Origin of the sequence: Streptomyces sp. NPDC006314 (genome assembly GCF_040613075.1) — a bacterium.
GTDB lineage: Bacteria > Actinomycetota > Actinomycetes > Streptomycetales > Streptomycetaceae > Streptomyces.
This window is the reverse complement of the sequence record NZ_JBEXRL010000009.1, coordinates 112,917-226,730: the sequence shown is the minus strand read 5'-3', so window position 1 is coordinate 226,730 and position 113,814 is coordinate 112,917. Positions and strand designations below refer to the sequence as shown.

Here is a 113,814-nt window from a genome sequence, read left to right as displayed (position 1 = left end):
TGAAGACCGAAGTGCGGGAGGCCGCCGTGGTCACGGTGGCGCTGGCGCTCGGCGGGGTGCTGCTGGGGCTGCTGTGGTGGTGGCTGGCGCCGCACGTGCCGTTGGTCGGCGACTCGGTCGACAAGAGGTGGGTCGTCTATCTCAAGGACAGCGAGGGGGAGCAGGCGGCCGGGGTGGACGGAACGTTCACGCTGCTGGGCCTGGGCTTCGGGCTGGTCAGTGCGGTCGTTGTCTTTCTGCTGCGGCGGCGCGGGGGTGTGCCGTTCGTTGTGGCACTGGGCCTTGGCGGGCTGCTCGGGTCGTTGCTGGCTTGGCGGCTCGGGGTGTGGCTCGGGCCGGAGTCCGACGTGCTCGCGCATGCGAAGGCCGTGGGCAAGGGGGTGACGTTCTCGGCGCCGTTGAAGCTGGGGGCCAAGGGGGCGTTGCTGGCTTGGCCGATTGCGGGGCTGCTGGTGCATCTGGGGTTGACCGCGCTGTTCGGGCCGAGGGACCCTGAGCCGCCGTATCCGCAGCAGCCGTAGCCGGGACTCCGCCAGGGACTTCCGCCCTGGACCCCGTTTCCCACCCGTCCACCCGCCTCTGTGAGCTGGAAGGCGACCGGTAGGACGAGGCCGTCAGCCCCGCCAGATCGATGCCGGCACCGCTCCCGTCAGACCCGGATCGGCCGGGGCGTGCACCCGCGCCGCGCCCGCTTCAGCCCCGGTCAGTAGGCGCGTGCACCCGTCGTCCGTCAGCGCTGCCGCATCGGCGCCGGCGCCGGTCCCGTCAGCCCCGGCCAGGTGGCGCGAGCGCTCGCCCCCGTCAGCCCCGTCCAATGGGCGCGAGCACCGCCCCCGTCAGCTTCGTCAGGTCGTCCGGGGCCAGTTCGACCTCCAGACCCCGGCGACCCGCCGACACGCAGATCGTCGTGTGGGCCTGCGCCGAGTCGTCGAGGACCGTCGGGAGCTTCTTGCGCTGGCCGAGCGGGGAGATGCCGCCGCGGACATAGCCGGTCGTACGCTCGGCGAGGGCCGGGTCGGCCATGGTCGCCCTCTTGCCGCCCACCGCCGCCGCGAGGGCCTTCAGGTCCAGGGAGCCGGCCACCGGGACCACGCCGACGACCAGGGCGCCGTCCACGTCGGCGACCAGGGTCTTGAAGACGCGGTCGGGGGAGACGCCCATCGCCTCCGCCGCCTCCTCGCCGTAGGAGGGGTGGGAGGGATCGTGGTCGTAGGAGTGGACCGTGAAGTCCACGCCCGCCGCCGTCAGGGCCACCGTCGCGGGCGTACCGCCCGCCCGTGACTCGTGCCGCTGCTTCTTCGACTTCTTCGCCATCGGAGTGTCTCGGCCTCGGTCTTCCCGGTCTTCCTCAGTTCAGGCTCGTCGGTGTCCGCGTCAGTTCGAACGCGGGCAACGAGGGCAGATTACGGATGATGGCCGTCTCGGAGCGAAGGAGTTTCAGCTCGTCCCGCAGACGGGACGCGGTGTCCGGGGCCTGGAGCAGGCGCTGCTTGGTAGGGGTGTCGTGCACCATCGCCGCGGCCACCAGGTACGACACCACGCTCGGGTCGTCCGGCAGCTCGCCGGTGGACAGCGAGCGCTCGCGGGCGCCCGCCAGTCGCTTCTGGTACTGGCGGAAGGACCGCAGGACCCCCTCGGCCAGCGCCCCGGCCTCGTCGCCGGGCTCCTCCGGCAGTTCCTCCAGCTCGGCCGTCAGGAACGGACCCGTCGCGTCCACGGACAGCAGCCGCATCCGGGTCGTACCGGTGGCCAGTACCTCGAACGTGCCGTCGGCCCGTTCCCGGATGGTCGCCGCGTCCGCCACACAGCCCACCCCGTGGAAGGCCTTCAGCGGGTCGGGGCCGAAGCCTGCGGCCGGGCCCCGTTCCGGCTGTGCCGTGGGATCCGGCATGCCCGAGGCGCTCGGCGCCACCTCGTGGCCGTCGCGGATGGCCACGACGGCGAACCGGCGCGATTCGTCCTCGGGGGTCTTGAGCAGCTCGCGCATCATGGCGCGATAACGCTCCTCGAAGACGTTCAGCGGCAGCACGAGCCCCGGGAACAGCACCGAGTTCAGCGGAAACAGGGGGAGACGGGCGGTGGTCACGGCGCCCCAGCCTAGTGGTCACCGGCGCCGGCGTGTCCGCCGTGCTCGCCGAGGGGGTCCTGGGGCACCGGTATCAGCCCGGCCGGGACGGGCCGGGGGCCGGCCGCCAGAAGGTGCTCGCGCAGCCGCAGGAAGTGGCCGAGCGGGTCGTCCGAGAACCGCTCCCAGGGGAAGGACGTGGCGTACGGGCCGATCAGGCGCAGCTGGCCGCGGGCATCCTCCCAGCGGTCCAGCCGCATGAGGACGTACAGGAGCTTGTTGCGGACCTCGGCGGGCCACGGGTCGGCCGCCGGGAACCGGCCGGAGAGCGCGACCGCCCGGTGCGCCGCCGCGTCCAGCCGCCGGCGCGGCACCTCGGGTCCGCAGCCGTCGGTCAGATAGCCGAAGGCCGCCCGGGCCGGCAGCGCCTGCACGAGCGAGTCGGGCGGGGCGTCCTGCGCGGCCCGGTCGGCGAAGTCGAAGCACTCGTGGTGCGAGCCGTGCCAGAGGGCGGCCAGGTAGCGCAGGGCGGCCACATGGCAGCCGTAGTGGTGCGGGGCGCGCCGGACCGCCGCCTCCCACAGCTCCTCGAAGTACCGGTGCCCGGCCCGGGAGCCGCGCGCGTGGTCGAGCGCGATCCGCCAGGGCACCGGGTCGCGGTCGTCCGCGCGGGCGGCGGCCGTGATGAGCGGGCTCACCTCGCGCAGCAGCTCGGCGCGGGCCGGGGACGGCCAGACCCGGTCCACCGCCAGCTGGGCGCCGATGAGCAGGGCGTCGGGGTCGCCGGGGACGGCCGTGCGCCACCCCTCGAACCACTCGGGGCGGGAGCGGGCGAAGGCGGCGAGGCGCCTGACGTACCGGTCGCGGTTCTCCCACTCGGCCGCGGCGCGGGTGGCGGCCAGCAGCTCGGCCGCGACGGTGTACTCGCCCCGGCCGGCCGCGACCAGCGCGGGCGAGAGGCGGTCGTCGGGCGCGTCGAGCACGGCCTCGTCCCCGGCCGGCGGGCGGCCGGCCGGGGAGGCGTGGCGTTTGGTCATCCGGGTGGGGCGGATGAACGAGGGCAGCAGAGCCATGGTGTCGACCATTGAAAGACCGCAGGTCGGGGGTGCGCCAGAGGGTTCGGGCAAGTTGCGGAAGGTTGTACGGCCGAAGGTCAAGGACCGGTAAAAGGTGACTGTTCAACCATTGTGGTGAATGTGTCGGCGTACGGTGAATTTTTCGGAGAAGGGGGAACCTTTTCGGCGGCCGGGCGATCGGGGATCAGTTGCGTCGGAGCAGCCGCGTCGCCCCCGCCGCCACCGTCGTCGCCAGGATCCAGCCGAGCAGGATCACCACCGCCGCCAGCCACTGCCAGCCGCCGCGCAGCCGCCACTGGCCGGCCTGGCCCAGGTCGATCACCGGCAGCAGCAGGTCCAGGGTGAACAGCGCCGGACTCCAGGACGGATGGCCGTCGTGGTTCACCGGCGGATGGTCCGCGTGCGCGAACGCGAGCGTGCCCGCCGCCCACAGCACCGCCATCCACACCGCGGCGCGGCCTGGACGGTAGCCGTAGGCGACCGTCCAGTCCTGGACGTAGCCCCAGAACTTCCCGGCCAGCGGAAGCGTCTCGCGGCGCCGGCGCTGTTTGGCGAGCAGCACCTCGCGCGCGTCCTCGTCCTCCCCGGCCGCGCGCAGCACCGAGGCCAGCCGTTCGTACGGCTCCGGAGCGTACTCGGCGGTGCCCGCCGCCACCCAGTCCAGGCGCCTGGCCAGCGGGAAGGGGCCCTGCGGGACCAGGTTCTCGTAGGCGAAGCCGGCCATGTGCAGATTGCCGGTGTCCGGCCAGCTGCCCGCCCGGTCCACCAGGTTGACGATCCGCGCGCCGGACAGCACCACCTTGCCGCGCTCCGGTTTGTCCCCGAGGAAGCGCAGCTCGGGCGTCTGCACCCGGCGCAGCGACAGTTCCTGGTCCTCGGTGAAGCCGAACCGGGCCCGCTCCAGGTCGACGGCGTCCCCGAACCGCCCGTCGTCCAGGCGCACCCCGCCCCGGCACTCGAACCGCTGGATCCGGGTCCCGCGCGCGGGTGTCGTCCCGCTCAGCAACGGGCTGCCCACGCCGGCCGGCGTCAGGTACAGGGTGCGCTCGACCGTCAGCTGGGGCGCGTTCAGGGCGAGCCGGGAGTAGGGGTTGGCGAGTCTCGCGCCGCGCAGGCTGAGCGAGACGCCGACCTTGGCGCCGCGCAGGCTCAGCTCACCGTGCGACTCCAGCATCTCCGCCTGCAGGTCCTGGCCGACGGTCATACCGTCCGCCGCGATCGACCGGCCGCTGCGGTCGCGGTAGACGATCGCCTGGTTGAGCAGCAGATCGGTGCCGATCTGTGCGTCGGTCAGCCGGACCCCGTTCTGGAAGCGGCAGCGCGGCAGATGCAGATCGCCCTCGGTGTGCACCCGGGCCGCCTCCAGCCGCGGTACCGAGCAGTCCACCAGGCGCACGGTCGTGAACCGGGCCTCCGGCACCCGGACCTCGTCGTCGAAGCGGCAGCCACGCAGCTCCACGTACGGCGTGACCGTGCCGCCCGCCAGATCCAGCGTGTCGGTGATCCGTACGCCGACGAGCTTCAGGGCGGACACCCGGCCCGCGAGCGCGGGCGGGCCGTCCAGCAGCAGCCAGCAGACGATGCGCGCCCGCACGGTCCGCTCGGGCCCCCAGGGGTGGCCGCCGTGCGGATCGTCCACGACGGCGTCCCCGCTGCTCAGGTCGTACATGCTGCCGTTGCGGAAGGCCTGCCACATGCCCGCCTCGGCCGCGGTCAGGTCGTCCGGCAGGTCCCCGGCGCGGATGCCGGCCCCCTCGGTCACCGCTCTTCCTTCTTCCTCGCCCGTCCGGGCTACTTGTGAGTCACCTGTGTCGTACAGGCGTTCATGCCCGATGCGTGACACCCGGAACACCCACGTGAAGGTGATCTTCCAGGTTCGGCCACCCTATGTACCAGCCATTGGCCCACGTTCTGTATCAGCCATTGATACGCGCGAACGGCTCCCGACGCCGGTCTGAGAGAATTGGGACTGTGATCTCCCGAATCGATCTGCGCGGCGACGCCCTTCCCGAGGGCCCCGCCCTGCGCGACCTGCTGCCCCGAGCCGACTTCGACGTTCAGACCGCCCTGGAGAAGGTGCGTCCGATCTGCGAGGCCGTGCATCATCGGGGTGACGCGGCGCTGATCGACTTCGCCGAGAAGTTCGACGGAGTACGGCTGGAATCCGTCCGCGTCCCGGCCCGGGCGCTCACCGACGCGCTCGACGGCCTCGACCCGGCCGTGCGGGCCGCCCTGGAGGAGTCCATCCGCCGCGCCCGCCTGGTCCACCGCGAGCAGCGCCGTACGACCCACACCACCCAGGTGGTGCCCGGTGGCTCCGTGACCGAGAAGTGGATGCCGGTCGAGCGCGTCGGTCTGTACGCGCCCGGCGGCCGCTCGGTGTACCCCTCCTCCGTGGTCATGAACGTGGTGCCCGCCCAGGAGGCCGGCGTCGAGTCCATCGCGCTCGCCTCCCCGCCGCAGGCCGAGTTCGGCGGGCTGCCGCACCCGACGATCCTCGCCGCCTGCGCCCTGCTCGGCGTCGACGAGGTCTACGCGGCCGGCGGCGCCACCGCCGTCGCGATGTTCGCCCACGGCACCGAGTCCTGCCCGCCCGCGAACATGGTCACCGGCCCCGGCAACATCTGGGTCGCCGCCGCCAAGCGCTACTTCACCGGCAAGATCGGCATCGACGCCGAGGCCGGCCCGACCGAGATCGCGATCCTCGCGGACGAGACCGCCGACCCGGTGCACGTCGCCTCGGACCTGATCAGCCAGGCCGAGCACGACCCGCTCGCCGCCGCCGTCCTCGTCACCGACTCCGTCGAGCTGGCGGACGCGGTGGAGAAGGAGCTGGAGCCGCAGGTCGCGGCCACCAGGCACATCGAGGACCGCATCCGCCCGGCCCTCGCGGGCAAGCAGTCCGCGATCGTCCTCGTGGACGGCCTCGAGGAGGGACTCCGGGTGGTCGACGCGTACGGCGCCGAGCACCTGGAGATCCAGACCGCCGACGCGCCGGCGGTGGCCGACCGGGTGAGGAACGCGGGAGCGATCTTCATCGGCCCCTGGGCCCCCGTGTCACTCGGCGACTACGCGGCCGGGTCCAATCACGTCCTGCCCACCGGTGGCTGCGCCTGTCACTCCTCGGGCCTGTCCGTCCAGTCCTTCCTGCGCGGCATCCACATCGTCGACTACACGAAGGACGCGCTGGCCGAGGTCGCGCACCACGTGGTGACCCTGGCCGAGGCGGAGGACCTGCCGGCGCACGGCGCGGCGATCAAGGCCAGGTTCGGCTGGAAGGTACCCGAGACCAAGTGACCCGCATCGACGATCTCCCCGTACGGGACGAGCTGCGCGGCAAGTCCCCTTACGGCGCGCCCCAGTTGGACGTCCCCGTACGGCTGAACACCAACGAGAACCCCTACCCGCTGCCCGAGCCGCTGGTCGAGCGGATCACGGAGCGGGTACGGGAGGCCGCCCGCAACCTGAACCGCTACCCCGACCGGGACGCGGTCCAGCTGCGCACGGAGCTGGCCGCATACCTGACGAAGACGGGCAAGTACCCGCTCGGCATCGAGAACGTGTGGGCGGCCAACGGCTCCAACGAGGTCATCCAGCAGCTGCTGCAGACCTTCGGCGGACCGGGCCGCACGGCGATCGGCTTCGAGCCGTCGTACTCGATGCACGCGCTCATCGCGCGCGGCACGGGCACGGCCTGGATCTCGGGTCCGCGCAACGAGGACTTCACGATCGACCTCCCCGCCGCCGAGCGGGCGGTCGCCGAGCACAGGCCGGACGTCGTCTTCATCACCACCCCCAACAACCCCACGGGCAACGCGGTCCCGCCCGAGACGGTCCTCGCGCTGTACGAGGCGGCCCAGGCGGCCAGGCCGTCCATGGTGATCGTGGACGAGGCCTACATCGAGTTCAGCCACGGTGACTCGCTGCTGCCGCTGCTGGAGGGCCGCCCGCATCTGGTCGTCTCCCGCACCATGTCGAAGGCGTTCGGTGCCGCCGGCCTGCGCCTCGGCTATCTCGCCGCCGACCCCGCGGTCGTGGACGCCGTGCAGCTCGTACGGCTGCCGTACCACCTCTCGGCGATCACCCAGGCGACCGCCCTGGCCGCGCTGGAGCACACCGACACGCTGCTGGGATACGTCGAGCAGCTGAAGTCGGAGCGGGACCGGCTGGTCTCCGAGCTGCGGGCGATCGGTTACCAGGTGACGGAGTCCGACGCCAACTTCGTGCAGTTCGGCCGGTTCGCGAACGCCCACGAGGCCTGGCGGAAGATCCTCGACCGGGGCGTCCTGGTCCGGGACAACGGCGTGCCCGGGTGGCTGCGGGTGTCCGCCGGCACCCCGGAAGAGAACGACGCGTTCCTCGACGCGGTCCGTGAGTTGCAGTGTTTCGTGGGGGACACCCCCACGCCCCCGAAGGAGCTTGAGGTATGAGCCGCGTAGGACGCGTGGAGCGCACCACGAAGGAGACCTCGGTCCTCGTCGAGATAGACCTCGACGGCACCGGGAGGACCGACATCAGGACGGGCGTCGGCTTCTACGACCACATGCTCGACCAGCTCGGCCGGCACGGCCTGTTCGACCTGACCGTCAAGACCGACGGCGACCTGCACATCGACTCCCACCACACCATCGAGGACACCGCCCTCGCGCTCGGCGCCGCCTTCAGGCAGGCGCTCGGCGACAAGGTGGGCATCTACCGCTTCGGCAACTGCACGGTCCCACTGGACGAGTCGCTCGCCCAGGTGACCGTCGACCTGTCCGGCCGCCCCTACCTCGTGCACACCGAGCCCGAGAACATGGCGCCGATGATCGGCGAGTACGACACGACGATGACCCGGCACATCCTGGAGTCCTTCGTCGCCCAGGCGCAGATCGCGCTGCACGTGCACGTGCCGTACGGGCGCAATGCGCACCACATCGTGGAGTGCCAGTTCAAGGCGCTGGCCCGGGCGCTTCGTTACGCTTCGGAGCGCGACCCGCGCGCGGCCGGCATCCTCCCCTCCACGAAGGGCGCGCTGTAACCCATGACCGGTCTGTCGACCCTTCTGATCGTCGTCGGCCTCTTCCTGGTCGGCGGCATCGTCTCCTTTGTCAAGCAGAAGATGCCCACGAGCCTGATCGTGCTGCTCTCGATCGGCGCGGCCCTGTGCCTCGTCGCGGGTGTCATGCGGCTGGAGGTGTGGAATTGAGCGCCACCAAGCGAGTAGTCGTCTTTGATTACGGCTTCGGCAACGTCCGGTCCGCCGAGCGCGCCCTCGCACGCGTGGGCGCCGACGTCGAGATAACGCGCGACTTCGACAGGGCGATGAACGCCGACGGCCTGCTTGTGCCGGGCGTCGGCGCCTTCGCCGCCTGCATGCGGGGGCTGCGCGCCGCCCGCGGCGACTGGATCGTCGACCGCCGGCTGTCCGGCGGGCGCCCGGTCATGGGCATCTGCGTCGGCATGCAGATCCTCTTCGCGCGCGGCATCGAGCACGGCGTGGAGGCCGAGGGCCTGGACGAGTGGCCCGGCACGGTCGAGCCGCTCCAGGCCGACGTCGTGCCGCACATGGGCTGGAACACCGTCGACGCCCCGGCCGGCTCGCAGCTGTTCGCCGGCCTCGACGCCGACGCCCGCTTCTACTTCGTGCACTCCTACGCGGTCCAGGACTGGACCCTGGAGGCGCACAACCCGGTGATCGAGGCACCCAAGGTCACCTGGTCGACGCACGGCAAGCCCTTCGTGGCCGCCGTGGAGAACGGCGCCCTGTGGGCCACCCAGTTCCACCCCGAGAAGTCCGGCGACGCCGGCGCCCAGCTCCTCACCAACTGGATCGGAACCCTGTAGACCATGGCCAAGCTCGAACTCCTCCCCGCCGTCGACGTCCGCGACGGCCAGGCCGTACGCCTCGTGCACGGCGAGTCCGGGACCGAGACCTCCTACGGCTCCCCGCTGGAGGCCGCCCTCGCCTGGCAGCGGTCCGGCGCCGAGTGGCTGCACCTGGTCGACCTGGACGCCGCGTTCGGCACGGGTGACAACCGGGACCTGATCGCCGAGGTCACCAAGGCGATGGACATCAAGGTGGAGCTGTCCGGCGGCATCCGTGACGACGACACCCTCGCCGCCGCTCTCGCCACCGGCTGCACCCGGGTGAACCTCGGCACCGCCGCCCTGGAGACCCCGGAGTGGGTCGCCAAGGTCATCGCCGAGTACGGCGACAAGATCGCGGTTGGCCTGGACGTGCGCGGCACGACCCTGCGCGGCCGCGGCTGGACCCGCGACGGCGGCGACCTCTACGAGACGCTGGAGCGCCTCGACAAGGAGGGCTGCGCCCGCTACGTCGTCACCGACATCGCCAAGGACGGCACCCTTCAGGGCCCGAACCTGGAGCTGCTGAAGAACGTGTGCGCCGTCACCGACCGCCCGGTCGTGGCCTCGGGCGGCGTGTCGTCCCTGGACGACCTGCGCGCCATCGCCGAGCTGGTACCCCTCGGTGTGGAGGGCTCCATCGTCGGGAAGGCCCTGTACGCGAAGGCGTTCACGCTGGAAGAGGCCTTGGAGGCGGTAGCCCGGTGAGCGACGTACGACGCCTGAGGACTGGCGCGCCCTGGGAGGAGGAGTTCGGCTACTCCCGCGCGGTGGAGCTGCCGAACGGATTGGTGCTGGTCTCGGGCTGCACGTCCCTCGTGGACGGGCAGATCGCCGGGGGCGGCCCGTACGAGCAGGCGATCAACGCCTTCAAGGTCGCGCTGTCCGCGCTCGCGCAGGTGGGACTCGGCCGGGACGACGTCGTGCGCACGCGCATGTACCTCACGCACGCCCGGGACGTGGACGAGGTCGGGCGGGCTCACAAGGAGCTGTTCGACACCGTCCGGCCTGCCGCATCCATGATCATCGTCTCCGGTTTCGTGGACCCCAGCCTGGTCGTCGAGGTCGAGGTGGAGGCGTTCCGAGGAGTATCCGCATGACCCTGGCCGTACGAGTCATCCCCTGCCTGGACGTCGACGACGGCCGGGTCGTCAAGGGCGTCAACTTCCAGAACCTGCGCGACGCGGGCGACCCCGTCGAGATGGCCAAGGTGTACGACGCCGAGGGCGCCGACGAGCTCACGTTCCTGGACATCACCGCGTCCTCGGGCAACCGGGAGACGACGTACGACGTGGTGCGCCGCACCGCTGAGCAGGTGTTCATCCCGCTGACGGTCGGCGGCGGTGTCCGCACGGCCGAGGACGTGGACAGGCTGCTGCGGGCCGGTGCCGACAAGGTGGGTGTGAACACCGCGGCCATCGCCCGCCCGGACCTGATCCGCGAGATCGCCGAACGCTTCGGCCGGCAGGTCCTGGTGCTGTCGGTGGATGCCCGCCGCACCGAGTCCGGTTTGTTCGAGGTGACCACCCACGGCGGCCGTCGCGGCACCGGCATCGACGCCGTCGAGTGGGCGCACCGGGCCGCCGAGCTGGGCGCGGGGGAGATCCTGCTCAACTCCATGGACGCGGACGGCACGAAGGACGGCTACGACCTGGAGATGATCGCCGCCGTCCGTAAGCACGTCACCGTCCCGGTGATCGCCTCGGGCGGCGCTGGCAGGCTGGCCGACTTCCCGCCGGCCATCGCGGCGGGCGCGGACGCGGTGCTGGCCGCGTCGGTCTTCCACTTCGGGGACCTGCGGATCGGCGAGGTGAAGCAGACGCTGCGGGAGGCGGGGCACCCCGTCCGGTAGGTCCGGATTCCGCAGGCGGATCCACCGATGCGAAAGAGAAGTTGCGCAAGAGATGTTGCGCAACTTTTCTTTCGCGTCTAGCCTCCCCCGCATGGCAGGCAAGGAGAACCGGCGGATCACGGATGTCGGGACGCTGAAGGCGCTCGCGCATCCGCTGCGGGCGAATCTGTACCGGCTGCTGTGCGTCGAGCGGGTGGCCACCGCGTCCCGGCTCGCCGAGCACGTGGACGAGGCCGTGTCCCTGGTCAGCTATCACCTGCGCAAGCTGGCCGAGCACGGGCTCATCGAGGAGGCCGAACCGCAGACCGCGGACGGGCGGGAGCGGTGGTGGCAGCCCTCGTCGGACGGCGTGAGCATCCGGGACGCGGACTTCCGTGACGAACCGGGCAAGGCCGCGGCCCACTTGGCGGCCGCCCGTCTCTTCCACGATCAGCGTGCCGACCACTACCGCCGCTACCTGGACGAACGCCCCACCTGGAGTCCGGAGTGGAACACCGCGTCCGTGGACAGCGAGTCCTGGATGCGGCTGACTCCGGCAGAACTCACCGGGCTGAAGCAGGAGTTGGAGGCGGTCCTGCGCAAGTACGACGCGCAGGGCCGGGATGCCGAAGCCGCCGGCGAGGCCGAGGGACGCGAACACGTCGCGCTGTTCATGTACGGCTTCCCGTTCCGCCTCTGAGAGAGGGCACCGCCGTGACCGTCCTGTCCGACATATCCGCCCAGCAGCTCGAAGAGACCGACCGTCCCGCCCACCGCGACCCCAACGTCCTGCGCTGGCTCGCCGCCTACACCTCCTCGATGCTCGGCGACGGCGTCTACTACCTCGCCCTGTCCTGGGCCGCGGTCCAGGCCGGTACACCGGCCCAGGCCGGTCTCGTGATGTCCGCCAGCGCGCTGCCCCGGGCCGTGCTGATGCTCGGCGGGGGAGTGATCGCCGACCGGCTGGGCCCGCGCAGAGTCGTCATCGCCAGTGATGCCGTGCGCTGCGCGGCCGCCCTGGCCGTGGCCGCCCTGCTGTTCCTCAGCAGCCCCGGGCTGTGGCCGCTCGCCCTGCTGGCGCTGGTCTTCGGCACGGTCGACGCGGTCTTCATGCCCGCCGTCGGCGCCCTCCCGGCCCGTCTCACCGGCAAGGGCCAGCTCGCCCGGGTCCAGGGCATGCGCGGCCTCGCCATCCGCTTCGCCACCGTGGTCGGCGCCCCGCTCGGCGGCCTCGGCGTGGCCGTCGGCGGTGCGTCGGCCGCCTTCGCTCTCGCCGGGCTGCTCATCGCCGTCTCCGTGCCGCTGCTGGTCTCCGTACACGTGCGGGACCTGCCCGGAGACGACACGCCCGGCGCCGGCGGAACCACCGCCTGGCGGGACCTCGCGGCCGGCCTGCGCTACATCCGCCGCCACCGTGTCCTCGCCCCGCTGATGCTGGCCATCGCCCTCGGCGACCTCGGTTTCGTCGGCCCGCTCAACGTCGGCCTGACCCTGCTCGCCGACCGGCGCGGCTGGGGCGCCTCCGGGGTCGGCTGGGTGCTCGCCGGGTTCGGCGTCGGGGCGGGCGCCGCCTCGCTGCTGCTGACCGTGCGCGGCCGGGTGCCCCGCGCCGGACTGGTCACCGGGTGCGCGTGCGTCGCGGGCTCCGTGGCCATCGGCGCCCTCGCCTTCGTCCCCGGGCTCGTCGCCGCCGCGGGGGTGTCCCTGGTCGTGGGCCTGCTCGCCGGACTCAGCGGCGCCCTGTGCGGGGCCCTGCTGCAGACCCGGTCCGACCCCGCGTACCTCGGCCGGGTCACCGCCGTCGCCAGCCTGGTCAGCCTCGGTGTCGCCCCGCTGAGCATGCCGTTCACGGCCGGCGCGATCGGGGCGTGGGGGCTCGCCCCGGTCTTCGTGGTCAGCGCTGTGGTGTGCGGCCTCGGCGGGGTCGTCGCCCTCGCCGTCCCGGGCCTGCGCCGCGCGGAACTGCCCGGCTGACCCTCACTCCTTCGGCTGCACCAGCTGCACCAGATTGCCGACCGTGTCGTCGAACACCGCCGCGAGCACCGGCCCCTGCTCCCGCGGCTCGTGCGTGAACCGGACACCGAGACCGCTCAGCCGCTCGTACTCCGCCCGGAGGTCGTCCACGGAGAAGACGATGCACGGGATGCCCACCTCGTACAGCGCCCTGCGGTACGGATCCGCGATGGGGCCCTGCCCGGGCTCCAACAGCAGCTGGAGATCCGGCTGGGCCCCCTGAGCCCCGACCGTGACGAACAGCGTGCCGTCCCCGAGGTCCATGTGGATCCGCGTCTCGAAGCCGAGGACCTCCGTGTAGAAGGCGTGCGCCCTGGCCACGTCGTCCACGTACACGCCCGTCATCGCGACCTTGATCATCGGGCGTGCCCTCTCAGATGCCCAGTTGCCTGGACTCGTGCAGCCTGTCGATCGCGTCCGCGTCGCCGTCCAGCTCCACCTTCGCCGCGTTCTGCCGGCCGAGGGCGAACAACAGCAACTCCGACGGCTCGCCGGTCACCGTGACCACCGGAGCGCCTCGGCGCACCACCGCCGTCTGGCCGTCCGGGCGGCGCAGCACCAGCCCCGTCGGCACGCCCCGGCCCAGCAGCCGCGCGGTGCGCTCCAGCCGGGACCACAGCGCGTCCTGGAAGACCGAGTCCAGCTCGCGCGGGCTCCAGTCCGGCTGGGCACGGCGGACGTCCTCGGTGTGGACGTAGAACTCGACGATGTTGGCCGCCTCGTCGACCTGCTTGAGCTGGAAGGGCGAGAAGCGCGGCGGGCCCGTACGGATCAGCTGGACCAGCTCCTCGTACGGCTTGGCGGTGTACTCGGCCATCACCTTCTCGAGGCGCGGCGCGAGCTGCTTGATCAGCGTGCCTCCCGCCGCGTCCGGGCGGCGTTCGCGCACGATCACGTGCGCGGCCAGGTCCCGGGTCCGCCAGCCCTCGCAGAGGGTCTCGGCGTCCGGACCGACGGTTTCCAAGAGATCGGCGAGCAGAAGCCGTTCACGCTTGGCGAAGGTCGACATGCTGTCAGCCTACGACCCCGAGGTCGGCCCGCCCACCCGTCACCCGGCCACCACCCCCGAACGGCCGCTTCCCGCCGCCGTGACCATTCCATGGACGCGGCCCCGGCCGTGCCGGCGCGGCGCGGCACAATGGCACCCATGACCAGTACGACCGGTACCCCCCGGCCCAGCAGCCTCGACCCGGAGATCGCCGCGCGCCTCAAGCGCGGCACGGGCGGTCTCCTCCCCGCCATCGCCCAGCAGTACGACACCGGTGAGGTGCTCATGCTCGGCTGGATGGACGACGAGGCGCTGCACCGGACCCTGACCACCGGCCGCTGCACCTACTGGTCGCGCAGCCGCCAGGAGTACTGGGTCAAGGGCGACACCTCCGGCCACTTCCAGTGGGTGAAGTCGGTCGCCCTGGACTGCGACGCCGACACGCTGCTGGTCAAGGTCGACCAGGTGGGCGCCGCCTGCCACACCGGCGCGCGCACCTGCTTCGACGAGGACGTGCTCCTCAAGGACGCCGATTCCGGCGTACCCGCCTCCGATCAGTAAGGTCAGCGGCCATGGACCTCGAGACCTTCCGCAAGCTCGCCACCGACCGGCGTGTCATCCCGGTCACGCGCAAGCTCCTCGCCGACGGCGACACCCCGGTCGCGCTCTACCGCAAGCTCGCCGCCGAGCGCCCCGGCACCTTCCTGCTGGAGTCCGCGGAGAACGGCCGCTCCTGGTCCCGGTACTCGTTCGTGGGCGTCCGCAGCGCCGCCACGCTGACCGCGCGGGACGGACAGACCCACTGGCTCGGCACCCCGCCCGTCGGCGTACCCACCGACGGCGACCCGCTCCAGACCCTGCGCGCCACGATCCAGGCCCTGCACACCCCCCACCAGGAGGGCCTGCCGCCCTTCACCGGCGGCATGGTCGGCTACCTGGGCTACGACATCGTCCGCCGCCTGGAGAAGATCGGCCCCGGCGAGCGCGACGACCTCGGGCTGCCCGAGCTGACCATGCTGCTCACCAGTGATCTCGCGGTCATGGACCACTGGGAGGGCTCGGTCCTGCTGATCGCCAACGCGATCAACCACAACGACCTCGACACCGGCGTGGACGAGGCCTACGCCGACGCCGTGGCCCGCCTCGACGCCATGGAGGCCGACCTCACGCGCGCGGTGGCCCAGCCCCCGGCCGTCCTGCCGCCCTCCGAGCTGCCCGAGTACACCGCGCTGTGGGGCGGACCGGAGTTCCAGACGGCCGTCGAGGACATCAAGGAGCGCATCCGCGCGGGCGAGGCCTTCCAGGTCGTGCCCTCCCAGCGCTTCGAGACCCCGTGCACGGCGAGCGCGCTGGACGTCTACCGGGTCCTCAGAGCGACCAACCCCTCGCCGTACATGTACCTCTTCCGCTTCGACGGGTTCGACGTCGTCGGCTCCTCACCGGAAGCGCTGGTGAAGGTCGAGGACGGACGCGCGATGGTGCATCCCATCGCCGGCACCCGGCACCGCGGGGCCACCCCGCGGGAGGACCAGGCCCTCGCCGGGGAACTGCTCGCCGACCCCAAGGAGCGGGCCGAGCACCTGATGCTGGTGGACCTCGGCCGCAACGACCTGGGCCGGGTCTGCGAGCCCGGCTCCGTCGAGGTCGTCGACTTCATGTCCATCGAGCGCTACTCGCACGTGATGCACATCGTCTCCACGGTCACCGGCAAGGTCGCCGAGGGCCGCACCGCCTTCGACGTGCTCACCGCGTGCTTCCCGGCCGGCACCCTCTCCGGCGCCCCCAAGCCGCGCGCGATGCAGATCATCGACGAACTGGAACCGTCGCGGCGCGGGCTGTACGGCGGTTGCGTCGGCTATCTGGACTTCGCCGGCGACTCCGACACCGCGATCGCCATCCGCACCGCCCTGCTGCGGGACGGCACGGCGTACGTCCAGGCCGGAGCCGGCATCGTCGCCGACTCCGACCCGGTGGCGGAGGACCAGGAGTGCCGCAACAAGGCGGCCGCGGTCCTCCGCGCGGTGCACACCGCCAACCGGCTGGGCAAGTAGGGCGCTTCTCATAGCAACCCCGGGTGACGGTTCGCCCGGGGTTCAGGCGATAGTGGAGTACGTGACTGCTGCTCCCCACCCCCGTTCCGAAGCCGCCGCACCCCTCCGGTCCGGCCGGCGGAGCCTCGCCGTGGCCCTCCTGTGCGGCGCCCTCGGCGCGGCCGTGGTGCTGCTCGCCACCCGGCAGCGCTGGGCGGCGGGCACCGCGACGGTGGCCGGCGGCGCGTTCCCGCTGACCGCGAAGGGCAACGACGTCACCGGCGTCCCCGCGGCCCTCGCCATAGTGGGCCTCGCCGCGCTCGTCGCCGTCTTCGCCGTCCGCAAGGCCGGCCGCCTCCTGGTCGCCGCCCTGCTCGCGCTCTCCGGGGCCGGCATCGCCGCCGCCGCCCTCGTGGCCGCCTCCGACAGCTCCGCGCTGGACGAGAAGGCCGCCCAGGTGAGCGGCGACACCTCCGCCACGGTCGGCGCGCTCACCCACACCGGCTGGCCCTACGTCGCGGCCGTCGGCGGCGCCCTCATCCTGCTGGCCGGCCTGCTCGCCCTGCGCTACGGCAGCCTGTGGCCCGCCATGTCCGGCCGCTACGAGCGCGGTGCCGACCGCCCGCGCCGCACGGCCCGCCCGGCAGACCCGGAGCGCCCCGAGGAGATCTGGAAGGCCCTGGACCGGGGCGAGGACCCGACGGGGGCCTGAACCGAGCGAACCGGGGCGGGCGTGCCCTGGCGGGCTGCTCTGGTGGCGGTGCGCGCGGGTGCGACCTGATGTGGTGAAACAGACTCCACCCCCGCGTCCGGTACGCGCACGCGTACGGGACAATGGACGGCGAGTGTCCGGCTCGGACAGTGACGGGCGGGCTCGGAACCGTACGGACACCCACCAACGACACGTACACAGCAACGAGGAGCAAGTCATGGCGGGCAGCAGCCACGGTCACACCCCGGCCGCCTGGACCGGCGTCACCATCGCCTTCATCGGTTTCTGCGTCGCGGGCGCCTTCATGGTGATGGCCCAGCCGCTCGGCTTCTGGGCCGGCATGGCGATCGTGGTCCTCGGTGGCGTGGTGGGCGCCATCATGCGCGCCATGGGCCTCGGCCAGCCGAAGGAGGAGCGCGCCCTCCCGCACCAGGCTCCGGCCGCGACCCCCGAGCCGGCCGTCGTCGAGGGCTGAGCCCCACGGCTTGCCGCGAGGGGCGGCCCGGCATCCGAAAGGATGCGGGCCGCCCCTCGTCGTGTACCGGGCCCCCGGCGCACCGGGTCCCGAACGCCAGAGCGCGCGCGTCCTCGTGCGTTCCCCGGTCGGCCCTCCTCGCGCGCGCGTGCCGGGCCGCCGGGGCAGAATGCCGCCGTGAACGCCGACAGCCGCACGGCCCCGCCCCCGGCTCCGCACCCCGCGCCGCCCGCCCCCGTGTGGCGGCGGCTCGCCGTCCCTGCCGGGCTGTTCGCCGCCGCCGCAGCAGCCTTCGCCTACGTCGGCACCGTCGACCCCAACGAACCCGGCCACTACCCCGTCTGCCCCCTGTACCGGCTCACCGGCCTGTACTGCCCCGGCTGCGGCGGGCTGCGCAGCGCGCACGCCTTCGTCCACGGCGACCTCCTCACCGCGCTGCGGGACAACGCGGCGGGCGTGGCCGCCTATCTGGCCTTCGCGGTGCTGTGGACCGTCTGGATGGTCCGCACGATGCGGGGCAGGCCGGCGCGGCTCGACCTGGGACCGGCGCAGCTGTGGACGATCGGCGCGCTGCTGCTGGTCTTCACCGTGGTCCGCAATCTTCCGGTCGGCAGCTGGCTGCGCCCGTGACCGCTCGGCGAATGTCCAGGTAGTGGGACCGCCATCCACCGGATGCGAGGCCCGCGCGTTCCTGCGGATACCATTTCAGTGACTACGGGTTCGCGAAACCTGAAGGAACCACCGCCAGGAAGGGGGCCGCTCGCGTGAGTGTGCTCGACGAGATCATCGACGGAGTCCGTGCCGACCTCGCGGAGCGGCAGGCGCGCGTCAGCCTCGACGAGCTCAAGGAGCGCGCGGCCAAGGCCCCGGCCGCCAAGGACGGGGTGGCCGCGCTCAGGGGCGACGGCGTCAAGGTGATCTGCGAGGTCAAGCGCTCCAGCCCCTCCAAGGGCGCGCTGGCCGCGATCGCCGACCCGGCGGGGCTCGCCGCGGACTATGAGGCGGGCGGTGCTGCCGTCATCTCCGTCCTCACCGAACAGCGCCGCTTCGGCGGCTCGCTGGCCGACCTGGAGGCCGTCCGCGCGCGGGTGGACATCCCGGTCCTGCGCAAGGACTTCATCGTCACGTCGTACCAGCTGTGGGAGGCACGCGCGTACGGAGCCGACCTCGCGCTGCTGATCGTGGCCGCCCTGGACCAGCCGGCCCTGGAGTCGCTGATCGAGCGTGCCGTCTCCATCGGGCTCACCCCGCTCGTCGAGGTGCACGACGAGGACGAGGTGGAGCGGGCCGTGGACGCGGGCGCCAAGGTCATCGGCGTCAACGCGCGCAACCTCAAGACCCTGGAGGTCGACCGGGGCACCTTCGAGCGGATCGCCCCGGAGATCCCCGACTCCATCGTGAAGATCGCCGAGTCCGGTGTCCGCGGCCCGCACGACCTGATCGCCTACGCCAACGCGGGCGCCGACGCGGTGCTGGTCGGCGAGTCCCTCGTCACCGGACGCGACCCGAAGGCCGCCGTCTCCGACCTGGTCGCCGCGGGCGAGCACCCCGCACTACGGCACGGGCGGAGCTGAATCTCCCGCTAAGCTGGCTCTCGATGATGCTTCCGATCACCCCGGCGACACGGGACGCCTATGCCCGCCTCGCCCGTGGCTGCCGACCCCGCGGCTGCCGTGCCCCCGCGCGACGGGTGCACGGGCGGCGGGTCCGCTATGTGATCGGCGACGAGCCCGGCCAGGTGAACGGCATGCGATGGCGTCACGCCGCGTGCGCGTCACCTGCGGTGAGCTGAGCCGACCTGCCTTGTTGAAGGCCGGTTGACCTGTGTCACCGCTGCCCGGACCGGCCAGGGGGCTCCGCCCCCGGAGACCCCCGGGTCCCTTGCCCACTCCACCACCCGACGCGGTCGGCGGGAGAGCGGTCCTCGTGGCTCGCGGCCCGGAAGGTCCGCCCTGCCGACGGTAACGGCGGGCGGTGGGCAAGCACCCTCGAGGACAGCAGCGCGCACGCATCGACACGTACCCCAAGTCCAGCAACCCGGGGCGCACGCCCCTGCGAGGTATCCGTATGCCCAGCGAGTTCTTCATCCCTGACCCCAGCGGCCAGGTGCCCAGCGCCGAGGGCTACTTCGGCGCGTTCGGCGGCAAGTTCATCCCGGAGGCCCTGGTCGCCGCCGTGGACGAGGTCGCCGTCGAGTACGACAAGGCGAAGGCCGACCCCGAGTTCGCCCGTGAACTCGACGACCTGCTCGTCCACTACACCGGCCGCCCCAGCGCCCTCACCGAGGTGCCGAGGTTCGCCGAACACGCCGGTGGCGCCCGGGTGTTCCTCAAGCGGGAAGACCTCAACCACACCGGCTCCCACAAGATCAACAACGTCCTCGGCCAGGCCCTGCTCACCAGGCGGATGGGCAAGACGCGGGTCATCGCCGAGACCGGCGCCGGTCAGCACGGTGTCGCGACCGCGACCGCCTGCGCGCTCTTCGGCCTTGACTGCACCATCTACATGGGCGAGATCGACACCCGGCGCCAGGCCCTCAACGTGGCCCGCATGCGCATGCTCGGCGCCGAGGTCGTCGCCGTGAAGTCGGGCAGCCGCACCCTCAAGGACGCCATCAACGAGGCGTTCCGCGACTGGGTCGCCAACGTCGACCGCACCCACTACCTGTTCGGTACGGTCGCCGGCCCGCACCCCTTCCCGGCCATGGTCCGCGACTTCCACCGGGTCATCGGCGTCGAGGCCCGCCGCCAGCTGCTGGAGCGTGCCGGCCGCCTGCCCGACGCGGCCATCGCCTGCGTCGGCGGCGGTTCCAACGCCATCGGTCTCTTCCACGCCTTCATCCCCGACGAGGGCGTCCGGCTCATCGGCTGCGAGCCCGCCGGACACGGCATCGAGACGGGGGAGCACGCGGCCACCCTGACCGCGGGCGAGCCCGGCATCCTGCACGGCTCCCGGTCCTACGTCCTGCAGGACGAGGAGGGCCAGATCACCGAGCCGTACTCGATCTCGGCCGGTCTGGACTACCCGGGCATCGGCCCCGAGCACTCCTATCTGAAGGACTCCGGCCGCGGTGAGTACCGCGCGGTCACCGACGACGCGGCCATGCAGGCCCTGCGCCTGCTGTCGCGCACCGAGGGCATCATCCCGGCCATCGAGAGCGCCCACGCCCTCGCCGGCGCCCTGGAGGTCGGCAAGGAACTGGGCAAGGACGGCCTGATCGTCGTCAACCTGTCCGGCCGCGGCGACAAGGACATGGACACCGCCGCCCGTTACTTCGACCTGTACGACACCGACGCCGAGGTGGCCGCCAACGAAGCCGACACCGCCGAGATCGAGGGGGACGCCAAGTGAGCGGGACCAGGCAGCTGTTGACGGACACCCTTGCCGCCGCCAAGGCGGAGGACCGGTCCGCGCTCATCGCCTACCTCCCGGCCGGCTTCCCGACCGTGGACGGCGGCATCGAGGCGGTCAAGGCCGTTTTCGACGGCGGCGCCGACGTCGTCGAGGTCGGCCTGCCGCACAGCGACCCGGTCCTGGACGGCCCGGTCATCCAGACCGCCGACGACATCGCCCTGCGCGGCGGAGTCAAGATCGCGGACGTCATGCGCACGGTCAAGGAGGCCCACGCGGCCACCGGCAAGCCCGTCCTCGTCATGACGTACTGGAACCCCATCGACCGCTACGGCGTCGAGCGCTTCACCGCCGAGCTGGCCGAGGCGGGCGGCGCGGGCTGCATCCTGCCCGACCTGCCGGTCCAGGAGTCGTCCCTGTGGCGGGAGCACGCCGAGAAGCACGGCCTCGCGACCGTGTTCGTCGTGGCGCCGAGCAGCAGGGACGAGCGCCTCGCCCAGATCACCGCGGCGGGCAGCGGCTTCGTCTACGCCGCCTCGCTCATGGGCGTCACCGGCACCCGTGAGTCCGTCGGCGCGCAGGCCCAGGACCTGGTCGAGCGCACCCGTGCCACCGGCACCGGACTCCCCGTCTGCGTCGGGCTCGGCGTCTCCAACGCGGCCCAGGCCGCCGAGGTCGGCGGCTTCGCCGACGGCGTCATCGTCGGCTCCGCGTTCGTCAAGCGGATGCTGGACGCCCCGGACCACGCCTCCGGCCTCGAGGCGGTCCGTGAGCTGGCCGGTGAGCTGGCGAAGGGCGTGCGCGGACAGGCGTAACCGCCGTAATCGTCCGTAGCCGTCCACAACGGAAGATTCGGTCACTCGAACGGGTGGACCTCAGGCCGGGGAGGCGCGCTGCGCCTCCCCGGTTCGTTCTGGGGGTGTGAGCGAGAAGAACCGTGACGAAAAGCGCATGGCCCGGGAGCGGCTGGCGGCCGAGCGCGAGAAGCAGAAGGCCGCGGAGAAGCGGCGGCGCACACTGATCATGGGCGCGAGCGTCGTCTGCGTCCTGGGCCTCGCGGCGGTGATCGGCGTGATCGCCGCGAACGCGGGCAAGGACAAGGGGAGCAGCAGCGCGGGCCCGGTCGTGGCGCCCTCGGGCGCGCAGGGCAAGGACAGCCTCGCGATCCCGGTGGGCAAGGACGGTGCCAAGTCGACGCTCACCGTCTGGGAGGACTTCCGCTGTCCGGCCTGCCAGGCCTTCGAGACGGCGTACCGGCCGACGCTCCACGAACTGGCCGACGCCGGCAAGCTCAGAATCGAGTACCACCTCGTGCGGCTGATCGACGGCAACCTCGGCGGCAGCGGCTCCCTGCGCGCGGCCAACGCCGCGGCCTGCGCCCAGGACGCCGGAAAGTTCCGCGACTACCACGACGTGCTGTACGCGAACCAGCCCAAGGAGACCGACGACGCCTACGGCAGCGACGCCAGGCTGATCGAGCTGGCCGGCAAGGTGCGCGGCCTGGACACTCCCGCCTTCCAGAAGTGCGTGAAGGACGGCTCCCACAAGAGCTGGGTGGCCAAGTCGGACAAGGCCTTCCACTCCGGCGGCTTCACCGGCACGCCGACCGTTCTGCTCGGCGGCAGGAACATCTACCAGGACCAGGCGATGACCCCGGCCAAGCTCAAGCAGATGGTGGAGGCGGCCGACAAGGGGTAAGCGTTTCTCACGCCCCCGTTATGGACCCGTAGCCGGGCTGCTTGCCGTCCCCACTCCCCGGCACGGTAGCGTCGGACCTGCCATGGAACTTGCCTACATTCCCAGCCCGTCGCACGGGGTGCTGTATCTCGGCCCCATCCCGCTGCGCGGCTATGCCTTCTGCATCATCATCGGCGTCTTCGTCGCCGTCTGGCTCGGCAACAAGCGCTGGATCGCCCGCGGCGGACGGTCCGGCACGGTCGCCGACATCGCGGTCTGGGCCGTGCCGTTCGGTCTGGTCGGCGGCCGGCTCTACCACGTGATCACGGACTACGAGCTGTACTTCAGCGAGGGCCGTGACTGGGTGGACGCCTTCAAGGTGTGGGAGGGCGGCCTCGGCATCTGGGGCGCGATCGCGCTCGGTGCGCTGGGCGCGTGGATCGGCGCGCGGCGCCGGGGCATCCCGATGCCCGCGTACGCCGACGCCGTCGCGCCGGGCATCGCGTTCGCGCAGGCCATCGGCCGCTGGGGCAACTGGTTCAACCAGGAGCTGTACGGCCGTGAGACACATGTTCCGTGGGCACTTCACATCACCTCCTCCGAGGGCGGCCGGGTGCCGGGCTACTACCACCCGACCTTCCTCTACGAGTCCCTGTGGTGCATCGGCGTCGGCCTCCTCGTCATCTGGGCCGACCGCCGCTTCAAGCTGGGCCATGGCCGGGCGTTCGCCCTGTACGTCGCCGCGTACTGCCTGGGCCGCGGCTGGATCGAGTACATGCGGGTGGACGACACCCACCACATCCTGGGGCTCCGCCTCAACGACTGGACCGCGCTGATCGTCTTCCTGCTGGCCGTGACGTACATCGTGGTGTCGTCGAAGAAGCGGCCGGGGCGGGAGGCCGTGGTGGAGCCGGCTGCCTCCGACACTGTCCCCGCCGGCGCGGCCGGCGGTACGGAGACCGTCGCCGAGGCCGAGGCCGAGGACGAAGACGAGGCGAAGGCCGAGCCGGGTGCCGAGGAGGCGAAGGACGAGGCCGAGTCGGCTCCGAAGAAGGGCTGACGGCTGGCGGTGTCGACGCCGAGGGCGCCCGGGGTTTCCGGGCGCCCTCGGCGTGTGTGGGCCACTGGTCACCGTGACGGGGGCGGCGGAAGAGGGTCAGGTCCTGTGTGCCAGGGAAAGGGTCCGCCGGGCCATGGCCACCACCGCCGCGTCGATGAAGCGGCCGTCGGGGAGGGCCTGGGCGCCCTGGTCCGTCGCCGCTGCCTTGATGATCGTTTCGGCCTGTTCGATCTCCGCCGGGGTGGGGAGATACACCCGCTCGATGACCGGAAGCTGCCGGGGGTGGATCGCCGCGCGGCCCAGGAAGCCGAGCGCTCGGCCATGGACGCTGGACGCGGCGAGGCCGTCCAGGTCGCGGATGTCGGGGTGGACGGACTGGGGCGGCGGGGGGAGCCCTGCCGCCCGGGCGGCGACGACCACGCGGGAGCGGGGCCAGTCGAGGCCCGCGTCGGCCCGTACACCCAGGTCGGCCCTGAGGTCTGCCTCGCCCAGGGAGATGCCCCGCAGGGACGGGTGGGCGCCGGCGATCGCGTAGGCGTGCTCGATGCCGAGGGCCGACTCCAGCAGGGCGTACAGGGGCAGGGGCGTCGTCACGGCGACCTGCCTGATCTGGTCGGGCGACGTCACCTTCGGCAGCCGTAGCCCGGACACGCCCGGCAGTGCGGCCAGTGCCGTGAGGTCCGCGGCCGCCCAGGGGCCGTCCACGGCGTTGACGCGGACGTGCACCGGGACCGGCTGGGACGCGGAGAGGAGGTCGGCCGTGGCCGCGCGGGCATACTCCTTGCGGTCCGGGGCGACCGCGTCCTCCAGGTCGATCACCACCACGTCGGCGCCCGCGGCCAGCGCCTTGGTCACGATGTGCGGGCGGTCACCGGGGACGTAGAGCCAGGTGAGCGGGGTTGGGGTCACAGGGCGCCCTCCGCGCGCAGAGCGGCGATGTCGGCCGGGCCGAGGCCCAGCTCGGTGAGCACGGCGTCCGTGTCCGCCCCGTGCGGGCGGCCGGGCCAGCGGATCGCGCCGGGGGTCGAGGAGAGACGGAAGAGGACGTTCTGCATCCGCAGCGGGCCCAGCTCGGGGTCGGCGACGGTGGTGACCGTGTCCAGGGCCTGGTACTGGGGGTCCGCCAGCACGTCCCGGACATCCTGGACCGGCGCCACCGCCGCCTCCGCCTTCTCGAAGGCCGCCAGAACCTCGGTGCGGGTGCGGGCGGCGATCCAGGACCCGACCGCCTCGTCCAGCACGTCGGCGTGGGCGGCCCGGTCCGCGCCCGTGGTGAACCAGGGTTCCTCGATCAGCTCCGGGCGGCCCACCAGGCGCATCACCCGCTCGGCGACCGACTGCGCGGAGGTGGAGACGGCGACCCAGGCTCCGTCGGCGGTGCGATAGGTGTTGCGCGGGGCGTTGTTCGCGGACCGGTTGCCGGTGCGCTCCTGCACATAGCCGAGCTGGTCGTACCAGGTGGGTTGCGGGCCGAGGACGGAAAGGACCGGCTCGATGATCGCCATGTCGACGACCTGCCCCGCACCGGTGCGCTCCCGCGCGGCCAGTGCCGTCAGCACGGCGTACGCGGTGGCCAGGCCCGCGACCGAGTCCGCGAGGCCGAAGGGCGGGAGCGTCGGCGGCGCGTCCGGCTCCCCGGTGATCGCGGCGAAGCCGCTCATCGCCTCGGCGAGGGTGCCGAAACCGGGGCGGTGCGCGTACGGACCGAACTGGCCGAAGGCGGTGACCCGGGCGAGGATCAGCCCCGGGTTGGCCGCGGACAGCTCGTCCCAGCCGAGGCCCCATTTCTCCAGGGTGCCGGGGCGGAAGTTCTCGATCACCACATCGGCGCCGGCGGCGAGCCGGAGCAGGACGGCGCGGCCGCCGGGCGTGGACAGGTCGAGGGTGAGGGTCCGCTTGTTGCGGCCGAGCACCTTCCACCACAGGCCGACGCCGTGCTTGGCGGGGCCGTGTCCGCGGCAGGGGTCGGGCCGGCGGGGGTGCTCGATCTTGATCACCTCGGCGCCGAAGTCACCGAGCAGGGTCGCGGCCAGCGGGCCGGCGAACAGGGTCGCGAGGTCCAGGACCCGCAGACCGTCCAGGGCCGGGGGCGTATGTGTCGTCGTACTCATGCGCTGTACTGCGCATCGATCTCCGGGCGGTACGGCATCGATGCCGACGCCCCTGCCCGCTGGACGGAGATCGCCGCCGCGGCGGCCGCCCAGGACAGGGCCTCCCGTACCGGTCTCTCCTCGGCAAGGGCCACCGCGAGCGTGCCGACGAAGGTGTCGCCCGCGCCCGTGGAGTCGACGGCGGTCACCCGGGGCGCGGGGATCACCAGCGGTTCGGTGTCCCGGGCGAGGTACAGGCTGCCGGTCGCGCCCAGGGTGACGACGACCTCGGGGACGCGGTCCAGCAGGGCGGCGGCCGCCTCGCGCGGGTCGGTGCGGTCCGTGAGGATGACCGCCTCGTACTCGTTCGGCACCAAAAGGTCGATGGCCGCGAGGAGTTCGGGCGGAAGCGGCTGGGCGGGGGACGGGGTGAGAACCGTGCGGACCCCGTGCCGGCGGGCCGCCTCCGCGCCCGCGACGACCGCGGCCAGCGGGATCTCCAGCTGGAGCAGCAGGGCGTCGGCGGAGGCGATCACCCCTTCGTCGCCGGGGGAGAGATGGTCGACGGTGCCGTTCGCACCGGGGATGACGACGATGGAGTTGCCGCCCTCGTCGTCCACCACGATGTGCGCGGTGCCGGAGGGGCCCTCGACCGTGCGCAGGGAGTCGGTGTCCACTCCGGAGTGTTCGAGGGTGTCGCGCAGGCGCAGGCCGAAGGCGTCGTTGCCGACCGCGCCGATCATCGAGACGGTGGCGCCGGCGCGGGCCGCGGCGATCGCCTGGTTGGCGCCCTTGCCGCCGGGGATCGTACGGAACTCCCGTCCCGTCACGGTCTCGCCGCGCTGCGGGGCCTTCGAGACGTAGGTGACGAGATCCATGTTCGTGCTGCCGAGGACGGCGATGTGGGTCATGAGCGGGTCGCCTCCAGGTGGGTGAGGTGGGCGAGGGAGTCGAAGCCGGTGCCGTCGAAGTCGGCGATGGTGGTGGCGAGCCGGTTCTTCAGCGGGGCCCGCCAGTGGTCGGGGAGCGCGGTGGGGGCGCCCGCGAGGAGACCGGCGATGCTGCCGGCCGTGGCGCCGTTGGAATCGGTGTCCCAACCGCCGCTGACCGCACGGCAGATGGAGCCGGTGAAGTCGCCGTCCGCGTGGGTGAGGGCGGCGGCGATCAGGGCGGTGTTGGGGAGGGCGTGGACCCAGTGGTGCGCGGGGGCGTAGGTGGCGTGGAGTTCGTCCACGACCTCGTCGAAGTGTCCCTTGGACCCGGCCAAGTGGACGGCGTGGTCGATCGCCTTCGCCAGGCGGGAGCGGGGCGGGATCACCGTGCGCCCGGCGTGCAGGCAGGCGTGGATGTCGTGGGTTCCGGTGGCGGCGGTGGCGATGACGGCGGCGGTGAACATCGCCGCGTAGACGCCGTTGGCGGTGTGGGTCAGGACCGCGTCGCGGTGGGCCTGTTCGGCGGCGGCGGCCGGGTCGCCCGGGTTGGTCCAGCCGTGCACGTCGGCGCGGATCAGGGCGCCGATCCACTCGCGGAACGGGTTGCGGTGGCGTGCCGTGTGCGGGGGTTCGATGCCGCTGAGGAGGTTGCGGTAGGCGATGCGTTCGGCGGTGAAGGTGCGGCCGGGTGGCAGTTCCTCCAGCCAGAGCCGGGCCACGTCCGTGGTGGTGAAGGACTTTCCGTGGCGCTGGAGCAGAAGGAGGTTGAGGAGGGGGTAGTCGAGGTCGTCGTCCTGGGGCATGCCGTCGATGTTCTCGGCGAGGGAGGTCGGGGCCGAGCGGCGGTTCCAGGGGTAGCGGCGCAGGAGGTCCCGGGGGACGCCCTTGGCGGTGTAGTAGGCGGTGAGGGGCCAGTTGCCGGTCGCTCGGGCCAGGGCGCGGACGCCGTCGAGGGGAAGTTTCTCGACCGGCTTGCCGAGCAGGCAGCCGATGGCCCGGCCCAGCCAGGCGGCTTCCAGGGCGGCCGGGGCGGGTGGTGCGGAGAGCCGGACGGTGGGCCAGTCCGGACACGCGGCCCTGATCCCGGGCAGGTCCGTCGGCTCGTCCTCCGTCCATCTGCCGGGCAGGTCGGCCAATTCGTCCAGCAGGTCCTCTGCCAGGAGGCGCAGGTAGCGGGATGCGCGGTGGGGTGAGGCTCCTGCCCGCTCCGGGGCGTCCGGGCCGCCCGCCGATCGCCATCGCGCCTCGATCGCCGTAGGCTCCCGGCCATCGAGGCGCGCCTGGTGCAGTTCGTGGCCCAGGAGGTCCTCCGGCTGGACCCAGGTCAGTCGGAGCATGGGCGGCCTCCGAGCGCGGCGAACGCCACCTCGTGGGCGCGCCGGCGGCGAACGTCCCGTGCGAAGATCTCGCGGGTGACCGCGGTGAGCATGCGGGCCGGCTCCCAGAGGTCCAGGCGGCTCGCCTCCGCGACCGTCTTCGACCAGTCCTCGGGAACGGGTGAGCCGAGGGCGCCCGCGAGGGCGCCGGCCATCGTGGCGATCGAGTCGCAGTCGCGGCCGTAATTGACCGAGCCGAGGACGGCGTGCCGGTAGTCACCGCCGGAGACGAGCAACATGCCCAGGGCGACGGGGAGTTCCTCGATGGAGTGGAGGCGGGAGGGACGGCGGGCGGCGAGAGAGGGGGCGCGGTAGTCCGGTCCGACCGTGTCGTACGGGGCCACCGCCGCGCGCAGCGGACCGAGCGCCGACTCGAAGTCCCGGTGCTGCCCGGCCACTTCGCAGACCTTCTCGATCGCCGTGCGGGTGCCGTCCTTCGCCAGGGACAGGCAGGTGGTCACGACCGAGTCCGGGGTCGCGCCCGGTGCGGTGGCGGCGGCCACGGCCGCGGCGAAGACGCCGGCCGCCTCCCGGCCGTACGACGACTGGTGCGCACCGGCGAGGTCCAGGGCCTCGGCGTAGGCGGCGGCCGGATTGGCGGCGTTGACCAGGCCGACGGGGGCCATGTACATCGCCGCGCCGCAGTTGACGATGTTGCCGGCGCCCGCTTCCCGGGGGTCGACATGGCCGTAGGCGAGCCGGGCCACCAACCACTTCTCGGCGAGGAAGACGCGGTGCAGCGGCAGCGTCTCGGTCTCCAGTTCCGGGATCCAGCGGGGGTTGGTCATCAGGTCCGGGACCAGGTGGTCGGCGATCGCGTACGCGTCGAGGTGGTCGCGGACGCGGTCGTAGACCCGGATCAGTGCGTGCGTCATCAAGGTGTCGTCGGTGACATGGCCGTCGCCCTTGTGGTAGGGCGCGATGGGGCGGGCGGTGCGCCAGGCCCGGCCGTGCCAGGGGCCGACGATGCCGTGGACGCGGCCGCCGTGGCGCTCGGCGATCTGGTCGGGGGAGTAGCCCTCGACCGGGCCGCCGAGGGCGTCGCCGACGGCGGCTCCGACCAGGGCGCCGCTGATCCGTTCGTCGAGACCATGCGGGGGCGGCTCGCTGACTTCTTCTCCCGCGGGCCCTTCAGGCGCTTTGGGTTCTTCGGGCGTCATGTCCCGAATCATCCTCCTGGATGGGCCGGTTGTGCGGCTTCCAGGAGACCGGCGAGTTCCACCAGGTCGGTGCCGGTGAGGCGGGGCAGTGTGCAGCCGGACAGGGTGCGGCAGGCGTCCCGCCAGGTCTGCGGGATCACCTCGCCGCCGCCGAGGGCACCGGTCAGCGCTCCCGCGAGGGCGGGGGCGGAGTCCGCGACCCGGGACAGGCAGGCGGCGGCCGGTACGGCTTCGGCGATGCGGCCGCGGGCGGCGGTGGCCAGGGCGAGGGCGACGGGGACGGTCTCCGCCGCGGCGATGCCGTAGCTGTAGACGTGGTCGACGATCTGGTGTTCGAGCAGCGGGACGAGGGCGAAGGCGGACTCGCTGTCCTGGGCCAGGGCGAGTGCGTGGCGGGTGTTGCGGCCGATCTCCGTGTCAGGGGGGAGTTCGGCGAGCGCGGCGGTCACGCAGCTGCCGGTGTCCGCGTCGTCGAGGGCCAGCGCCAGGGCCGCGGCCATTGCGCGGGCGCCGTGCACGCCGTCGCCGTCCTGGGTGTAACGGGCGTCGAACTCGGCGAGGGCGGCGGCGCGTCGGGGGTCGCCGGGGTGGGCGACCGCGAGAACGCAGGCGCGGACGCAGGCGGCGTCGTCGAAGTAGTGCGGATTGTCGTGGCCGGTGGCGGGTGGGCGCAGGCCGGCGGCGAGGTTGCCGAGGCCGGCGCGGACGGAGATGCGGGCGCGCAGGGGGAGGACGGCGGACTCGATCTCCGGGGCGCGCTCCGCCGCCGCGGCGACTTCGCAGGCCACGGCGGTCCAGGTGAGGTCGATCGCGGCGCGCATACGGCGTTCACGGCTGAGGTCACCGAGTACGTCGTCGTCGCCGGCGCGCAGGACCGCCTCGGCGGCGAAAACCGCCCACTCGGCGTCGTCGGAGGGGCCGAGACGGAGGGGCTCGGGAGGCTGGTTGAGGGCGATCGGCACCGGGAGGGTGGTGGTGGCGTTCTGCTCCGCGAACGTATCCAGTTCCCGGGTCAGGCGGCGGGTCCACTCGGGCATACGGGCGGCGCGGTGCCGTGCGGCGGGCCAGCCGGCGGCGTCTCCTGCGGCGAGGCCGAGGAGGAGCCCCTCGATACGGCGTGGTCTCATGGCCGGCCCTCACTGTCGGGGTGCCCGGAGTTCCCGGCACCCACCAGGGGGCTCCGCCCTTGGGACCTCCGCTCTCCCTCCCACCTCCCACCCGACTCGGTCGGCTGGGAGGTGGCGGTGAGGGGCGGGGGTGGTTCGGTGGGTGCCCGGCCCCGGTCGGTCTGCGGCAGCAGCTCCCGCAGGGGGGCCGGCAGAGCCTCCGGCAGAACCACGTCCGCCCCCCATTTCCCGCCCTCGCCCGGGACCAGCAGCTCCGCCACGTCCAGGATGTGGTGGCCCGCCATGGACGGCAGGCAGCGGCCGCGGGCCGGGCCGATGGCGGCGGCCCAGGCCGGCGGGATAGCGGAAAGGCCCTGGGCCGCACCGGACAGCGCGCCCGCCACCGCCGCCGTGGTATCCGCGTCGCGGCCCATGTTGACCGCTGTCAGGACCGCCGCGCGGAAGTCACCGTCGGCCGCCGCGTACGCGCCGAAGGCGAGGGCGACCGCCTCGGGGGCCAGATCGGTCCAGGGGTAGCCGCCGACGACCACCGCGGAGCGGACCGCCCGTTCGCCGCGGTGGGCCACCGTCACCGCGCGGCGCAGGGAGCGGGCCGTCCACGAGTCGTCCGGGACGACCGCGAGTGCGGAGGCGACCACCACCGGTACCGGCGCTCCCGCCATCGCCGCGGCCACGCCCGCCGCGACCGCCTGGCCGCCGTAGATGCCCTCGCCCTCGTGGCTGATCGAGCCGTCGATGGCCACCAGGCGGGCCGCCTCCCCCGGGCGCCCGGCGGCGAAGACCCCGAAGGGCGCCGCGCGCATCGCCAGCCCGTCGCTCCAGGCGTGGCGGTGCTGGGCCGAGATGGGCGCGGCCAGGCCCCGGCGGAGGTTCTCCAGGGTGCCTCGTTCACTGAAGCCCGCGCCCCGGAAGGGACCTTCGGCCCGGTCCGCGATCCACTCGTGCCAGGCCGCCTCCACATGCGCCGGGGCCAGCGCCGAGCCGTGCCGGGCCAGCAGGAGACCGGAGAAGATCGCGTACTCGGTGTCGTCCGTACCGGACGGCTTTTCGGCGACGTACCCCGTGATGCGGCCCCAGCGCGCACGGATCTCGGAGGGCCTGAGGTTCTCCGCCGGCGCCCCCAGCGCGTCACCGACCGCCAGGCCGAGCAGTGCGCCACGTGCCCGTTCGCGGAGTCCGGAGGCGTCCCCGGGCGCCGGGACCGGGGGGGTGCGGGCGATCGATGCCATGGGGCGGCCTCCTTCGGCAGGACCACGGGGACCCTGGGCGGCCTCGGTCGGCGGGACCACGGGGACCCTTTGCGGATGTGTGCCACGGGAGGCGCCCAGGCGAGCCTTCACGGGGTCGGAGTCACCCGCTCGGCAACTGAGCATTTGCCCGCACGAATGAGCTGAGCAGGGGAAAGTCGCAGGTTAGCAGAGGCTTCCCTTGCTGGCGGGAAGGAGGTTATCGGCGTAGATTCAGGGTTATCAAAAAATGGAACTCGTCCAAAGTTAGCTTTGGCTAAGCTATCCGGGGGGCCCGCATGGCCATCATCGACACCGAGGCGGCGCTGCACGAGGCGCACCGAGACAACCACACGCACCGCGACGTCAACGGCGGCTGGCTGCGCCCCGCCGTCTTCGGCGCGATGGACGGTCTGGTCTCCAACCTCGCCCTGATGACCGGCGTGGCCGGCGGTTCCGTGAGTCAGCAGACGATCGTCATCACCGGGCTCGCCGGCCTCGCCGCCGGCGCCTTCTCCATGGCGGCCGGCGAGTACACCTCCGTCGCCTCCCAGCGCGAGCTGGTCGAGGCCGAGCTCGACGTCGAGCGCCGCGAGCTGCGCAGGCACCCGCAGGACGAGGAGGACGAGCTGGCGGCACTCTACGTGGCCCGCGGTGTCGACCCCGAGCTGGCCCGGCAGGTCGCCCGGCAGCTGTCCAAGGACCCCGAGCAGGCCCTGGAGATACACGCCCGGGAGGAACTGGGCATCGATCCCGGTGATCTGCCCTCGCCGCTGGTCGCCGCCGTCTCGTCCTTCGGCTCGTTCGCGCTCGGCGCCCTGCTGCCGGTGCTGCCGTACCTGCTGGGCGCGACCGTGCTGTGGCCGGCCGTGCTCCTCGCCCTCGCCGGACTTTTCGGCTGCGGTGCCGTCGTGGCCAAGGTGACCGCGCGTACCTGGTGGTACAGCGGTCTGCGGCAGCTCGCGCTCGGCGGTGCGGCGGCCGGTGTGACGTACGCCCTGGGCAGCTTGTTCGGAACGGCCGTAGGATAGCCCGACCGCTAGTTATGCGATGAGCCGCATAAGTAGCCGTTACTCGCTGGTTTCGAACGCTTAACCACCGGGCATGAGCCGTAAGCGCTGCGGGCAATGACGCCTGCGGCACCCCCGCGGGGCGGGCCGACGAGGCTCCCCCCGCCCCCCACGGGCCGACGGACGAGGATCCGACCGATCTTGTCCGGCAACCGTCCCCCACATACGTTCGCCGCCTCGCGCTGCACCGCGCCGCCCCCGTGCGGCACCCCGCCACGCAGCCCGTGGCGTCCGCATGTTGGAACGGAGTATCCGCTTCCCGAGAACCGCTCCATCATGTAATCTGCACGAAATTTTGCACTTCACGCAGAGGGCCAACGTCGTCCCTCGGCAGCTGCCACATGCCACATGACGACGACGGGAGAGCCGATGCGTACGCCGCGCCAGCCGTCCCAGCATTCCGCGAATGGCCAGAACTGGTCGTTCATGGATGCTCGCCCTGCTGCGCAGGGTATGTACGACCCCCGCAACGAACACGACGCCTGTGGCGTCGGTTTCGTCGCCACCCTCACCGGCGAGGCGTCCCACACGCTGGTCGAGCAGGCGCTCACCGTGCTGCGCAATCTGGAGCACCGCGGTGCCACCGGCTCCGAGCCCGACTCGGGCGACGGCGCGGGCATCCTCTCCCAGGTGCCGGACGCCTTCTTCCGCGAGGTGGCCGGATTCGACCTCCCCGCCGCCGGCTCGTACGCCGTGGGTATCGCCTTCCTGCCGGAGGAGGGGACCGAGGACGCCGTCTCACGTATCGAGACGATCGCGGCCGACGAGGGCCTCACCGTCCTCGGCTGGCGTGAGGTTCCGGTCGCCCCGGAGCTGCTGGGCGCCACGGCCCGCTCCACCATGCCGGTCTTCCGTCAGGTCTTCGTCGCCGGGGGCACCTCCCGGACGGAGCCCGGGGGCGGCGCCAGCGAGGGCATCGCGCTGGACCGCAGGGCGTTCGTGCTGCGCAAGCGCGCCGAGCGGGAGGCCGGGGTCTACTTCCCGTCCCTGTCCGCCCGCACGATCGTCTACAAGGGCATGCTGACCACCGGACAGCTGGAGCCCTTCTTCCCGGACCTGTCGGACCGCCGCTTCGCGTCGGCCATCGCGCTCGTCCACTCGCGCTTCTCCACGAACACCTTCCCGTCGTGGCCGCTCGCGCACCCGTACCGCTTCGTCGCCCACAACGGCGAGATCAACACCGTCAAGGGCAACCGCAACTGGATGCGCGCCCGCGAGTCGCAGCTCGTCTCCGACCTGTTCGGCTCCGACGAGAAGGCCATCGAGCGCATCTTCCCGGTGTGCACGCCGGACGCCTCCGACTCGGCGTCCTTCGACGAGGTGCTGGAGCTGCTGCACCTCGGCGGCCGCTCGCTGCCGCACTCCGTGCTGATGATGATCCCGGAGGCGTGGGAGAACCACGAGTCCATGGACCCGGCCCGGCGCGCCTTCTACCAGTTCCACTCCACGATGATGGAGCCCTGGGACGGCCCCGCCTGTGTCACCTTCACCGACGGCACCCAGGTCGGCGCCGTGCTGGACCGCAACGGCCTGCGCCCCGGCCGCTACTGGGTCACCGACGACGGCCTCGTCGTCCTCGGCTCCGAGGTCGGCGTCCTCGACATCGACCCGGCCAAGGTCGTCCGCAAGGGCCGCCTGCAGCCCGGCCGCATGTTCCTCGTCGACACCGCCGAGCACCGCATCATCGAGGACGACGAGATCAAGGCGTCCCTCGCCGCCGAGAAGCCGTACGCCGAGTGGCTGGAGGCCGGCGAGATCGAGCTGGCCGACCTGCCCGAGCGCGAGCACATCGTCCACACCCACGCCTCGGTCACCCGACGCCAGCAGACCTTCGGGTACACCGAGGAGGAGCTGCGCGTCATCCTCGCGCCGATGGCCCGCACCGCTGCCGAGCCGATCGGCTCCATGGGTACGGACTCGCCGATCGCGGCACTGTCCGAGCGCCCGCGGCTGCTCTTCGACTACTTCACCCAGCTGTTCGCGCAGGTCACCAACCCGCCGCTGGACGCGATCCGCGAGGAACTGGTCACCTCCCTGCGCTCGACACTGGGCCCGGAGGGCAACCTGCTGGAGCCGACGGCCGCATCCTGCCGCTCGGTCACCCTGCCCTTCCCGGTGATCGACAACGACGAGCTGGCCAAGCTCATCCACATCAACGCCGACGGTGACATGCCCGGCTTCAAGGCCGCGACCCTCTCCGGCCTGTACCGGGTGCACGGCGGCGGCGACGCGCTCGCCGCGCGCATCGAGGAGATCTACGCCGAGGCCGACGCGGCCATCGAGAACGGCGCCCGCCTGATCGTCCTGTCGGACCGGCACTCGGACGCCGAGCACGCGCCGATCCCGTCGCTCCTGCTCACCGCGGCCGTCCACCACCACCTCATCCGGACCAAGCAGCGCACCCAGGTGGGCCTGCTGGTCGAGGCCGGGGACGTCCGCGAGGTACACCACGTCGCCCTGCTCATCGGCTACGGCGCCGCCGCCGTCAACCCGTACCTGGCGATGGAGTCCGTCGAGGACCTGCTGCGCGCGGGCACCTTCCTCAACGGCCTGGAGCCCGAGAAGGCCATCCGGAACCTGATCTACGCCCTCGGCAAGGGCGTCCTGAAGGTCATGTCCAAGATGGGCATCTCCACCGTCGCCTCCTACCGCGGCGCCCAGGTCTTCGAGGCCGTCGGCCTGGACGAGGCCTTCGTGGAGAAGTACTTCAACGGCACGGCCACCAAGATCGGCGGTGTCGGCATCGACGTCATCGCCAAGGAGGTCGCCGCCCGCCACGCCAAGGCCTACCCGGCCTCCGGCATCGCCCCGGCGCACCGCGCGCTGGACATCGGCGGCGAGTACCAGTGGCGCCGCGAGGGCGAGCCGCACCTGTTCGACCCGGAGACGGTCTTCCGCCTCCAGCACTCCACGCGCACGGGTCGCTACGACATCTTCAAGAAGTACACGGACCGTGTGAACGAGCAGTCCGAGCGCCTGATGACGCTGCGCGGCCTGTTCGGCTTCACGTCCGACCGCCAGCCGATCTCCATCGACGAGGTCGAGCCGGCGAGCGAGATCGTCAAGCGCTTCTCCACCGGCGCCATGTCGTACGGCTCCATCTCCAAGGAGGCGCACGAGACCCTCGCCATCGCCATGAACCAGCTGGGCGGCAAGTCCAACACCGGTGAGGGCGGCGAGGACCCGGAGCGCCTGTACGACCCCGCGCGGCGCAGCGCCATCAAGCAGGTCGCCTCCGGCCGCTTCGGCGTGACCTCCGAGTACCTGGTCAACGCGGACGACATCCAGATCAAGATGGCCCAGGGCGCCAAGCCCGGCGAGGGCGGCCAGCTGCCCGGCCACAAGGTCTACCCGTGGGTCGCGAAGACGCGTCACTCGACGCCGGGCGTGGGCCTCATCTCCCCGCCGCCGCACCACGACATCTACTCCATCGAGGACCTGGCCCAGCTGATCCACGACCTGAAGAACGCGAACCCGCAGGCGCGGATTCACGTCAAGCTGGTCTCCGAGGTCGGCGTCGGCACGGTCGCGGCCGGTGTGTCCAAGGCCCACGCGGACGTCGTGCTCATCTCCGGTCACGACGGTGGTACGGGTGCCTCCCCGCTGACGTCGCTGAAGCACGCGGGCGGCCCCTGGGAGCTGGGTCTCGCCGAGACCCAGCAGACCCTGCTGCTCAACGGCCTGCGCGACCGGATCGTGGTCCAGACGGACGGCCAGCTGAAGACCGGCCGTGACGTGGTCATCGCCGCGCTGCTCGGTGCCGAGGAGTTCGGTTTCGCGACCGCTCCGCTCGTCGTCTCCGGTTGCGTGATGATGCGTGTCTGTCACCTGGACACCTGCCCGGTCGGCATCGCCACCCAGAACCCGGCCCTGCGCGACCGCTTCGCCGGCAAGGCCGAGCACGTGGTGAACTTCTTCCAGTTCATCGCGGAGGAGGTCCGCGAGATCCTCGCGGAGCTGGGCTTCCGTTCCATCGAGGAGGCCGTCGGCCACGCGGAGGCGCTCGACGTCACCCGTGCCGTCGACCACTGGAAGGCCCAGGGCCTGGACCTGGCGCCGCTGTTCCACGTGCCGTCACTGCCCGAGGGCGCGGTCCGTCACCAGCTGATCGCTCAGGACCACGGCCTGGAGAAGGCCCTGGACAACGAGCTGATCAAGCTGGCCGCGGACGCGCTGGCCGCCTCCGACGCGACCGAGGCACAGCCGGTCCGCGCCCAGGTCGCCATCCGCAACATCAACCGCACGGTCGGCACCATGCTCGGCCACGAGGTGACGAAGAAGTTCGGTGGCGCGGGTCTGCCGGACGACACCATCGACATCACCTTCACGGGCTCCGCCGGCCAGTCCTTCGGCGCGTTCCTGCCGCGCGGTGTCACGCTCCGCCTGGAGGGCGACGCCAACGACTACGTCGGCAAGGGCCTGTCCGGCGGCCGAGTCATCGTCCGCCCGGACCGCGCGGCCGACCACCTCGCCGAGTACTCGACCATCGCGGGCAACACCATCGGCTACGGCGCCACCGGCGGCGAGCTGTTCCTGCGCGGCCGTACCGGTGAGCGGTTCTGCGTCCGCAACTCCGGCGCGACGGTCGTCTCCGAGGGCGTGGGCGACCACGGCTGCGAGTACATGACCGGCGGTCACGCGGTCGTCCTCGGCCCGACCGGCCGCAACTTCGCGGCGGGCATGTCCGGCGGTGTCGCGTACGTCATCGACCTCGACCGCGACAACGTCAACGTCGGCAACGTCGAGTCGGTCGAGGCGCTGGACGACGCCGACAAGCAGTGGCTGCACGACGTGGTGCGCCGCCACGCCGAGGAGACCGGCTCGACGGTCGCCGAGAAGCTGCTCGCCGACTGGGACGCGGCCGTGGAGCGGTTCAGCAAGATCATCCCCAGCACGTACAAGGCAGTGCTCGCCGCCAAGGACGCCGCCGAGCGAGCCGGTCTCTCCGAGACCGAGATCACCGAGAAGATGATGGAGGCGGCGATCAATGGCTGACCCGAAGGGCTTCCTGAACCACGGCCGTGAGGTCGCCAAGTCCCGTCCCGTCGAGGAGCGCGTCAAGGACTGGAACGAGGTCTACGTCCCCGGTTCCCTGCTGCCGATCATCAGCAAGCAGGCCAGCCGGTGCATGGACTGCGGCATCCCGTTCTGCCACAACGGCTGTCCGCTGGGGAACCTGATCCCCGAGTGGAACGACTACGCCTACCGCGAGGACTGGGCGGCCGCCTCCGAGCGTCTGCACGCGACCAACAACTTCCCGGAGTTCACCGGTCGCCTCTGCCCGGCGCCCTGCGAGTCGGCGTGCGTGCTCGGCATCAACCAGCCGCCGGTCACCATCAAGAACGTCGAGGTCTCGATCATCGACCAGGCGTGGGAGACCGGGGACGTCGCTCCGCAGATCCCCGAGCGCCTGTCCGGCAAGACGGTCGCGGTCATCGGCTCGGGCCCGGCGGGCCTGGCCGCCGCCCAGCAGCTCACCCGGGCCGGCCACACCGTCGCCGTCTACGAGCGCGCGGACCGCGTCGGAGGCCTTCTCCGGTACGGCATCCCCGAGTTCAAGATGGAGAAGCGGCACATCAACCGCCGCATCGAGCAGATGCGCGCGGAGGGCACCCGCTTCCGCACCGGCATCGAGATCGGCCGCGACCTCAAGGCGACCGACCTGAAGAAGCGGTACGACGCGGTCGTCATCGCCGCCGGCGCGACGACCGCCCGCGACCTCCCGGTCCCCGGCCGCGAGCTCAAGGGCATCTACCAGGCGATGGAGTACCTGCCGCTGGCCAACAAGGTCCAGGAGGGCGACTATGTGGCGCCCCCGATCTCGGCCGAGGGCAAGCACGTCGTCGTCATCGGCGGTGGCGACACCGGCGCGGACTGCGTGGGCACCGCCCACCGCCAGGGCGCGGCCTCCGTCACCCAGCTGGAGATCATGCCCCGCCCGAACGAGGAGCGGCACGCCACCAGCCAGCCCTGGCCGACCTTCCCGATCCTCTACAAGGTCACCTCGGCCCACGAGGAGGGCGGCGAGCGGATCTACTCCGCCTCCACCACCCACTTCGAGGGCGACGAGGACGGCAACGTCCAGTGGCTGCACCTGGCCGAGGTCGAGTTCGTCGAGGGCAGGCTGACCCAGAAGCCGGGCACCGAGCGCAAGATCCCGGCTCAGCTGGTCACGCTCGCCATGGGCTTCACCGGCACCGACCGGGAGAACGGCCTGGTGGACCAGTTCGGCCTGGAGCTGGACGCACGCGGTAACATCGCCCGCGACGCCGACTTCCAGACCAATGTGCCGGGTGTGTTCGTCGCCGGTGACGCCGGCCGCGGCCAGTCCCTGATCGTCTGGGCGATCGCGGAGGGCCGCTCGGCCGCCCGTGGAGTCGACCGCTACCTGACCGGAGCCAGCGACCTGCCGGCCCCGATCCGCCCGACGGACCGCGCCCTGGCGGTCTGACGGCTCACCCCTGAACGTCCCGTACAAAGGCGTACGGAACACCAGACGGCGCCTGCCCACCCTGTCCCCGACCGGACGCTTGGGCAGGCGTCGTTGCATGTCCGCCCGCCGGCTACGGCACCTTGTACGTCTCCCCGTACACCCGCCACTCCAGTGGCGTGTGCAGGTCGAGATTGCCGTCGTAGAGGAACGCGCGCTGGGCCGTGTCGACGCGCGAGGTGTCGATGGTGGCCTTCTTGGTCTTCATGGCCTTGCGGCGGATGTCCAGGAAGATGTCGAGGTAGTTCTTCTCGCTGCCACCCTCGGAAGGGGTGTCCGCCTCGTTCATGGCACGCTCGCGCAGTCCGTAGAAGCCGCTGGGCCCGGTGCCGGGGCCGTGGAAGACCATCGCGTCGTAGTAGACGAACTGGCCCAGCGTCCCCAGCCCGTCGAGCTTGGCGAGCCGGACGGCCGGGCCGAAGTAGACGCGGTCGCGCTCCTTGTCCTGCGCCGTGCGGAACGCCGGGACCTTCGCCTCCGCCTTCCAGGCCGCGGTGAACCCCGGGTCCAGGCCCTCGTGGGAGTCCGTGCCGTCGACCTCCCGCAGCGCGGGCAGGTACCTCGCCAGGCCGTTGGCCGGGTGGGCCTTGGTGTAGCGCTCGACCAGGGTCAGCAGATCGTGGGTGCCGGTACAGAAACCGACGATGCCCGCGGTGTAGCCCTGCCCGTCGCCGATGTCCTCGATGTATCCGTAGGCGGACCGCCAGTCCAGCGTGGAGTTCTCGGCGCTCGCCACGAGCCGCTGCGCCAGCTCCTTCTTCGCGGGCGCGGCCAGCCCCGGCGGGGCGTCGGCGATGACCTCCGCATCCTCCGACCGCTCCGACTCGGCCCGCGCCTTGGCGTCCTGCCGGGCCTGCTGGGCCGTCGAGACGCCCTTGCCCTCCGCGGAACCGGACTGGCCGGGACCGACGGCGTACACCACGGCCGTGACCACCACCGGTACGGCCGTGAACAGCAGAATTCCGGCTTTCCTCATGCGGCCGCACCTTCCACGGGACCCGACAGCTCGGCGAGGACCAGCGTGCGCCACCCCAGCGCCGGACCGCCCCGGTGCTGGTCCACGGGCCGCATGTCGCGGCCCGGGCGGCGGCCCCTGACCCGGTCCGCGGCGTCCGCCCCGAAGATCGCGCCGGACCCGCCGGCCGCCGGTACGTTCAGCCCGATCAGCGCACCCGTCACCAGCGACACCGCGCTGAACCGGCCGCCGAACACGGTCCGCGCCTGCCGGATCGTCCGCACGCCCTCCTTCCCGCACTGGTGGCCTACGGCCGCCTCGCGCACGCGGGAGGGGCGTATGTAACGGTCGCTGCGGGCGCAGCGGAGGCAGCACTCCACCTGTGGATGGCGGAAGCGGGTGCTCACGGCGGACTCGGCGGCCACGGCCGGCTCCTCGAAGGAAGGAAAGAAACGGAATGAGCCGGTGGGGGCGGCGGCCACCAAAATATCCGACCGCTGTGACAGCGGCGACCGAAGGGGCGGCATCACATAGGCTCGGCCCCTTGGACAGCCAAGGGGGGACCATGGCCGCGATCAGTCTGCGCAAGGTGGAGGAGACCGCACCCGCGCTCGTCGGCGCCTACCGCTCGGCCGGGGTGTCCCTGCGCAAGCACGGCCTGGACGGGCTGCGGGCCGCCGTCTACCTCGTGGTCGACTACTCCGGTTCGATGAGGCCGTACTACGACGACGGCAGTGTGCAGGCCCTCGCCGACCGGGTGCTGGGCCTGTCGGCGCACCTGGACGACGACGGCCGCGTGCCGGTGGTGTTCTTCTCCACCGATGTCGACGCGGTCGCCGACATCGCCCTCGACCGTCACGAAGGCCGCATCGGGCGGATCGCCGCCGGGCTCGGGCATATGGGCAAGACGAGCTACCACCTGGCGATGGACGCCGTCATCGACCACTACCTCGACAGCGGCGCCACCGACCCCGCCCTGGTCGTCTTCCAGACCGACGGTGGTCCGGTCAACAGGCTCGCCGCCGAGCGTTACGTCTGCAAGGCGGCCAAGCTCCCGTTGTTCTGGCAGTTCGTCGGCTTCGGGGACCCGGGCAGCCGGCAGTTCGAGTTCCTGCGCAGACTGGACGAGCTGGCGGTGCCCGGCAAGCGGATCGTGGACAACGCCGGCTTCTTCCACGCCGGCGAGAACCCGCGCCGCGTCACCGACGCCGAGTTGTACGACCGTCTCGTCGGCGAGTTCCCCAGCTGGCTGACGGCGGCACGCGCCGCGGGGATCGTAGGGGTCAGCCAGGTCTGAGGGCCTCCGCGAGGAACAGGTCCCGGCATTCCTGGGGTGTGCCCCACGCCGTGCGCAGAGCGCGGGCCTTGGTCAGCCACAGGGACAGGTCGTACTCCGCCGTGTACCCGATCGCGCCGTGCAGGTGCAGCGCCGTACGGGCGGTGGCGTACGCCGCCTCGCAGGCCCTGAGCTTGGCGGCCGCCACGTCCGCCGGGCGCATCGACAGGGCCGCGCCGAAGAGCAGGGGGCGGGCGAACTCCAGGGCGGTCCTCATGTCGGCCAGGCGGTGCTTGACCGCCTGGAAGGAGCCGACGGGGACGCCGAACTGGGTGCGCCGCGCGACGTGGGTGACGGTCCGGTCGAGGAGCGCGAGTCCGGCGCCGAGGGCCTGGGCGGCGGTGGCCAGCCGCGCCCAGGTGAGCGCGGGGGCGCGGGGCGGGGTGGCGGTCAGGAGTTCGCCGCCCGGGGCGAGCGGGGTCAGCCGGCGGGCAGGGTCGAGGGAGCGGCGCACGGGGCCGGGGGCCGCTGCCGACAGGTAAAGGCCCTTGGACGCCGGGAGCAGGTGGAGGGTGGCCGCGTCGGCGTCGAGGGCGTATCCCGTGGGTGCCGCGACGGTCGCGATGTCGGTGCCGGCCGCGAGTCCGGGCAGGAAGCGCTCGGCCGGCGCGGGTTCGCCGAGGAGTACGGCCGCCACGATTGTCTCCACCAGCGGCCCCGGTACCGCGTGGCGTCCCAGCTCGACGAAGGCCACGGCCAGCTCCACCGGACGGGGCCCCATCCCCCCGTACTCCTGCGGCACCGCGAGCCCGAACACCCCGGCCTCCGCGATCCGTGACCACAACGCGCGCCCGCCGGCGTGGTCGCCGCGGCCCCAGTCCCGGGCCACCGCCGGAGTGTCCGCGGCCGTCAGCATCGCGCGCAGCGAGCCGGCGAAGGCGCGCTGCTCGGCGTCGAGGAGGAAGCGCATCAACGGCGTCCCTTCGGCAGACCGAGCAGCCGCTCGGCGATGATGTCGCGCTGGATCTCGTTCGTCCCCGCGTAGATCGGCCCGGCGAGCGCGAAGACATACCCCTCGGACCAGGCGGAGTCCGCCGACTCGCCCTCCGCGCCCAGCAGGTCGAGCGCCGTCTCGTGCAGCGCGAGGTCCAGCTCGGACCAGAACACCTTGTTCATGCTGGACTCCGGGCCGGGCCGGGCGCCGTCGAGGAATCGGGAGGCGGCCGCGTAGGTGAACAGCTGGTGGGCGCGGGCGTCGATCAGGGCGTCGGCCACCCTTTCCCGTGCGTGTCCCGGACAGCCCTTGGCCCGCCAGAGGCCGAGCAGCCGGTCCGCGGAGGCGAGGAAGCGGCCCGGGGAGCGCAGGGTGAGCCCGCGCTCGTTGCCCGCGGTGGACATCGCGATCCGCCACCCCTGCCCGGGGTCGCCGATCACGTCCTCGTCCGGCACGAACACATCGTCCAGGAACAGCTCCGCGAAGGCGGGTCTCCCGTCGAGACGGCCGATCGGGCGGACGGTGACGCCGGGTGCCCGCAGATCGAACATCAGGTACGTGAGTCCCTGGTGCGGTTTCCCCGCCGCGGGATCGCTGCGGAACAGCCCGAAGGCCCGGTCCGCGAAGGCCGCCCGCGAGGACCACGTCTTCTGTCCGCTCACCCGCCAGCCACCGTCCGCCCGTACCGCCCTGGAGGTGAGCGAGGCCAGGTCGGAGCCGGCCTCCGGCTCCGACCATGCCTGCGCCCAGACCACCTCGCCGGAGGCCATCGGCGGCAGCACGCGCGCGCGTTGCTCCTCCGTGCCGTGGTCGAAGAGCGTCGGCGCGAGCAGGCCGATGCCGTTCTGGCCGACCCGGCCCGGTGCGCCCGCCGCCCAGTACTCCTCCTCGAAGACCAGCCAGCGCAGCAGCCCGGCGTCCCGGCCGCCGTACCTCTCCGGCCACGACACCACCGACCAGCGGTCCGCGGCCAGTTCGGCCTCCCACGCGCGGTGTGCCGCGAAGCCCTCCGCCGTCTCCAGGGACGGCAGCGGGGTGTGCGGCACGTGCGCCTCCAGCCAGGCCCGGGCCTCGGCGCGGAACTCCTCGTCGGCCTCGGAGTGGGTCAGGTCCACGGTCCCCGTCACCGTCCTTCCCTAACAAGTGTTTGGTAGGTTAGCGTGACCCTATGACAGGCGTCGAGAGCCCGGCCTACGTACCGGGGCACGGACTGCTGCAGGGGCGCACCGCCGTCATCACCGCCGCGGCCGGTGCCGGCATCGGCGGGGCGACCGCGCGCCGGTTCCTGGAGGAGGGCGCGCGCGTGCTCATCAGCGACGCCCACACGCGCCGGCTGAAGGAGCACGAGGCCGAACTGGGCCGGGAGTTCCCGGGCGCGGTGGCCGCCGTACCGTGCGACGTCACCGTAGAAGCGCAGGTGCGGGCGCTGTTCGAAGCGGCCGTGGCCGAGCACGGACGGCTGGACGTCGTCGTCAACAACGCGGGGCTCGGTGGTACTTCGGCGCTCGTCGACATGACCGACGAGCAGTGGACCCGCGTCCTGGACGTCACCCTGAACGGCACCTTCCGGTGCACGCGTGCGGCCCTGCGCGCCATGCGGGAGACCGGCGGCGGGGTGATCGTCAACAACGCCTCCGTCGCCGGCTGGCGCGCCCAGGCCGGTCAGGCGCACTACGCCGCCGCCAAGGCCGGGGTGATGGCGCTGACCCGGTGCGCGGCGATCGAGGCCGCCGCGTACGGCGTGCGGGTCAACGCGGTCGCCCCCAGCCTCGCCATGCACCCGCACCTGGTGAAGGTCACCTCCGCCGAACTGCTCGCGGAACTCACCGCGCGGGAGGCCTTCGGGCGGTACGCGGAGCCCTGGGAGGTGGCCAACGTGATCGTCTTCCTGGCGTCCGGCTACTCCTCGTACATGACGGGCGAGGTCATCGCCGTCAGCAGCCGGCATCCCTGACGACCGGGGCAGACACAATGGGTGCGTGCCGACCAAGAAGAAGCCCCAGGTGACCGCGGCTGCCGCCCGGCGCGGCGAACTCCTCAGCACCGCTGCCGAGGTCTTCGCCGAGCACGGGTACAACGCCACCACCGTCCGCAAGATCGCCGACCACGCCGGGATGCTGGCGGGCAGCCTCTACTACCACTTCGACTCCAAGGAGTCGATGCTCGAGGAGATCCTGCGCACCTTCCTCGACGAGTTGTGGGACGGCTACGACACCGTCCTCGCCTCCGGACTCGGCCCCCGCGAGACGCTGCAGGCCCTGGTCACCGAGTCCTTCCGGGAGATCGACCGGCACCGGGCCGCCGTCGCGATCTACCAGAAGGAGAGCAGGCAGCTCGTGGACCAGGACCGGTTCGCGTTCCTCGCCGAGTCCCAGCGCCGGTTCGAGAGGGCATGGCTGTCCACGCTGGAACGCGGTGTGGCCGAGCGGGTCTTCCGCGCCGACCTGGACGTGCGGCTCACCTACCGGTTCGTGCGGGACACCGTGTGGGTCGCCGCCTCCTGGTACCGGCCGGGCGGACAGCACAGCCCCGAGGAGATCGCCCGCCAGTACCTGTCGATGGTGCTGGACGGGATCGCCATACGCGAAGAGCAGAGCGGACAGACCGGATAACGCCCCGTTCAGCCGAGGGAGTCGCCATGGCCGAGGCCTACATAGTCGAAGCGGTCCGTACGCCCGTCGGGCGGCGTGGGGGAGGGCTCGGCGCGGTCCACCCGGCCGACCTGGGCGCGCATGTGCTCACCACGCTGCTGGAGCGGGCCGGGATCGACCCGGCCGCCGTGGAGGACGTGGTCTTCGGCTGTCTGGACGCGGTGGGGCCGCAGGCCGGGGACGTCGCCCGCACCTGCTGGCTGGCTGCCGGACTGCCCGAGGAGGTGCCGGGTGTGACCGTCGACCGGCAGTGCGGTTCCTCCCAGCAGGCCGTGCACTTCGCCGCGCAGGCCGTGCTCTCCGGCACCCAGGACCTGGTGATCGCGGGCGGGGTGCAGAACATGTCCCAGATCCCCATCGCCTTCGCCTCCCGGCAGGCCGCCGCCCCGCTCGGCCTGACCGAGGGCCCCTTCCTCGGCAGCACCGGCTGGCGTGCCCGGTACGGCGACCAGCCCGTCAACCAGTTCGCCGGCGCCGAGATGATCGCCGCCCGGTGGGGCATCAGCCGTGAGGACCAGGAGGAGTTCGCCCTGCGCTCGCACCGGCGGGCGATCTGGGCGATCGACACCGGCCGCTTCGAACGCGAGACCGTCCCCTATGGCGAGGTCACCGTGGACGAGGGCCCACGCCGGGACACCTCCCTGGAGAAGATGGCCGCGCTCAAACCCGTCCTCGACGGCGGCACCGTCACCGCCGCCTGCTCCTCCCAGGTCTCCGACGGGGCCGCCGCCATGCTGCTCGCCTCCGAGCGGGCGGTAGGGGATCACGGGCTTCGCCCGCGCGCCCGCGTCCACCATCTCTCCGTGCGCGGCGAGGACCCCATCCGCATGCTCTCCGCCCCCATCCCGGCCACCGCGCACGCCCTGCGCCGGACCGGCCTGACCATCGACGCCATCGACCTGGTGGAGATCAACGAGGCCTTCGCGCCGGTCGTCCTCGCCTGGCTGAAGGAGACCGGCGCCGACCCCGACAAGGTCAACGTCAACGGCGGCGCGATCGCCCTCGGCCACCCTCTCGGCGCGACCGGCGTCCGGCTGATGACGACCCTGCTGCACGAACTGGAGCGCACCGGCGGCCGCTACGGCCTCCAGACCATGTGCGAGGGTGGCGGCCAGGCCAACGTGACGATCATCGAGCGGCTCTGAGCCCTCCCAGTGCCTCCAGCACCTCCTCCGCCTCCTTCACGATCCGCTCCACCAGCTCCGCGCACGACGGCAGGTCGTCGATCACACCGGCGACCTGCCCCGCCGCCATCAACCCGAGGTCCGTACGCCCGTCCACCAGCGCCGACTTGAGCAGCATCGGTGTGTTCGCGGCCAGCAGCACCTGGCTCCAGGACAACTCCTTTCCGTGCTTGAGCGCGACGCCGTCGCGGACCAGCTGACGCCAGGTGAGCCCCGACAGCCGCCGGAAACCGGCCGCTTCCCGGACCGCGCGGCCGAAGGCCCGTACGCGGCCCGACCGCTCCAGCGCGGCCACCAGCTCCGTGCGCAGCATCCGGTGCGGTAGGCCGTCCACCGCCCGGGTCACCGTGACGTCCCGGACCGTCGCCGCCAGATACCTGGCCTTCACCGCGTCCGGCACCGTCGAGTCGGAGGTGAGCAGGAACCGCGTGCCCATCGCCACCCCGGCCGCCCCGTACGCCAGCGCCGCCACCAGCCCCCGCCCGTCGCAGAAACCGCCCGCCGCCACCACCGGTATCCGTACCGCGTCCACCACCTGCGGCAGCAGCACGGTGGTCGCGACCTCCCCGGTGTGCCCGCCGCCCTCACCGCCCTGCACGATCACCGCGTCCGCCCCCCACGCCGCCACCTTCTCGGCGTGCCGCCGCGCTCCGACGGACGGGATGACCACCACACCCGCCTCCTTGAGCCGGTCGATCAGCTCACGCGAGGGCGCCAGGGCGAAGGAGGCCACCCGGACGCCCTCCTCCAGCATGATCCGTACCCGGTCACCCGCATCGCCCGCGTCGGCCCGGAGGTTCACCCCGAACGGCGCGCCGGTACGGGACCGGACCTCCCGGATCGCGTCGCGCAGCTGATCGAGCGTCATCGTCGCGGAGGCCAGGATGCCGAGGGCGCCCGCGTTCGCCGTCGCCGAGACCAGACGCGGTCCGGCCACCCAGCCCATCCCGGTCTGCACCAGCGGATGGCGGACCCCGGTCAGCCGGGTGAGCGCGGTCTCCATCAGCCCCTCACCCCCTGCGGCACCTCGCGCGCGCGTACCCCGCCCGGGTCCAGCACCTCCCGGATCAGCCGCAGCTCCTCGGCCTCGGGCTCCCGGGTGTACGGCACCTCGTCCGGTACGGCGAGCGCGAACCCCGTCGCCTCCCGCACCTGCTCCACGCCCACCCCCGGGTGCAGCGAGGCCAGCCGCATCGACCGGTCCGGCGTCGCGAAGTCGAAGACGCCGAGGTCGGAGACGACCCGGACGACGCGGTGGAAGCGGGCCGTGCCGCCAAGCCCCGCCGCTCGGTCGTACCCCACCCCGCACACCATGTCCACCCGCTCCACGAACACCCGCCGCGAATGCCTGGGGATCCAGTAACTGGTCGGATTGTTCAGCGTGTTGAGGGGCGCCCCGCGCACACCGAGCAGCTGCCGGCGGGGGTGCGCCCAGTCGCCCACGCAGGAGATGTTCTGGTTGCCGTACCGGTCGATCTGACTCGCGCCCATCATCACGTGCCGCCGCCCGCCCGCCACCAGTGCCAGATGCTGCCGGTACGGCAGCCAGCCCTCGGGCGTCCCGTCCGGGCGGACCAGCAGTGCCTCGCCGTCGGTCAGCAGCAGGTCCGGCGCGAAGGTGAGCCGGGCCAGCCGTGCGCCGAGCGAGGGGATCGGGCCCATCGGGCTCGCCAGGATCTCCCCGGCACCCCGCCAGGCCTCGGCGCAGGCGAGGACGCAGTACTCGGCCCGGGTGACGCTCATCGCCCCTGCTCCTTCCGCCAGTCCCGTACCGCCGCCTGGTAAGCGGCCTCCTCCCGGCCGAGGAACCGCTCGGCGAACTCCGGCCACGGCGTGGACGCGTAGTACCGCTGGAATTCCTCGTCCCTGCCGTGGTCCGGCGCACAGGACGTGAAGTGGGCGCCGTTCGGCGCCTCCACCACACCGGTCACGGCGAGCCGTTTGAGGAGCAGCGACTGGGGGGCCGCCTCCCTGGTCAGCTCGGCCGTGTCCACGATCCGTTCGCAGGAGACGTAGGCCGCGTCCGCGGCCTCGCAGAACAGGTCGTCGAAGTACGGGTCCGGCCCCAGGAACTGGCCGTTGCCGAGCCGGTCGGCACGGTTGACATGCACCAGGGCCGCGTCCATCCGCAGGGCCGGCATGGCGACGAACGTCTCCCCGTCCGCGTACGGCGACGTCACCGTCCGCAGGCCGGGGCCGGCCCGCATGACGTCCGAGCCGATCCCGGCCCGCACCGGCAGGAAGGGCAGCCGGTACGCCGCCGCCTGCAGGCCCCACAGGAACATGCCCTCGTCGACCTCCCTCAGCGCGAGGCCGCCGCGCTCGCGCGCCGCCCGGTAGTGCGGTTCCAGCGGGATCGAGTCGAGCGTGACGAAGGCCGTGACCAGCTGGCGGATCCGGCCGGCCGCGGCCAGCATGCCGACGTCCGGGCCGCCGTACGAGACGACCGTGAGATCGTCGATCTGGGACCGCAGCAGCGCCCGGACCAGGGCCATCGGCTTGCGGCGGGACCCCCAGCCGCCGATGCCGAGCGTCATGCCGCTCTCCAGCCGTGCGACCACCTCGTCGGCGGTCATCGTCTTGTCGCCCACCTACGTCCCCTCCTTCCCGAACGTGTCGCGGACCCGGTCGGCCAGCCCGCTGAGACCGGCCTCGAACGTGAAGCCCTGCTCGAAGCGGTAACTGCGGCGCACGTCGACCGGATCGATCCCGTTGATGGCGGCCTTGGCCATGCGCAGCAGCCGTCCGTCCTTGGCGGCGATCTCCCGGGCCAGCTCCATCGCCGCCGCCCGTAGGTCCGTACGCGGCACCACGCGCCAGACCGAGCCGTGACGGTGCAGCTCGGCGGCGCTCGCCGTGCGCCCGGTGTAGTACAGGGCCCGCATCAGGTGCTGCGGGACCAGTCGCGCCAGATGGGTCGCGGCACCCAGTGCGCCCCGGTCCAGCTCCGGCAGTCCGAAGGTCGCGTCCTCGCTCGCCACGATCGCGTCCGCGTTTCCCACCAGGCCTATCCCGCCGCCCAGACAGAAGCCCTGCACCGCCGCGACGACGGGCGTCGCGCACTCGTAGACCGCGGCGAAGGCCTCGGCACAGCCCTCGTTGACGCCGATCAGGGCCCGCTGCCCGTCCGTCCGTATCTCCTTGATGTCCACGCCCGCGTTGAATCCGCGCCCCTCGGCGGCCAGCACCACGCACCGGATCTCCGGGTCGTGGCCCGCCGCGCGCACGGCTTCGGCCAGCGCGAACCATCCGGCCACCGGCAGCGCGTTCACCGGCGGGAAGTCGACCGTGACGAGCGAAATCCCGTTTTCCGGGGACGAGGTGGAGACACCCATGGACGCATCAGCTACCTTCGCACTCAACGCCTTTCCACCAAACATTTGTTAGGTGTGAGGCTTTGAAGCTAGCAGTCGGCGAAGACGAGCGGGAGGGCCTGTGGACAACTCGACGGCGCACCCTGTGGACAACTCGCTGCACGGCCGGACCGTCGTCGTCACCGGCGGCACCCGGGGGGTCGGCGCAGGGATCGCTCGGGCCTTCGCCGAGGCCGGCGCCCAGGTCCTGGCCTGCGCCCGCAGGCCTCCCGAACGGCCCCTGGCGGGCGTCGAGTTCATCCCACTCGATCTGCGTGACCCGCCCGCCGTCCGCGCTTGCTTCGCCGCACTGCCCCGCCTCGACGTGCTCGTCAACAACGCCGGCGGCACGCCGTACCGGCTGCTGGCGGACGCCGACGCCGAACGGCACGCGAAGGTGGTCGAGTTGAACCTGATCACCCCGCTGACCGCGTCCCTCGCGGCGTACGAGCACCTGCGGCGCAACCGCGGCTCGATCGTGATGGTCGGCAGCGTCAGCGGCGGCCGTCCCTCGCCCGGTTCGGCCGCGTACGGCGCGGCCAAGGCGGGCCTCGCGAACCTGGCCGCCTCCATGGCCGTGGAGTGGGCGCCGGAGGTCCGCGTCAACACGCTCGTGGTCGGCATGGTCCGCACCGAACCGGCCCACCTGCACTACGGCGGCCCCGACGGCCTCGCCGCCGTCTCCCGCACCGTCCCGCTCGGCCGGCTGGCCGCCCCCGCCGACGTCGGCGCCGCCGCCGTCTTCCTCGCCTGCGACGCGGCCGGCTACATCAGCGGGGCGAGCCTGCAGGTGCACGGGGGCGGGGAGCGGCCGGCGTTCCTGGCGGCCGCGACCGCCGGCGGGGACGTGCGGACGGACTGCGCGGACGCGGCTGCCACGCGCGGGGGCCTTCCGCGGACCACGGCCGCCGGCCAGGAATCGCCGGGTGCCTCACCTGTCCCTGAGGAGCGCTGAGATGAGCGGAATCTGCGAGGGCCGGGTCGTCGTCGTCACCGGAGCCGGTCGCGGGCTCGGCCGCGCCCATGCCCTCGCCTTCGCGGCCGAGGGGGCGCGGGTCGTCGTCAATGATCTCGGTGTCGGACCGGACGGGACGCCGGGCGGGGAGAACCCGGCGGACGCCGTCGTGGCCGAGATCCGGGCCATCGGCGGTGAGGCGGTCGCGCACGGCGGTGACATCGCCACCGGCACGGGTGCCGCATCCCTGATCCGGACCGCCCTGGAGGTGTACGGCCGGCTCGACACCCTGGTCGGCAACGCCGGCTTCCTGCGCGACCGGATGCTGGTCAACCTCGACGAGCACGACTGGGACGCCGTGATCCGAGTCCATCTCAAGGGCCACTTCCTGCCCTTGAGGCACGCCGCCGCGCACTGGCGGGCCGAGGCCAAGGCGGGGCGCACGCCGGCGGCCCGGGTCGTCCACACCAGTAGCGGGGCCGGTCTGCTGGGCTCGGTCGGACAGGGCAACTACAGCGCGGCCAAGGCCGGGATCATCGGTCTCACCCTGGTCGCGGCGGCCGAACTGGCCCGCTACGGCGTCCAGGTCAACGCCGTCGCCCCCGCCGCCCGCACCCGCATGACGGAACGCGCCTTCGCCGAGACCATGGCGGTACCGGCCGCCGGTTTCGACGCCATGGCACCCGAGAACGTCTCCCCGCTCGTGGTCTGGCTCGGGTCGGCCGCCAGCGCGGGTGTGACCGGCCGGGTGTTCGAGGCGGAGGGCGGCCGGATCACCGTCATGGAGGGCTGGCGGCCCGGCCCCACCGCCGACAAGGGGGCGCGGTGGACACCGGCCGAGGCGGGCGAGGCGGCCCGCGGACTGCTGGCGACCGCGGAGCCGCCCGGGCCCGTCTACGGCGCGTAGCCGCGGGGGTCCGCCGGTCGGCCGGCTGCCGTGAGTGCCGTAGGTATCCCTGCGCGAGCCGCGGGCGCCGCTCACCTCGAGCGCTGGGGGCGGCGGGGTCGGCGCGGTGTTCTCCGGGGCCGTGGGGGGAGGGGCTGAGCGGGGCGCTCGCCGAGTCGATGCCGTGGGTTGTGGGGGCGTTCGCGGTGTGCGCGGTGTCGTGTGCGGCGCTCCCTCGGCGGGCGGTGCCGGAACACCTCGGCTGACCCACCGGCCCACCTGGGGCGGAGCCCCCAGCGAGGTGCCGTGAACCTACGTGTCGCACTCCAGTACCGTCCGGCACAGCCCGCACCGCGCGCGGACGCGTCCCCGTACCGGCACCCTGATCCGCTGGTGGCAGGTCGGGCAGGGGAAGGAGACGCGGAGGTGGCCGGAGGGATCGGGGGTGAAGGCGTAAGGGACCGCCGGCTGGACACCGGAGGCGTGCCGGCGGTCGTGGGCGTAACGGCGCCGCCCCGCCCAGCCGGCCGCGGCCAGCGGTGGCTGCTGCTCGTCCCGGCGCGCCCGGGCCATGCCCTTGGCGTAGGCGGTGTAGGCCTGCGGGCTGGTGAACCACACGGAGGGGTCCTCGTGGAAGAGCAGCGCCCGCTTGGCCAGGACGTAGCCGAACTCCTCCGGGGTGAGATAGCCGAGCTTCTGGGAGGAGACCCCGTCCTCCCGGTAGGCGTCCAGCAGCAGCCAGCCCGCGCCCAGGTAGGTCGTCACCGTGTCCGTGAGGATCTCGTTCTCCGCCGTGGTGGGGAAGACGAGGTCCAGGCGGTGCAGATAGACGTGGGCCACCTCGTGGGCGAGGGCCGCGCCGATGTCGGCGCGGTGGGTGCGGAAACGGTCGTTCAGTTCGACGAAGTACTCGGGACCCGCCGTCAGTTCGACGTTCGCCGCATGCGTCATCTCCCGGAAGCCGACGATCAGCCGGGCATCCGGCAGCCGGAAGTGCCGCACGATCTCGCGGGCCACGCGGTGCGCGCCCAGATGCAGGTCGTCGGTGTCGCAGAAGGTCACGTCGGCGGGGGCCACGCTGGCCGAGAAGGTCTGGACGGTGTCGTAGGACAGGCGCTTGTAGAGCGCCGTGACGGCGGCCCGCACCGTCTCCAGATGCGGGTAGCCGTGCTCGACCGGTCCGCCGTTCGCCACATCCGCACCCCCGAAGACGCCGGAACCCCTCTCCACTGTAGGCGGGGCACGCGGCCGGCGTGCGCTGACGGGCGGCCGGTCACACGGGCAGCAGGCGGGGCGCCGGCCGGTCCGGGCCGGTCTCCTGCAGCTCCAGCAGCCACAGCTCGTTCTCGCCCTCCCGCAGCACCGGCCCGGGGACGTACAGGGACCGCTGGGGGCCGACCGACCAGTAGCGGCCCAGGTTGCAGCCGTTGATCCAGACGAAGCCGCGCGTCCAGCCGGGCAGCGTGAGCCGGGCGTCCCCGGCCCCGCGGACGGTGAGCGTGCCCCGGTACAGCCCCGGAGCGCCCTCCTCGGGCAGCGCGCGGAAGGGCACCGGCCCGACACCGTCGGCGAAGGCGTCCAGGTCCAGCCCACGCGCGCGTACCCCGTGGAGGTACTGCCGCTCGTGCAGGATGCCACCGGTGACGCCCTTCGCCTCGCCGGAGCACGGCCCGTAGTTCACCCTCCCCAGGGACTCCACCCACAGCTCCACACGCGCGGGGCCCGCGACGGGCTCCTTCAGCCGCGGCTCCTCCTCGGTGAGCACCCCGGCCCGCTCACCGTCCACGTACACCGTCGCCAGGTCCCGCAGCCCGCGCACGGTCAGCGGGTACGGCTGCCGCGGCCCCGGCACGTCCACCGCGTAGCGCACGAGGCCCCGGGTGATCCCCAGATCCTCGAAGGCGGGCGGCACCGGGGTCACGGTCTCCGCGCCGCCCAGCGCCTCCAGTACGTCACCCAGGGGCGCCCATGCGGTCAGCGCGGCCTCGGCCGGAGCACCCAGGGCGGCGGGCCGCGGCGGGAGTCCGGGCAGCGGGCCGCCGCGGTGTCCGGCCAGCACTTCCCGGAAACGCCAGAACTTCTCCGTCGGGCGGCCGTACTCGTCCACCGGAGCGTCGTAGTCGTACGACGTCACGTCCGGCTCCAGCGGGCCCTCGTGCAGCTCGCCGCCACCACGGTTGGCGCCCGCCCAGCCCGCGAAACTCGTGCCGCCGTGCGCCATGTAGAGGTTCACCGACGCCCCGCACTCCAGGATCTCCCGCAGCGCCTCGGCGGCCTCACCGGGATCCCGTACGACGTGCTCGCCGGCCCAGTGGTCGAACCAGCCGCACCAGAACTCCATGCACATCAGCGGGCCCTCCGGGCGGTGGCGGCGCAGGGTCTCGAAGGCCACGCGCGCGTGGGAGCCGAAGTTCACCGTGGCGAGCACACCCGGCAGCGAGCCGCCGGTCAGCATGTGGTCCTCGGGGCCGTCCGAGGTGAACAGCGGCACCGTGACCCCCTCGGCGCGCAGCAGGCCGGCCAGCTCCGCCAGGTAGCCGGTGTCACTGCCGTAACTGCCGTACTCGTTCTCGACCTGCACCATGAGCACCGGGCCGCCGCGGTCGATCTGCCGGGGCACGATCTCGTGCAGCAGATGGCGGAACCAGTTCCGCACATGGAACAGATAGCGCTCGTCCCGGGTACGCGCGCGTGTGCCCAGCTCGCCCGTCAGCCACGCCGGCAGCCCGCCGTTCTCCCACTCGGCGCAGATGTAGGGACCCGGCCGCACGATCGCCCACAGGCCCGCCTCGCGGACCGTGTCCAGGAACCGGCCGACCGCCTGCACGTCCCGGTGGCGCCCCGGGCCCGGCTGGTGCAGGTTCCAAGGAACGTACGTCTCCACACAGTTCAGGCCCATCGCCCGCAGCATCGCCAGCCGGTGCCGCCACTGCGCCTCGTGCACCCGGAAGTAGTGCAGCGCCCCGGACAGCAGCCGTACCGGCCGCCCGTCCAGCAGGAACTCCGATCCCCCCACCGTGAACTCACCCATGCACCCGCCCCGCCCCGGCCTGGCTCATGCGCCCGCCCCACCCCTGACCTCGCTCATGCGTCCCAGCCTCACCCCTGGCGGCGCCCCCTCGCCATGGACGAGGATCGGCGCTGCTTGGACAAAAGTCCGCCACCGCCGATGCCGGGAGGAGCACCGATGTACCAGACCTGGATGCGGTTCTTCAGCCCCGGACCCGCCCATCACCGCCTCGGCCTGGTCTGCCTCGGCGTCGGCCTCCAGCACGGCGCGCTGCCCACGGTCGGCCCGCGCACCCTCGACCACCACGTGGCCGTCGTGGTCAGCTCGGGCGGCGGCTGGTACCGGGGCGGCGACGGCCGCCGTACGACCGTCACCTCGCCCGCCCTGCTGTGGCTCACCCCCGGTGTGCCCCACCACTACGCGCCCGATCCGGGCACCGGCTGGGACGAGGGCTTCGTCGACTTCGCCGGGCCCGCCACCCCCACGTACACCGAACTCGGCTACATCGAACCCGAACGGCCCGTCGTTCCGCTCCGCGACGCCTCCGCCCCGCGCGCGGTCATCGCCCGCATCGCCCGCGCCGCCCGCGGCGGCAACCCCCTGCTGGAGGTGGAGACCGGGGCCGCCGTGCACGAACTCCTCGTCGCCCTGCGCCGCGCCCGCGCCGACCTCGCCCCCGACGGCGTCCAGGTGCTCGAGGCCCTGGCCCGGGACGCCTGCACCCCGATGAGCGTCGCCGACCACGCCGCCCGGCACGGCATGACCACCGCGGAGCTGCGCGGCGCGGTGCGCCGGGCCGCGGGGTGCAGCCCCAAGGACTACCTCCTCGGCATCCGCCTCGGACGCGCAAAGGAACTCCTCGCCGCCACCGAGCTGCCGGTCGCGGCCGTCGCCCGCCGCGTCGGCTACGACGACCCCGCCTACTTCTCCCGGCTGTTCACCCGCCGCGTGGGCCTCGCCCCCGTCCGCTTCCGCGCCCAGCAGGGCCGCAGCGTCCCCGGCGGCTGGAGCGACCGCGTCCCCGACCCCGGCGATCCGCCGATGATCCAGTCTCCGGACACCCCGTAGGCGCGGCCCGGTGACCGCATAGGGTGGGCGCCCATGACCACCAGCAACACCGGCACCGGTGACGTGGACCCCGAGGTCCGCCAGGAACTGGAGCGGCTGCGCGACAGCATCGACAACATCGACGCGGCCGTCGTCCACATGCTCGCCGAGCGTTTCAAGGCCACCCAGCAGGTCGGCAGGCTCAAGGCGCTGCACCAGCTGCCGCCCGCCGACCCGGCGCGCGAGGCCCGGCAGATCGAGCGGCTGCGCAGCCTCGCCGAGAGCGCCAAGCTCGATCCGGCGTTCGCCGAGAAGTTCCTGAACTTCATTATCGCCGAGGTGATCCGCCACCACGAGCGCATCGCCGAGGACACCAACGGGCGCTGAGCCGCCGAGGACACCGGACGCTGAGCCGGGGGCGATGGGCCGACCGCCGGGGGAGGGGGCGCGGACCGGATATAAGCCGTGTACCGGTCCGCCCCTGTGCGCTGTCGGTCCCATCAGGCAGCATGGCCTGCATGTCCGTACTCACGCGCGATGAGGCGCAGCTCCGAGCACAGTTCCTCGACGTCCACCGCTACACGGTCGAACTGGACCTCACCACCGGTGAGGAGACCTTCGGCTCCCGCACCGTCATCCGGTTCACCACACGGTCCGACGGGGAGACGTTCGTCGAGCTCAAGCCCGCCGAGCTGCGCGGGGTCACGCTGGACGGACGGCCCCTCGATCCGGAGACGCTGCACGACGGCCGGCTGCCGCTGAAGAACCTCACCGCCGGCGAGCACGAGCTGCGCGTCGACGCGGTCATGCGCTACTCCCGCACCGGAGAGGGCATGCACCGCTTCACCGACCCCAGCGACGGCGAGACGTACGCCTACACGCAACTGTTCATGGACGACGTCCAGCGGGTCTACGCCGCCTTCGACCAGCCCGACCTGAAGGCCGTCTTCGAGATCTCCGTGAAGGCGCCCGAGGGCTGGACCGTCCTCGCCAACGGCATCACGGAGCAGCGCGGCGACGGAGTCTGGCAGGCCGCGCCCACTCCGCCGATCTCCACCTACCTCGCCGCCGTCGCCGCGGGCCCCTGGCACTCGGTGCGCACCGAGCACCGGGGACTGCCCTTCGCCCTCCACTGCCGCCGCTCCCTCGCGCCCTACCTCGACGCCGACGCGGACGAGATCCTCGACATCACGCGCGCGTGCTTCGACCGCTACCACGAGAAGTTCGAGGAGCCGTACCCCTTCGACTCCTACGACCAGGCCTTCGTGCCCGAGTTCAACGCGGGCGCCATGGAGAACCCGGGCCTGGTCACCTTCCGCGACGACTTCGTCTACCGCTCCGCCGTCACCGACACCGAGCGGCAGACCCGCGCCATGGTCATCGCGCACGAGATGGCCCACATGTGGTTCGGCGACCTCGTCACCCTCAAGTGGTGGGACGACATCTGGCTGAACGAGTCCTTCGCCGAGTACATGGGCTACCAGACCACCGCGGAGGCCACCCGGTTCACCGATCCCTGGACGGAGTTCGGTGTCACCCGCAAGGCCTGGGGCTACGACGCCGACCAACGGCCCACCACCCACCCGGTCGCCCCGGAAGCCGTCGACGACACGGCCTCGGCGCTGCTCAACTTCGACGGCATCTCCTACGCCAAGGGCGCCTCCGCGCTGCGCCAGCTGGCCGCCTGGCTCGGCGAGAAGGACTTCCTCGCCGGTATCAACACCCACTTCGCCCGGCACAAGTTCGGCAACGCCACCCTCGCCGACTTCATCGACTCCCTCGCCTCGGCCACCGACCGCGACGTCCACGCCTGGGCCGACGACTGGCTGCGCACCACCGGTGTCGACACGCTCACGCCCGTGGTCGCCTCCGCCGACGGCACCCGCACGCTGACCGTCGGCCGCGCGGGCAGCCGCCCGCACCGCCTCACCGCCGGCCTGTACGACCACGACGTCGCCGACGAGGGCCGGCTGGTGCTGCGCGAGCGACTGGACCTCGACGTCCCGCAGGCCGCCCCCCACCCCATCGGCAAGCGTCCCGCGCTGCTCCTGCTCAACGACGGCGACCTCACCTACGCCAAGGTCCGCTTCGACGACGGCTCCTTCGAGGCGCTCCGCACGTCCTTGTCCGGCCTGCCCGACCCACTCACCCGCGCGGTCGTCTGGAACGCCCTCAGGGACGCCGTGCGTGACGGCGAACTCCCGCCCACCGTCTACCTGGCGACGGCCCGCACCCACCTCCCGCACGAGACCGACCTGGCCGTCGTCCAGGGCGTCCTCGCCTTCGCCTCCGGGCAGATCGCCGACCAGTACCTGAGGGCCGAGGACCGCCCGGCCGCCCTGGCCACGCTGACATCGCTCTGCCGCGACCTGCTGCGGCGCACGGAGGACGGCGACAACCCGGGCCTGCGCCTCATCGCCGTACGGCACCTGATCGGCGTGGCCGCCCACCCGGACGCCCTCGCCGCCTGGCTCGCCGACGGCATGGTCCCCGGCGGGCCGGAACTCGACCCCGAACTGCGCTGGCGCATCCTCGGCCGGCTCGCCGTGCTCGGTGCCACCGACGAGGCCGCCATCGCCGCCGAGCTGGAGCGTGACCCGAGCGCCACCGGTCAGGAGGGCGCCGCCCGCTGCCGTGCCGCCCTGCCCGAACCGGAGGCCAAGGCCGCGGCCTGGGCGGCGATGTTCGCCGGTGACGACCTGTCCAACTACCTCTTCACGGCCACCGCGCAGGGATTCTGGCAACCCGAACAGGCCGAGCTGGTACGGGAGTACGTGCCGCGCTTCTACGAGGACGCCGTCGCGGTCGCCGCCCGCCGCGGCCCCGCCATCGCCGTCGCCGCCGGCCGCTGGGCGTTCCCGGCGCATGCCGTGGACACCGAGAACCTGCGCCTCGGCGAGGCCTGCCTGCGCGACGCCGACCTCACCCCGGCCCTGCGCCGCACCCTCGCCGACCGCCTCGACGACCTGGCCCGCGCCCTCCGCGTGCGCGGCGAGCGGGCCGAGCACGGGCAGGACAGGGAGGACAAGGAGGACAGGGAGGACAGGGAGGACAGGCAGGCACAAGGGGCATAGGCCCCGCCCCGGGGCGCGGCTGCTCTCTGCCGACTCGGCGGGCCCAGCCGCCCCCGCCCCCACTGCGATCTGAAGAAGACGGCCTAGCCTTCGGCGGGCCGCAGTATCGCTCGCCGTAGCCTTCCATCGCGTGGACCCGGTCGTCGGCCGGCGCCGGCCGACTGCGCCGGTGTGTCGGTGTCCAGGGTGAAACCGAACCGTCGCAGAAAACGTTCGCCGGGGAGCCAGCCGGGCGGGACCGTGACCGTCACCACCGAGGTGCCCTCGGCGCGGGCCAGCAGGGACGTGGCCAGGGCCCGGCCGAGGCCCCGCCCGCGCGCCCAGGGTGCCAGCAGGAACAGGCCCACCGCCACCGCCCCACGGTCCGGATGGTTCCGCACGGCGTCCACCACACCCGCCACCACCCCGTCCCGCTCCAGCACCAGCAGCACCTTGTCGTCGGGGTCCGCGCCCTCCGGCAGCGCGTAGAACAGGCTCTGCACGTCCCCCGGCCCCGACGGCAGCCCCGTCGCCGCCACGAACCAGTCCTCGCACTCCTCGAACAGCGTGAGCAGCGGCCCCTCGTCCGCCGGGCCGAGTTCGCGCACCAGCACCCGCTCACCGGGAACATCGATCATCCACGCGTCAACCATCCGACCGACGTTAGCGCGCGCGGCCACCTCCCCAACACGTTTTCCCCGTACGGCAGTACCCACTTTCGGGTACTGATCGCCGGGCTTCCGGGACGCGTGGCCCCCTTCCCGTACAAGCTGGAAGTCCCCGGACGGAAACGTCCGTACAGAGGCCTCCGAACACCGTCCTCGCGCCCCGGAGGAGGGCCCATGAGCACGCCGCCTCCCCTCGCTTCAGGACCCGACGGCCCCGACGCGCTGCGGTCGCTCCTCGGCACCGTCCTCGACGCGCTCGCGGCCGGTGGCCGGGCGCGCGGCGGGCCGCTGCCCGCCGGCGGCCCGGAGGCCGTCGCCGCCCGCGTCGCCGACGCCGTCGGGGACGTCCTGCCGGACGACGGCGACCCCGACGCCCTGCGGGCCCTCGTGCACGTCCTCGCCGAGGGCGCCGCCGACCCCGCCGACCCGCTGTGCGCGGCCCATCTGCACTGCCCGCCGCTCGCCGTGGCGGCCGCCGCCGACCTGGCCGCGAGCGCCCTCAACCCCTCCTTGGACTCCTGGGACCAGGCCCCGGCCGCCTCCGCCCTGGAAGCCGCGGTCACCCGTGCCCTCGCCCACGCGGCCGGACTCGCCGACGCACTGGTCACCACCGGCGGCACCGAGTCCAACCAGCTCGCCCTGCTGCTCGCCCGCGAGGCGTACGGCGGCCGCGTCCAACTGGTCTGCGGTGCCAACGCCCACCACTCCCTGCCCCGCGCCGCCTGGCTGCTCGGCCTGCCCGACCCGGTCGTCGTCCCCGCGCCGCGCGGCACCCTCGACCCGGCCGTCCTGCACGAGACCCTCACCGCCCTGCCCGGTCCGCTGCTGGTCGCCGCCACCGCCGGCACCACCGACGCGGGCCTCATCGACCCGTTGCCCGAGATCGCCGGGCTGTGCACCGCCCACGGCGCCCGCCTGCACGTCGACGCCGCCTACGGCGGAGGCCTCCTCTTCAGCGACCGGCACCACGACAAGCTCGCCGGACTCGAAGCCGCCCACACCGTCACCCTCGACCTGCACAAGCTCGGCTGGCAGCCGGTCGCCGCGGGCCTCCTCGCCGTCGCCCGCCCCCGTGAACTCGCCGCACTCCACCAGCGCGCCGACTACCTGAACGCCGACGACGACACCGAGGCCGGATTCCCCGACCTGCTCGGCCGCTCCCTGCGCACCACCCGCCGCCCCGACATCCTCAAGACCGCGGTCACGCTGAAGACCCTCGGGCGCACCGGACTCGGTGCCCTGGTCGACCAGGTCTGCGTCCGCGCCCGTGAGTTCGCCGCGCTCGTCCAGGAGCACCCGGGCTTCGAGCTGTACGGCCGGCCGGTCATCAGCACGGTCCTGTTCCGGCCCGCCGAGGCCGACGACGCCGCCGTGGCCACCGTACGCCGCAGGCTGCTGCACGAGGGCCGGGCCGTCCTCGGCCGCGCCCGGCTCGACGGCCGCCTGTGGCTCAAGGCCACGTTCCTCAACCCCCGAACCCGGCCGGACGAACTGGCCCAGCTCCTGAAACTCGCAGAAGGAACGACCCCCAGATGACCAACCCCCCACGCCCCGAGCCCGCGTCCCCCCGCGATCTGGTCGGCATCGGCATCGGACCGTGCAACCTCTCGCTCGCCGCCCTCGCCCACCCGCTCGCCGAACTCGACGCCGTCTTCTACGAACAGCGCCCCGGTTTCGACTGGCACCCGGGCCTGCTCATCGAGGGCGCCACCATCCAAGTGCCGTTCCTGGCGGACCTGGTGACGCTCGCCGATCCCACCAGTCCCTGGAGCTTCCTGAACTACCTCAGGACCCGCGAGCGGCTCTTCCCCTTCTACTTCGCCGAGCGCTTCCACATCCAGCGCGCCGAGTACGACGCCTACTGCCGCTGGGTCGCGCAGCACCTCCCCGCGCTGCGCTTCCGTCACCAGGTCGACGCCGTCCGCTGGAACCGCGAACGGGACGCGTTCGAGGTCGACTTCACCCAGCTCGACGGCGACGGCGAGGCCGAGGCCCTCGGCCGTACCTACACCCGCAACATCGTCCTCGGTGTCGGCACCACCCCCTACGTGCCTGATCCGCTCAGGCCCCTGGTGGACGCGCCCGGCGTGCCCGTCCTCCACGCCGCCGACTACCTCGACCACCGCGACGCGGTCCTCGCCGCCGAGCACGTCACCGTCGTCGGCTCCGGGCAGTCCGGCGCCGAGGTCTTTCTCGACCTGCTACGGCACCGCCCCGCCGGCCGCGAGAAGCTGCACTGGATCGGCCGTACCGAGGCGTTCGCGCCGATGGAGTACTCCAAGCTCGGCCTGGAGCACTTCACGCCCGACTACACCCGCTACTTCCACGCCCTCGCCGAGCCGGTCCGCGACCGGCTGGTGACCGCCCAGTGGCAGCTGCACAAGGGCATCGACGCCGGCACGCTCGCCGCCATCCACGACGAGCTGTACCGGCGCACCCTGGACGGCGGCTGGCCCGACGCCGTCCTCACCCCCGGCGTCCGCGTCCGCACCGCCGGCCGGATCGCGACCACCCAGGTCGAACTCCACCTGGAGCACCTCCAGCAGGGCAGCCGCTCCCGGCTCACCACCGACGCGGTCGTCCTCGCCACCGGCTACCGCGAACGCCCCCTCGGCCGCATCCTCGCCGGACTCGACCCCTATCTGCGCCGCGACGGCAGCGAACGCCCGCGCGTCGACGGGGAGTTCCGGCTCGTCCTCGACCCCTCGGTCACCGGCTCGGTGTACGTCCAGAACGCCGAACTGCACACCCACGGCGTCGGCGCCCCCGATCTCGGCCTCGCCGCCTGGCGCAGCGCCACCATCCTCAACTCGCTCACCGGAAGGGAGCCGTACCCGCTGCCCGTCCGATCGGCCTTCACCACCTTCGGGCTTCAGGAGCCCGGGGCCCGGATGCCGCAGGCCAGGCAGGCGAAGCAGCTCACTCCGCTTGTCGAGGAAAGGTGATGAACCGGCAAGGCCGGAAGAAGCCGGCGGACGGCGACGTTGGCGCCTGACATGACAACGACCTGGATCGCCGCCCACCGCACCGCCACCCTCAACCCGCACGAGAGCTTCGGTCTGTTCGAGAGCCGGGGCTTCACCGACCAGACGCTCCGGCAGACCCTGCGCCTGGCCGGAGGAGGTGAGGCGGTAAGGATCTCCTTCAGTAACCGCTACGGCAAGGAACCCCTGGAGATCGGCGGCGCACACCTGGCCACCCGCACCACCGGTCACGGCATCGACCCCGCCTCCGGCACCCCGCTGACCTTCGCGGGCGCCCCGACGGCCACGGTCCCCGCCGGCGAGGACCTCGTCAGCGACCCCGTCGAGCGGGCCGTCACCGCAGGCCAGGAACTCACCGTCAGCCTCTACCTGCCCGGTGACACCGGCCTGACGACCTTCTCCGCGGTGCCCTACGACCTCGGCCACGCGGCCCCCGGCGACCAGCTGTCCGCCAGTACCCTCCAGGACGTGGAAGAGGTGCCGACCGGCCACTTCGGGATCGGGGCCGACGTCCGCGCCCCCGAGGGCACCAGGATCGCCGTCGCGTTCGGCGACTCCTGGATCGAGGGCGCGGCCACCACGCCCGGCCTGGACAACAGTTTCCCCGGCCAGCTGAGCCGCCGCCTCACCCACGGCTGGATCGTCAACCAGGGCATATCCGGCAACCGGCTGCTCACCGACGAGATCGGTGAACGCCTGCTCGCACGCGTCGACCGTGATGTCCTCGCCGTGCCCGGGGTCAGCCACGTCCTGATCCACATAGGCCTCAACGACCTCGGCCTGCCCGGCCACATCGCCTTCCCCGAGCCGGCCCGGCTGCCCTCCGCGGCCGATCTGATCACCGGCCTGACCGCTCTCGCCGGCCGCCTGCACGCGGCCGGTCTCACCGTCATCGGCTCCACCATCGGCCCCTACCGGGGCACGGTCTACGAGGGCTACGACACCGAGACCGGCCAGGCCGTACGGCGGGAGGTCAACGCCTGGCTCCTCGGGGACCGGCACCCCTTCGACGCGGTGGTGGACGTCGCCGCCGCAGTCGCGGACCCGGACCGGCCGGACCGGATCCGCGAGGACTTCGACAGCGGCGACGGCCTGCACGTCAACGACGCCGGCGCGCGGGCGATCGCCGACGCCGTGGACGTCTCCCTGTTCGATCTCTAGAAGACCGGCGTGCCGTTCCGTGTCAGCTTCCAGTCCACGGACGCGAAGTCCTTCGGGTCCAGGACGCCCTTCGCGGTGACCCATTCCGCGATCCGGGTGCGGATCTCCGTCGACTCCGCCCACAGCTCCTTGGCCGAGGCGACGTGCGGGAAGGCACCGCCGCCGTTGGCGCGGTAGTTGTTCACCGCGAGCACGAACCGCTGGGCGTCGTCCAGGGCGGCACCGTTGAAGGTGAGGTTCCTGATCCGCGAACCGGCCGGCTGGGCGATGTCGATGTCGTACGACAGGCCCGAGACGTAGTCGTAGTTGTAGTCGGGACGGCCGCCCGCGTTCGTCAGCTTCTCCACGTCGACGGCCGCGTCGGCGGCCGTCTGGACGTAGTACTCCGCCGAGTACTCCAGGTACGCCCGCACCTGCGCACCCGTCAGCACCTTGGCGACCAGCGTGTTGTCGTAGACGTACAGGCTCGACAGGTCCCGGATGGTCACGTTTCCTGCCGGGATCTCCGAGGTCCGGGAGAACGGCGAGGCCTGCGCGATCACCGGCAGCGAGGCGTACTCGGTGCCCGCCAGCGCGGCCTTGACCACGTCCTCCTGCACCTTGGTGATCAGGTCGATGATCGGGGCGTCCTTGTAGCGGGCGTCGACGGTCGTCAGGGTCTCGGTGGCCCGGCCCACCACCTGGTTGACGTACGCGACCACCTTGCCGTGCTCGTCCTCCAGCAGCTTGGTGATCTTCGGATCGTCGGCGACCGTGTTGGAGTTGCGCAGCGAGGCGGAGACCGACTCGACCTCCCACCTGCCCTTGCTGAACACCAGCTCGATGTCGAAGAGCGTCAGCCGTTCGGCGTAGCACAGCGGCTCGGAGAGCACGACCGTCCTGCCGGTCTGCTCGTTGACGACCTTCAGCTCGGGGATCTCCACGTGCGCGTGGCCGACCAGGATCGCGTCGATGCCGGGCACCTGCTTGGCCACGTTGGCGGCCGCGTTCTCCACGTACGGCACCTGGTCGCCGTACGACGACGTGCCCGACGTACCGGAGTGCGCCGACACCACGACCACGTCCGCGCCGAGCGACTTCAGCTTCGGCACCCACTTCGCGGCCTGTTCCTCGAGGCCCTCGAACGCCAGCTTGCCCTGCACATAGGCCTTGTCCCAGATCGCGATGCCGGGGTTGGTGAGGCCGAGGACGGCGACCTTGACCGGCGGGGCGCCCGGCACGTGGAACTTCTTGAGGAAGTACGGCGGGAAGGCGGGCTTCAGCGTCTTCGCGTCGACCGCGTTGGCGCCGAGCAGCGGGAAGTCCAGCTGGTCCTCGAACCTGCGCAGGGTCTCGATGCCGTAGTTGAACTCGTGGTTGCCGAGCGCGGCGGCGTCGTACCCGATCGCGTTCATCGCCTGCGCCATCGGGTGCACCGGGCCGCCCTTGGCGGTGATCGGGTCGACCTTCGCGTAGTAGTACGTCAGCGGAGTGCCCTGGATCGTGTCACCGGCGTCCAGCAGCAGCGTGTTGCAGCGGCCCTTCTCCTGGCGCACCTGGTCGACCAGGGTCGAGATCCGGGCCAGGCCCATCGCGTTGCCGGCCTTGTCGGAGTACTCCGCGTCCTTGAAGTAGTCCCAGTTGAAGACGTGACCGTGCAGGTCGGTGGTGCCCATCACGGTGAGGGAGTACCGCTTCACGTGCCCGGCCCCCTTCGCCTCCGCCGCATCGGCCGCCGGGGCCGCCGCCGCTCCGGCGATCGCCACTCCCGCGCCGGTCGCGGCGGACTTCTTCAGGAACTTCCGACGGTTCAACGGCATCTCTCGGTCTCCTCGGGAAAGGTCTGACAACGCGCGTAGATTCTGACCTGGTCATGACGGACCGCAACAGGTCCACGAGGTTTCGATCTGATGACCTGTGGCGTGGACCGCGGCCGGCGAAGCGGGAAGCGCATGACAGAGTGGGACGTATGCCCCTTCCGTCGATCTCCCCGTACGGCGCCCCCGGCGCCCCCTCTTCCTGGTCCGCGGCGAGGCCGGGCGCCCCGGAACTCTCCGACCGCGGCAGGGGTGAGCGCGGGGGCAGTCACCATGGGCCCCCACGGACCTGAGCGCTGGAAAACACCGGAACGGGCTGATCATCGAACGCTCAAGGCAGTTTTGCTCATAGGAGCGGGCCGCCGCACAATTCAACACTTGTCAATGAGCCTTCACCCAGAGGTTGTTGAGTCGTCATGGGGCCCGGATTCTCTACCGGCGGGTAAGGCCTAGGCTCGAAACATGCGCCGAGCAAAGATCGTTTGCACCCTGGGGCCCGCCACCGACTCGTACGACCAGATAAAGGCACTGGTCGAGGCCGGAATGGACGTCGCCCGGTTCAACCTCAGCCACGGCACTCACGCCGAACACGAGGAGCGTTATCAGCGCGTGCGAAAAGCGGCCGACGAAACCGGCCGCAGCGTCGGAATCCTCGCCGACCTTCAAGGTCCGAAGATCCGGCTCGGCCGCTTCGCCGAAGGACCGGTACTGCTTGAACGCGGCGACACCTTCACCATCACCGTGGAGGAGGGCGTCGAGGGCGACCGCCACCAGTGCGGCACCACCTACGCCGGTCTCGCCGCCGACGTCACCCCCGGCGAGCGCGTCCTCGTGGACGACGGCAAGGTGTGCCTGGAGGTCACCGCCGTCGACGGCCCCCGGGTCCGCACGCGGGTGGTCGAGGGCGGCGTGATCTCCGACCACAAGGGCCTGAACCTGCCCGGCGTCGCCGTCTCGGTCCCCGCCCTCTCGAAGAAGGACGAGGACGACCTGCGCTGGGCGCTGCGCACCGGCTTCGACGTCATCGCCCTCTCCTTCGTCCGCAGCGGCAGGGACATCCAGGACGTCCACCGCATCATGGACGACGAGGGCCGCCGCCTCCCGGTGATCGCCAAGGTCGAGAAGCCGCAGGCGGTCCAGAACATCGACGACATCGTGGCCGCCTTCGACGGCATCATGGTCGCCCGCGGCGACCTGGGCGTGGAGATGCCGCTGGAGCAGGTCCCGATCGTCCAGAAGCGCGCCGTCAAGCTCGCCAGGCGCAACGCCAAGCCGGTCATCGTCGCCACCCAGATGCTCGACTCGATGATCGACAGCTCCCGCCCGACCCGGGCCGAGGCCTCCGATGTCGCGAACGCGGTCATCGACGGCACGGACGCGGTGATGCTCTCCGGCGAGACCAGCGTCGGCAAACACCCGATCGAGACCGTGCGCACCATGGCGAAGATCGTCGCGGCGGCCGAGGAGGACATGCTGGCCAAGGGCCTGCCGCCGCTGACGGAGCGGAACAAGCCGCGCACCCAGGGCGGCGCGGTCGCCCGGGCCGCCGCCGAGATGGGCGACTTCCTCGCCGCGAAGTTCCTGGTGGCGTTCACCCAGTCGGGAGACACGGCCCGCCGGCTCTCCCGCTACCGCTCACCGATTCCGCTGCTCGCCTTCACCCCCGAGCCGGCCACCCGCTCCCAGCTCAGTCTCACCTGGGGCGCCGAGACCTTCCTCGGCCCGCACGTGGACTCCACGGACGCCATGGTCGACCAGGTGGACGAGCTGCTGCTGAAGTACGGCCGCTGCCAGAAGGGCGACGTCGTCGTGATCACGGCGGGCTCCCCGCCCGGCGTCTCCGGCTCGACCAACATGGTCCGCGTCCACCACATCGGCGAGGACGACAGCCCGAAAGCATGAAAAGGGGCCCCTCATCCAGAGGGGCCCTACAGAACGCCGACCTTGGGATCCAAGGAAAAGTGCCCCGGGTCGGACTCGAACCGACACTGTACGGGTTTTGAATCCGTTGCCTGCTGCCAATTGGGCTACCGGGGCTCGCAGAATCAAAGGTTTCCCCCGACCCTCCGCGCGTCCACCATACCGTAGCTAGGTAGGCTCTTGTCAGCAGTACCCCTGCCCTGAACGAGGAGCCCCCGTGACCGCCGAGTCGCCCCAGCCCGTAGACGCGCCCGACGACGACAAGTCGCACGTGCCTCCGCTGACGACCCGTGTCGTCATCGCTGAGGACGAGGCCCTGATCCGGCTCGACCTGAAAGAGATGCTGGAGGAGGAGGGGTACACCGTCGTCGGTGAGGCCGGGGACGGTGAGCAGGCCGTCGAGCTGGCCCGCGAGCACAGGCCGGACCTGGTCATCCTGGACGTGAAGATGCCCAAGCTCGACGGCATCTCCGCGGCCGAGAAGATCGCCGAGGAGTCCATCGCGCCGGTGCTGATGCTCACCGCCTTCTCGCAGCGCGACCTCGTCGAGCGGGCCCGAGACGCGGGTGCGATGGCCTACCTGGTGAAGCCGTTCAGCAAGAGCGACGTCGTCCCGGCCATCGAGATGGCCGTCTCCCGCTTCACCGAGCTGAAGCAGCTGGAGCAGGAGGTCGCCGACCTCACCCAGCGGCTGGAGACGCGCAAGCTGGTCGACCGGGCGAAGTCCGTCCTGCAGACCGAGTACGGCCTGACCGAGCCGGCCGCCTTCCGCTGGATCCAGAAGACCTCCATGGACCGCCGCCTGTCGATGCAGCAGGTCGCCGAGGCCGTCATCGCGGACCACGAGGAGAAGAAGGCCGCGAAGAAGGGCTGAGCGGCACCTTTCCCACGACGCGGCCCGCGCCTCGGAGAAGAGGCGCGGGCCGCGTCGTCGTACCGGTCAGTCCTCGCCGAGGTACGCCTTGCGGACCGACTCGTCATGCAGCAGGTCCTGGCCGCTGCCCGACAGGACGATGTTGCCGACCTCCATGACATGGCCCTGGTCGGCCAGCGAGAGCGCCGCCTGGGCGTTCTGCTCGACCAGCAGGATCGTGGTGCCCTGGGCCTTCAGCTCCGCGATCGTCGACATGATCTTCTGCATCATGATCGGCGACAGGCCCATGGACGGCTCGTCCAGCATCAGCAGCTTGGGCTGGGACATCAGCGCCCTGCCCATCGCCAGCATCTGCTGCTCACCGCCCGAGAGGGTGCCCGCGGCCTGCTTCCGACGCTCCCCGAGAATGGGGAAGAGGTCGTAGGCGCGCTGGATGTCCCTCTCGATGCCCTCCTTGTCCTTGCGGAGGAAGGCGCCGAGTTGCAGATTCTCGGCGATGCTCAGCCGCGGGAAGATGTGCCGGCCCTCGGGGGAGTGGGCGAGCCCGAAAGAGACGATCTTGTGCGCCGGGACGCTGGCGAGCGGCTTGCCGTCGAAGATGATCTTTCCGGAGACGGGCTTCAGCAGACCCGAGAGGGTGCGCAGGGTCGTCGTCTTGCCGGCGCCGTTGGTGCCGATCAGGGTGACGACCTGGCCGGCCTCGACGCTGAACGAGATGCCCTTGACGGCCTCGATCTTGCCGTAGGCGACCCTGAGGTCCTCGACCTCCAGCAGTGCGGTCACTGGGCCTCTCCCTTGGTGGTGCTGGTGCTCTCCGCGTCGCCGGTGTTCTCCGCATGAGCGGTCTCGGCCCCGGCGGCGGCTTCCGCGGCCTCGACCTCGGCGGCCTCGACCTCGGCGGCCTCGGCCTCCCCGGGGTCGCCCTCGAAGGGCTCACCCAGGTAGGCGGCGACGACCCGCTCGTCGGCCTGGACGACGTCCGAGGTGCCCTCGACCAGCTTCTCGCCCTGGACGAGGACCGCGACGCGGTCGCACAGGTTGAAGATGAAGCGCATGTCGTGCTCGATGACGAGCACGGCGATGCCCTTGTCCCGGATGGCGAAGACCAGTTCCTCGGTGGCCCGCGTCTCCTGCGGGTTCATGCCGGCCGTCGGCTCGTCGAGCAGCAGCAGACCCGGCTCACTGGCCAGTGCCCGGGCGATCTCCAGCTTGCGCTGCTCGCCGTAGGGCAGGTTGCGGGCCAGGTGGTCGCGCTTGGCGGCGAGGCCGACGAACTCCAGGAGTTCCATGGCCTTCGCCTCGGACTCCTTCTCGGCCTTGCGGAAACCGGGGCCGCGCAGCAGCGCGGACCACAGGCCCTCCTTGGTCCGCGTGTGGCGGCCCACGAGGACGTTCTCCAGGACGGTCATGTTGGCGAAGAGCCGGATGTTCTGGAACGTACGGGCGATGCCCGCCTGCGTCACCAGGTGCGGCTTGGGCGGCAGCACCCGGCCCTGGTACGCCACCGTGCCTTCGGTGGGGACGTACAGACCGGTGAGGCAGTTGAAGAAGGTGGTCTTGCCGGCGCCGTTCGGGCCGATCAGGCCCACGATCTCGCCGCTGTTGACCGTGAAGTCGACGGATCGGACGGCGGTGAGACCGCCGAAGCGCATCGTGACGTCACGGGCTTCGAGTACAGGTGTCGTCATGGTTCCTTACGCCCCTGCCTTGGTGACGGCCGGTTCGTCGGTCAGCGTCTTCTGTTCCGGTACGTCGAGTTGGCCGGTCTCGTGGAACTCCAGCTGGCGGCGGCGGTTGGCGATGATGCCCTCCGGCCGGAAGCGCATCAGCAGGATCAGCGCGATGCCGAAGGCGAACAGCTCGTAGTTCTGCAGGAACTGGAGCTTCTCGGGGACCAGGTAGAGGACGCTGGCGCCAAGCAGCGGGCCGCTGACGGTGCCCATGCCGCCGAGGACGACGGCGGCCAGCAGGAAGGCCGAGTTGGGCGGGGCCGCGCCGGCGAACTGGTACGGCTGCGGGTTCACGCTGTAGTTGACGTGCGCCATCACGGTGCCGGCGAGACCCGCGAGGGAGGCGCCGAGCGCGAAGGCGATCAGCTTGACGCGGAAGCCGTTGATACCCATGGCGGTGGCGGCGGTCTCGTCCTCGCGGATGGCGATCCAGGAGCGGCCGATACGGGAGTCGGCGGCGCGGGTGAAGACGAGCACGACGATCGCCGTGACGATGAGCATCAGGAACAGGTAGTTGGCGAACCGGCCCAGGGTGAACCCGCCGATGTCGTGCGCCTCGCCCAGGTTGAACCCGAAGATGTCCAGGTCCGGGATCTGCGTGATGCCGTTGGGTCCGCGGGTGATGTTCGGTCCGGAGTCGCCGTCGAGGTTGTTGACGGTGATACGGAAGATCTCACCGAAGCCGAGGGTGACGATGGCCAGGTAGTCGCCGCGCAGCCGCAGGGTCGGCGCGCCGATCAGCACACCGAAGACCAGCGAGGCGGCCATGCCGGTGAGGGCGGCGGCCCAGAACGGGAACTGCACACCCGTGAACCGGGAGTACTCCGAGCCGGAGACCAGGGCGGCCGCGTAGGCGCCGACGCCGAGGAAGGCGACGTAACCGAGGTCGAGCAGACCGGTGAGGCCGACGACGATGTTCAGACCGAGGGCGACGGTGGCGAAGATCAGGATGTTCACGCCGACGTTGGCGTTGTGGTCGTCGCTCTGGGTGAAGGGGAAGATCACGGCGGCGACGAAGGCGAGGGCCGAGGCGAAGGCCTTGTGCCGCGCGGAGATCGTCGCGTAGCGGTCGACGAGGCCGGTGTGGACCAGGGCCCAGGCACCGAAGATGACGAGGAGCAGGAAGCCGATGAAGGTCTCGCTCGCGTCGTTGTCGATGCCGATGCCGTAGGTGAAGGCCACCAGGGCGATCGCGGTGCCGACGGTGATGACGCCGCGCTCGGCGAGCGGGGACAGCCTGCCGGGGCGGGGCTGCTGGGGCTTGGCGAGGTAGCCGCGGATGCCGGTGCCCGGAGCGGGGTGCGGCAGCGCGAGGGCGCCGACGACGGGAAGCGCGGAGGCCACCATCGCCACGTAGGCGCCGGGGTCGAGGTTGACCAGGCCGCCCAGGTCGACGGCGATGGCAATGCCGGTGTACCAGCAGACGGTGAACGCCGACAGGGCCGCCAGGAGGACGGGGGAGGTGGCGTTCGCGGGGTTCAGCTGGCGCAGCCCCGGCACGTTCCACAGGGTGAGCCCGAACAGCAGGGTGAGGGCCCCGGCCACGAGGGCGAGGATCTGCAGGCCCGCCGGGTAACCGTAGACGGTGAGGTCACCGGGGAATTCGGGCGTCCAGGTCCAGCTGAGGAAGGCGCTGGCGATGGTGCCGACGGCGCCGACGGCGATGAGCAGCCGCGCGGCGGCCTGCGGGAGCGGGACGGGCCCGCGCTCAGGGGCGGCGGGGGTCTTGGCGGTGGTGTCGGTCATGCTGCTCACGCCCTGTCCGCGACGCGTTCGCCGAGCAGACCCTGTGGTCTGAACAGCAGTACGAGGATGAGGAGGACGAAGGCCCACACGGCGGCCCAGCCGCCACCGCCGAGCTGCTGCATGCCGGGGATGTCGGCGATGTAGGCGGTGGCCATGGCCTCGGCGAGACCGAGGACGAGACCGCCGAGCATGGCGCCGTAGATGTTGCCGATGCCGCCGAGGACGGCCGCGGTGAACGCCTTCAGACCGGCGATGAAGCCCATGTCGTAGGAGACGGAGCCGTACTTGAGCCCGTACGAGAGACCGGCGACGGCCGCGAAGAAGCCGCCGATGGCGAAGGCGACGACGATGATGCGGTTGGTGTCGATGCCCATCAGCTGGGCGGTGTCCGGGTCCTGGGCGGTGGCCTGCATGGCGCGGCCGGTGCGGGAGAGGCGGACGAAGAAGGCGAGGACCGCCATGCACACCGGGGCGGCGATGATCAGGAAGACGTCACCGCTCTGCACCGTGACGGAGCCGAGGTGCAGCGGGCCGAACGGCAACTGCGGGAAGACCCGGGCCGACTTGGCGTCGGGGTACCAGTTGAATACCGCCTGCTGCAGGGCGAGCGACAGGCCGATCGCGGTGATCAGCGGGGCGAGGCGTGGTGCGCCGCGCAGGGGACGGTAGGCGAAGCGCTCGGCGCCGACGGCGATGAGCACGGCGACCAGTGCGCCACCGATGAGCATCGCCGGCAGGGCTATCCACATGGATATGCCGTCCGGCAGGGCGAGGTAGACCGTGAGTGCGCCGAAGCCTCCGGTCATGAAGATCTCGCCGTGGGCGAAGTTGATGAGCTGGACGATGCCGTACACCATCGTGTAACCGATGGCGATCAGCCCGTACATCGAGCCGAGGAACAGCCCGTTGGCCAGCTGCTGCGGCAGGGTGTTCACCGCATGGCCTCCATGTGGTGGGGAGAGTCAAGGGGGGCGTAGAAGGCGGGCCGCGCGGTGACGGTGGTCTGCGCCGCGCGGCCCTGGTGGAGCGGAGTGTTCGGCTTGGTTACTTCTTCGGGTTGGCGGTGCCGCTCTTGACGGACTTCCACTCACCGTTGGTGACCTGGTAGACGGTCAGCTGCTTGTTCGTGGTGTCGCCGTACTCATCGAACGAGATCTTGCCGGAGATGCCGTCGAAGGAGCTGTTCTGCACGGCCTCGACGACCTTCTCGCGGGCGTCGGAGGGAACCTCGCCGCCCTTCACGACCTGGCCGACGGCCTTGATGATCGCCGTGGTGGCGTCGTAGGCGTACGAGCCGTAGGTGCCGTAGTCACCGGGGTACTTCTTGGCCTTGTAGGTGGCCACGAACTCCTTGGCGGCGGGGAGGGTGTCGACCGGGACGCCGATGGAGGTCACGAGGTCGCCCTCGGCGGCCTTGCCGGCGGTCTTGATGTAGGTCGGGGTGAACATGCCGTCGCCGCCGAACAGCGGGATCTTGGCACCGCCGTCCTTGAGCTGCTTGGTCAGGACCTGGGACTCGTCGTACTGGCCGCCGTAGTAGAGGATGTCGGCGCCGGAGTTCTTGATCTTGGTGACGAGGGTGGAGAAGTCGCGGTCACCGGTGTTGATGTGGTCGGTGCCGATGACCTTGCCGCCCTGCTTGGCGAACTGCTCCTTGAAGATCTTGGAGAGGCCCGCGCCGTAGGTCTGCTTGTCGTCGACGACGAAGGCCTTCTTCTTCTTGAGGCCGTTGTACGCGTAGTCGGCGGCGAAGGCGCCCTGGAGGGCGTCGGTGGTCGCGGTACGGAAGTACGTCTTGAACGGGCGAGCCGGCTTGGTCTGCCAGTTCTTGCCCTGGGTCAGCTCGGGCGCGGTGTTGGAGGGCGAGATCTCCACCAGGTTCGCCGAGGCGAGGGTCTGCTGCATCTGCGTGGCCACGCCGGAGTTGAGCGGGCCGACGACGCCGAGGACGTCCTTCTCGCCGACGAACTGGGAGGCGTTCTGCTGGCCGGTGGCGGGAATCGCCTTGTCGTCCAGTGCCTTGATCTTGAAGGTGACGCCCGGGACGGTCTTGTTCTTGTTGGCGTCGTCGACGGCGATCTGCGCGCCGTACTGGATGCCGAGACCCGTGGCGGAGTTCTGGCCGGTCAGCGGGGCGTCGACGCCGATCGTGACCGTCACGTTGCCGCTGTCGCCGCCCTTGCTGTTGTCGTCGCGGGAGCCGCAGGCGGTGAGAGTCAGAGCTCCGGTGGTCAGCACGGAGGTAAGAATCACCAGAGAACGCTGTCGCACAATCGATCCTTTCCGCGGGCACGGCCGCTCCCCCTCGGGGAACGACGGATGCCGCGCCGGTACCGAACTCCCGATGGAGCGGTGACTGGCCGTGACTCTAGGCGTGTGTGGGGAACGTGGAGGAGAGCTTGGCCAAGGCTGTGACGCTCTTGTTATGACACGAGGTAATGCAGAGCGGTACAGCGTGGGGGGAAAACAGGAATTCAGGCCGATTCGCACCGTCCACATTGTGAGAACCCGCAGGACTCCCGGTGATCCGTTCAGGCGTCTCCGGGGTTTTGGTAATGACACAAATCCGTTGCTGCGGGCGACTTCCGGGGGTGCCGAACGACGCTGTGCGCCGTGCGGGCCAAGGGGGAAACCGTGAATGTGCAGTGGGCGTTCATTACGCTGAGTTACACCGTGGAAAAGAGGTTCGGCGGCTTCGGCGCTTTTCGTATTTCGCCGTGGGCAGGCCTGTAGTGATCTTGGGAGGGAGGCTTGCGGCGATCTCGGGAGAGGGGCGCTTTGCCTGGAAGGCGACGCGCGGCGCCGTGGAGCCCGGGGTCTGCCGCCCGGTGCCGTACGCCGAGCGGGCGTGACGGATCATCAACTCGCCGGTGCCGGCGGTCCATCGGCGCGGCTTCGGGTCCGTGTCACACGGCGATGCCCGGCGGGGCTCGACGGCCCCGCCGGGCCACTGTCAGGCGCCGGTGCTCCGAGCGTGCGCCTCGTCGCCCGGATTCACGTCCCGCAGCAGGCAGGTCAGCCGGGCGGTGCACACCCGGCGGCCCTCCTCGTCGCTGATCACGATCTCGTACGTCGCCGTCGACCGGCCCCGGTGCACGGGCGTGGCCACGCCGGTCACCAGGCCCGAGCGGACCCCGCGGTGGTGGGTGCAGTTCAGGTCCACGCCGACCGCGATCTTCGAGCTGCCGCCGTGCAGCATGGAGCCGACCGAGCCCAGGGTCTCCGCCAGCACCGCGGACGCGCCACCGTGCAGCAGGCCGTACGGCTGGGTGTTGCCCTCCACCGGCATGGTCGCGACGACCTTCTCCGGCGAGGCCTCAAGGATCTGCACACCCATCCGCGTGCCGAGGTGGCCGGCCGAGAACAGGGCGGGCAGATCGACACCGAGCGCCGCGTACTCGTCGATGATCTCCTGCGGGAACTTCACTCGCTGCTGCTCGCCCATCGGCCCGGCTCCGTTCGTGGTACGCCTGTCACTTGGCTGAGCAAACGCTCAGTCGGCCGCCGATTGTTCCAGACGGCTCTCCGCCCGGTCCTCGGCGCTGCCCTCGGCGAGATGCTCGACGTGGTCCTCGAGACGTACGACGACGGACTTGCTGGCCGGGGTGTTACTGATGTCGGCGGTGGCGTCCAGCGGAACGAGCACGTTCGTCTCGGGGTAGTACGCCGCCGCACAGCCCCGGGCCGTCGGATAGAGCACCACCCGGAAACCGGGCGCCCGCCGCTCCACCCCGTCCTTCCACTCGCTCACCAGATCCACGTACGACCCCTCGGCGACCCCGAGCCTGCGCGCGTCATCGGGGTTCACGAGCACCACCCGGCGCCCTCCCGTGATGCCCCTGTACCGGTCGTCGAGCCCGTAGATCGTGGTGTTGTACTGATCGTGCGAGCGCAGCGTCTGCAGCAGCAACCGGCCCTCGGGCAGCTCGGGGTACTCCACCGGCGCCGCCGTGAAGTTCGCCTTGCCCGTGGCGGTCGGGAAACGGCGCTCGTCGCGCGGGGCGTGTGGCAGCGTGAAGCCACCGGGCCGGGCCACGCGCGCGTTGAAGTCCTCGAAACCGGGGATCACACGCGCGATGCGGTCACGGATCGTCGCGTAGTCCTTCTCGAACTCCTCCCAGGGCACGACGCTGTTCTCGCCGAGCACCCGGCGCGCGAGGCCGCAGATGATGGCCGGCTCGGACTTGAGCCGGGGGCTCGCCGGCGCGAGCCGCCCACGCGAGGCGTGCACCATGCCCATGGAGTCCTCGACCGTCACGAACTGCTCACCGCTGCTCTGCGGATCGCGCTCCGTCCGCCCCAGCGTGGGCAGGATCAGCGCCCGCGCGCCCGTGACCACGTGCGAGCGGTTGAGCTTGGTCGACACATGAACGGTCAGCCGCGCGCGCCGCATCGCCGCCTCGGTCACCTCGGTGTCGGGGGAGGCCGAGACGAAGTTGCCGCCCATCGCGAAGAACACCTTCGCCTCGCCGTCGCGCAGCGCGCGGATGGCCCGTACGACGTCGAAGCCGTGCTCGCGCGGCGGCGCGAACCCGAACTCCTTCTCCAGCGCGTCCAGGAAGGCCGGCGCGGGCCGCTCGAAGATGCCCATCGTGCGGTCGCCCTGCACATTGGAATGGCCGCGCACCGGGCACACACCCGCGCCCGGACGGCCGATGTTGCCGCGCAGCAGCAGGAAGTTGACCACCTCGCGGATGGTCGGCACCGCGTGCTTGTGCTGGGTGAGCCCCATGGCCCAGCAGACGATGGTCCGCTTCGAGGCGAGCACCATCCGCAGGGCTTCCTCGATCTCCTCCTGGCGGAGACCGGTCGCCGTCAGCGTTCCGGCCCAGTCCGCGGCACGCGCGGCCGTGGCGAACTCCTCGAAACCATGGGTGTGTTCGCGTACGAACTCCTCGTCGACCGCGCCGTCCGTCTCCAGGATCAGCCTGTTGAGGAGCCGGAAGAGTGCCTGGTCGCCGCCGATGCGGATCTGCAGGAACAGATCGGTGAGGGAGGCGCCCTTGAGCATGCCCTTCGCGGTCTGCGGGTTCTTGAAGCGCTCCAGGCCCGCCTCGGGCAGCGGGTTGACGCTGATGATCCGCGCGCCGTTCGCCTTGGCCTTCTCCAGCGCGGACAGCATGCGCGGATGGTTCGTCCCCGGGTTCTGCCCGGCGACGATGATCAGGTCGGCCCGGTACAGGTCCTCCAGCAGGACGCTGCCCTTCCCGATGCCGATGGTCTCGGACAGTGCCGACCCCGACGACTCGTGGCACATGTTCGAGCAGTCCGGCAGGTTGTTCGTGCCCAGCTCGCGCGCGAAGAGCTGGTACAGGAACGCCGCCTCGTTGCTGGTACGGCCCGAGGTGTAGAACACGGCCTCATCGGGGGAGCCGAGGGCGGCGATCTCCTCGGCGATGATGTCGAAGGCCCGCTCCCAGCCGACCGGCTCGTAGTGCTCTCCCCCCTCGGGGAGATACATGGGGTGGGTGAGCCGCCCCTGCTGGCCCAGCCAGTAACCGCTCCGGGTGGCCAGGTCCGCGACGGAGTGCGCGGCGAAGAACTCGGGCGTGACCCGGCGCAGCGTGGCCTCCTCGGCCACCGCCTTCGCGCCGTTCTCGCAGAACTCCGCCCTGTGCCGGTGGTCCGGCTCGGGCCAGGCACAGCCCGGGCAGTCGAAGCCGTCCTTCTGGTTGACGCGCAGCAGGGTCAGCGCCGTGCGCTTGACGCCCATCTGCTGCTGGGCGACACGCAGGGTGTGCCCGATCGCCGGCAGTCCCGCGGCCGCGTGCTTGGGCTCCGCGACCTGCGGTGCGTCCTGAACCGGATCGCCCTTGGGCGGCTTCGTCGCCATCGCACGCTCCCCTTCGACTGCGTGTGAGAAGTACGCCGACGATCCTCCCACGGGCCACCGAGAACGGTTCCGGGTGGGCGGACCGGGAGCGGGAGCAAGGGGTGCGCGCGAGCCTCCCGGCCGTCCGGCCACGTTGAGTGACCGAAGGTCGGCCTCCGCCTCCGGAGAGACCGCCCGGCCCGGACTGTCAGTGCGGCGTGGCAGGATCGGGGACGTGGCAGAAACAGCATCGAAGCAGACCGACAAGACCCCCGGCGGCGGCCGTCCCCGGCTGATGCTCATGGACGGGCACTCGCTGGCCTACCGCGCGTTCTTCGCGCTGCCCGCGGAGAACTTCACGACCGCGACCGGCCAGCCGACGAACGCGATCTACGGCTTCGCGTCGATGCTGGCCAACACCCTGCGTGACGAGGCGCCCACGCACTTCGCGGTGGCCTTCGACGTCTCGCGCAAGACCTGGCGCTCCGAGCAGTTCACGGAGTACAAGGCGAACCGCTCCAAGACCCCGGACGAGTTCAAGGGCCAGGTCGAGCTGATCGGCGAGCTGCTCGACGCGATGCACGCGCAGCGCTTCGCCGTGGACGGCTTCGAGGCGGACGACGTCATCGCCACGCTCGCCACCCAGGCCGAGGCCGAGGGCTTCGAGGTGCTGATCGTCACCGGCGACCGCGACTCCTTCCAGCTGGTCACCGAGAACACCACCGTGCTCTACCCGACGAAGGGCGTCTCGGAGCTGACCCGGTTCACCCCGGAGAAGGTTTTCGAGAAGTACGGACTGACGCCCGCGCAGTACCCGGACTTCGCGGCCCTGCGCGGCGACCCGTCCGACAACCTCCCCGGCATCCCCGGCGTCGGCGAGAAGACCGCCGCGAAGTGGATCAACCAGTTCGGCTCGTTCGCGCAGCTGGTCGAGCGCGTCGACGAGGTCAAGGGCAAGGCCGGGCAGAACCTGCGCGACCACCTGGAGTCGGTCAAGCTCAACCGCGTCCTCACCGAGCTGGAGCGCGAGGTCGAGCTGCCGAAGACGGTCACCGACCTGGAGCGGGCCCCGTACGACCGCAAGGCCGTCGCGATGATCCTGGACACCCTGGAGATCCGCAACCCGTCTCTGCGCGAGCGCCTCTTCGCCGTCGACCCCGGCACGGAGGAGGCCGAGACCACCCCGGTCGTCACCGACGGTGTGGAACTCGACGGCACGATCCTGCGCACCGGCGGGCTGGCCCCCTGGCTGGCCGAGCACGGCGCCGAGATCCTGGGCGTCGCCACCGTCGGCACCTGGGCGCTGGGCGCCGGCTCGGTCGCCGAGGTGGCCCTCGCCGCGGCCGGGGGAGCGGCCGCCTGGTTCGACCCCGCCGAGCTGGACGAGGCCGACGAGAACGCGTTCACGGCCTGGCTGGCCGACGCCGGCCGCCCCAAGGTGTTCCACAACGCCAAGGGCGCCATGCGCGTCTTCGCCGAGCACGGCTGGAGCGTCGAGGGCGTGCGTATGGACACCGCGCTCGCCGCCTACCTGGTCAAGCCGGGCCGCCGTTCGTTCGACCTGGACGCGCTGTCCCTGGAGTACCTGCACCGCGAGCTGGCCCCCGCCGCCGCGGCCGACGGCCAGCTGGCCTTCGGTACGGACGACGGTGCCGAGGCGGAGGCCCTGATGATCCAGGCCCGCGCCGTCCTCGACCTGGGTGAGGCCTTCGAGGGCCGCCTCCAGGAGGTCGGCGCGGCCGACCTGCTCCGGGACATGGAACTGCCCACCTCCGCCCTGCTCGCCCGCATGGAGCGCCACGGCATCGCTGCCGACCGCGCGCACCTCGAAACGATGGAGCAGATGTTCGCGGGCGCCGTGCAGCAGGCGGTGAAGGAGGCCCACGCCGCCGCCGGCCACGAGTTCAACCTGGGCTCGCCCAAGCAACTCCAGGAAGTCCTCTTCGGCGAGCTGGCGCTGCCCAAGACCAAGAAGACCAAGACCGGCTACACCACCGACGCCGACGCCCTGGCGTGGCTCGCCACCCAGACCGACAACGAACTGCCGGTGATCATGCTGCGGCACCGTGAGCAGGCGAAGCTGCGCGTCACCGTCGAGGGCCTGATCAAGACCATCGCGGGCGACGGCCGTATCCACACCACCTTCAACCAGACGGTGGCCGCGACCGGCCGCCTCTCCTCCACGGACCCGAACCTGCAGAACATCCCGGTCCGTACGGACGAGGGCCGGGCGATCCGCCGCGGCTTCGTCGTCGGCGAGGGTTTCGAGTCCCTGATGACCGCCGACTACAGCCAGATCGAGCTGCGCGTGATGGCCCACCTCTCCGAGGACGAGGGCCTGATCCAGGCGTTCACCTCCGGCGAGGATCTGCACACCACGGCCGCCTCCCAGGTGTTCGGCGTCGAGCCCGCCGCGGTCGACGCCGAGATGCGCCGCAAGATCAAGGCCATGTCGTACGGCCTGGCGTACGGTCTGTCGGCGTTCGGCCTCTCCCAGCAGCTGAACGTCGAAGCGGCCGAGGCACGCGCCCTGATGGACGCGTACTTCGAGCGCTTCGGCGGTGTCCGGGACTACCTGCGCCGAGCGGTCGACGAGGCACGGGCGACGGGTTACACGGCGACCCTCTTCGGGCGCCGCCGCTACCTCCCCGACCTCAACAGCGACAACCGCCAGCGTCGCGAGGCGGCCGAGCGCATGGCCCTCAACGCGCCCATCCAGGGCACGGCGGCGGACATCGTCAAGATCGCCATGCTCAAGGTGGACAACGCGCTGCGGGAGGCGGACCTCAAGTCCCGCATGCTCCTGCAGGTCCATGACGAAATCGTCCTGGAGATCGCGCCCGGCGAGCGGGCGGCCGCGGAGGAGATCGTCCGCCGCGAAATGGCGAACGCCGTCCGGCTCCGTGCCCCCCTGGACGTCTCGGTGGGCGTGGGCCCGGACTGGGAATCGGCAGCGCATTAGCCCGCGGTGCCGCGGTGCTCGGGCGGAGGGGCGTGGGGCTTGTGGTGCTGTGGTGCCCCGGCGGAAGGGACGTTGATCCGCGGTGCCGGGGGGCCGGGGTGACGGAGCCTGCGGTGCTGGGGCGGAGGGGGCGACGTACGCGCGCTGGGTGCAGCGCCCCGCCCCCTCACCCACGCCGGCGGGCCCTTCCCCGCGGCAACGGCGCTCCAATGCCGCATCGCATCCCGGAGGTGCCGAAACCACCGCACCCCTCGGCGCGCCCACCACGGATCCCGAGTGATGCCGAAGTCACCACACCCCCGGGCCCCCACACCCCGCCCCACCAGCGCAACGAACCGGCCCCCGCGTAGCAAAGCTGGCCGAATCCCCGGAGGGAGCGTCACTCACGTGGCCCCCGCCAGAACGCCCCCCACCCCCCGCGACCGCAAGACTGCGGGCATGGGTATACGCATGCTTCACCGCCGGACGCCCGAGGCAGCCCCCCGGGCCTGGGCGGACACCGCCTCGGCGCAGGCCATGCCCGCCTCGCCGGTCCCGGCCCTCGCGGCCGACGCAAGCACCGCCCGCATCCCGGCCGACGTGGCCATGACCGTACGCAGGGCCGCCACCCGCCTCCGGCACAGACTCGCCGGCCTGACCGCCCGCGCGGACCACGCTCCGGACTGGCGCGCATGGGCCGACGTGGCCCGCGGCTATTTCGCCCTCGCGCTCACCCTCATCCCGAGATCGCGACGCCCCCGCCACACGCTCACGGTCTTCGTCGCGTCCCTCACCGAGAGACCGGCCGCCCCCGGCCCGCACCGACCGCTCCACGGGGACCCCCGGCGGCCTGAGGGCCGTCCACCGGGCCCGGACGCCGCACCCTGACCCCGACGGCGTACAGCAGCAACCCCAGGACCACCCCGGTGCCCACCCCGAAGCACAGGGTGGGCACCAGTTCCCACGGCCGCGCCGGCGCACCCTGGTGCTCCCACCACCGCGCCGCCCGCTGCACCCCCCCGGCCAGCGCACAGCCGCCGATCACCGCCAGCCCCCAGCACCGGTCCCGCACGGACAGCACCGGCACCCCCACCGGCTCCTCACCGGGCGTGAGCCGCAGCGCTCGTACCAGGACGGCCGCGATCACCACGGCTCCCAGCACGGACGAGCCGTACTGCAGCCACGAGTACACCGGCATCCCCGCCGGGCGGTCCCGCCCGATGGCCGGAATCAGCCGCGTCCCCCACCGGTCGTGGTGCGTGAACGCGTCCCACACCACGTGGGTCAGCGCGCCCAGCACCGCGGAGACGTACCACCACACCATCGAAACGGCCCGCAGAGGCGCGCGTGGCGTACCGCAGCGCAGCAGACCGGCCGGCCGTCTCTGCCGGGCCCGTGGCAGCAGCGCGACCAACGGCTCCCGGACGAGCAGCCACAGCCCCGTCATCGCCCAGCTGATGAGCACGTCCACCGTGGCGACTCCGGCGAACGAGTGGGTGACCGCGCCGAACTCCATGGCGCCCGGCAGGAGACTCGCCGCGTAAAAGGTCAGGTCGGGCGCGAAGGAACCCGCGACGAGCACCGCCGGGACCAGCCGGCCACGGCCGGTCCCGTCCCGGCGGATCGCGGGCAGCACGGCCGCCGCATGACTGAGCGTGAACGGCAACAGGGCCCCCTCGTACGGTCGTCGGCCGCGACACCGGGACCGGTGATCTCGGGCCCGTCCAGTATGCGGGACCGCTGTCCGGGAGCCGCACGGCGACGATAGTCGGCCAACCGGTGAAAACCGGGCGCGTACAGTGCCCACCCGAAGCAAGTTGTCGTATGGTCACCTGCATTGCCGTGCGCACGGCCGAACGCACGTCGCACACATGGAAACGCGGAACAGGGGCAACCACAGCACCGGGTCGACCGTCACACAAGAGCGAGGCAGACAGACGGAGACGGACGCAGCGGCGTCCAGGGGAGGGTTTCACTCTATGGCGGCGCATTTCGGCAGGAGGCTGCGCAAGGGAGCGGCGACCACCGCCGTTGCCGCGGCAGCGGTCGCGGCTCTGTCCGCGTCCCAGGCCCCCGGAGTGACCGGCGAGGACCACGGCAGACAGTCAGCGGCCGGCGCCTCCACGCCGGTACCCGATACGGCCTCCGACGGCGACGCCACCGGCAACTCGCCCTACTACACGGACCTGCCGCCGCTGAAAAGCCCCAACCCCAGCCCCTCGTCGAGCATCGGCACCCCCGTCTCCCGGGGCGATGCCGAGGCCGGTATCCCCGCGACGGTCCTCGACGCCTACAAGAAGGCCGAGGCCGAACTGCGTTCCTCCAAGCCGGGCTGCAATCTGCCCTGGCAGCTGCTCGCCGCGATCGGCAAGGTCGAGTCGGGCCAGGCCCGCGGCGGCCGGGTCGACGCCAACGGCACCACGGTGGGCCGGATCCTCGGCCCGCAGCTCGACGGCAACGGCTTCGCTCTCATCCCGGACACCGACCACGGCGCGTACGACGGCAACAGCCAGTACGACCAGGCCGTCGGCCCCATGCAGTTCATCCCGTCCACCTGGGCCTGGGCGGGGCGGGACGGCAACGGCGACGGCGCGAAGGACCCCAACAACGTCTACGACGCCGCCCTCGCCGCCGGCCACTACCTGTGCCGCAACGGCTGGGACCTCTCGCGCGAGGCCCACCTGCACAGCGCGATCCTCAGCTACAACAAATCGCAGGACTACCTGAACCTGGTCCTCAACTGGCTGGAGTACTACCGCAAGGGCACCCACTCCGTGCCCGACGGCACCGGCTCCGTGCCGTCCCACCGCAGCGACGAGGGCGCTCACAGCGGCGACGGCGGCCACAGCGGCCACGGCACCCCGCCCAGCCGGTCCCCGAAGCCCTCCGGCCCGCCGACGGCCAAGCCGGCCCCGAAGCCCCAAGAGCCCGGCGGCGGCAACGAGAGCCCCCGTCCGACCCCACCGAAGCCGCCCGTCCCGCCGACGCCCCCGCAGACCCCCACCGACACGGTGGACCACCTGGAGGACGCGGGCACGGTGAAGCTCACCGCCATGGCCGGCGACACCTTCACCGAGCGGATCAGCACCCGCGCCGAGACCAAGGCCGGCAAGTCCGTCGGCAAGGTCAGGATCAGGTTCAGCATCACCGGGGACACCGACGCCACCTTCACCGGCGGCGAGACCGTGGCCACCGTCGCCACGGACGCCAAGGGCGTCGCTCTCGCACCGGCGCTCCAGGCGGGCGAGGAAACCGGCGACTTCAAGGTCGCCGCGGCCGTCGTGGGCCGCTCGGTGAAGGGCGTCGACTACACGGCCACCGTCACCGCGCGCGCCGCCGACACCCTGGCCCGTACCAGCGAGACCCCGCTGACCTGCACCCCGGCCGGCGAGTTCGCCGACCAGGTCCAGCTGAAGGCGACGTACAAGGGTGCCGTCGCGGACAAGGTCCTGGCCACCGCCACCCTCATCAAGTCCGCGACCGACGCCACCGAGAACGACAAGGGCCCCTACTTCAAGGACGCCGACGGCAAGCCCCTGCGCACCCTCACCGGCCTCCGGACGGACGACAGGGGCCTGCTCACGCTGCCGAAGCTGTACGCGGACGACACCCCCGGCACCTTCCTGCTCCGTATCACCACCACCGGCGGCGCGACGCTCACCGTGGAGCTGAAGGTGGCAGCCGCCGCGGAGTCCCCGGAGAGCCCGACCCCGAGCCCGTCCGCCTCCTCCTGAGGCCGCGCACGCTCTTCCTGAAGCCATACACGGCGACAGGGCGCCCTCTCGGCTCCGGCGGGGAGGGCGCCCTCGTTCGTGCGTGCACCGCTGTTCTCATCTCACCCGCCCGTTGCTACGGTGCCGGACCTGACGATCCATCAGGAACCAGTCTGGACACCCCGACCGTCCGCCGGGAGGCCCCGCATGCGCGCCCTGATCGCCGCCGCGACCGGTCTCGCCCTCGCGTTCGCCCTCATCCTCACCATCAGCGCGACGGGCTCGCCGTCGGGCCGAACGTCCCCCAAGCCGCTGCTGACGACGGTGCCCTCGCACCCGTAGCCGCGCCCGTCCGGGAGGGAGGCCGGAATGCGCCGCAAGGCAAGCCTGTTCCTGCTCGCCTGTGCCGTGTTCTGCGCGGCGCTGTCCCCGCTGCTGCGCTGGTACGCCTTCCCGCGCCTGGCCAGGATCCCCGCGAACCAGTACCAGGACATGGTCCTGGAGGCCAAGGGCGCCATCCTCCTCGACTACGGCACCATGCGCGCGAAGAGGGTCTCCAAGGTCACCATCGTGCAGACCCTCAGGGGGGACGTGGAGGCCGCGAAGAGAATCGGGCGGACGGCAGGCCGGCCGGTCGTCGTCTGGGACGGCCTGTCCTACGTCCAGGGACCCGACGGCAAGATGGTCTCCCGCATCCCCGAGCGCTACATCTTCGACGCCCACAGCCAGGATCCCGTCCACGCGACCGGCGAGGCGGTCGACGGCGACCCGGTCAAGCGGGACGGCATCGAGTTCAAGTGGCCCTTCCTGGCCCAGAAACGGGACTACGAGTACTTCGACGCGCAGACCCGCACCACCAACCCCATCCACTACAAGGGCACCGAGACCTTCCGTGGCCTGAAGGTCTACTCCTTCGAACAGACCATCCCCTGGACCAAGGTCCCCTTCCCCAAGGTCATGCCCGTACAGGGCATCACGCCGGAGTCGGTCGCCAGGACGGGCACCACCCGCTGGTACACCACGGTCCGTCGATTCCGGGTCGAGCCGGTCACCGGAGCGCCCGTCTACGGCGAGGAGATCCACCAGGAGGAACTGCGCGGCGGCTCCCTGCTCGGCGGCCGCGCCAAGGTCACCGCCTTCGCCGGGCACGTGAAGATGCGCGAGGACTACATCGAGCACACGGTCGCCCTCGTCAAGCGCAACCGCACCCTGCTCCTGATGCTCACCGCTTACGTGCCCAGGGGCTCCCTGGCCCTGGGCCTCCTGCTCCTCGCGCTCTCCCTCCACCTGGAGGCCCGCGCCCGCCGCCCCCGGGGCCCCGCACCCACGCAGACGGAGGAGCCCGAACCGGTCAGCGCCTGAGCCGCGCGTTGGTGTGCCGCGTGGGCTCGGCGGCCGCCGGGTCATCGGGCCACGGATGCTTCGGGTAGCGCCCGCGCAGCTCCGCCCGCACGCCCTGGTAGCCGTCCGCCCAGAAGGAGGCGAGGTCGGCCGTGACGGCGGTGGGCCGCCCGGCGGGGGAGAGCAGGTGCACGAGCAGCGGCACCCCCGCCACCTCCGGCGTCTCCCGCAGCCCGAACATCTCCTGCAGCTTGACGGCGAGCACCGGCCGGTCGGGCTCCCCGTAGTCGATCCGGATTCTGGACCCACTCGGTACGGTGATCCGCTCGGGCGCCAGCTCGTCCAGCCGTGCGGCCTCCCCGCTCGCCCAGGGCAGCAGCCGCGCGAGTGCCTGACCGGCGTCGGTCCGGGCGAGATCCGCCCGCCGCCGGGCCCTGCTCAGTTCCGGCTCCAGCCACTCGTCCACGCGCGCGTGGAGCGCGTCGTCCGACACGTCCGGCCACGGCTCCCCGAGGTGCGCACGCAGGAACGCCAGCCGCTGCCGCAGCCCTTCCGCCTCCGGCGACCAGCGCAGCAGCCCGAACCCTTCCCGCCGCAGTCCTTCGAGCAGGGCCGCGCGCACGAGGGCCGGGTCGGCGTCCTTCAGAGGCCGTACGGCCAGCTCGATCGCCCCCAGCCGTGCCACGTGCCGGGCCACCACCTCCCCCTCGGCCCAGTGCACCTCGTCCCGCTCCTCCAGGAGTGCCCCGGCCGCGGCGCGCGCCACGTCCTCCGGCACGGCGGCCCCGAGCCGCACGCGCGCGTGCCCCTTCCCCGCGGGCCGGTCGGCAACGGCGGCGACGATCCAGGGCACCCCCCGCAGCGCCGACCCGTCCTCCACCTCGACCCGGGTCCCCGACGCCATGAGGTACGACCCGCCGTCCAGCCGGGCGACCCGCTCCGGAAAGGCGAGGGCGGCGACAAGGCCGGCGAGCCCGTCGTCTCCGGTGCCCGGTCCGGCCTCGACGGCCACTCCGGCCGGACGGTGACGGGCCGGTGGGTGGGAAGACTCCGAAGAGACGGCCCGCAGCCGCCGCACTTCGGCAGCCCACCGCCCCGCGTAGGCGTCACCACCACGCCGCGCACGCCGCAGAGCGCCGGCGAGATCATCCCCGTACTCCCGCGGCACCTCTTCGGAGAGCAGCGCGACAACCGGGGCCCCGGCACCGGCCGTGTCCAGCAGAGCCCGCCCCAGCCGAGGATGTACGCCCAGCCGAGCCAGCCGCACACCGACCTCCGTCGCCCGCCCGGCGGAGTCCACCGCTCCCACGGCGGACAGGACGTCGCGCGCCGCCGCCATCGCCCCGGCCGGCGGCGGATCGAGCAACGCCAGCCCCGAGGCGTCCGGGTCGCCCCAGCAGGCGGCCTGAAGGGCGAACGCGGTCAGGTCGGCCACCTTGATCTCCGGCGCCGGAAACGCCGGAAGACGGACATCCTCGGCCTCTGACCAGCACCGGTACACCACCCCGGGCGCCTCACGCCCGGCCCGCCCCGCCCGCTGCCGCCCGGCCGCCCGCGACGCCCGTACGGTCGTGAGGCCGCTCAGCCCGCGCGCGTGATCCACCCGAAGCTCTCGCGCGAGCCCCGAGTCCACCACCACCCGCACCCCGGGTACCGTCAGCGACGACTGCGCCACGGACGTGGCCAGCACCACCCGGCGCCGAGCCCCGGGCGCCAGCACCGCGTCCTGCACGGCGGCCGGCGCCCGCCCGTGCACCTGGAGGACGTCGACATCACCGAGTCCCCCGAGCTGACCGCCCACGCGAGCGATCTCCCCCACCCCGGGCAGGAAGCACAGCACGTCCCCCTCCCGCTCGGCCAGCGCCCGGCGCACCACCGACGCCACATGCCCCAGCAACGCGGGGTCGACGCGCATCCCGTGCGGCGGACGTACCGGGCGCGCCGGAGGAACCCACACCACCTCCACGGGATGCGTGACACCCGCTGCCTCGACCACCGGCGCCCCGCCCAGCAGCCGCGCCCACCCCTCCGCGTCCGTGGTCGCCGACGCGGCCACCAGCCGCAGCTCGGGACGCAGGGCCTGCCGTACGTCCCACAGGAACGCGGCCACCGTGTCGGCGTCCAGATGCCGCTCGTGGCATTCGTCGAGGACGACGACATCGACACCGGCCAGCTCCTGGTCCCGCTGGAGCCGCTGCAGCAGCACACCGGTCGTCACGACCTCCACGCGCGTGTGCCGTCCCACGGCACGCTCGCCGCGCACCGTGAAGCCCACACTCTCACCGGGCTTCTCACCCAGCAGCCATGCCATCCGCCGGGCCGCCGCCCGCGCCGCGATCCGCCGCGGCTCGGCCACCACGACCCGCCGCGCGGGCCCGCCTCCGACGAGCCCGGCCAGCACGAGCGGCACCAGCGTCGTCTTGCCGGTGCCGGGCGGGGCCACGAGGACGGCCGTGCCGTCTCCCTCCAGCGCGTCGGTCAGGGCGGGCAGGGCGGAGCGCACGGGCAGCGCGTCCAGGGCGTCGTAACGGATCACGCCCCTAGTGTCGTACGACGACGAAAACGCCCGGCACACGCGCGTGCGCGTGCGCCTGCGTAACGTTTCAGTCCCGCTCGCACACGAAGATCGCCGTCCCCGGGATCAGGGTGCCGCGCAGGGGAGACCAGCCGCCCCACTCCGAGGTGTTCCAGGACGGCCACTCCGGCTCCACCAGGTCCACCAGCCGGAAGCCCGAGGCCGCGATGTCCCGGACCCGGTCGCCGACCGTCCTGTGGTGCTCCACGTAGACCGCTCGGCCCTGCTCGTCCTGCTCGACGTAGGGCGTGCGGTCGAAGTAGGAGGAGGACACCGACAGGCCCTCCGGGCCCGGCTCGTCCGGGAAGGCCCAGCGGATCGGATGCGTCACCGAGAAGACGAACCGGCCGCCCGGCCGCAGCACCCGGCGCACCTCGCGCAGCACCAGCCGCGGGTCGGCCACGAACGGCAGCGCCCCGTACGCGGAGCACGCCAGGTCGAAGGAGCCGTCCCTGAAGGGGAGCGCGCCGGCGTCGGCACAGACAAGGGGAAACGATCCGCCGATGCGCAGCGAGTGCTGCAACTGGCGGTGCGAGAGGTCCAGGGCCACCGGGTGGGCTCCCTGGGCGGCCAGCCAGCGTGAGCACTGTGCCGCACCCGCGCCGATCTCCAGCACGTCCTTGCCCTTCAGGTCCCCGGGCGGGCCCAGCAGCTCGGCCTCCACCTCGTCCAGGCCCTCCGGACCCCACACGAAGCGGTCATCACCGAGGAACGTGCCGTGCTCGGTCTGATACTCGTCCGCGTTGCGGTCCCACCAGCCCCGGTTCGCCCGCGTGCTCTCGGTGGCGTCGGCGTCACGCCGGGTGGCTTCCGGTTCGAACTCGCCGGGTCCTTCGGACTCGTACGTTTCCGCCTCTTGGATGATCGGCTCCCTCGTCGTAACCTTCCGTCCAACCCGCCGGGGGTGGTCACGGAAGCGATCCCCAGGCCCGCGTGGCCTCCTGGGACGTTTTCTTCTGCCGGAAATACGGCGAACCGCCCCGGGTGTGCGCCTTCGCGCATTGACCCTGTCCGGCTGCCCCCGTATGCTACAAGTTGCGCTGCGGGCCTGCGCACCTCAGACGTAGCAGGCTGCGCTCGCATCTGTTGTATGTCCCCTCGGTTGTCGAGGCGCCACCAGTGGTTTTGTGTGGCGCTTCCTTGGCTGTCCGGCTTCTGCAGAGCGAAACGGGCTCCCGGCGTAAGCAGTACCTACGACTTCAATGTCCGTACCGGAGCCCTTTCCCACATGACGAGCAGCACCGAGACCACCGCCACCACCCCGCAGGTAGCGGTCAACGACATCGGTAACGAGGAAGCATTCCTCGCCGCGATCGACGAGACGATCAAGTACTTCAACGACGGCGACATCGTCGACGGCGTCATCGTGAAGGTCGACCGGGACGAGGTCCTGCTCGACATCGGTTACAAGACCGAAGGTGTCATCCCGAGCCGCGAGCTCTCGATCAAGCACGACGTCGACCCGAACGAGGTCGTCGCCGTCGGCGACGAGATCGAGGCCCTCGTCCTTCAGAAGGAGGACAAGGAAGGCCGCCTGATCCTCTCGAAGAAGCGCGCCCAGTACGAGCGTGCCTGGGGCACCATCGAGAAGATCAAGGAAGAGGACGGCATCGTCACCGGTACCGTCATCGAGGTCGTCAAGGGTGGTCTCATCCTCGACATCGGCCTCCGCGGCTTCCTTCCGGCCTCTCTGGTCGAGATGCGCCGTGTCCGCGACCTCCAGCCCTACGTGGGCAAGGAGCTCGAGGCCAAGATCATCGAGCTGGACAAGAACCGCAACAACGTGGTCCTGTCCCGCCGTGCCTGGCTGGAGCAGACCCAGTCCGAGGTCCGCCAGACGTTCCTCACGACCCTCCAGAAGGGTCAGGTCCGCTCCGGCGTCGTCTCCTCGATCGTCAACTTCGGTGCCTTCGTGGACCTGGGTGGCGTCGACGGTCTGGTCCACGTCTCCGAGCTGTCCTGGAAGCACATCGACCACCCGTCCGAGGTTGTCGAGGTCGGCCAGGAGGTCACCGTCGAGGTTCTCGACGTCGACATGGACCGCGAGCGTGTCTCCCTGTCGCTGAAGGCGACCCAGGAAGACCCGTGGCAGCAGTTCGCCCGCACCCACCAGATCGGCCAGGTCGTGCCCGGTAAGGTCACGAAGCTGGTTCCGTTCGGTGCGTTCGTCCGCGTGGACGAGGGCATCGAGGGTCTGGTCCACATCTCCGAGCTGGCCGAGCGCCACGTGGAGATCCCGGAGCAGGTCGTCCAGGTCAACGACGAGATCTTCGTCAAGGTCATCGACATCGACCTCGAGCGTCGTCGCATCAGCCTCTCGCTGAAGCAGGCCAACGAGTCCTTCGGTGCCGACCCGGCCTCGGTCGAGTTCGACCCGACCCTGTACGGCATGGCCGCGTCCTACGACGACCAGGGCAACTACATCTACCCCGAGGGCTTCGACCCCGAGACCAACGACTGGCTCGAGGGCTACGAGAAGCAGCGCGAGGAGTGGGAGCGCCAGTACGCCGAGGCGCAGTCCCGCTTCGAGCAGCACCAGCAGCAGGTCATCAAGTCCCGTGAGGCCGACGCTGCCGCTGCCGCCGAGGGTGGCGAGGCTGCCGCTCCGGCCGCGTCCGGTGGCGGTTCGTACTCCTCCGAGGGTGCGGACACCTCCGGTGCGCTCGCCTCGGACGAGGCGCTGGCCGCGCTGCGTGAGAAGCTGGCCGGCGGCCAGAGCTGAACGCTGCCGCTGAGGCTTAGCCGTTAGTGCTGAGGGGCCGTACCTTTCGGGGTGCGGCCCTTCGGAGTTCCCTGGGCCGGGCCGGTCACCGCTCCGCGGGCCCGTTGCGCCTGGATGCGTGGTTCCCCGCGCCCCTCAGGGGATCACCTGGACGTTGGTGCCGCAGTGAACACCCCCTTCGTGTACCACGGACCGGCTGACGGGTCGTCAAGGTGCGCTGGGCGAGATGCCTGATCAGCGACGGGACGCGGGAATGCCCACGCTCCAGGGCGCGTTGTTCCTGAGGAACACGAGGAGGAGCGGTCACAGTGCTTGATCCGCAGGGTTTGTACGCATGGGAGCCGAAGGGCCTCGCCGTTGTCGACATGGCGCTAGCCCAGGAGTCGGCCGGCCTTGTCATGCTCTACCACTTCGACGGATACATCGACGCGGGTGAGACCGGCGACCAGATCGTCGACCGCCTGCTCGACTCACTGCCCCACCAGGTCGTGGCCCGTTTCGACCACGACCGGCTCGTCGACTACCGGGCCCGCAGGCCCTTGCTGACCTTCAAGCGGGACCGCTGGGACGGCTACGAGGTCCCGGCCATCGAGGTGCGCCTCGTCCAGGACGCCACGGGCGCCCCCTTCCTGCTGCTGTCCGGCCCCGAGCCGGACGTGGAGTGGGAGCGGTTCGCGGCCGCCGTGCGCCAGATCGTGGAGCGGCTGGGCGTCCGCCTCTCCGTGAACTTCCACGGCATCCCCATGGGTGTCCCGCACACCCGCCCTGTGGGCCTGACCCCGCACGGCAACCGTACCGACCTGGTCCCCGGTCACCGCAGCCCCTTCGAGGAGGCCCAGGTACCCGGCAGTGCCGAATCGCTGGTCGAGTACCGCCTCATGGAGAACGGGCACGACGTCCTGGGCGTCGCCGCGCACGTCCCGCACTACATCGCGCGTTCCCCGTACCCGGACGCCGCCCTGACCGTTCTGGAGGCCATCACGGCCGCCACCGGACTGGTCCTCCCCGGCGTCGCGCACTCCCTGCGCACGGAGGCGCACCGCACGCAGACGGAGATCGACCGGCAGATCCAGGAGGGCGACGAGGAACTGACCGCACTCGTCCAGGGCCTCGAGCATCAGTACGACGCCGCGGCGGGCGCCGAGACCCGGGGCAGCATGCTCGCCGAGCCCGTGGAGATTCCGTCGGCTGACGAGATCGGGCAGGAGTTCGAGCGGTTCCTGGCGGAGCGCGAAGGCGACAGTTAGGGATCCCGCGAAGGCGACGGCCTGGGACGCGCTCCGTGCGGAGGCGGGGCGAGTTCCTGTCGGTGTCGGTGTGGGTGTCGGTGCCGGTGCCCGGGGTAGCCCTGTCAGTCGCAGGGCTAAGCTTCCGCTCATGTTGAAAGTGGGCCTGACCGGTGGCATCGGCGCCGGCAAGAGCGAGGTGTCGCGGCTGCTCGTGGAGCACGGGGCCGTGCTGATCGACGCGGACCGGATCGCGCGCGAGGTCGTGGCACCCGGCACTCCCGGCCTCGCGGCCGTGGTCGAGGCCTTCGGGGAGGACGTCCTCGGTGAAGACGGCAGCCTGGACCGGCCCCGGCTCGGCTCGATCGTCTTCGCCGACCCCGACAAGCTCGCCGTCCTCAACTCAATCGTCCACCCCTTGGTGGGCGCCCGCTCCCGCGAGCTGGAGACCGCCGCGGCCGACGACGCCGTGGTGCTCCACGACGTCCCGCTCCTCACCGAGAACGGCCTCGCGCCGCTCTACGACGTCGTGGTCGTCGTGGACGCGAGCCCCGAGACCCAGCTCGACCGGCTGGTCCGGCTGCGCGGTATGACCGAGGAGGACGCACGGGCCCGCATGGCCGCGCAGGCGACGCGCGAGCAGCGCCGGGACATCGCGGACATCGTGATCGACAACGACGTACCGCTGGACGCGCTGAGGGAACGCGTCGCCGAGGTGTGGGACGACCTGATGCGGCGGGTGAGCAGAGGTGGGGAGGAGCCCGGCGACAGCCGTCCGGAAGGCGGCGGCACGGAATAACAGGCGCGTCTGCGGGCGTTGAAGAGGCGTAGTGAGGGAAGGACTGTGCCGTGCCCGAGACCAGCGGTTCCGCCGGACGTACTCCGGAGACGCATGTCATCGACTTCCGTGCCGCCGAGCATTTGCTCAACGCACGGGACCCGCGGGGCGCGGTGAAGCTGCTGGACGGAGTCATCGCCGCGTACCCGGAGAACACCGCGGCCCGTCTGCTCCGCGCGCGTGCCTTCTTCGCGGCGGCGCAACTACGTCCCGCCGAGCTCGAGTTCACCATCGTGCTGGAACGCGAGCCGGACAACGCGTTCGCGCACTTCGCGCTCGCCCGCACCTATGAGCGCCAGGGCCGCCCGGACCAGGCCAGGCGCCACTTCCGGCTGGCGGCCGCGCTCGACCCCAACCCGCAGTATGTGAAGGCGGCTCACTTCGACGACTGAGCGTCGTCACGCCGTCCTCGACCGGGCGTCGTCACGCCGTCCTTGTCCGAGCCTGCCATGCGTCCCTGATCTCGATGCGCATCCCCGTCATGGATGCCCGTGCCTGGGCGGGCCCGGGTACGGCGGTCCGCCCTCCGGCGGCCGGTAGGGCGGCACGTCACGGCCCGGCTGGTAGTGCGGGCCCTGCCGGATGTGCCTGAGGATCATGGCCATGTCGACGGTGACCACCAGCCAGAGCACCCCGCAGGCGGCCGCCCAGCCGGGGCGCTCGGCGAGCGCGAACGCCGTCGTCCCGAAGATCGCCCAGGCCAGTCCCCACATGCTCAGCCAGAACCGCACCCGCAGCGCACTGCGCGCGGTCGCCGGTTCACTGCCCGTACGCATCGGATCATCACTCCTGCTTGCAACGTACTCTTCGAGGACGAGGCGCATCAACGCTGGGCGGCGACGCGCGGCGGTGCCGGATGCCGTGCCGTTCGTCGAAGGGGGATCCGCTGTGCTGCCGGACGCCGACGACCTGCCGGAACTGCTCGTCGACCTGGCCGTGCCGCACGAGGACATCAACGAACTGGTCGCACTGCGGCGCACAGTGACCGGTGACCCGGGCACGCTGAGGCTGCTGGAGGCGTGTGTCGAGGAACTGTTCCGGGATCCAGGGGACCTGGGCCGCACCCCCGACCTCGGTGAACTGTTCGCCTCGGCACCGGTCGCACTCACCGGCACCTTCCCCGTGTACGTCTTCCTCGCCGCGCTCCCGCACACCCACGCCCACCACCGGGAACGCGGGATCCCGGCCGAGATCTCCCGGCGCACCCCGGCCGACCTGGGACGCCACATGGCGGCGCACCGCCGGCGGCACGGGAGGGCCGGGATCCAGTTGCGGCGCTGGCTGGTCCGTCACTTCCTTGGCGAGCTGTACCAGTTGGGGCGGCTGCAGTTCGAGCGGGCCCGGATCGTGCGGCGTGGGCCGGGTGACCCTCCCCTGCTGGAGCGCGGTTCCACGGTCACCGCGGTGGGCGACTCCGCCGACACACTGGCCCGGATCCTTGGCGCGCGCACGATATGTGTTCCCGGGCGTGGTCTGGACGCGGACGTTGCTGTCCCGGCCCCTGGCGAAGAAGCAGTCGAGTCGGCGCTGGCGGAGGCGGGACTGGAGGTGGACGCCTGCCTGACACCCGACGGGATGTGGCGGCCCCGGGTCGGCATTGTGCCGGCGGATGGCGATGAGTTCACGGACCGCGGCCGGTCTGTCTCGGTGAAAGCAATCGGTACCGCTTCACCAGGAGACCCTCATGTCCGACACCACCGCTCCCGTCACCTCCACGGCGGCGATGACGTCCACGGCGTCCGCGACGACGTCCGCGGCCTCCGCCGGCTCGACCACCGGCCGCGCGCGGTGGGCCCGCATCGCGCTCCGCTCCGTGCAGGTGCTGCTCGCCCTGTTCTATGGCATCGCGAGCGCGCTCCCCAAGCTCATCGCACACCCGTCGGCGGTGGAGGCCTTCGACCGGATCGGCTGGGGCAGCGGGGCGATGTACATCATCGGCGCGCTCGAACTCGCCGGAGGAGTGGCGCTGTTGATTCCCGTACTGCAGTCCGTGGCGGCGGTCGCACTCGGTGCGCTGATGGTGGGGGCGTTCATCGTCCAGCTGACCGCGTTCGACGGCCAGAACGCGGCGACCCCGCTCGTCCTGATCCTGCCGCTGGCCCTGGTCGCCTGGACCCGGCGCGGGCGCAACAGGGAGCTGCTGCGCCTGGTGCGGCGGCGGTGACCCCGCCGGACGTCACCGTCGCTGCCGGCGGGCGCGGGGCCCGGCCGTCGGCGCGGCATCGGGGAGCGACACTGGTCCGACCTGGATCAGCGGTGGTGCCGGGTGTACGTCAGCGGTGGTCGCCGGCGTGTGCGGTGGCGTTGGCCGGCGTGTTCGGCGGTGGTCAGCGGCGTACGCCGCCAGCGGTCACCGACGTGCGCCGACGACGGTTGCCGGCGCGCGTCAGCCGCTGTTGCCGGTGGCGCCTCCGACCGGACCCGCGGTGCCGGTCGGCGGACCTGGGTGTCGGTCGTCGCACCGGGGGTGCCGGACGCCGTGCCGGACGCCGGATCGGTTCACCGTCCCCGGGACCGACCACCGGTCCCTCGGGTGTTTCCCGGTCCGCCGGACCGTCGGGTGCCTCCCGGCCCCTCGGACCCACGGGTGCTGCCCGGTCCGCCTGGCATGCCCGGCCCACCTGGGCCACCACGTCCGGCCGAGCCACCGAAGCCTGCGGGGCCGGACGGGCCGGCTAGGCCGCGGAGGCGTTCCAGTTCGCGACGGTCCCGCTTGGTGGGGCGCCCGGTGCCCCGGTCGCGGAGACCGGCGGGGGCAAAGGCCTCGCGGGGCGGGGGCGGAGGGGAGTTGTCGATGTAGCACTGGACGGCCACGGGCGCACCGACCCGCTTGCGGATCAGGCGCTTGACGATCACGACACGCTCCCGGCCCTCGTGCCGCAGGCGCACCTCGTCACCGACGCGCACGGAGTAGGCGGGCTTCACCCGCTCGCCGTTCACGTGCACGTGCCCGCCGCGGCAGGCGGCGGCGCCCAGGGAACGCGTCTTGATCAGACGTACGGCCCAGATCCAGCTGTCGATCCGGACCGTCTCGCCGTTGGCCGGCCCCGCGGCCTCGGCGGCCGCCACCGCGGCGGCGATCTTGGGATCGAGCGGCTGGTCGGCGGAGGTGTCGGTGTCGGAGCCCTTGGCATCCTGGGCGGGATTCGTTCCGCCCGGCCCGCCGGTCTCACGGTTCACGTTCTCGTCCGCATCCTCGGAAGCCATGCCCCGACCATAACGCCCCAGGGCGGGAGAGCCGGACACAATTTCCCGGCCCGCACACCGCGACCCCACCCCCCGGCACCTCCGCACTCCCGCACCCGCACTCACTCCCGCACCCCGGCACCCGCACTCCCGCGCCTTGCCCACGTACTGCGGGGCTTGCCCTGCCGCTCCCGCGCCTTGCTCACGCACTGCGGGGCCCGCGTTGCCGCTCCGCGCCGCCCCCGCTCCGCACACTCGGGCCCCGCTCCCGCACTCCCGCACCTCCCGGCCCCGAGGTCGCGTCCCGGTCGGGCACGTGCGCGGGCCGGTCCGGCACGGCGCGCGACCGGCCGCATCGACCCGCGCCGCCGGGGCATACGGTGGCGGTATGGAGGACAGCAGCGCCCTCGCCAGGCTCGACCGGCGTGTCGCGGACTGCGGGGCCTGCCCCCGGCTGGTCGACTGGCGCGAGGAGGTGGCCCGGACCAAGCGGGCCGCGTTCGCCGACTGGACGTACTGGGGGCGGCCGGTGCCCGGCTTCGGCCCGGCCGACGCCCGGCTGGTGATCGTCGGACTGGCCCCCGCCGCGCACGGCGGCAATCGCACCGGGCGGATGTTCACCGGTGACCGCTCAGGGGACGTGCTCTATCAGGCGCTGTACGACGTGGGGCTCGCCTCGCAGCCCACGTCCGTCAGCATCGGCGACGGCCTGGAGCTGTACGGCGTCCGCGTCACCGCGCCCGTGCACTGCGCCCCGCCCGCCAACAAGCCGACCCCCGGCGAACGCGACACCTGCCGCCCCTGGCTGGTCCAGGAGCTGAAGCTGCTGCGCCCGACGCTGAAGGCCGCGGTCGTCCTCGGTGCGTTCGGGTGGCAGGCCACGCTGCCCGCGTTCGCCGAGGCGGGCTGGACCGTGCCCCGCCCCCGACCGCCTTTCGCCCACGGCACCAGGGTCGCCCTGGACGGCCTTGACGTCTTCGGCTGCTTCCACGTCAGCCAGCGCAACACCTTCACCGGCCGGCTCACCGCCGAGATGCTGCGCGGGGTGCTGCGCACGGCGGCGGACGCGGCCGGGCTGCCGTAACGAGCACGCGGAGTCCCCGGTGCCGATGGGCCTGAGGAGCCAGGCGGGCGGCTGCTACAAGCCGCTGCCCAAGCGGCTGGGACGGTCATCGCCGCTGACGTCCTCAGGGCCGCCAGGCGTAACGCACGTCAGGCTCCCGCTCCTCGTTGCCCCTGCCGTCGGTGAACTCGACGGCGGTGAAGCCATGCCGCTCGTAGAAGCGGTGGGCGGGCTTGTTGACCTGGAAGGTCCACAGGGTCAGCCCGCCGGTTCTGCGCTCCTTGGCCAGCGCGACGAACCGGTCCCCGAGGCCCCGCCCTCGCCACTCAGGGTCCAGATACAGCTGGGAGAGCAACTCCCCGTCGAGGACCATCAGGCCGACGATCCCGGCCCCGGCCGCCTCCGCCACCCAGGTTTCCCGCAACGGCACCACGACGTCCCGGACGTAGTCGCGTACGTCGTCGTCGGTGTGGGGCCGGACGACCGTGGGCAGCGCGGCGGCGAACGACCGCAGCCAGACGTCGGCGGCGGGACGGGCATCGGCCGCCACGGCCCGTCTGAGGACGACCTCGGTCATCCCCGTGTTCCCTCTTCCGGCACCACGGCCGTCGCCGTGATCTCCACCAACTGCCCGGTATACCCGAGGCAGGCGACGCCGAGGAGCGTGGAGGAGTGCGGTCCCTTGCTCAGCCCCGAGGACTCCACGACCTCCCACACCGCCGACAGTACCGAGGGCTCGCTGCTCACGACGTAGACGTCCGTCGCCACCACGTGCTCCAAGGCGCTTCCCACGGCGTGCAGTTGTTCCCGGAGGTTGGCGATCACCCGCTCGGCCTGCCGGACGGGGTCCCCCGGGCCGACGATGTCGCCCTTCTCGTCGAGCGGCACGGCCCCGGCGAGGAACGCGAGCTTCGTGCCCGCCTCGACGACGGAGGCGTGGGAGTACGTGGGCGGTGGGAGGAGCCCGGTTGCGGTCACTCGCTGGATCATGGCAGCTCCTTGGGGGTCGGGCGCGGGGGTCGGGGTCTCAACCTCCTGATCATCCGGGGGTCGTACGGCTCCGCGCATCCCGTTTTCCGGCCCGCCGGGCCCGCCGGCGCCCACTCGTAGACTATGAGGCGACCGCTCTGGCCACGGGGGCGCGCCCAGTGCCGCGGCGAATCCGAGCGCGGCCCGTCAGCGACATCGGCGGGCGTTGAGCCGGGCGGCCTGGCGCGTCAGGTGGTCGCGCTCGGCGAGGTCGGGTGCCTTGCGGGCCGCCTCGGCGTACAGCCGTGCCGCCGTCGCCAGGTCGCCGTCGCGCTCGTGGAGGTATGCCGCCACGGCGGCGTGGCGGGGCAGGGAGTCGTCCAGAGCCGCGAGCGCCGCCAGGCCGGCGCGCGGTCCGTCGGCCTCCCCGACGGCGACCGCGCGGTTGAGCCGGACGACCGGGCTGTCGGTCAGGCGCGTGAGCTCGTCGTACCACTCGACGATCTGCACCCAGTCGGTCTCCTCGGCGGTGGGCGCGTCAGCGTGGAGTGCCGCGATGGCGGCCTGGGCCTGGAACTCGCCCAGCCGGTCGCGGGCGAGGGCCGCCTGCAGGATCCCGACGCCCTCGGCGATCAGCGCAGTGTCCCACCGGCCGCGGTCCTGTTCGGCGAGCGGCACCAGGCTGCCGTCGGACGCGGTCCGGGCGGCACGCCGGGCGTGGTGGAGCAGCATGAGGGCGAGCAGCCCGGCCACCTCGGGGTGGTCGATCTGGGCCGCGAGCTGCCGGGTGAGCCGGATGGCCTCGGCGGCGAGGTCGACGTCGCCGGAATAGCCCTCGTTGAAGACGAGGTAGAGGACGCGCAGCACGGTGGCGACGTCGCCGGGCCGGTCGAAGCGCACGCCGGAGACGGTGCGCTTGGCCCGGCTGATGCGCTGCGCCATGGTCGCCTCGGGCACCAGATAGGCCTGGGCGATCTGGCGGGTGGTCAGCCCGCCGACGGCGCGCAGCGTGAGCGCGACCGCCGATGCCGGGGTCAGCGACGGGTGGGCGCACAGGAAGTAGAGATGGAGCGTGTCGTCCACCGCGGGCGCCGGCCCGAGCGCCGGCTCCTCGTTGACGCGGTCCTCACGCCGGCGGCGGGCGGCGTCGGCGCGCGTCGCGTCGAGGAACTTGCGCCAGGCCACGGTGACCAGCCAGCCCTTGGCATCCCGAAGGGGGTCTCCCCTGCTCGAGCGAAGCCGAGAGCTGGGGGAAGGGTCGGCCGCCCAGACCCGGAGCGCCTCGACCAGAGCGTCCTGCACGGCGTCCTCGGCGGCCGCGAAGTCGGCTCCGCGGCGGACGAGGACGGTGAGCACGCTGGGCGTGAGGCTCCTGAGCAGCGCCTCGTCCATCGGTGACGTCACTCCGTGATGGTGGGCGGCGCGGCGAGGAACGGGCGCACCTCCAGCCACTCGTGGATCGGCTTGCCGCCCGCCCCAGGGGCGGCCGACAGCTCCCCGGCCAGCTCGACGGCGCGCTCGTAGCTGTCGACGTCGATGATCATCCAGCCGGCGATGAGGTCCTTGGTCTCCGCGAACGGTCCGTCGGTGACCGGCGGGCGCCCCTCACCGTCGTAGCGGACCCATGCTCCCTCGGGGGCGAGCGCCTGACCGTCGACGAACTCGCCTGTCTTCTCCAGCCGGGCCGCGAAGTCGTTCATGTACTGCACATGCGCCGAGATCTCCTCCGGGCTCCACTGGTCCATCGGCACGTCGTTGACCGAAGCCGGGGCGCCGCGGTAGTGCTTCAGCAACAGGTACTTGGCCATCGTGGTTCTCCTCGGTGTTCGTGCGGCCCATTGTGGTCGCGTTCACCCCGGGGACGGAGCCGGACACGGGTTCTCGACATCGCCGTCCGATTTCGTTCGGGCTCTCGTGGATGGGCCTGTCGAACTCGGTTCGACGAGGCCGCTACCGCGCCCGCCCCTACGCTCCCTCCCCGCCCCCCCCCGACAGGAGGACCGAAGCATGCCGACCCTCCTCGACCCCGTCCTCCTCTCCGCGAGCGCCGATCGGCCGGCCGCACTCCCCACCGTCGAAGCGGTGGCCCTCGGCGGTGACCGGGCCCGGGGCACCCATCGCCCCGACAGCGGCTGGGACCTGGCCGTGTACCACCGCGGCCCCTTCGACCCGGAGGACCTACGGCTGTCGACTGGGAGGGCGAGGTGTCCGAGGTCGGCGGCTGGGGCGGCGGGATCTTCAACGGCGGGGCCTGGCTCACCATCGACGGACGTCGGGTCGATGTCCACTACCGGGGCCTGGACGTGGTGGAGCACGAGCTGACGGAGTCGGAGGAGGGACGGTTCCGGGTGGAGCCGCTGCTCTCCACCTCGCCGGCATCCCGGCCTATTCGATCGTGGCCGAGCTGGCCGTCAATCGGGTCCTCAGGGCACCCTGCCCGCCCGGCGGGCTACCCGGCCAAGCCGCGCGCCACCGCCGCCGAACGCTGGCACGGCACCGCCTGCGCCAGCCTTGCCTGCGCGAAGGGCAACCACACTCCGCACGGTCGCCTCACCGAGACGGCCGGCGCCCTCGCCACCGCCGCCCAGGCCGCTCATGCCGTGCTCGTGGCACGCGGGGAGTGGGTGACCAACGCGAAGCGGCTGCTGGAGCAGGCCGGGCTGCGGGAGATCGACACGGTGGTGGATGCGCTGCGGGCCGCGCCCGAGGTCCTGGTTCCTGCCGTGTCCGCAGCGGAGGAGATCATCGCCGGGGCGTTGCGTTCATAAAGAAACCGGCCCTCCGGGCACCTTTCACCTCCCTGAAACGTGATCGTCCCGTTCGCTCGGGGAACGCGCTTTATTGTGGGAACAGATCCCACGGCAACCACCCTGGGAACGGCATCCCACGGCACCCCCGTGGAAGCACATCCCACGACACCACCGTGTGCACCCCCGGGTGCACGCCCGGTGGGAACACCGCCCGGCCACCGTCGTCCGAAGGCACACCCTGCCCTCGTACGAACAGGAGCCCCGTGTCCCGGCCCGCCGCACCCCCTTGGCTCGCCCACGCTCTCCGTGCCCAGCGCGGTCCCGTGCCCTGGAGCGCGGTGACCCGGGGGGCGCTCGCCACAGGGCCGCTGCTGCTCGCCGGTGTGCTCAGCGGACGGACGCCCGCCGGGGTGCTCGCCGCCATCGCCGCGATGCTCGCCGGGATCAACGACCGGCCCGGCAGCAGGCGGTCCTCCGTCAAGCGGCTCGGGGTGCCCGCGCTGGCCGGTGGCCTCGGGCTGCTCGTGGGCACGTATGCCGGGCAGGGGATGGCCGCCGTACCGCTGAGCCTGGCGCTCACCGCGCTCGGGCTGGTCGCCGGCGGCATCAGTGCCATCGGGCCTGTCGCCTCCGCCGCCGGAACGCAGTTGCTCGTCGCCGCCGCCATCGGCGCCGGGATGCCGGCGACCGAGAGCGGCTGGCAACGGGCCCTCGCCTTCCTCGCCGGCGCCGGCTGGCTGATCCTGCTGCGGCTCGCCCTGCCCACGCCCGGTGCGCTCACCGGGGACTTCCGGTTCGACGGCGAGCGGAAGGCGGTCGCCGACGTGTACGACGCGATCGCCGCGCTCCTCGACGCCGTGGGCGGTGCGCACGCCACCGGCCGGCGGGCCGCGCTCACCGCCGCCCTCGACCATGCCCAGGACGCCCTCGCCGGGCCCAGGCTGCGCCGGTGCGCCGGTTCGGCCGCCGAGCGCCGGCTGCACGCCCGGTACGCGGCCGCGCTGCCTCTCGCCGAGGCCGCCACCGCCCTGTACTGGGCGGGCGGGGCCGTCGCGGCGCGGGCGGCGGAAGGGCCCCGGCGGCTCGCCTCCGCCGTTCGCGGCGACACCGGCACCGGCCCGCTGCCCTCCCCCCACCGGTCCGCGCCCGCGCTGCGCGCCCTCGACGACGCCCTGCTGCGCGCCGCCGAGACCTTCGACCGGGCCGAGGGCGCCCATCACCGGCTGCTCGCCCGGCGCCGGAGCGTCCAGGACGTGGTACGGGCCGCGCTCGGCGCCGGCGGACGCGAGTACGGGCTGCGGGTCGCCCTCTGCTTCGGCGGCAGCGCGGCCATCGCCCAGACCCTGCACCACGCCCGCTGGTACGGCCAGCACCAGCACTGGTACTGGCTGCCCGCCACCGCCGTCTTCCTGGTCAAGCCCGACCTCGGGCCGCTCGCCTCCCGCGTGCTGTGCCGGGCCGCCGGAACCGTGCTGGGCGCCCTGGTCTTCGCAGGTCTCGCCGCGCTGCTGCCCCGCCCGGCAGGACTGATCATGCTGGTCGCGGTGTGCGGGGCGCTCGTCCCGGTCGCCACCCGGCACTTCGCCGCCCTGACCGCCGCCGTCACGGTCCTCGTGCTAGCCCTGGTCATGGTCGGCGGAGAGCCGCAGGCGTCCCTCAGCCGGATCGGCGAGACACTGCTGGCCTGCGCGCTGGTGCTGGTCGTCGGGCACCTGCCGATGCCCGGGCAGCGCGGTGGCGGGGTACGGGCCCGGCTCGCCGCGGCCGGGGACGCCGCGCACGCCTACCTCCTGCACGTCCTCGGCGAGTCAGGTGACCGCGCCGAGCGGTGGGCGCTGCGCCGGGAGGCCTACCGCACCCTCGCCGAGGCCCGAACCGCCATCGCGTTCGCCGCCGCCGAACTGCCCGCGCTCGCCCGCCACGCCGAGGGCACGGGCGCCGTCGCGGATGCCCTGGAACGGCTTGTGGACACGACCACGGCCTGCGCCGTCCACCTCGACGACACCGGACGGCTCACTCCCCGGCATCTCCGCCAACTGCGGCAGGCGCTGGGGGAGCTGCAGTTGCCGGGCGTGCGGGTGCCGTCGCCCGCGGCGGCATAGCCGCGCCCGGACGCCGAACCGGCATGCCCCGGCACCTGGGCGTCGTGCTGGGCCGGAGGGGTCGGGGCGCTCGCCCCGCGCCGCGACGGACGTGACCGGATGCGCGGTTCGGCTCACGCCACGGTACGACCGGGTCGTACGTTGGGCTCATGAGTGCCGTTGGTTCCCAGAGCGCCTCTCCCGCCGACCTCGTCATCACCGGCTGCACGATCCTTGTCCACGACGCGGAGGAACGTATCGGTTTCCGTGCGGACGCGGCGATCGTCGTGCGTGACCGGCTGATCGAGTCGGTAACCACTTCGGCCGCCGTCGAGGGTCTGGCCGCCGCGGAGCGGATCGAGGCGCGCGGGCAGGTCGCGATGCCGGGGCTGATCAACTGCCATACGCACGCGCCGATGGTGGCTCTGCGGGGCCTCGCCGAGGACCTGCCGACGGAGGAGTGGTTCAACGACGTCGTCTGGCCCGTCGAGTTCAATCTCACCGTCCAGGACGTGGAGTTGGGGGCGCGGCTCGCCTGCGCCGAAATGATCAGGGGCGGAGTGACCTGTTTCGCCGACCACTACTTCCACATGGACACGGTCGCCGCGGTCGTCGCCGAGTGCGGGCTGCGTGCCCACCTCGGCGAGGCCTACTTCTCCTCGCAGGGACCGCAAGGACGGGCGACATCACTGGAGTTCGCGCTCCGGCACCGCGGCGCCGCCGGCGGCCGCATCACCACCGCGCTCGCCCCGCACGCCCCCTACACCGTCACCGATGCCGACCTCGCCGCCACCGCCGCACTCGCCCGCGACCACGGCCTGCCCGTCCACATCCACGCCGCCGAGAACCGCGACCAGACCGACACCAGCCTCCCCTGCACGGCCTCACCCCCATCGAGATCCTGGGCCGCGCCGGACTCCTCGACACCGACCTGCTCATCGCCCACGGCACCGGCATCATCGAGCGGGACCTGCCGCTGCTGGCCCGCACGGGCGGTCGTACGGCCGTGGCGACCGCACCCCGCGGCTACCTCAAGTTCGCCTGGCCCGGCACCACTCCCGTACGGTCCCTGCGCGCGGCCGGTGTCCCCGTCGGCCTCGCCACGGACGGCGCCGCCTCCAACAACTCCCTCGACGTATGGGAGTCGATGGCACTGACCTCCCTGATCCAGAAGTCCACGGAGGGTGACCCGCGCTGGCTGACCTCCCGACAAGCACTGCACCACGCCACGCTGCAGAGTGCCCGCGCGGTCGGCCTCGGCGAAAGCGCCGGCAGCCTCACCCCCGGCCGTCGCGCCGACATCATCCTGGTCGACCTCAGCGGCCCGCACACCCAGCCCGTCCACGACCTCGCCGCCACCCTCGTGCACAGCGCCCGCTCCGCCGACGTCCGCACCACCATCGTGGACGGCCGCGTGCTGATGCGGGACCGGGAACTCCGCACCCTCGATGTGCCCGCCGTCGTACGGGAGTTGAGGCACAGGCTGCCCGTGCTGACCGACCGGAGCCACGGGCGGCGCATCCAGGAGTACGGCGTCTGAGCCGGACTAGGCTGCCTGCCATGGATCTCGCGGACGGCCTCCTCCACCACCCCTACGACGTCTACCGGCGCCTGCGCGACACCGCGCCCGTGCACCGCATCACCGGACCCGACGGCACCCCCGCCTGGCTGGTCACACGGTACGACGACGCCCGGGCCGCCCTCGCCGACCCACGGCTCTCGCTCGACAAGCGGCACGCCACGGCCGGCACCTACAAGGGGTTCTCGCTGCCACCGGCCCTCGACGCCAACCTCCTCAACATGGACCCGCCGGACCACACCCGCATCCGGCGCCTGGTCGGCCGTGCCTTCACCCCGCGCCGCGTCCAGCAGCTCCGCGAACCCATCCGGCGCACCGCCGACCGGCTGCTCGACGCCCTCGGCCCGCACGGCACCACCGACCTCATCGCCTCCTACGCGGCCCCGCTGCCGATCACCGTCATCTGCGACCTGCTCGGCATCCCGGAGGAGCACCGGCTGGACTTCCGGGTGTGGACCGACTGCCTGGTCGCTCCCGACCCGGAACGGCCCGAGGCCGGCAAGGAGGCGGTGGTGGCCATGCTCGGCTTCTTCACCCGCCTCCTCGCGGCCAAGCGCGCCGAACCCGCCGACGACCTGCTCTCCGACCTCATCGCCGTACGCGACGAAGGTGACCGGCTCAGCGAGGACGAGCTGATGTCGCTGGCCTTCCTCATCCTCTTCGCCGGGTACGAGAACACGGTTCAGCTGATCGGCAACGCCGTGCTCGCTCTCCTCCAGCACCCCGGCCAGCTCGCGGCCCTGCGCAAGGATCCGGGAAAGCTGCCGGCTGCCGTGGAGGAGTTGATGCGCTACGAAGGTCCCGCGCTGCTCGCCATCCGCCGCTTTCCGGTCGAGGACGTGACCATCGCCGGGGTCACCGTTCCGGCCGGCGAGACGGTGTGGGTGTCCCTCTCCGCCGCCAACCGCGACCCAGCCCGCTTCCCCGGCCCCGACCTGCTCGACCTCTCCCGTGACGCCGCCGGTCATCTGGCCCTCGGTCACGGCGTCCACTACTGCCTGGGCGCCCCGCTGGCCCGCGCCGAGACGGAGATCGCCCTCGGGGCCCTGCTCGAACGGTTCCCCGAACTGGCCCTCACAGGCGCGCAATCGCGGTGGCGGCCGTCACTGCGCGCACGGGGGCTGGTGGCACTGCCGGTGACGTACTGACGATCCGGTCGGGGTGGCCGGAAAGTGCCGGGAAAGCGCTGTCGGAAGAAGTGCCGGAAAAAGTGTCGCGAAATCCTCTCCGCGCGCAGCGATGGGTTCCGTATCCGATGACGGTCACCACCCCGGACCGACCATCGGACAGGAGGACCCCCATGTCGCTTCCGGAGATCGTCTCGCGCGAGCGGTGGCGAGCGGCGCGCGAGGAGTTGCTGCGCAAGGAGGAGGCGGTCAGACGGGCGCGCGAGGTGCTGGGCGCCGAGCGGCGGAGGCTGCCCATGGTCGAGGTCGACGCGGAGTACGTCTTCGAGGGCGGTGACGGCAAGGCCACCCTTCTCGACCTCTTCGAGGAACGGGCCCAGCTGGTCGTCCACCACTTCATGTTCGCGCCGGAGTGGGAGGCCGGCTGCCCCTGCTGTGCGGCCTTCCTGGACCAGGTCGGCCATCTCGCCCACCTGCGTGCCCGGAACACCTCGTTCGCGGCGGTGTCCCGGGCGCCGTTCACCCGCATCCTGCCGTTCAAGGCGCGGATGGGCTGGGCGGTCCCCTGGTACTCCTCGGGGCAGGGCGACTTCGGCCGCGACTTCAACCGCGACTTCGAGGCCACCGTCGAATCCGGCGAGCAGCTGGTCGAGCGGCCTGGCCTCAGCTGCTTCCTGCGCGACCACGACCGGGTCTTCCACACCTACTCGGTATATGACGACGAGCTGGACGGACTCGGCACCATCGCCGGCCTCCTCGACCTGACCGCGCTCGGCCGCGCTCCGGCGGGCAGCGACCACCTCCGCCTTCACGACGAGTACGAATACTGACACGGAGGGTGCGATTCGTGTCACGACGTGAACGGATCCTCACCGTCCGCGCCGAACAGGTGTCGAGAATGTCTCAGTCCCGTCACTGAGCGAGGCGTTTCCCTCCCCCAGAGCGTTAACTCCTACAAGTACGACGCTTTCTGGAGGTGCGAGATGGTGAACGGGCGAACGGTGCTCGAACGCTTTCCCGCCGGTGGTCCGCGGGGATCCCGGCCCGCGGAGGAGTTCGCGCACGCGCGGCGTCTGGAAGGCCTGCCCGCCGAGGTCGTCATGGACCTCGCGACGGACACGTTCCTGGTGATCGTGCGCGGAGGCGCCTCCGCCGAGTGATGCGGCCGACGCCGCCGCGCCCGTTCAGGCCGGCTTCGGCGCCGGGATCTTCGCTGTGAACTGCTGCGCCTGGAGCGCGTACAGCTCGGCGTAGACACCGCCCCTCGCCAGCAGCTCCTCCGGGGCGCCGGACTCCACCAGCCGCCCGTGCTCCAGCACGTGCACCAGGTCGGCGTGCCGGACCGAGGCCAGCCGGTGGGTGATCAGGACGACCGTCTGCCCGCTGCCGGCGAGCGCCCGGATCTTCTCGAACACCTCCAGCTCGGCCCGCGCGTCCAGCGCCGCGGTCGGCTCGTCCACGATCAGGATGTGCCCGCGCCGGTACGCGGCCCGGGCGATGCCGAGCCGCTGCCACTGCCCGCCGGACAGCTCGTGCCCGCCGCTGAAGACACGGGCCAGCAGCGTGTCCAGGCCGCGCGGCAGATCCGCGACCACCTCCTCGGCTCCCGCGTCGGCGATCGACGCCGTCAGCCGCTCCTCGGTCATCGGCGCGGCGGAGCGGCCGACGGCCACGTTCACCCGGGCGGTGAACGGCCATCTCTTGAAGTCCTGCGCCACCATCGCGATGCGCTCGGCGAGCAGCCGCCGGTCGGCCCGTCCGGCGTCGACGCCGTCCCACAGGATCCGGCCCCGGTCCGGTGTGTACAGCCCCGCGAGCAGCTTGACCAGTGTGGTCTTACCCGAGCCGTTCTCACCGACGAGCGCGATGATCCGGCCCAGGGGAAGCGTGAGGGAGACGTCGTCCAGGGCGGGCCGGGTCGCGTCACCCGGATAGCTGAACGTCACGTTCTCGAACCGGATCTCCTTCGGGATCTCCGGAAGGGCCTCCCCGCCCGCCGGGATGGCGCGTTCGGCCGCCTCGACGTACAGCCGTTCCAGATCGCCCACGAACAGGGCCTCCTCGTGCAACTGGTTGATCTGCAGTACCAGCGTGTCCAGGCTCGCCGCGCCCGTACGGATCGCGAGCACGGCCGTACCGGCGACGGACAGGGCCATCGCGCCGGCCAGCAGCAGCGCACCCAGCGTGGCGTACGTCGCGAGCGTGGCGAGGCCCGTCCAGGCCGCCGCGATCAGACCGGTGCGGGCGGCCAGCCGGGACAGCCGGGCCTGCTCCGCCTCCGCCGTCTCCGACATGGCCCGGAAGTGCCGCAGCAGGAACGGGCCCATCCCGTGCACCCGGATCTCCGGGGCGGCACCCGGCTCGGTGAGCAGACTGCTGAGCAGCTGACCGGCGCGGGCGTGCTGCACCCAGGTGTGGAACGACTCGTAGTGACGCCGGGCGTTGGTCAGCGCGCTCCAGGCGCTGGGCAGGGTCATGGTGACCAGCAGCGGCAGCAGCGCCGGGTGCAGCACGGTCAGTACGCCCGCCGCCGCGACCAACGAGATCATCGCGTTGATCACCTGGGTGCCGTACCCGATCATGCGCCGGGCGGACCGGGCGCCGTACTGCGCCGTGTCCAGCAGCTTGTGGAAGGCGTGGTCCTCGATCGCGGCCAGTTCCACGTTCGCCGCGCGCTCCAGATACAGCTCGGTCGCCACCCGCTCCACCTTGGGCTCCAGCTTCCCGGTGGCGTAGACGGAGGCGGCTCGCAGCAGCGCGGCCACCAGCATGACGGCGGCCACGACGACCAGGGCGGGCGCGGCCGCGTGCAGGCGCTGCGCGATGTCCGGGCCGGTCAGCAGCTTCCCGAGCGCGCTGTTCACGGCCAGCAGGCTCACCGCCTGGGCCGCGCCCCGGCCGATCTCGGCGGCCAGCACGATCCATGCGGCCCGCCGGTCGGCCTGCCGGGCCAGCCGGAGGCTGGACACCAGCATGCCGGGCAGCCGGACCACCATGGCGCGGAAGTTCAGCTGCAGAAAGGCGTCCGCGTGCTTGTTCCAGCCCGTGTCGTACCGCAGCGGCCCCCCGAACAGCAGCCGTTCCGACTCCGACACCGCGGGCTCGGCCGCCTCCCGCCTCTTCCTCACCTTGACCTCCCGGACCACGACGGAACGGCCACTATCCCGGTCGCGCACAGTGCCTGGGCAGGGCGCGAGAGGACGTAACGGGGGGCGCGGAGGGGGCGCGGGGGGTGGGGCTGATGGGCTCAGGGGGAGGGGCGGCCGCGGGGGCCAGGAGGCGGCGGGCGGGTCGCCGGGCGGTGACCGCCGGTGTGGGAGGCCGGTGGGAACGGTGCGGGCGATGCCGCCGGGGGGCTCGGTGCGGTTCGTGCACGGACGCCGGAGGCGGCGGTGGGGTGCGGCCGTACCGTTCCTGCCTCGGGGTGTCGGTCGCGGGCGGCGCTGCTCCACGGCTGAGGCAGGCACGGCGCTTACGCCGACATGGCGCTCGACCAGTCCGGATTCGTCCCCGTCACCCGGCACAGGGACAGATACAGCGGGATCGGCGGGGTGTACGGGACCGTGCTCTCCGGGCGGTGGATGAGCCGGGCGGTACCGGTGACCAGGGCGCCGGAGGCGTAGTGGGCGGGGGACGGCCAGCGCAGGGCGTAGTCCGAGTCCGCCGGCACGATGAACCACCAGTGGGTTCCGTCGGCGTACACACAGCCCAGCCGGGGGAGCCGTGGCACGACGAGGGGGCCGAGGCGGTCCGGTACGGCCACGGCGTCACAGCCGAGCGGGGCCGTCATGCCGTCCGGCATCGGCAGCCGACGGGCCGCTTCCGGAGCGGGTCGGTGGCGCTGCAGACGCACCAGGGTGTCCAGCCCGACCGGCCCCTGGGGGCCGGCGGACCGGTCTTGCGCGGAACCGGTCGGCTCACACCGGAGGGAGCCGGTAGCGCCGCCCTGGTCGGAACCGGTCCCGGCGTACCGGTCGGAGCCGCCGGTGCCGGTCACAGCCGCTCCCCGGCGGCGCGGGGCTGCTCTGGGAGCCGGTGCTGATGCTGGTGCTGGGCCGGGCGGTGGTGCAGGGGCGGGGTCGCGCTGCGGTGCCGGTGCTGCTCCTGGGGCCGGCGGTGGGCCTCGGCCGGGTCGTCGTCGCCGGAGTCGTCCGGGCGGCCCGGCTTGGGCCGGGCGCCCCAGCCCAGGTCGTTGCGCGGCTCGGCGGTGTCGTGGGCCGCGCCGGTCTGACGGGCCAGCTCGGCCCAGACCAGCAGCCCGGGGCCGTGTTCCTGCGCACCCCAGGCCCGGCACAGGGCGTCGACGAGAAACAATCCCCTCCCGTGCTCCTCATCGGGCCGCTGCGGGGACGGGTGGGGTTCGCCGGGGGCGCAGCCCTCGTCGCGTACGGCTATGCGCACCGTGTCGTCGTGGTCGTGCAGCTCGCACACGACACGGCTGCTCGCGGTGTGCACGATCGCGTTGGTGACCAGCTCGGATATGACCAGGGCCGCGTTGTCGCAGATGTCCGCGCACACCGCCCAGCCGGTCAGCCGGGCATGCGCCAGGCGTCTCGCCTGGGCGACGGAACCCGGATGTGCGGCCAGCTCGAAGCGGAACCGGCGGGGGGCGGCGTCCCCCGAAGGGGTTGCTCCCCTCGCGGCGCCGAGACCGGAACGGTCTGCGGCGGCGTCTGTTCCTAAGGGCGCGGACGGAATCACGCTTGCCACTATCTCCCCGCCGTGAACACTTGGCAAGTGTCACTCTGAAAATTGCAGAGTGCTGTGTGACTCGGTCGGAGGCCGTGGCACACTGCTCACAACAGCACGTCGAGCGGCGCCAATTGGGGTCATCGGAGATTCACCCCGGTCTTCGAATGAGCCTTCGAATGGCGCCGCAGGGCTGTCGGGAAACTTTCGGTGGAGCTTTCGGTGGAGCTTTCGGTGGAGGTGAGAGCGTGAGCGAACCACGGTCCGCGCCGACCGTGGGTCAGGTCGTCCTCGGCCGGCGCCTGCTGGACCTGCGGGAACGTGCCGGACTCAAGCGCGAGGAGGCCGCCCGAGTCCTCCGCGTCGCCCCCGCCACCATCCGCCGCATGGAGATGGCCGAAGTCGCCCTCAAAATCCCGTACGTGCAACTGCTGCTGCAGGCCTACGGCATTCCCGACGACGAGGCCGAGGTCTTCGTCCAACTGGCCGAGGAGGCCAACAGGCCAGGCTGGTGGCAGCGGTTCCACGACATCCTGCCGGGCTGGTTCTCGATGTACGTCAGCCTGGAGGGCGCGGCGGCCCTCATCCGCTCCTACGAGCCGCACTTCGTCCCCGGCCTGCTGCAGACCGAGGACTACGCGCGCGGGGTGCTCAAGTCGGGTGCCCTCGGCCAGACGAGCCCGGAGGAGATCGAGCGGCATGTCGCGCTGCGCATGCAGCGCCAGGAACTGCTCACTCGCCCCGATGCCCCCCGTTTCTGGGCGGTGATGGACGAGACCGTCCTGCGCCGCCCGGTCGGCGGCCCGGAGGTGATGCGCGCGCAGATCGACAAGTTGCTCGAGGCCACGAAGCTGCCCCAGGTGACGCTGCAGGTCGCCCCGTTCGCCAGCGGGCCGCACCCGGGGACGTACGGGCCCTTCGTGCTCTTCCGATTCGCCATGTCAGAACTGCCGGACATGGTCTACAGCGAGTACCTGACCGGCGCCGTCTACCTGGACGCGCGCACCGAGGTGGCGACCCACCTGGAGGTCATGGACCGCATGGCGGCGCAGGCCGCTACGGCACAACGCACGAAGGAGATCCTCCGGGATCTCCGCAAGGAGCTGTGAATGGATCGCATCACACCGCGCGGACACGTCTACAACGGCATGCCCGCGCGGGAGTTGGGCAGCGAGGGGTGGCACAAGCCCTGGAGTGGCGGCAACGGCGGGAACTGCCTGGAGGCGATGAAGCTGGCCGACGGCCGGATCGCCGTACGCCAGTCGACCGATCCGGACGGGCCGGCGCTGATCTACACCATGGACGAGATGACCGCGTTCATCGAGGGCGCCAAGGCGGGGGAGGCCGACTTCCTGCTGTCCTGAACCTGCCGACGGTACGGCCGCGCCGAGCCGTCGGATTTTCTATCTTGCGCGACTTCCTTGATGCGGGCAGCGACTCGGTCGTTCAATGCGTCCGGCGCTTACGGAGTGCCGCATGACAGGGCAGGACCCGACGGCCATCGGGATCGGCACCGGCAAGCCGCATTCCGCACGGATGGACGACTGGTATCTCGCCGGCAAGGACAACCACCCCGTCGACGAGGCGATGGGCCGGCAGAGACGGCCCTCCACCCCAGGATGCCGGTGATGGCCAGGGTCAACCGCGCGTTAACGCACCGTGCCACCACCCGCTGGCTGGCCCAGCAGGGCGTACGGCAGTTCCTGGACATCGGCACCGGCATTCCGGCCGAGCCGAACCTGCACCAGATCGCCCAGCGGGTCACGCCCGACGCCCGGGTGGTCCACTGTGACAACGACCCGATCGTGCCGGCCCGCGCGGCGGCCCTGCTGCGCAGCACGCCCGAGGCACGACCGAGTATCCGCAGGCCGATGTGCGCGACCCGGACGCGATCACCGCGGCGGCCGCGCGGATCCTGGACCTCGACCGGCCGGTGGCCCTCTCCCTCGCCGCCCTGCCGCACTTCATCTCGGACGAGGGCGGCGCCCACGAACCCGTCCGCCGTCTTCCCTCCGAACTTCCCTCCGGCGGCCACGTGTTGATGACCCACGCCACAGCCGGCCTCACCCCCGGGGAGTCGGCGGCCGCCACCGAGAAGCTCAAGGCGGCCGGCGTCACCCTCGCCCTGCGCTCCCGTGCGGAGTTCGCCCGCTTCTTCGACGGCCTCGACCTGGTCGAGCCCGGCGTCGAGATCGTGCACAAGTGGCCCCCGGAACTGGGCGAGCCCGTGCCGGGGCAGGACGACGGCGTGATGCCGGGGTACGGCTCGGTGGCGCGCAAGAGGTAGCCGCCCCGGCGCACTCGGCTGCGTGAACGCCGGCACCGCCGCCGACGCGGAACCCCATCACTGAAGCGCCGTTCCCGCTGTCCCCTCCGCCACCGCGTCACTCAGGCGGCAGCACCCCGCACAGCGCCTCCAGCGCTGCCTCATAGGCGTGTTCGGCGGTGGCCGCGTATCCCACCACCAGGCCTTCACCCGCCGTCGTGGGCGACTGCGGATGCCGGAACGCGGCGAGGCCGTCCAGGGCGATGCCCTGCCAGGCGGCGGCCTTCACCGTGGACCGCTCGGTGCCGGGCGGCAGCCGCAGCACCGCGTGCAGCCCGGCCGCGATCCCCGTCACCTCGATGTGCGGCGCGTGCGCGGCGAGCGCGGCGACGAGCCGGTCACGGCGACGCCGGTACCGTTGCCGCATGCGCCGCACATGACGGTCGTACGATCCCGACACCACGAAGTCCGCGAGCGCGAGCTGGTCCGGCACGCTCGCCCAGGCCTCCCGCTCGCCCTTCGCCGTGAGCACGGGCCCGACATACCGCTCCGGCAGGACCATCCAGCCCAGCCGCAGCGCCGGGGACAGGCTCTTGCTGACCGAGCCGATGTGGATCACCCGCTCCGGATCGAGGCCCTGGAGCGCGCCGACGGGCCGGCGGTCGTACCGGAACTCGCCGTCGTAGTCGTCCTCCAGCACCACCGCCCCCCGCGCGCGGGCCCAGTCGATCACCGCTGCGCGGCGCTCCGGGTGGAGCGGTCCGCCGGTCGGAAACTGGTGTGCCGGTGTGAGCAGCACGGCCCGCTCCCGCCCGAGCGCCGCCACCCGCGCGCCGTGTTCGTCCAGCGGCAGCGGCACCGTCCGCACGCCGGCCGCCGCGAGCAGTCCCCGGTGAAAGTCCAGCCCGTACGCCTCCACGCCCAGCGGACCGCGCAGCACCCCACCCGAACCCTCGCCGAACAGCAGCCGCAGCGCGTGCGCGAAGCCCGAGCAGACGACGATCCGGTGCGGCTCGGTACGCACGCCACGCGCGCGTGCCAGGTATTCCGTCAGCGCCTCCCGCAACTCCCGGCGGCCGGCCGGATGCCCGGGCCCGAACGCCTCGTTCGGCGCCGTCTGCAGTGCCCGCCGGTACGAGGCCGACCAGGCCGCACGCGGGAACGCCGACGCATCCGGCGCACCCTGCCGCAGATCGTGCCGCGGCCCACGCGCGCGTGAAGGTGCCTTCACCGGCGTCCGTACGGCGGGTCGCAGCGGTTCGGCCCGTTCCGCGACCCGGGTCCCCGAGCCCTGCCGAGCGGTCAGCCAGCCCTCCGCCACCAGTTCCGCGTACGCGTCGGCCACCGTGTTGCGGGCCACGCCCAGGTCGGCGGCGAGCGACCGGTACGGCGGCAGCCGGGTGCCCGGAGCCAGGCGTCCGCTGCGCACGGCCTCCCGCAGCGCCCGGGTCAGTGCCGCCCGCCGCCCGCCCGGTCCCGACAGCTCCACGTGCAGGTCGGCGCCGATCCGCTCCGCGGAATTGACCCACGATTCCATCATGGAAATGCACCCTACAGCCGGTCTTTCCGCACCCTAGATTGAAGGCATGACGACGAACACGACCGCAAGTCTCCCGGTGACCACGACCGTTGACGCCGCCTCCGGAATCGCCGCGGCCGAGGCCGCCCGCACCCGTCTGGACTTCGCGAAGACCGCTCCCAAGGTCTTCCGCGCCCTCATCGGCTTCGACGCCGCCGCCCGCACGGGCCTCGACCCCGCGCTGGTCGAGCTGATCCAGATCCGCGCCTCACACCTCAACCACTGCGCCTACTGCCTGCACATGCACACCAACGACGCCCGCAAGGCCGGAGAGAGCGAGGACCGGCTCCACCTGGTAGCCGTCTGGCGGGAAGCCCGCCACTTCTTCACGCCGAAGGAGCAGGCGGCCCTCGCACTGACGGAGGCGGTGACCCGGGTCGCCGACGCCGGCGTCCCCGACGACGTCTACGCCGAGGCCGCCGCCCACTTCGAGGAGGAGGAACTGGCCCACGTCCTCGCTCTGATCTTCGCCATCAACACGTGGAACCGGGTGGCCCTGGCGACGGGGAAGGTGGCCG

99 protein-coding genes, 1 tRNA gene and 5 pseudogenes (2 of these 105 running past the window's edge) are annotated in these 113,814 nt (G+C 72.1%); 59 read left to right on the top strand and 46 right to left on the bottom strand.

All coding sequences use genetic code 11. The annotated features are described in order from the left end of the window. Positions 1-521, top strand: the 3' portion of a protein-coding gene (locus ABZ079_RS19005; protein WP_356940574.1) for an AAA family ATPase. 121 nt of this gene lie to the left of the window's left edge; 521 of the gene's 642 nt are visible here — the last part of the coding sequence; the start codon falls outside the window, past its left edge; its stop codon occupies positions 519-521. 280 nt (positions 522-801) lie between these two features. On the opposite strand, the gene ybaK is transcribed toward ABZ079_RS19005, so the two are convergent. The 4 genes from ybaK to ABZ079_RS18985 all read right to left on the bottom strand — a co-directional run bounded on the left by ybaK (position 802) and on the right by ABZ079_RS18985 (position 4,903). Then, a complete protein-coding gene (gene ybaK / locus ABZ079_RS19000) occupies positions 802-1,314 on the bottom strand; it encodes a Cys-tRNA(Pro) deacylase (protein ID WP_356940573.1) in 513 nt (170 codons plus the stop codon). Between the two features lie 34 nt (positions 1,315-1,348). Beyond that, complete coding sequence (locus ABZ079_RS18995) at positions 1,349-2,086, bottom strand: LON peptidase substrate-binding domain-containing protein (RefSeq protein WP_356940572.1); 738 nt, start codon at positions 2,084-2,086, stop codon at positions 1,349-1,351. Positions 2,087-2,097: 11 nt separating this feature from the next. Continuing rightward, on the bottom strand, positions 2,098-3,150 hold the full coding sequence (locus tag ABZ079_RS18990; RefSeq protein ID WP_356940571.1) for a hypothetical protein: 1,053 nt from the start codon (positions 3,148-3,150) through the stop codon (positions 2,098-2,100). A gap of 175 nt (positions 3,151-3,325) precedes the next feature. Then, entirely contained in the window at positions 3,326-4,903 is a 1,578-nt protein-coding gene (locus ABZ079_RS18985; RefSeq protein WP_356940570.1) for an oxidoreductase, read from the bottom strand. A 209-nt stretch (positions 4,904-5,112) separates the two neighbouring features. Here ABZ079_RS18985 and hisD point away from each other — a divergent pair, with 209 nt between their 5' ends. From hisD to ABZ079_RS18935, 10 genes are all read left to right on the top strand, one after another. Then, on the top strand, positions 5,113-6,438 hold the full coding sequence (gene hisD / locus ABZ079_RS18980; RefSeq protein WP_356940569.1) for a histidinol dehydrogenase: 1,326 nt from the start codon (positions 5,113-5,115) through the stop codon (positions 6,436-6,438). Further along, entirely contained in the window at positions 6,435-7,571 is a 1,137-nt protein-coding gene (locus ABZ079_RS18975; protein WP_356940568.1) for a histidinol-phosphate transaminase, read from the top strand. Before hisD ends, ABZ079_RS18975 begins: the two co-directional genes overlap by 4 nt. Continuing rightward, the gene (gene hisB, locus ABZ079_RS18970; RefSeq protein WP_356940567.1) at positions 7,568-8,161 is read left to right on the top strand and encodes an imidazoleglycerol-phosphate dehydratase HisB; all 594 of its coding nucleotides are present in this window, start codon (positions 7,568-7,570) and stop codon (positions 8,159-8,161) included. The genes ABZ079_RS18975 and hisB overlap by 4 nt, the downstream gene beginning before the upstream one ends. A 3-nt stretch (positions 8,162-8,164) precedes the next feature. Then, complete coding sequence (locus tag ABZ079_RS18965) at positions 8,165-8,329, top strand: hypothetical protein (RefSeq protein ID WP_356940566.1); 165 nt, start codon at positions 8,165-8,167, stop codon at positions 8,327-8,329. Next, on the top strand, positions 8,326-8,967 hold the full coding sequence (gene hisH / locus ABZ079_RS18960) for an imidazole glycerol phosphate synthase subunit HisH (protein WP_356940565.1): 642 nt from the start codon (positions 8,326-8,328) through the stop codon (positions 8,965-8,967). Before ABZ079_RS18965 ends, hisH begins: the two co-directional genes overlap by 4 nt. 3 nt (positions 8,968-8,970) lie before the next feature. Continuing rightward, positions 8,971-9,696: a bifunctional 1-(5-phosphoribosyl)-5-((5-phosphoribosylamino)methylideneamino)imidazole-4-carboxamide isomerase/phosphoribosylanthranilate isomerase PriA gene (gene priA, locus ABZ079_RS18955; protein WP_356940564.1), complete on the top strand. Its 726-nt coding sequence runs from the start codon at positions 8,971-8,973 to the stop codon at positions 9,694-9,696. Further along, positions 9,693-10,088, top strand: a complete 396-nt coding sequence (locus tag ABZ079_RS18950) for a RidA family protein (protein WP_356940563.1) — start codon at positions 9,693-9,695, stop codon at positions 10,086-10,088. The genes priA and ABZ079_RS18950 overlap by 4 nt, the downstream gene beginning before the upstream one ends. Beyond that, a complete protein-coding gene (hisF, locus tag ABZ079_RS18945) occupies positions 10,085-10,840 on the top strand; it encodes an imidazole glycerol phosphate synthase subunit HisF (RefSeq protein ID WP_356940562.1) in 756 nt (251 codons plus the stop codon). Before ABZ079_RS18950 ends, hisF begins: the two co-directional genes overlap by 4 nt. A 91-nt stretch (positions 10,841-10,931) precedes the next feature. Next, a complete protein-coding gene (locus tag ABZ079_RS18940; RefSeq protein ID WP_356940561.1) occupies positions 10,932-11,519 on the top strand; it encodes a helix-turn-helix domain-containing protein in 588 nt (195 codons plus the stop codon). A gap of 23 nt (positions 11,520-11,542) precedes the next feature. After that, the gene (locus ABZ079_RS18935; RefSeq protein ID WP_356940675.1) at positions 11,543-12,793 is read left to right on the top strand and encodes an MFS transporter; all 1,251 of its coding nucleotides are present in this window, start codon (positions 11,543-11,545) and stop codon (positions 12,791-12,793) included. Between the two features lie 3 nt (positions 12,794-12,796). Here the strand turns inward: ABZ079_RS18935 and ABZ079_RS18930 are convergent, their stop codons facing one another. Both ABZ079_RS18930 and ABZ079_RS18925 read right to left on the bottom strand, forming a co-directional pair. After that, on the bottom strand, positions 12,797-13,192 hold the full coding sequence (locus ABZ079_RS18930; protein WP_356940560.1) for a VOC family protein: 396 nt from the start codon (positions 13,190-13,192) through the stop codon (positions 12,797-12,799). Between the two features lie 13 nt (positions 13,193-13,205). Further along, positions 13,206-13,841: a TIGR03085 family metal-binding protein gene (locus ABZ079_RS18925; protein ID WP_356940559.1), complete on the bottom strand. Its 636-nt coding sequence runs from the start codon at positions 13,839-13,841 to the stop codon at positions 13,206-13,208. Positions 13,842-13,979: 138 nt separating this feature from the next. Between ABZ079_RS18925 and hisI the strand changes: the two genes are divergently transcribed. From hisI to lgt, 10 genes are all read left to right on the top strand, one after another. Further along, positions 13,980-14,381 carry a phosphoribosyl-AMP cyclohydrolase gene (hisI, locus tag ABZ079_RS18920; protein WP_356940558.1) on the top strand — a complete coding sequence of 134 codons (402 nt, stop codon included), beginning with the start codon at positions 13,980-13,982 and terminating at the stop codon, positions 14,379-14,381. Positions 14,382-14,392: 11 nt separating this feature from the next. Beyond that, a complete protein-coding gene (locus ABZ079_RS18915) occupies positions 14,393-15,871 on the top strand; it encodes an anthranilate synthase component I (RefSeq protein ID WP_356940557.1) in 1,479 nt (492 codons plus the stop codon). 52 nt (positions 15,872-15,923) lie between these two features. Continuing rightward, positions 15,924-16,562, top strand: coding sequence for a TIGR02234 family membrane protein (locus ABZ079_RS18910; RefSeq protein WP_356940556.1), 639 nt, complete (start codon positions 15,924-15,926; stop codon positions 16,560-16,562). A gap of 217 nt (positions 16,563-16,779) precedes the next feature. Next, a complete protein-coding gene (locus ABZ079_RS18905; protein WP_356940555.1) occupies positions 16,780-17,037 on the top strand; it encodes an HGxxPAAW family protein in 258 nt (85 codons plus the stop codon). A gap of 237 nt (positions 17,038-17,274) precedes the next feature. Further along, positions 17,275-17,667, top strand: coding sequence for a DUF2752 domain-containing protein (locus ABZ079_RS18900; protein WP_356940674.1), 393 nt, complete (start codon positions 17,275-17,277; stop codon positions 17,665-17,667). 134 nt (positions 17,668-17,801) lie between these two features. After that, positions 17,802-18,611 carry an indole-3-glycerol phosphate synthase TrpC gene (gene trpC, locus ABZ079_RS18895; protein WP_356940554.1) on the top strand — a complete coding sequence of 270 codons (810 nt, stop codon included), beginning with the start codon at positions 17,802-17,804 and terminating at the stop codon, positions 18,609-18,611. A gap of 493 nt (positions 18,612-19,104) precedes the next feature. After that, the gene (gene trpB, locus ABZ079_RS18890; RefSeq protein ID WP_356940553.1) at positions 19,105-20,388 is read left to right on the top strand and encodes a tryptophan synthase subunit beta; all 1,284 of its coding nucleotides are present in this window, start codon (positions 19,105-19,107) and stop codon (positions 20,386-20,388) included. After that, positions 20,385-21,203 carry a tryptophan synthase subunit alpha gene (gene trpA / locus ABZ079_RS18885; protein ID WP_356940552.1) on the top strand — a complete coding sequence of 273 codons (819 nt, stop codon included), beginning with the start codon at positions 20,385-20,387 and terminating at the stop codon, positions 21,201-21,203. The genes trpB and trpA overlap by 4 nt, the downstream gene beginning before the upstream one ends. 106 nt (positions 21,204-21,309) lie before the next feature. Continuing rightward, positions 21,310-22,086 carry a thioredoxin domain-containing protein gene (locus ABZ079_RS18880; RefSeq protein ID WP_356940551.1) on the top strand — a complete coding sequence of 259 codons (777 nt, stop codon included), beginning with the start codon at positions 21,310-21,312 and terminating at the stop codon, positions 22,084-22,086. Between the two features lie 82 nt (positions 22,087-22,168). Further along, entirely contained in the window at positions 22,169-23,125 is a 957-nt protein-coding gene (gene lgt / locus ABZ079_RS18875) for a prolipoprotein diacylglyceryl transferase (protein WP_356940550.1), read from the top strand. A 96-nt stretch (positions 23,126-23,221) separates the two neighbouring features. Here lgt and ABZ079_RS18870 read toward each other — a convergent pair whose 3' ends face one another. The 7 genes from ABZ079_RS18870 to ABZ079_RS18840 are packed head-to-tail and all read right to left on the bottom strand — an operon-like array spanning position 23,222 to position 31,039. Next, entirely contained in the window at positions 23,222-24,034 is an 813-nt protein-coding gene (locus ABZ079_RS18870) for a CoA ester lyase (protein WP_356940549.1), read from the bottom strand. Then, on the bottom strand, positions 24,031-25,236 hold the full coding sequence (locus ABZ079_RS18865) for a CoA transferase (protein ID WP_356940548.1): 1,206 nt from the start codon (positions 25,234-25,236) through the stop codon (positions 24,031-24,033). The genes ABZ079_RS18870 and ABZ079_RS18865 overlap by 4 nt, the downstream gene beginning before the upstream one ends. After that, positions 25,233-26,126, bottom strand: coding sequence for a ribokinase (gene rbsK / locus ABZ079_RS18860; RefSeq protein ID WP_356940547.1), 894 nt, complete (start codon positions 26,124-26,126; stop codon positions 25,233-25,235). The genes ABZ079_RS18865 and rbsK overlap by 4 nt, the downstream gene beginning before the upstream one ends. Then, positions 26,123-27,484 (bottom strand): ADP-ribosylglycohydrolase family protein, encoded by a 1,362-nt coding sequence (locus ABZ079_RS18855; protein WP_356940546.1) that lies wholly within the window; start codon positions 27,482-27,484, stop codon positions 26,123-26,125. The genes rbsK and ABZ079_RS18855 overlap by 4 nt, the downstream gene beginning before the upstream one ends. Then, complete coding sequence (locus ABZ079_RS18850; RefSeq protein ID WP_356940545.1) at positions 27,472-28,683, bottom strand: ADP-ribosylglycohydrolase family protein; 1,212 nt, start codon at positions 28,681-28,683, stop codon at positions 27,472-27,474. The genes ABZ079_RS18855 and ABZ079_RS18850 overlap by 13 nt, the downstream gene beginning before the upstream one ends. A gap of 8 nt (positions 28,684-28,691) precedes the next feature. Next, on the bottom strand, positions 28,692-29,810 hold the full coding sequence (locus ABZ079_RS18845; RefSeq protein WP_356940544.1) for an ADP-ribosylglycohydrolase family protein: 1,119 nt from the start codon (positions 29,808-29,810) through the stop codon (positions 28,692-28,694). Further along, complete coding sequence (locus ABZ079_RS18840; protein ID WP_356940543.1) at positions 29,807-31,039, bottom strand: ADP-ribosylglycohydrolase family protein; 1,233 nt, start codon at positions 31,037-31,039, stop codon at positions 29,807-29,809. The genes ABZ079_RS18845 and ABZ079_RS18840 overlap by 4 nt, the downstream gene beginning before the upstream one ends. Positions 31,040-31,335: 296 nt before the next feature. On the opposite strand from ABZ079_RS18840, the gene ABZ079_RS18835 reads away from it, so the two are divergent. The 3 genes from ABZ079_RS18835 to ABZ079_RS18825 all read left to right on the top strand — a co-directional run bounded on the left by ABZ079_RS18835 (position 31,336) and on the right by ABZ079_RS18825 (position 38,557). Further along, on the top strand, positions 31,336-32,067 hold the full coding sequence (locus tag ABZ079_RS18835; RefSeq protein WP_356940542.1) for a VIT1/CCC1 transporter family protein: 732 nt from the start codon (positions 31,336-31,338) through the stop codon (positions 32,065-32,067). A 408-nt stretch (positions 32,068-32,475) separates the two neighbouring features. After that, complete coding sequence (gltB, locus tag ABZ079_RS18830) at positions 32,476-37,101, top strand: glutamate synthase large subunit (RefSeq protein ID WP_356940541.1); 4,626 nt, start codon at positions 32,476-32,478, stop codon at positions 37,099-37,101. Beyond that, positions 37,094-38,557, top strand: a complete 1,464-nt coding sequence (locus ABZ079_RS18825) for a glutamate synthase subunit beta (RefSeq protein ID WP_356940540.1) — start codon at positions 37,094-37,096, stop codon at positions 38,555-38,557. The genes gltB and ABZ079_RS18825 overlap by 8 nt, the downstream gene beginning before the upstream one ends. Before the next feature lie 112 nt (positions 38,558-38,669). Here ABZ079_RS18825 and ABZ079_RS18820 read toward each other — a convergent pair whose 3' ends face one another. Then, on the bottom strand, positions 38,670-39,572 hold the full coding sequence (locus ABZ079_RS18820; RefSeq protein ID WP_356940539.1) for a chitosanase: 903 nt from the start codon (positions 39,570-39,572) through the stop codon (positions 38,670-38,672). Positions 39,573-39,739: 167 nt separating this feature from the next. Continuing rightward, a pseudogene (locus tag ABZ079_RS18815) lies at positions 39,740-39,976 on the bottom strand (rhomboid family intramembrane serine protease); the annotation flags it as partial. A gap of 140 nt (positions 39,977-40,116) precedes the next feature. On the opposite strand from ABZ079_RS18815, the gene ABZ079_RS18810 reads away from it, so the two are divergent. Continuing rightward, positions 40,117-40,848 carry a VWA domain-containing protein gene (locus tag ABZ079_RS18810; RefSeq protein WP_356940538.1) on the top strand — a complete coding sequence of 244 codons (732 nt, stop codon included), beginning with the start codon at positions 40,117-40,119 and terminating at the stop codon, positions 40,846-40,848. On the opposite strand, the gene ABZ079_RS18805 is transcribed toward ABZ079_RS18810, so the two are convergent. Both ABZ079_RS18805 and ABZ079_RS18800 read right to left on the bottom strand, forming a co-directional pair. Then, positions 40,835-41,797: an acyl-CoA dehydrogenase family protein gene (locus tag ABZ079_RS18805; RefSeq protein ID WP_356940537.1), complete on the bottom strand. Its 963-nt coding sequence runs from the start codon at positions 41,795-41,797 to the stop codon at positions 40,835-40,837. The genes ABZ079_RS18810 and ABZ079_RS18805 overlap by 14 nt on opposite strands. Next, positions 41,797-42,936, bottom strand: coding sequence for an acyl-CoA dehydrogenase family protein (locus ABZ079_RS18800; protein ID WP_356940673.1), 1,140 nt, complete (start codon positions 42,934-42,936; stop codon positions 41,797-41,799). The genes ABZ079_RS18805 and ABZ079_RS18800 overlap by 1 nt, the downstream gene beginning before the upstream one ends. A gap of 53 nt (positions 42,937-42,989) precedes the next feature. Here ABZ079_RS18800 and ABZ079_RS18795 point away from each other — a divergent pair, with 53 nt between their 5' ends. The 3 genes from ABZ079_RS18795 to ABZ079_RS18785 are packed head-to-tail and all read left to right on the top strand — an operon-like array spanning position 42,990 to position 45,617. Beyond that, the gene (locus tag ABZ079_RS18795; protein WP_356940536.1) at positions 42,990-43,775 is read left to right on the top strand and encodes an SDR family oxidoreductase; all 786 of its coding nucleotides are present in this window, start codon (positions 42,990-42,992) and stop codon (positions 43,773-43,775) included. A gap of 25 nt (positions 43,776-43,800) precedes the next feature. Beyond that, positions 43,801-44,433: a TetR/AcrR family transcriptional regulator gene (locus tag ABZ079_RS18790; RefSeq protein ID WP_356940535.1), complete on the top strand. Its 633-nt coding sequence runs from the start codon at positions 43,801-43,803 to the stop codon at positions 44,431-44,433. Positions 44,434-44,459: 26 nt separating this feature from the next. Then, positions 44,460-45,617, top strand: a complete 1,158-nt coding sequence (locus ABZ079_RS18785; RefSeq protein ID WP_356940534.1) for an acetyl-CoA C-acetyltransferase — start codon at positions 44,460-44,462, stop codon at positions 45,615-45,617. Here ABZ079_RS18785 and ABZ079_RS18780 read toward each other — a convergent pair. Genes ABZ079_RS18780 through ABZ079_RS18765 form a run of 4 tightly spaced genes read right to left on the bottom strand, consistent with a single transcriptional unit; the run spans position 45,601 to position 48,991 of the window. Next, positions 45,601-46,659, bottom strand: a complete 1,059-nt coding sequence (locus ABZ079_RS18780; RefSeq protein WP_356940533.1) for a nitronate monooxygenase — start codon at positions 46,657-46,659, stop codon at positions 45,601-45,603. The two genes, ABZ079_RS18785 and ABZ079_RS18780, sit on opposite strands and share 17 nt — an antisense overlap. Further along, positions 46,659-47,399, bottom strand: coding sequence for a CoA-transferase (locus tag ABZ079_RS18775; RefSeq protein ID WP_356940532.1), 741 nt, complete (start codon positions 47,397-47,399; stop codon positions 46,659-46,661). Before ABZ079_RS18775 ends, ABZ079_RS18780 begins: the two co-directional genes overlap by 1 nt. Further along, positions 47,396-48,247 (bottom strand): CoA-transferase, encoded by an 852-nt coding sequence (locus ABZ079_RS18770; RefSeq protein ID WP_356940531.1) that lies wholly within the window; start codon positions 48,245-48,247, stop codon positions 47,396-47,398. The genes ABZ079_RS18775 and ABZ079_RS18770 overlap by 4 nt, the downstream gene beginning before the upstream one ends. Next, complete coding sequence (locus ABZ079_RS18765) at positions 48,248-48,991, bottom strand: enoyl-CoA hydratase family protein (RefSeq protein WP_356940530.1); 744 nt, start codon at positions 48,989-48,991, stop codon at positions 48,248-48,250. Positions 48,992-49,091: 100 nt separating this feature from the next. Between ABZ079_RS18765 and ABZ079_RS18760 the strand changes: the two genes are divergently transcribed. Both ABZ079_RS18760 and ABZ079_RS18755 read left to right on the top strand, forming a co-directional pair. Further along, positions 49,092-49,964, top strand: a complete 873-nt coding sequence (locus tag ABZ079_RS18760) for an SDR family oxidoreductase (protein ID WP_356940529.1) — start codon at positions 49,092-49,094, stop codon at positions 49,962-49,964. Position 49,965: 1 nt separating this feature from the next. Further along, positions 49,966-50,871, top strand: a complete 906-nt coding sequence (locus ABZ079_RS18755; protein WP_356940528.1) for an SDR family oxidoreductase — start codon at positions 49,966-49,968, stop codon at positions 50,869-50,871. Between the two features lie 291 nt (positions 50,872-51,162). Here the strand turns inward: ABZ079_RS18755 and ABZ079_RS18750 are convergent, their stop codons facing one another. Then, positions 51,163-52,044: a hypothetical protein gene (locus tag ABZ079_RS18750; RefSeq protein WP_356940527.1), complete on the bottom strand. Its 882-nt coding sequence runs from the start codon at positions 52,042-52,044 to the stop codon at positions 51,163-51,165. Positions 52,045-52,123: 79 nt separating this feature from the next. Beyond that, the gene (locus ABZ079_RS18745) at positions 52,124-53,881 is read right to left on the bottom strand and encodes a beta-galactosidase family protein (RefSeq protein WP_356940526.1); all 1,758 of its coding nucleotides are present in this window, start codon (positions 53,879-53,881) and stop codon (positions 52,124-52,126) included. A gap of 156 nt (positions 53,882-54,037) precedes the next feature. Here ABZ079_RS18745 and ABZ079_RS18740 point away from each other — a divergent pair, with 156 nt between their 5' ends. From ABZ079_RS18740 to pepN, 3 genes are all read left to right on the top strand, one after another. Beyond that, on the top strand, positions 54,038-54,928 hold the full coding sequence (locus ABZ079_RS18740) for an AraC family transcriptional regulator (protein ID WP_356940525.1): 891 nt from the start codon (positions 54,038-54,040) through the stop codon (positions 54,926-54,928). A 33-nt stretch (positions 54,929-54,961) separates the two neighbouring features. Beyond that, positions 54,962-55,294 carry a chorismate mutase gene (locus ABZ079_RS18735; protein WP_356940524.1) on the top strand — a complete coding sequence of 111 codons (333 nt, stop codon included), beginning with the start codon at positions 54,962-54,964 and terminating at the stop codon, positions 55,292-55,294. Positions 55,295-55,425: 131 nt separating this feature from the next. Then, on the top strand, positions 55,426-57,981 hold the full coding sequence (pepN, locus tag ABZ079_RS18730; RefSeq protein ID WP_356940523.1) for an aminopeptidase N: 2,556 nt from the start codon (positions 55,426-55,428) through the stop codon (positions 57,979-57,981). An 83-nt stretch (positions 57,982-58,064) separates the two neighbouring features. Here the strand turns inward: pepN and ABZ079_RS18725 are convergent, their stop codons facing one another. Continuing rightward, positions 58,065-58,613, bottom strand: a complete 549-nt coding sequence (locus ABZ079_RS18725) for a GNAT family N-acetyltransferase (protein ID WP_356940522.1) — start codon at positions 58,611-58,613, stop codon at positions 58,065-58,067. A 189-nt stretch (positions 58,614-58,802) separates the two neighbouring features. Here ABZ079_RS18725 and ABZ079_RS18720 point away from each other — a divergent pair, with 189 nt between their 5' ends. From ABZ079_RS18720 to ABZ079_RS18710, 3 genes are read left to right on the top strand one after another with little or no spacing between them, the layout of a single operon-like run. Continuing rightward, a complete protein-coding gene (locus tag ABZ079_RS18720) occupies positions 58,803-60,164 on the top strand; it encodes an aminotransferase class V-fold PLP-dependent enzyme (RefSeq protein ID WP_356940521.1) in 1,362 nt (453 codons plus the stop codon). Beyond that, the gene (locus ABZ079_RS18715) at positions 60,161-61,573 is read left to right on the top strand and encodes a SidA/IucD/PvdA family monooxygenase (protein WP_356940520.1); all 1,413 of its coding nucleotides are present in this window, start codon (positions 60,161-60,163) and stop codon (positions 61,571-61,573) included. Before ABZ079_RS18720 ends, ABZ079_RS18715 begins: the two co-directional genes overlap by 4 nt. A 51-nt stretch (positions 61,574-61,624) precedes the next feature. Next, positions 61,625-62,773 carry a GDSL-type esterase/lipase family protein gene (locus ABZ079_RS18710; protein ID WP_356940519.1) on the top strand — a complete coding sequence of 383 codons (1,149 nt, stop codon included), beginning with the start codon at positions 61,625-61,627 and terminating at the stop codon, positions 62,771-62,773. Here ABZ079_RS18710 and ABZ079_RS18705 read toward each other — a convergent pair. Beyond that, complete coding sequence (locus tag ABZ079_RS18705; RefSeq protein WP_356940518.1) at positions 62,770-64,572, bottom strand: 5'-nucleotidase C-terminal domain-containing protein; 1,803 nt, start codon at positions 64,570-64,572, stop codon at positions 62,770-62,772. The two genes, ABZ079_RS18710 and ABZ079_RS18705, sit on opposite strands and share 4 nt — an antisense overlap. Positions 64,573-65,031: 459 nt before the next feature. Between ABZ079_RS18705 and pyk the strand changes: the two genes are divergently transcribed. Next, positions 65,032-66,471: a pyruvate kinase gene (gene pyk / locus ABZ079_RS18700; RefSeq protein WP_356940517.1), complete on the top strand. Its 1,440-nt coding sequence runs from the start codon at positions 65,032-65,034 to the stop codon at positions 66,469-66,471. Positions 66,472-66,531: 60 nt separating this feature from the next. On the opposite strand, the gene ABZ079_RS18695 is transcribed toward pyk, so the two are convergent. Next, positions 66,532-66,606 (bottom strand) — tRNA-Leu (locus ABZ079_RS18695). Between the two features lie 100 nt (positions 66,607-66,706). On the opposite strand from ABZ079_RS18695, the gene ABZ079_RS18690 reads away from it, so the two are divergent. Beyond that, entirely contained in the window at positions 66,707-67,363 is a 657-nt protein-coding gene (locus ABZ079_RS18690; protein WP_356940516.1) for a response regulator, read from the top strand. A gap of 66 nt (positions 67,364-67,429) precedes the next feature. On the opposite strand, the gene ABZ079_RS18685 is transcribed toward ABZ079_RS18690, so the two are convergent. The 7 genes from ABZ079_RS18685 to ABZ079_RS18655 all read right to left on the bottom strand — a co-directional run bounded on the left by ABZ079_RS18685 (position 67,430) and on the right by ABZ079_RS18655 (position 76,672). Next, complete coding sequence (locus ABZ079_RS18685; RefSeq protein ID WP_356940515.1) at positions 67,430-68,146, bottom strand: ABC transporter ATP-binding protein; 717 nt, start codon at positions 68,144-68,146, stop codon at positions 67,430-67,432. Further along, entirely contained in the window at positions 68,143-69,051 is a 909-nt protein-coding gene (locus ABZ079_RS18680) for an ABC transporter ATP-binding protein (protein WP_356940514.1), read from the bottom strand. Before ABZ079_RS18680 ends, ABZ079_RS18685 begins: the two co-directional genes overlap by 4 nt. Positions 69,052-69,057: 6 nt before the next feature. Next, positions 69,058-70,839, bottom strand: a complete 1,782-nt coding sequence (locus ABZ079_RS18675) for a branched-chain amino acid ABC transporter permease (protein WP_356940513.1) — start codon at positions 70,837-70,839, stop codon at positions 69,058-69,060. Positions 70,840-70,844: 5 nt separating this feature from the next. After that, a complete protein-coding gene (locus ABZ079_RS18670; protein ID WP_356940512.1) occupies positions 70,845-71,774 on the bottom strand; it encodes a branched-chain amino acid ABC transporter permease in 930 nt (309 codons plus the stop codon). A gap of 109 nt (positions 71,775-71,883) precedes the next feature. After that, entirely contained in the window at positions 71,884-73,095 is a 1,212-nt protein-coding gene (locus ABZ079_RS18665) for a branched-chain amino acid ABC transporter substrate-binding protein (RefSeq protein ID WP_356940672.1), read from the bottom strand. 697 nt (positions 73,096-73,792) lie between these two features. Then, a complete protein-coding gene (locus ABZ079_RS18660; protein ID WP_356940511.1) occupies positions 73,793-74,284 on the bottom strand; it encodes a hotdog fold thioesterase in 492 nt (163 codons plus the stop codon). 48 nt (positions 74,285-74,332) lie between these two features. Beyond that, on the bottom strand, positions 74,333-76,672 hold the full coding sequence (locus ABZ079_RS18655) for an FdhF/YdeP family oxidoreductase (protein WP_356940510.1): 2,340 nt from the start codon (positions 76,670-76,672) through the stop codon (positions 74,333-74,335). 214 nt (positions 76,673-76,886) lie between these two features. Between ABZ079_RS18655 and polA the strand changes: the two genes are divergently transcribed. After that, positions 76,887-79,613 carry a DNA polymerase I gene (polA, locus tag ABZ079_RS18650; RefSeq protein ID WP_356940509.1) on the top strand — a complete coding sequence of 909 codons (2,727 nt, stop codon included), beginning with the start codon at positions 76,887-76,889 and terminating at the stop codon, positions 79,611-79,613. A gap of 769 nt (positions 79,614-80,382) precedes the next feature. Here the strand turns inward: polA and ABZ079_RS18645 are convergent. Continuing rightward, positions 80,383-81,258 (bottom strand): DUF4184 family protein, encoded by an 876-nt coding sequence (locus ABZ079_RS18645; RefSeq protein ID WP_356940508.1) that lies wholly within the window; start codon positions 81,256-81,258, stop codon positions 80,383-80,385. Positions 81,259-81,571: 313 nt separating this feature from the next. Between ABZ079_RS18645 and ABZ079_RS18640 the strand changes: the two genes are divergently transcribed. From ABZ079_RS18640 to ABZ079_RS18630, 3 genes are all read left to right on the top strand, one after another. Next, positions 81,572-83,326, top strand: coding sequence for a lytic transglycosylase domain-containing protein (locus tag ABZ079_RS18640; RefSeq protein ID WP_356940507.1), 1,755 nt, complete (start codon positions 81,572-81,574; stop codon positions 83,324-83,326). 186 nt (positions 83,327-83,512) lie between these two features. Next, on the top strand, positions 83,513-83,647 hold the full coding sequence (locus ABZ079_RS18635) for an SPW_0924 family protein (RefSeq protein ID WP_356940506.1): 135 nt from the start codon (positions 83,513-83,515) through the stop codon (positions 83,645-83,647). Positions 83,648-83,674: 27 nt separating this feature from the next. Beyond that, on the top strand, positions 83,675-84,667 hold the full coding sequence (locus ABZ079_RS18630; protein ID WP_356940505.1) for a DUF3068 domain-containing protein: 993 nt from the start codon (positions 83,675-83,677) through the stop codon (positions 84,665-84,667). Here the strand turns inward: ABZ079_RS18630 and hrpB are convergent. Together hrpB and ABZ079_RS18620 are read right to left on the bottom strand one after the other, a co-directional pair. Next, positions 84,657-87,182 (bottom strand): ATP-dependent helicase HrpB, encoded by a 2,526-nt coding sequence (gene hrpB / locus ABZ079_RS18625; protein WP_356940504.1) that lies wholly within the window; start codon positions 87,180-87,182, stop codon positions 84,657-84,659. The two genes, ABZ079_RS18630 and hrpB, sit on opposite strands and share 11 nt — an antisense overlap. A gap of 67 nt (positions 87,183-87,249) precedes the next feature. Then, positions 87,250-88,086 (bottom strand): class I SAM-dependent methyltransferase, encoded by an 837-nt coding sequence (locus ABZ079_RS18620; RefSeq protein WP_356940671.1) that lies wholly within the window; start codon positions 88,084-88,086, stop codon positions 87,250-87,252. Between the two features lie 363 nt (positions 88,087-88,449). Between ABZ079_RS18620 and rpsA the strand changes: the two genes are divergently transcribed. The 4 genes from rpsA (at position 88,450) to ABZ079_RS18600 (ending at position 92,399) form a co-directional block, all read left to right on the top strand. Beyond that, positions 88,450-89,943: a 30S ribosomal protein S1 gene (gene rpsA, locus ABZ079_RS18615; protein ID WP_009322963.1), complete on the top strand. Its 1,494-nt coding sequence runs from the start codon at positions 88,450-88,452 to the stop codon at positions 89,941-89,943. A 308-nt stretch (positions 89,944-90,251) separates the two neighbouring features. Then, entirely contained in the window at positions 90,252-91,190 is a 939-nt protein-coding gene (locus tag ABZ079_RS18610; RefSeq protein WP_356940503.1) for a PAC2 family protein, read from the top strand. 130 nt (positions 91,191-91,320) lie between these two features. Next, positions 91,321-91,968, top strand: a complete 648-nt coding sequence (coaE, locus tag ABZ079_RS18605) for a dephospho-CoA kinase (RefSeq protein WP_356940502.1) — start codon at positions 91,321-91,323, stop codon at positions 91,966-91,968. A 50-nt stretch (positions 91,969-92,018) separates the two neighbouring features. Then, on the top strand, positions 92,019-92,399 hold the full coding sequence (locus ABZ079_RS18600; RefSeq protein ID WP_356940501.1) for a tetratricopeptide repeat protein: 381 nt from the start codon (positions 92,019-92,021) through the stop codon (positions 92,397-92,399). A gap of 87 nt (positions 92,400-92,486) precedes the next feature. Here the strand turns inward: ABZ079_RS18600 and ABZ079_RS18595 are convergent, their stop codons facing one another. Continuing rightward, entirely contained in the window at positions 92,487-92,783 is a 297-nt protein-coding gene (locus ABZ079_RS18595; protein WP_356940500.1) for a DUF6343 family protein, read from the bottom strand. Between the two features lie 112 nt (positions 92,784-92,895). On the opposite strand from ABZ079_RS18595, the pseudogene ABZ079_RS18590 reads away from it, so the two are divergent. Together ABZ079_RS18590 and ABZ079_RS18585 are read left to right on the top strand one after the other, a co-directional pair. After that, positions 92,896-93,351, top strand: a pseudogene (locus tag ABZ079_RS18590) (acyltransferase domain-containing protein); the annotation flags it as partial. A 340-nt stretch (positions 93,352-93,691) separates the two neighbouring features. After that, complete coding sequence (locus ABZ079_RS18585; RefSeq protein ID WP_356940499.1) at positions 93,692-94,171, top strand: DoxX family protein; 480 nt, start codon at positions 93,692-93,694, stop codon at positions 94,169-94,171. Positions 94,172-94,506: 335 nt separating this feature from the next. Here ABZ079_RS18585 and ABZ079_RS18580 read toward each other — a convergent pair whose 3' ends face one another. After that, positions 94,507-95,214, bottom strand: a complete 708-nt coding sequence (locus ABZ079_RS18580) for an RNA-binding S4 domain-containing protein (RefSeq protein WP_356940498.1) — start codon at positions 95,212-95,214, stop codon at positions 94,507-94,509. Between the two features lie 367 nt (positions 95,215-95,581). Here ABZ079_RS18580 and ABZ079_RS18575 point away from each other — a divergent pair, with 367 nt between their 5' ends. After that, entirely contained in the window at positions 95,582-96,277 is a 696-nt protein-coding gene (locus ABZ079_RS18575; protein WP_356940497.1) for a uracil-DNA glycosylase, read from the top strand. 103 nt (positions 96,278-96,380) lie between these two features. On the opposite strand, the gene ABZ079_RS18570 is transcribed toward ABZ079_RS18575, so the two are convergent. The 4 genes from ABZ079_RS18570 to ABZ079_RS18555 all read right to left on the bottom strand — a co-directional run bounded on the left by ABZ079_RS18570 (position 96,381) and on the right by ABZ079_RS18555 (position 99,033). Next, positions 96,381-96,833, bottom strand: a complete 453-nt coding sequence (locus tag ABZ079_RS18570; RefSeq protein ID WP_356940496.1) for a GNAT family N-acetyltransferase — start codon at positions 96,831-96,833, stop codon at positions 96,381-96,383. After that, the gene (locus ABZ079_RS18565; RefSeq protein WP_356940495.1) at positions 96,830-97,246 is read right to left on the bottom strand and encodes a RidA family protein; all 417 of its coding nucleotides are present in this window, start codon (positions 97,244-97,246) and stop codon (positions 96,830-96,832) included. Before ABZ079_RS18565 ends, ABZ079_RS18570 begins: the two co-directional genes overlap by 4 nt. A gap of 186 nt (positions 97,247-97,432) precedes the next feature. After that, positions 97,433-98,617 carry a DUF6596 domain-containing protein gene (locus tag ABZ079_RS18560; RefSeq protein WP_356940670.1) on the bottom strand — a complete coding sequence of 395 codons (1,185 nt, stop codon included), beginning with the start codon at positions 98,615-98,617 and terminating at the stop codon, positions 97,433-97,435. An 8-nt stretch (positions 98,618-98,625) separates the two neighbouring features. Beyond that, entirely contained in the window at positions 98,626-99,033 is a 408-nt protein-coding gene (locus tag ABZ079_RS18555; RefSeq protein WP_161066178.1) for a YciI family protein, read from the bottom strand. 199 nt (positions 99,034-99,232) lie between these two features. Between ABZ079_RS18555 and ABZ079_RS18550 the strand changes: the two are divergent. The 6 genes and pseudogenes from ABZ079_RS18550 (at position 99,233) to ABZ079_RS18525 (ending at position 105,922) form a co-directional block, all read left to right on the top strand. After that, a pseudogene (locus ABZ079_RS18550) lies at positions 99,233-99,993 on the top strand (nucleotidyltransferase domain-containing protein). A 245-nt stretch (positions 99,994-100,238) separates the two neighbouring features. After that, on the top strand, positions 100,239-102,077 hold the full coding sequence (locus ABZ079_RS18545) for an FUSC family protein (RefSeq protein WP_356940494.1): 1,839 nt from the start codon (positions 100,239-100,241) through the stop codon (positions 102,075-102,077). Positions 102,078-102,226: 149 nt separating this feature from the next. Further along, a pseudogene (locus ABZ079_RS18540) lies at positions 102,227-103,596 on the top strand (amidohydrolase). A 20-nt stretch (positions 103,597-103,616) separates the two neighbouring features. Continuing rightward, positions 103,617-104,783: a cytochrome P450 gene (locus ABZ079_RS18535; protein WP_356940493.1), complete on the top strand. Its 1,167-nt coding sequence runs from the start codon at positions 103,617-103,619 to the stop codon at positions 104,781-104,783. Positions 104,784-104,935: 152 nt separating this feature from the next. Beyond that, on the top strand, positions 104,936-105,592 hold the full coding sequence (locus tag ABZ079_RS18530; RefSeq protein ID WP_356940492.1) for a DUF899 domain-containing protein: 657 nt from the start codon (positions 104,936-104,938) through the stop codon (positions 105,590-105,592). Between the two features lie 153 nt (positions 105,593-105,745). Further along, a complete protein-coding gene (locus ABZ079_RS18525) occupies positions 105,746-105,922 on the top strand; it encodes a hypothetical protein (RefSeq protein ID WP_356940491.1) in 177 nt (58 codons plus the stop codon). 24 nt (positions 105,923-105,946) lie between these two features. Here the strand turns inward: ABZ079_RS18525 and ABZ079_RS18520 are convergent, their stop codons facing one another. The 3 genes from ABZ079_RS18520 to ABZ079_RS18510 form a co-directional block, all read right to left on the bottom strand. Then, positions 105,947-107,890, bottom strand: coding sequence for an ABC transporter ATP-binding protein (locus tag ABZ079_RS18520; RefSeq protein WP_356940490.1), 1,944 nt, complete (start codon positions 107,888-107,890; stop codon positions 105,947-105,949). A 344-nt stretch (positions 107,891-108,234) separates the two neighbouring features. Next, entirely contained in the window at positions 108,235-108,627 is a 393-nt protein-coding gene (locus tag ABZ079_RS18515; RefSeq protein WP_356940669.1) for a hypothetical protein, read from the bottom strand. A 128-nt stretch (positions 108,628-108,755) separates the two neighbouring features. Beyond that, positions 108,756-109,499, bottom strand: coding sequence for an ATP-binding protein (locus ABZ079_RS18510; protein ID WP_356940489.1), 744 nt, complete (start codon positions 109,497-109,499; stop codon positions 108,756-108,758). 200 nt (positions 109,500-109,699) lie between these two features. On the opposite strand from ABZ079_RS18510, the gene ABZ079_RS18505 reads away from it, so the two are divergent. The 3 genes and pseudogenes from ABZ079_RS18505 (at position 109,700) to ABZ079_RS18495 (ending at position 111,738) form a co-directional block, all read left to right on the top strand. Then, on the top strand, positions 109,700-110,560 hold the full coding sequence (locus tag ABZ079_RS18505; protein WP_356940488.1) for a helix-turn-helix transcriptional regulator: 861 nt from the start codon (positions 109,700-109,702) through the stop codon (positions 110,558-110,560). Continuing rightward, a complete protein-coding gene (locus tag ABZ079_RS18500; RefSeq protein WP_356940487.1) occupies positions 110,561-110,815 on the top strand; it encodes a DUF397 domain-containing protein in 255 nt (84 codons plus the stop codon). An 85-nt stretch (positions 110,816-110,900) separates the two neighbouring features. After that, positions 110,901-111,738, top strand: a pseudogene (locus ABZ079_RS18495) (SAM-dependent methyltransferase). Between the two features lie 97 nt (positions 111,739-111,835). Here the strand turns inward: ABZ079_RS18495 and ABZ079_RS18490 are convergent. Continuing rightward, positions 111,836-113,257, bottom strand: a complete 1,422-nt coding sequence (locus ABZ079_RS18490; RefSeq protein ID WP_356940486.1) for a PLP-dependent aminotransferase family protein — start codon at positions 113,255-113,257, stop codon at positions 111,836-111,838. Between the two features lie 46 nt (positions 113,258-113,303). Here ABZ079_RS18490 and ABZ079_RS18485 point away from each other — a divergent pair, with 46 nt between their 5' ends. Then, positions 113,304-113,814: the 5' portion of a carboxymuconolactone decarboxylase family protein gene (locus tag ABZ079_RS18485; RefSeq protein ID WP_356940485.1), read on the top strand. It continues 23 nt past the right edge of the window; 511 of the gene's 534 nt are visible here — the first part of the coding sequence; its start codon is at positions 113,304-113,306; the stop codon falls past the right edge of the window.

What these genes read in the sequence shown, in the direction of transcription:
- pyk (WP_356940517.1), top strand. Translation starts at nt 65,032, where the DNA reads ATGCGCCGAGCAAAGATCGTTTGCACCCTGGGGCCCGCCACCGACTCG.
- ABZ079_RS18850 (WP_356940545.1), bottom strand. Translation starts at nt 28,683, where the DNA reads ATGACGCCCGAAGAACCCAAAGCGCCTGAAGGGCCCGCGGGAGAAGAA.
- rbsK (WP_356940547.1), bottom strand. Translation starts at nt 26,126, where the DNA reads ATGACCCACATCGCCGTCCTCGGCAGCACGAACATGGATCTCGTCACC.
- ABZ079_RS18740 (WP_356940525.1), top strand. Translation starts at nt 54,038, where the DNA reads ATGTACCAGACCTGGATGCGGTTCTTCAGCCCCGGACCCGCCCATCAC.
- ABZ079_RS18915 (WP_356940557.1), top strand. Translation starts at nt 14,393, where the DNA reads ATGGACCTCGAGACCTTCCGCAAGCTCGCCACCGACCGGCGTGTCATC.
- ABZ079_RS18965 (WP_356940566.1), top strand. Translation starts at nt 8,165, where the DNA reads ATGACCGGTCTGTCGACCCTTCTGATCGTCGTCGGCCTCTTCCTGGTC.
- ABZ079_RS18585 (WP_356940499.1), top strand. Translation starts at nt 93,692, where the DNA reads ATGTCCGACACCACCGCTCCCGTCACCTCCACGGCGGCGATGACGTCC.
- ABZ079_RS18570 (WP_356940496.1), bottom strand. Translation starts at nt 96,833, where the DNA reads ATGACCGAGGTCGTCCTCAGACGGGCCGTGGCGGCCGATGCCCGTCCC.
- ABZ079_RS18565 (WP_356940495.1), bottom strand. Translation starts at nt 97,246, where the DNA reads ATGATCCAGCGAGTGACCGCAACCGGGCTCCTCCCACCGCCCACGTAC.
- rpsA (WP_009322963.1), top strand. Translation starts at nt 88,450, where the DNA reads ATGACGAGCAGCACCGAGACCACCGCCACCACCCCGCAGGTAGCGGTC.
- ABZ079_RS18865 (WP_356940548.1), bottom strand. Translation starts at nt 25,236, where the DNA reads ATGAGTACGACGACACATACGCCCCCGGCCCTGGACGGTCTGCGGGTC.
- ABZ079_RS18810 (WP_356940538.1), top strand. Translation starts at nt 40,117, where the DNA reads ATGGCCGCGATCAGTCTGCGCAAGGTGGAGGAGACCGCACCCGCGCTC.
- ABZ079_RS18595 (WP_356940500.1), bottom strand. Translation starts at nt 92,783, where the DNA reads ATGCGTACGGGCAGTGAACCGGCGACCGCGCGCAGTGCGCTGCGGGTG.
- ABZ079_RS18720 (WP_356940521.1), top strand. Translation starts at nt 58,803, where the DNA reads ATGAGCACGCCGCCTCCCCTCGCTTCAGGACCCGACGGCCCCGACGCG.
- ABZ079_RS18680 (WP_356940514.1), bottom strand. Translation starts at nt 69,051, where the DNA reads ATGACGACACCTGTACTCGAAGCCCGTGACGTCACGATGCGCTTCGGC.
- ABZ079_RS18675 (WP_356940513.1), bottom strand. Translation starts at nt 70,839, where the DNA reads ATGACCGACACCACCGCCAAGACCCCCGCCGCCCCTGAGCGCGGGCCC.
- ABZ079_RS18580 (WP_356940498.1), bottom strand. Translation starts at nt 95,214, where the DNA reads ATGGCTTCCGAGGATGCGGACGAGAACGTGAACCGTGAGACCGGCGGG.
- hisB (WP_356940567.1), top strand. Translation starts at nt 7,568, where the DNA reads ATGAGCCGCGTAGGACGCGTGGAGCGCACCACGAAGGAGACCTCGGTC.
- gltB (WP_356940541.1), top strand. Translation starts at nt 32,476, where the DNA reads ATGCGTACGCCGCGCCAGCCGTCCCAGCATTCCGCGAATGGCCAGAAC.
- ABZ079_RS18840 (WP_356940543.1), bottom strand. Translation starts at nt 31,039, where the DNA reads ATGGCATCGATCGCCCGCACCCCCCCGGTCCCGGCGCCCGGGGACGCC.
- ABZ079_RS18705 (WP_356940518.1), bottom strand. Translation starts at nt 64,572, where the DNA reads ATGCCGTTGAACCGTCGGAAGTTCCTGAAGAAGTCCGCCGCGACCGGC.
- ABZ079_RS18855 (WP_356940546.1), bottom strand. Translation starts at nt 27,484, where the DNA reads ATGCTCCGACTGACCTGGGTCCAGCCGGAGGACCTCCTGGGCCACGAA.
- ABZ079_RS18925 (WP_356940559.1), bottom strand. Translation starts at nt 13,841, where the DNA reads ATGTCGACCTTCGCCAAGCGTGAACGGCTTCTGCTCGCCGATCTCTTG.
- ABZ079_RS18640 (WP_356940507.1), top strand. Translation starts at nt 81,572, where the DNA reads ATGGCGGCGCATTTCGGCAGGAGGCTGCGCAAGGGAGCGGCGACCACC.
- ybaK (WP_356940573.1), bottom strand. Translation starts at nt 1,314, where the DNA reads ATGGCGAAGAAGTCGAAGAAGCAGCGGCACGAGTCACGGGCGGGCGGT.
- pepN (WP_356940523.1), top strand. Translation starts at nt 55,426, where the DNA reads ATGTCCGTACTCACGCGCGATGAGGCGCAGCTCCGAGCACAGTTCCTC.
- ABZ079_RS18905 (WP_356940555.1), top strand. Translation starts at nt 16,780, where the DNA reads ATGGCGGGCAGCAGCCACGGTCACACCCCGGCCGCCTGGACCGGCGTC.
- ABZ079_RS18560 (WP_356940670.1), bottom strand. Translation starts at nt 98,617, where the DNA reads ATGGACGAGGCGCTGCTCAGGAGCCTCACGCCCAGCGTGCTCACCGTC.
- ABZ079_RS18765 (WP_356940530.1), bottom strand. Translation starts at nt 48,991, where the DNA reads ATGGGTGTCTCCACCTCGTCCCCGGAAAACGGGATTTCGCTCGTCACG.
- ABZ079_RS18820 (WP_356940539.1), bottom strand. Translation starts at nt 39,572, where the DNA reads ATGAGGAAAGCCGGAATTCTGCTGTTCACGGCCGTACCGGTGGTGGTC.
- ABZ079_RS18805 (WP_356940537.1), bottom strand. Translation starts at nt 41,797, where the DNA reads ATGCGCTTCCTCCTCGACGCCGAGCAGCGCGCCTTCGCCGGCTCGCTG.
- ABZ079_RS18575 (WP_356940497.1), top strand. Translation starts at nt 95,582, where the DNA reads ATGGAGGACAGCAGCGCCCTCGCCAGGCTCGACCGGCGTGTCGCGGAC.
- ABZ079_RS18660 (WP_356940511.1), bottom strand. Translation starts at nt 74,284, where the DNA reads ATGGGCGAGCAGCAGCGAGTGAAGTTCCCGCAGGAGATCATCGACGAG.
- coaE (WP_356940502.1), top strand. Translation starts at nt 91,321, where the DNA reads ATGTTGAAAGTGGGCCTGACCGGTGGCATCGGCGCCGGCAAGAGCGAG.
- ABZ079_RS18745 (WP_356940526.1), bottom strand. Translation starts at nt 53,881, where the DNA reads ATGGGTGAGTTCACGGTGGGGGGATCGGAGTTCCTGCTGGACGGGCGG.
- ABZ079_RS18525 (WP_356940491.1), top strand. Translation starts at nt 105,746, where the DNA reads ATGGTGAACGGGCGAACGGTGCTCGAACGCTTTCCCGCCGGTGGTCCG.
- ABZ079_RS18825 (WP_356940540.1), top strand. Translation starts at nt 37,094, where the DNA reads ATGGCTGACCCGAAGGGCTTCCTGAACCACGGCCGTGAGGTCGCCAAG.
- hisI (WP_356940558.1), top strand. Translation starts at nt 13,980, where the DNA reads ATGACCAGTACGACCGGTACCCCCCGGCCCAGCAGCCTCGACCCGGAG.
- ABZ079_RS18940 (WP_356940561.1), top strand. Translation starts at nt 10,932, where the DNA reads ATGGCAGGCAAGGAGAACCGGCGGATCACGGATGTCGGGACGCTGAAG.
- ABZ079_RS18930 (WP_356940560.1), bottom strand. Translation starts at nt 13,192, where the DNA reads ATGATCAAGGTCGCGATGACGGGCGTGTACGTGGACGACGTGGCCAGG.
- lgt (WP_356940550.1), top strand. Translation starts at nt 22,169, where the DNA reads ATGGAACTTGCCTACATTCCCAGCCCGTCGCACGGGGTGCTGTATCTC.
- ABZ079_RS18710 (WP_356940519.1), top strand. Translation starts at nt 61,625, where the DNA reads ATGACAACGACCTGGATCGCCGCCCACCGCACCGCCACCCTCAACCCG.
- ABZ079_RS18775 (WP_356940532.1), bottom strand. Translation starts at nt 47,399, where the DNA reads ATGAGCGTCACCCGGGCCGAGTACTGCGTCCTCGCCTGCGCCGAGGCC.
- priA (WP_356940564.1), top strand. Translation starts at nt 8,971, where the DNA reads ATGGCCAAGCTCGAACTCCTCCCCGCCGTCGACGTCCGCGACGGCCAG.
- ABZ079_RS18630 (WP_356940505.1), top strand. Translation starts at nt 83,675, where the DNA reads ATGCGCCGCAAGGCAAGCCTGTTCCTGCTCGCCTGTGCCGTGTTCTGC.
- ABZ079_RS18555 (WP_161066178.1), bottom strand. Translation starts at nt 99,033, where the DNA reads ATGGCCAAGTACCTGTTGCTGAAGCACTACCGCGGCGCCCCGGCTTCG.
- ABZ079_RS18530 (WP_356940492.1), top strand. Translation starts at nt 104,936, where the DNA reads ATGTCGCTTCCGGAGATCGTCTCGCGCGAGCGGTGGCGAGCGGCGCGC.
- trpB (WP_356940553.1), top strand. Translation starts at nt 19,105, where the DNA reads ATGCCCAGCGAGTTCTTCATCCCTGACCCCAGCGGCCAGGTGCCCAGC.
- ABZ079_RS18835 (WP_356940542.1), top strand. Translation starts at nt 31,336, where the DNA reads ATGGCCATCATCGACACCGAGGCGGCGCTGCACGAGGCGCACCGAGAC.
- ABZ079_RS18990 (WP_356940571.1), bottom strand. Translation starts at nt 3,150, where the DNA reads ATGGTCGACACCATGGCTCTGCTGCCCTCGTTCATCCGCCCCACCCGG.
- ABZ079_RS18500 (WP_356940487.1), top strand. Translation starts at nt 110,561, where the DNA reads ATGGATCGCATCACACCGCGCGGACACGTCTACAACGGCATGCCCGCG.
- ABZ079_RS18755 (WP_356940528.1), top strand. Translation starts at nt 49,966, where the DNA reads ATGAGCGGAATCTGCGAGGGCCGGGTCGTCGTCGTCACCGGAGCCGGT.
- ABZ079_RS18535 (WP_356940493.1), top strand. Translation starts at nt 103,617, where the DNA reads ATGGATCTCGCGGACGGCCTCCTCCACCACCCCTACGACGTCTACCGG.
- ABZ079_RS18780 (WP_356940533.1), bottom strand. Translation starts at nt 46,659, where the DNA reads ATGGAGACCGCGCTCACCCGGCTGACCGGGGTCCGCCATCCGCTGGTG.
- ABZ079_RS18845 (WP_356940544.1), bottom strand. Translation starts at nt 29,810, where the DNA reads ATGAGACCACGCCGTATCGAGGGGCTCCTCCTCGGCCTCGCCGCAGGA.
- ABZ079_RS18635 (WP_356940506.1), top strand. Translation starts at nt 83,513, where the DNA reads ATGCGCGCCCTGATCGCCGCCGCGACCGGTCTCGCCCTCGCGTTCGCC.
- ABZ079_RS18725 (WP_356940522.1), bottom strand. Translation starts at nt 58,613, where the DNA reads ATGGTTGACGCGTGGATGATCGATGTTCCCGGTGAGCGGGTGCTGGTG.
- ABZ079_RS18655 (WP_356940510.1), bottom strand. Translation starts at nt 76,672, where the DNA reads ATGGCGACGAAGCCGCCCAAGGGCGATCCGGTTCAGGACGCACCGCAG.
- ABZ079_RS18735 (WP_356940524.1), top strand. Translation starts at nt 54,962, where the DNA reads ATGACCACCAGCAACACCGGCACCGGTGACGTGGACCCCGAGGTCCGC.
- ABZ079_RS18795 (WP_356940536.1), top strand. Translation starts at nt 42,990, where the DNA reads ATGACAGGCGTCGAGAGCCCGGCCTACGTACCGGGGCACGGACTGCTG.
- ABZ079_RS18490 (WP_356940486.1), bottom strand. Translation starts at nt 113,257, where the DNA reads ATGATGGAATCGTGGGTCAATTCCGCGGAGCGGATCGGCGCCGACCTG.
- hisF (WP_356940562.1), top strand. Translation starts at nt 10,085, where the DNA reads ATGACCCTGGCCGTACGAGTCATCCCCTGCCTGGACGTCGACGACGGC.
- ABZ079_RS18715 (WP_356940520.1), top strand. Translation starts at nt 60,161, where the DNA reads ATGACCAACCCCCCACGCCCCGAGCCCGCGTCCCCCCGCGATCTGGTC.
- ABZ079_RS18785 (WP_356940534.1), top strand. Translation starts at nt 44,460, where the DNA reads ATGGCCGAGGCCTACATAGTCGAAGCGGTCCGTACGCCCGTCGGGCGG.